Consider the following 115,343-nt stretch of genomic DNA (forward strand, 5'->3'; position numbering starts at 1 on the left):
CTTATCATCGGGAGTCATTGCAGCATACATCGCTTCTTTAGTGTCCGTCGTGATATTGGCAAACCCACAATTCAACTGACTGCCAGTCATCAACCGGTGACCACCAGCTTCAGCTAAAGAAACAGACTTCCCTGCATAAACCGCCGCATTATTATAATCTTGCATGGCCAGTGCTACACGTGCCTTCAATCCCCATGCCACCATCTCGCTATAATGATTGACATCATTTACTTTTATTCCACTCAAAAGTATACAAGCCTCATCCAAATCATTATTGATTTTAGCATAAACATCTTCTACGGAATTACGTGCCTGCTCTTCGGCCACAGCTTTTTCACGATAAGGAATTCCATCCTGTGTATTATCCTTGCCGGCTTCATAACGTTTTGCATAAAGCTGGACCAAATTAAAATGAGCCCAAGCACGGATACATAAGGCTTCTCCCTTTATCTGGTCAAACAATTCCTGGCTAGTTATTTCAACTTCCTCCAAACCCGCCAAAATTTTATTGGCATTCAGAATCCATTGATAATAAATCTGCCAGAACTTATAATTATAACCATTCGTTTCATTCATATTGCATTGCCATCCTAAATAGGCCGCCTTCATCCATGTATTTGTCTGCCAATTCATATCATCAGCCTCTGCATCACGTGACATCATAAAACCGGGTTCACCGCCCAGACACTGATATCCGCTTTCCTGAGAAACCATCTCTTTATGAATTCCGTTCAATGCTATATAAAGATTGTCCAACGAGGTGTTTATTGTCGTTTCTGAAACAGAGGTAGACGGAATGGTATCCAGATAATCACCGGCACAACCGGATAGAGACATTACTCCCACTGTCGCTAATCCTAATGTTATATTTTTAATTGATCGCATAATTCTTTTATTTTTAGAATGAAACATTAAGCCCTAACGTGATATTACGGGACGGCATATACTCATTATAAGTCACACCGGAATAGTTGGCCATCGGGTTCAATCCCTGACGGGCTTTCAACATGAACAAGTTTTCCGCAGTCAGATTCAAACGGGCACTCTTAAGCATCACTTTGCTCAACCAAGTTTTTGGGAGCTGATAGCCAATAGTGACAGATCTTAAATTAAGATAATCCGAGCTGGTAAGCCAACGAGTTGAATAAGACTGACCAATATTCGTGGTATGAGCCGCACTATTGTCTATACGGGGAACCTCAGTAATATCCCCTGCCTGTTTCCATGCTTTTAACAAATCCGGACTTTGTGCATAACCAAATTCAGTCATACTCATCATGGTAGCATAATTAGTATCCAGAATCTGACCGCCCAACTGGTAAGAGAATACAGCAGCCAAATCAAAGTTCTTATAACTAACTCTGACATTAAACCCACCATACACATCAGGAATAGAAGAACCGCTGAAGTCGTATTTAGCATAAGTATACGAATTGGTCAATTCCTTACCATCAATAGTCACTACTGTTTTTTTATACTCGTCAAACTGGCTCTGCGTAATGTTTCCATCCCCTGTTCCGATATTCCCTTGATTATATTTACTTACATCAGCCACATATAAACCATCACCGGTCTGAGGGTCTACCCCATGCCATTGACGAAGCCAGAATTCATAAATGGACTTTCCTTCCAACCACTTTTTAGAGCCACTGATATATCCATTTTCTTTCATTGTAGCCGGCAGGTTCTTGATCTTATTCTTCACAAAAGTAGCATTGGCCCCAACTGATACACTCCAGTCTTTATTTTTAAATGCATTATAATCCAACTCTATTTCCACTCCTGAATTAGTAACCTTACCGATATTCTGTATAATGGATGTTACTCCGACAGAAGCAGGCTGGGAAACATCAAACAACAAATCCTTGGAATCTTTCTTAAAATATTCAATAGTACCCGTCAAACGGTCAAACAAGCCAAATTCAAGAGCAATATCCGTAGATATCTGTGTTTCCCATTTCAATGAGGGATTGGCTATCACCGTGAAGTAGGCTCCAGCTTCTGAGCCATTCTTATATCCCAAACCATATAAGGTCTGATAAGGATAATAATCAGGATCACCATCACTATCCAATATATTATCATTACCTGTTTCACCGTAAGAAGCACGTAATTTCAAGTTATTCACCCATTTCACATCCTTCATAAATGCCTCTTCACTAATTCTCCAGCCTACTCCGAACGACCAGAAATTCCCCCATCGGTTCTCTTTTGCAAAACGCGAGGAACCATCATGGCGATAAGAAAGTGAAGCGTAGTATTTATGCGCATAATCATAATTGATACGGCCAAAGTAACCTTCCTTTTTATAGGTGTTCGTATAGGAGCTAAGTGAACTGATATTTACGAAATTACCAAATTCATACATGCCCGAAACTGTTTCCTGGGTCTTCATGCCATATAAATACTCATACTTATAAGAATAGTTTTCATGTCCCAAAAGAACGTCAAAGTTATGATTTCCGATAGACTTGCTATAAGTTATCAATTGATTGAAGGTCTGAGTCAGCGTTCGGGTAGACATTTGGTTCAAACGACCCGGTCCGGCAGTGCCATCGCCCACATAAGGATTTTCATAGACTTTACGACGATAATCAATATTATTGATAGAGTAATTGGCTGTAAGGTTCAACCCTTCAACCGGAGTCAAAGTGAGATAAGTATGTCCAGTCTGATTAACACGCACCAGTTCACGTTGATTGAACTCTGTTTCAGCTATCGCATCACGTCCATTATTCGACAAGCGAGTTCCTTCATAATCATAAATATATTCACCCGGATCAGTAGTTGCCTTACCATTAGCATCCAAATAAGCACCGGTTTCCAAATCATGTTTATGAACGGGATATATAGGAGCCATGGTACGAATAAAACGGGTAAGGTTACTATATGAACTTAGGTCATGTTAATAATTGAATTATAGGGAATTAATAAGACTCAAAACATATTGTAACACTTTTACATACCTCACATATTCTCAGACAAAATGAAGTTCCTTGGGGAGAGTTACAATTTACCTTTGTCTACAATCAGCAAGGGCCACGCCGAAATTCGACGAAGCCCATTCCTAAAATACTCCATTTACCCATCCTTACTCCCCAAAGACAAGTACAATATTTATTCTTCTATCAACTCATACTTTCCTTCCGGGAACCAGCGTTCCAATATATTATCCACTTCTGATTCAATCTCAGGAGTCACATAGCGGCACACCTTTTTATAAGCATAAACCAAAGATACCGCTTCATCAATCCAGCCGATAATTGGTAACCGCTTAGCCGAAATCAAATCGATCGGCAATACCAGATACGAAAGTGCCGCCACAATCAACATCTTATCCGAAGAAGGAGTTTCGGGGCTTCGCAATACATAATATAATAGAAGTACAGGACGAGCAGTCGTTCTACCGGTGACCTTTGCGTAATCCGTAATTTTCTCCCACAGGAGTTCATAATCAATCAAGTTTTTTTTCATTTTCATATATGATTTTGTTAAGGGTAATATATCTATTATTCCGGTAAATTTATGAACTTAACTTCGTAAGCCAAGCAACTTATGTTCGTGAGTCAAGTTACTTAACTTACTTGCCCCATGAACTTAAGTTCATTCAAATGATTATCTTGTTTATTTTCCGGTACTCATCACTCCGGAATCGTTATCACTATTATTCACCCTCCGTTGACCTGTCTTAAACTTACGGCCAAACGAGAAATTATAAGAAACACTTGCCAAAAACATTTGCGAGCTCTCCTTCACATAATTCGTTTTTTTATAAGAAGCATATTTATTCCAGTTCTCAGTCTGTTGCTTATAATTATCCGTAAACGGATTGAAAGCGCCCAACCCCACACGCAAATTCTTATGCGTGTAATACATCACCAATACCTGAATATTCTCTCCCCCCGACAAGGTTTCCCCCCAGAAATTATTCCAGTTAGTATTCATCTGCCAGTAAAGAGAGAACTGCTTGTAATTAAAGGATGCTTCAGCATTACAATACCAGTTTGTATAAGTATGAGAATATGTATTACCATGACTCATATAATGGTTTACTCCACCGGTAAACGAGAACTGTAGCATATCCTTAATAGGACCGACACGCAAAGTCAGACGCCCCGATAATTTCTGCCAATCCTTTTGATTGTCCCATGTCTGTACAATCTTGTCACCGTCCTGATACTTCTCGTCCATAATGGCATTCGGCTGATAATCATACGCTCCCCAAAGATTAGAATAAAATATACCTTTCTGCCATTCGTATGTCAACTCTGTGTGATAACGCAAATAGGCTTTCAAGTTCGGATTGCCTCGTCTGATTTGCAACGAATCCACAATCTGTTCTACAGCACTTAAATCCCCCAATGACGGCGAAGCATTACTGATATCGGATTTCCAACGAACAAATGAATTTCCCGGTAATGCATAATGCAGTACCAAACGGGGATTAAAACTATAATTCTCATACGAATCATCACCACTTTGTTTATAATAAGAACGAGTAACGCCTACCCCCAATCTGTAGTCCAATTTTTTCACCTTTCCTCTATATTCACCATAAACATATGTATCCCCTTGATTCATATCCGTTTCATAATAATGACCGTTACGGTATTCATTATTGGCAAAAGACTGAGTATGGCGCAAACCGAAACTCAAGGAATTTCCTTTAGAAAATTGCTTCTCATAAACAGCCTCCCCAATCAGAGAATATTTATCTCCCAATACATTATTATTAATATCAGTCAACAACTCATCCTGCAAACTTTCTTGATACAAACGGCGTGATTTTTCCTTATTATAAGTACCGACCACATTGAATACCAAAAGTTGCTTATTTTTCAATCCCTGTTGATAATAAAGATCCAACGAAGGACGAGACCAACTTTCTTTAGTACGGTCTATCATATCCACCTTATCATCAGAATCGGCAATATTAGTCAATACTCCTTGATAATTCCAATGCGGCTGGCTATTACTTCTCAAACGAAAAGTAGCACTGAACAATGAATTTTCGGTCTGCTGCAAATTATAATTCATACTTAAATTATTCATAAACATAGATCCGTGCCCCGGTTCACCTTCTTCTATACGATGTAATGTCGTTCCGTCCGCCAAATGGAATTCCTCTTCATTATCCCGGTACATACCATAGAAATCGCGAGGTCCCATGTAATACGAAACGCCAAACTCCGACTTCTTATGGTTCACTTTTCCAAAAACATTATATTCTCCCCACATGGCATTCATCCCCTGAGACAAATCCACTCCAAAGTTTCCCCCCGTTTCCGGACGGCGGACAATATAATCAAGCACTACCTCAGCATTACCATAACGCAAACCTGGATTGTCATGATACTCTATTCGAATAATGTCTGATGGCTGTAATGCCTTAATCTCTTCAACTTCTGCTTTCGCTCCATTAATACGAAGCTGAAGTTCTCCTCCCCCTAACACTCCTATCTCATTATTCATGGGGTTTATCTGAATACGGGGAAGCATCATCTGTTGCAACAGATTGACTCCATTTGTCGAAACCTTCATTTGCCGTTCAGAAGGAAAAATCAACTTACGATCCGAATGACTGATCTGTCCGGAAGCACTAACTGTTACACCTTCCATAGCCACAGCATCATCTTCCAACAAAATTTCCCCTAAATTTATATTCTGTTTAATTCCGTCTAATACAATGAATTGCGTACGATACCCCACACAGGATAGTGCCAATAAATAATTGCCTGCATAAACCTTATTCAGCAAGAAATCGCCTTTACCATTCGTAGTAGTCCCTCCAACAAAAACCGAATCTGCTGTTTGTAAAACTACATTAACATATTCTGCTGCCTTTTTGCTTGTCGCGTCTTTCACAGTGCCCTTTATAATTATTTGTTGGGCAAAAACTCCTTGTACCATACTGACTACCAGTATAGCTATCATTACTATTTTTCTCATTTTAAATATTATGATTTTATTCTTTTTACAAGATGGCCTGTCCTGCTTAAAAGTTATTGTTTTACTGTTTAGACGCTAGAAGCTGAAAAAAAGTTGCACTTCCCTAAACTTTTTGCTTAAAAAAAGGTTATATTTGCAGAAAACCTGTTTCAATAATGAAAAAAATTCTTCTAACATTAGCACTTGCCTTTTGTTGTGCTGCAGGGCAAGGACAAACTACAGCCAAACCGGCAGATGTCAATATTCAAGAGTTAAATACAAAGTGGGCAAAATTCACTCAGTATGCCGAACAAAAGCAAATAAATAAAGCGGTAGAAGAGGGAATACGGATAAGTACGCTCTTTACTCAAAACAGGCAATATAAAGAAGCCTTTGCCACTTGCCGACAAATGGATGCATTGATTTATTATAATGAGCAAGAAAAAAAATCACCCGAATACAAATTACGTTTCATGGTGGGTAAAGAACGCCTGCGTATGTATACGAATCTAAAAAATACAGAACAATGCAAGATACTATTGAAACAACTTCATTCCTATACAGACCAATTAAAATCAGACTCTTTACAAGAAGAGCTTCTAATGACGGAAGCCAATTATTATCAAACTTTCGGTATGACAGACAAAAGCTTGGAATGTTACAACATCTTATTCCAAAAGCGCTCTGCCGGTAAAGACGAAAAAGGAATAGACCAATGCTATAAAGACATGTTGGGATATGCCGAACAGAATAATAATGCCCCATTGGCTATTGCAATGAGAAAACTTTATACTTCATGGCAAGATTCCATAAAAGCAGTAAAAACAGCCAATGAACTAAACACACTGCAACAAAAATATGAAACCAGCCAAAAGACTTTGCAGGAAAAAGAAGACAAGATTACCACAAATCTAATTATTATCATTGCACTATGTGTGTTATCCGCCATATTGGCTGCCGGATTATTATTCTTAGCTACCCTGTTATTTAAACATATCCGCCAAGTAAAGAAATTGAAACATAGCCTGCAGATAGCGAATGAAAACAATGAGCAGAAGTCTAAATTTATCGGTAATATCAGCGCCCAAATTGAACCAAGTCTGAATACAATAGATGAAGCAACAAAGGAAACAATATCCACCCCAATATTACATGAAAACATCAAGGCACTGAAAGAATTAATGACAGCTATCCAAACGTATATTTCATTGGAAGAAACACGTGAAGAACATTATCCGCTAAAGGAACTGAACATAAATACATTGTGTGAAAGTATTATGGAAAAAGCGAAAATAAACTTCAAATCCGGAGTAGAAGCAGTGGTAAATGTTCCACGTGTAAATATTAAGACAAATGCAGAAGAATTGGAACGTATATTAAACCATTTATTGAACAATGCGGCAGAATATACGAAAAGTGGTAAGATTTCACTGGAATTCAAAAAACGAAGCGCCCATACACATCAATTCATACTAACCGATACGGGAACGGGAATTCCGGTTGAAGCACGTGAAAAACTGTTCAAGCCATTTGCAGAAATACGCGATTTAACGCAAGGAAACGGACTAGGGTTGCCTACTTGCAGCCTTATCGCTTATAAATTAAATGGTACACTGACTTTGGACACTGATTATAAAAAAGGAACTCGGTTTATACTGGAACTTCATGTATAATAGTGTACATTCTCACATATTAACACGGATTATTCATTTTGACAATCAATAAATTTGATGTAATCCATGTTAATATGTGATGATTCCTGTACCTCTCCGCTAGTGAGATTATAAATAATTAATGAGAAGAAAGAGACAACACATCCAATCCTGAAGGAATTTGGAATACCCTTAATCCAAATTCGGGAAGAACAGCCAACAAATGGTCAAAAACCTCTGCTTGCAAACGTTCGTATGGAATCCAGTCTTTATTGGCTGAGAAGAAATAAAGTTCTATGGGTAATCCTTGCGGCGTAGGTTGTAATTGACGCACCATCAAAATCAATTCTGTATTCACCCGAGGATTATGACGCAAATAATATTCCATATAGTGACGAAATACATAAAGATTCACCTCCTCCTTTCCTGTCTTTTCAAAGCCTGACATCCAGACTTGTTTTTCAAATTTTTTCATTTGTTCCGGTGTACAGAAACGGACCGTATTCATATCTATATTAATAGAACGTTTCACTCTGCGTCCACCACTTTCCCTCATGCCACGCCAATTCTGAAACGAATCACTGACCAATGCATAAGGTGGGACTGTAGTTATAGTATTATCCCAATTGCGTACCTTTACAGTGGTAAGAGTCACTTCTATTACTGTACCGTCCGCTCCGTATTTCGGCATGGTAATCCAATCTCCCGGACGGAGCATATCATTGGCAGAAAGCTGGACTCCGGCTACCAGCCCCATAATCGTATCTTTGAAAACCAACATCAAGATAGCTGCAGAAGCGCCCAATCCGGTAAGAATATTCACAGGATCTTTATCAATCAAGGTACTGACTATAATGATCACCCCTACACAAATCACAATCAGTTTTATCATCTGATATACCCCTTTCAGAGGATGATTCTTTAGTTTCTCATGTTCGCTTGAAATGGTATAGAGAGAAGTCAGAAAAGAACAAATCAACTTCATGGCTACAGCCGTGATATACACCCAACATAGCTTCAGAATGAATGTCAAAGTCACAGGTTCATGCGGAAAAGCAAAAGGAAGCAATACATACAATATAATAGGTGGAATAAGATGACACATATTATCTAATACAGCATCATTGAATAAATAATCATCCCAAGTAGCCTGAGTCCTTGCCGTCAGTTTCTTTATAGTAGGAACTACTATTTTTCTACAAAAATAATCTGCCACAAAAGCAATGATCAGAATCCCTGCTATAATGACAATACGCTGGGTTATACCCAGGCTTTCCTTATGCACACCCATCTGTTGCAATAAGTTAGTAAGATCGTTGTTTATTGTATCCATATTTCCATGTGTTTGTCGCAAAGATACACAAATTCACCACAGATAACGCAAATCCATACAGTTTTTAAATCGAGTTGTCCGTATAAATCTGACCAATCTGTGGTGAAACCAAACAATTATTTTTTCTTAGTCAGCCATTTTTCCTGAATATGCTGCATCACTTCATACCAGTTAGGAATATAAATGGTAGCAAAAATTGTATTCACAGCCATACCGAACACCACTGCCGCACCCAGTGCCACACGGCTGCCTGCACCGGCTCCTGTGGCAAACAACAACGGCATCACACCCAGCACGAAGGTAAATGAAGTCATCAGGATAGGACGCAAGCGCACATGCCCTGCCTCGTATGCCGCCTCACGGATAGGATTGCCGGCCTTACGGTAATCACGGGCGAACTCCACAATCAAGATACCATTCTTCGCAGACAAGGCTATCAGCAGAATAATACCGATCTGGGTATAGATACTCACCGGAACCCCCATCACCCAGCAGCCCAACATCGCTCCCAAAATAGCAACCGGAAGCCCCATCACGGCAGCCACTGGACTTGTCCAGCTTTCATACTGTGCCGCCAGTACCAAATAGGCTACCAACAAGGCCATGATTAAAATAATTGTAGTAGTATTACCTGCCTGAGTTTCCTGATAGGCAACAGAGGTCCATTCATATCCAAACTCACCACCTAGCTGATTTTTAATCAAACTCCCCATAGCCTCTATCGCCTGTCCGGAACTACTGCCCGCAGCCGGCGTACAAGTGATGGAAGCAGCCGAATACATATTATACCGGTTTATCTGGTCCATCCCCAGTTTTTGTTCTATCTGCGTAAAACTGCTGAAAGGCACCATCTCTCCCTTCGAATTGACCACACTCAGTTTTAACACATCATCAATCACTTTTTGGGCTTGTTCGCCAGCCTCCAATTTCACTTGGTAGATACGGCCGAATTCCACAAAATCATTTACATAAGCCTGCCCCATGTAATACCCTAATGTAGAAAAGACCTGATTCAACTGCAAACCCATCAACTGAACTTTATCCCGGTCTATATTCAAAAAATATTGAGGTACATCCGCTTGATACATACTGCTCATGGAAGCGACAGCCGGTTCATTATGATAATTAGCCAATAAAGCCTCAACCGCCTTTTGCAGTTCTTCCGGACCCAAAGACTTACGATCCTCCAGTTCGAGTTGTAAACCACCCGTATTGCCCATACCTGGAATAGCAGGAGGAATAATACCAAAGACTTGGGCTTCCTGTATCATGGCATATGCCTGTCCGTTAAAACGATTGACCACCGCTTGAGCGGTATGCTCTTTACCCGCACGCTCTTTCCAATTCTTCAGCACCACAAAATAGGTAGCCGCATTAGGCAACTGACCACCTCCCATGATACTGAATCCGTTTACGCCCAAATAAGTCTTCACTTCGGGATACTCTGACAAAATAGCATCAATCTGCTTACCCACCATCTGTGTACGCTCTAAAGAAGAAGCTGCCGGAAGCTGAATGGCAATCATAAAATATCCGTCATCTTCTTCAGGAATAAAGGTGCTGGGCCATTTTACAAACATCAGAATAGCAATGACTGAGATTACGATATAAGAACCGATAGCAATGACCGGCCGTGCCAACAACCATTTTACCGAAGCGTCATAAACCCGCTGCATCCAGTCATTCATCTTGTCAAACCAGAGGAACAAACGCGCTTTATGCGTCGGGGTGGGACGGAGCAACAGAGCGCAGACTGCCGGAGTCAAGGTCAATGAGTTGAAACCACTTATCACTGTAGAAGCCGCGATGGTCAAAGCAAACTGTTTATAAAGCTGCCCGGAAATACCGCTAATCAGCGTAGTAGGAATAAATACGGCAAGCAGTACCAGCACCACTCCGACAATAGGTCCGGTAATCTCCCCCATAGCCTGCTCGGTAGCGGCACGGGCGTCCAGCTTCCCTTCATCCAGAATACGGGTGGCATTTTCAGTCACCACTATGGCATCATCCACTACAATAGCTATAGCCAATATCAAGCCGAACAGTGTCAATGTATTGATGGAAAAGCCTAAAGCAGCCATTACCGCCAATGTTCCGATAAGGGACACAGGGATAGTAAGACAGGGGATAAGAACCGCCCGCCAGCTTTGCAGGAAAAAAAAGATAACCAGCACCACCAGAATAATCGCTTCCACAAAGGTCTTCATCACTTCATCAATGGAGTCGTGTACCACATCGGTAGTATCCAACGTCACATTGTATTTCACCCCGGCCGGAAATGTTTCAGCCAGTTCCGCCATACGGGCACGGACGTGTTTAGAAACATCCAGCGAATTACTTCCCGGCAACTGGTAAACAGCAATAGCAGCCGTAGGTTGCCCTTTCAAGCGGGAAACAACTCCATACCCGGCACTGCCCAACTCAATTTTTGCAACATCTTTCAGACGGAGCACTTTTCCCTGGTCTTCCACTCTCAATATGATGTCGCCGAACTCTTCGGGAGTAGAAAGACGTCCTTTTACATTCAGCGTATATTGAAAATCATTATCGGCCGAACTGCCGATGGGTTGTCCCACATAACCGGCAGACACTTCCATATTCTGACTTTGAATGGCAGCATAAACCTGCTGCGGGGTAATATTGCGGATACGCATGGTTTCAGGATTCAGCCATACGCGCATGGAATAATCACCGGCTCCCATGACATCCACCGCTCCTACCCCTGGTACACGTGTCAACTGGTCTACCAGATTCAAATTGGCATAATTGGTCAGATAAAGGCCATCATAAATACTGTCACCACTCAGTGTAAGCATCATCACAATATTGGATGACTGCTTCTGCACCGTCACTCCCTGTACCTTCACAGCTTCGGGTAAAGAATTCAATGCTACACTGACACGGTTTTGTACCATCACAGTTGCCATATCGATATCCGTTCCCACTTCGAAAGTCACTGTCAGCGAATAAGCGCCCGATGCAGAGGAATTGGAACTCATATACAACATTCCGTCCACACCGTTTACCTGCTGTTCAATGGGGATACCGACAGTTTGAGCTACAGTTTCAGCATTGGCACCCGGATATACCGCACTGACTTGCACGGTAGGAGGCGTAATATCGGGATATTGCGCCACGGGCAATATATTCAGGGTTACAAGTCCGGCCACCACGAATAACAAAGCCAGCACCGTGGCAAATATAGGCCGTTCTATGAAAAATTTTGAAAACATAAGGCTATTGAAGTTTATTGGTTTGTTCTATCGGTTTAATTTTCATGCCTTGACGCACTTTCAACAATGCCTTGGTGACATAACGTTCGGAAGGTGACAAGCCACTTTTTACAACACGCATATTATGATCCGCCAACTGCCCGACTTCAATATGCCGATAATTCACTATATCACTGTCATTCACTACATACAAATATTTACCCAACTGGTCTGTTCCGATAGAAGCATCATTAACCAACACTGCATTCCGCGCTTCACCGTATGGTAAGGTGACACTGACAAATAATCCGGGACGAAGCATCCCGTCAGGGTTATCCAATTCCGCACGCAAACGGAGAGTACCTGTAGTTAATGTCACATTGGGAGAAAGATAATCCAGTTTCGCTTTCCATGACTGTGCCCCGTCAGTTCCCAAACGCAAGGTTACAAAATGAGTTTCCGCAGGAATCTTGCTGGCAGCCTCCTGGGCCAGCTCGTATGTCAGATATTGGTTATCTGCAATATTAAAATAGGAATACATACGGTTATCCTTATAAACAGTAGCCAATTTAACCGGTTGCAAAGCACCACCAATATACGCCCCGACAGAATAAGCCGAAACATCAACCACTCCGTCACAAGGAGCCTTGACATAGCAATAACTCAAGTTGGTACGCGCAGTTTTCAAAGCTGCTTCAGCATTACTTACGGCAGCCTCACAAGCCGCCACATGACTTTCCGCCTGTAAATATTGTATACGGCTCACCGCATCACTTTTTATCGCTTCTTTCATACGTTGATAACTACTGACAGCATATTCAAGATTGGCTTTAGCCGTTTTTAATTCAGCTTCCGCTTGTTTCACTGAATTTTCATAAAGTGTCGGTTCTATAACGAACAATACCTGTCCCTGACGTACCCGGGAACCAGGTGCAAAATTCTTGGATTGTAAAGTTCCATTTACTCGTCCCACCAAATCTACAGTAGATTCCGCTTCCAGATAACCGGGATAATCTTTGGTCAGCGTCACATTTTCCACCAAAGGTTTCGCAACATCTACAGGCAATGCCTGCATTTCTGTCTGAGAAGGTTTATTTTTATCGCAGGCGGTCAACACACATACCGTCCATGCGAAAGCTATCATTATTTTTTTCATATCTTGGGTTAGGTTTTTATTATTTCTATAGTTCAACAGCTTTTCCGTCGCAGCCTACCAGCCTCCTCCCAATGCCTGATACATCTGGATCAGACAAAGCAATGAATATCCCTGTGCCTGCACCAATGAATTCTCGTATGACAGTAACGAACGCTGTGCATCCAATACATTTTGGAAAGGGCTCAGCCCCTGTTTGTATAAGTCCAATGAAAGTTTAAATGCCTCTTTCCCCTGATTCAACATCTCACGACATGCTACAATCTGTTTGATGGAATTCTTATAACTACTCATGGCATTATCCACCTCCTGCACCGCTGTAAGAACCGTAGTATTGAACTGATTGATTGTTTCATCCAGTTGTGCACGCTGCAAGCGTACATTATTCGCACGCTGGCCACCATTAAAAATCGTCCAGCTCATAGAGGGAGCGATACTCCATGTCATACTGCTACGTCTAGTAAAATCTTTCATATCATGTGAAGCATAGCCGAAGGAACCGTTCAGAAAAAATGAGGGAAGCCAATCGGTCTTGGAAGCTCCCAACAAGGCTGCTTGTGCATTGACTTGACGTTCGGCAACCCGTACATCGGGACGTCGTAAAAGTAATTGTCCGGGAAGACCGACCCCTACCGGCTCTATATAATCGGGTAACGGTTTTCCCGTTTCCAGTGCAGCCGTCACATCCTGAGGATAAAGCCCGAGCAATACAGCCAACGCATTCATATATTGAATAATACCGGATTCTGTAGCAGGAATAGAAGCCAATGTACTATAATAAACCGATTTAGCCTGAGCCACATCCAGTTTGGAAGCCAGTCCGGTATTATAACGCACTTCAGTTATATCCACCACCGCCTTTTGAGATAAAGCATTGCGCTGTAACACACTAAGTTCCTGTTGGGCCTCACGCAAATTAAAATAGGCTGACGCCACTTCTGCACAAAGACTTACCATCGTCGCATTGTACTCTTCACGACTTGCCGCAAAATTTTCTTTCTGCGCTTTCACCCGTTGGCGGATGGAACCGAACACATCCACCTGCCAGTTCATATTAACCGTTGCATCATAATACCCTACTCTGGATTGAGGCTGTCCCGTACCGGTATTGCCACTAGTCTGTTGGCGGTTCCACCCGGCATCCAATGACAAAGCCGGATAATAGCCTCCTCTGGCTATCCTCAGATTCGCTTTCGCCATATCTATACGATTCAAGGCTGTAAGGACAGACGGATTCTGCCTGACAGCCACATGAATCAATGAATCCAGTGTGGCATCCTGAAATACAGTCCACCAATGGTCATCCACCGGAAGCAGTTGTTGAAACATCGCATCCTCTTCTTGCCAATGTTCCGGCAAGGGTACATTCAATAATTTTTCGGCCCGCTGCTGGGCATTCAGTGCCAAAGGAATGATTAAAAGGAGCCATACTCCCCATCTACGTATTTTCCTCATAAGTTTATCACATTAAAAAACATTAGGAAAACACATGAAACAACGTTTTGTTTAACCCTTTGACTTTCAAAAACAAGACAGCCTCTCCTTCTGAGAAGAAAAGGCTGCACCATACAATATGAAAAGAGAAGTTATTTCCCAAACATATTATTTATTAATGACATAGAACCGGTCAGCATACTTCCCAAGACATCCTGGTTGAATGCAATGGAATAGTTTCCGGGAGATAACTGTATATCCATTTGTACGATACCGTTTTTGCCGATTTTCTTCAATTCTTTAGCCTTTATATTATAATAGGCAAAACGGCGGAAACTTTGATACACATCACTCATCTCCACATCTACATGCTGCAATACAGAAGCGCCGCCTGCTACCGTAGGCAGTTCTAATGCCTTTCCATTATCCAACGTCAGGACACACTTACTGTCATTAGGAATTTCCACCTCATGCCCCGACCCGATAGTAACAGCCAGCGAATAACGTATGGTACTTTTATACTGAAATCCAGCGAGTGCCACATATACGTCCATATTATTGGAAACACCCAGATTCATACCCTCGCATACCACTGTACGCACTCCGGTCTGGTTGGTTTCATCATAAATTACCTTTTGTGCCATAGCTCCTATACCCAGAAGCAAAAAGGCGAATAAAAACAATACTTTCTTCATAATTCTTCAGTTATTATTTCATCATACAACAAAAACAAACTCATAATGATGACAATATTAACAAAAACTTTTCATACAACATATATCACAACGCATCATTTATACGTTTTTATCCGAACAAGCATAGAACTATAACCTTTCGCATCTCTTATTTCAATCTACTCTACCGATTCGATTCCAACGAATTGAATTTTGCTCTTCATCTTTTGAAAACCAAATCCATTGTACTACACCCACAATGAAATCATCAGGCACCAATCCCCAATGTCGTGAATCCAATGAATGGTGTATATTGTCTCCCAGCATAAAATAATAATCATGCTTAAACTGATAATTTGTGAAACGATGATTTCCTATAAAATATGCGCTATCTTTATAATCTATTTTCTGTTTAGTCTCCCATTCCATAACACTTCCATATTGGGTAGCAGTCAAACTATTTATCGGGATTTGATCACCTTTGCAAGGTATATAAAGAGGACCGAATTTTTCAGCAGTCCATCCTAACAGGTCATAGTAATTATGATCAAAAGAAAACGTAAGGCTATCCTCGACTAAGGCAGATAATGTAGGCAGGATAATTGCCACAGTGTCACCCGGAAGCCCCACACATCGTTTGGCATAATATTGCATGACATCAAAATGTATTCGATTCTTATATTGCCCGACTGGTGAATTAAAAATGAGAATATCATTTTTTCTTATCCGTCGTATTCCCGGAATACGTTTTATTGATATATGCTTGTTTTTTACCGCATTAAAAACATTAAATATCCTGCCGCCTGCTATCCATTTATTCACTATTACATAGTCACCTTTTATCAGAGTAGGATGCATGGATGCAGTAGGAATCCTGAACGAAGAAAAGGTCGTGATTTGTAACAGCAACCATATCAGAGCAAGTACACAACCATAAAATACAAAGTTTATTAAACGGTCTATCCATTTATTCTTTTCTTTTACCCTCTGGTTCATTCATCACCCTCCACCTCCGGCTTATTATTACAATCACGCAACTGTCCCATATACATCTCTTTTATCCGAGGATGATGCATAGGATTTCCTACTAATATCACTTTATTAGTATTGTCAAGCAAGAATGTCCTAAATTTATCATTCAGTGGAAACTTATTCAGTTTATTAAAGGTATCTTTCAGATCTATACATACAGGATAAATAAAATCTTCTGACTGTAATGTCATTATTAGTTCCTTCCTATTTCTAGGGTGGAAGAAAAAATAAAAGGATACATTCCTAGATGTGACAGAGTCTACCTCCGCTATAAAATTTATCCATTCCAATAATTGCAATTTGCAACTAAGGCATCCTAATGAGTCTACATAAGTTACAATTTTATAATATGTTGAAGCATAAGGAAACTTATCTAATGTGTCTTTGCCTTATATGGTAAAGACAGCTCTATCATGAAAGAGAATTTCTTTTCGAGTCCATTCTTTCATCAAAAAAGTCAACTGCTCCTTTTCTGTCCTTTTACACGAGAAGAAACAAAATACCCCAAAAGCCAACAACACATAAAGCAGGATTTTCATAATTTTGCTTTCAGGATATCATCCATCTCAAATATTTCAACATTACATTCCGATTCGCAATTTAACAAGTACAACTGAGGGGTATATTGAGAAAGAAGCACACTCATGCTTTGGTGTTCCAATGCGTACTTGCCTACCAGTTCACCATCGATGGAAAAACCCAGCAAAGTTTTAGGTGTACAGGCTGAATAGTTTTCAAAGGCTTTATAGCATAACTCACCACTATAAGTCACAAAAACATATTTATCATTGGCTGTCAATCCATAAAATCCATCCAAGTTATTCTTCTTTCTTGCAAGATTTGCTTCATAGACATTGCAAACAGGCTCAACAAGCATTTTTTCCCACTTCAAAGTAACATCTTCCTCATCCGATATATCATACCGACAAAGATAACCAAAAAATCTAGATGCAAAATAAAAGCTGTTTTTGTATGAAACCATCTCCCCCTGCAACTGCATAAAATCATTTGCTTCAGTAGTCATTCCCCGCACCGGATGATTACCGAAACGCTTTATTTCTTTAAAATCCCTATCAAAGAGAATGAAAAACTCCTTACCCCCAGACAAAGTCGTCGCCACACTATAACCATTGGACAGTCGACAGAAACGGGTTGTAAAACAACCATCTTTTACTTTAATTTTTTCACTTCCTACATAACGGTAGTCAGCACCCTTTTCCTCCCGTGCATACAATAGGACAGTAGAAGGCAAATTAACAAAATATAAAGTATCGTCCCCCTCTGTTTTTCCAATAAATTCAGCGGCTATAAATTCTCCAGGCCCTTGTCCCCTGCTTCCAAAGCTACCCACTCTTTCGCCTGTCTGTTCCTCTAGAATCTGACAAATAGGTTCACCAGGAAGTTTACAACGTTGAACCATAAGAATTCCACAATCAAGAGAAGAGAATGCAACCAACTCATTGGACATAATTTCTTTATCATAATAAGAGCCATAGATCGGTTTGGCGGGAATAGATAAAAAGTCATTTCCTTTGTTACTGACACAGGAAATTAAAAAAAGGATGGTAACAATCGAATAATACAATTTTATTTTAATCATAATTTTAATACTCTTCAAACGGGACAAAACAAATGCCTAATACCTATTTATTTTGTCCCGTATTACATAAATGCCTAATTACTCAGGAATGGTATATCGATTTACCCAATTCGCTTCCTCACTTGTTTCAATAATAACAGGTTCGCCCGGAGGACCTACAACGAGTTCATAACAACGTGAATTACGTTGATACATACAATCCTTCGTACCTAAAGTCAAGGCCTCCACATTTGACAAAGCTAAATCGGACAATTCTTCTTTGTTTTGAGAACCATACAAAACATAACTTCCACCAACTGCCAATGAGGCAATCAATGCCATTTTAAATGTTCTTTTCATAATATATTTTTTAAAGTTTGAAATAGGGATATCTTATGATGATTCAAAGAGGTATAATGAAAAAGATACCGTCTGTCCCTATCATCAGAAACAGACCGTCCACGAAGGCCATTTAGCTTGATTGTACTTGGAGGTGAATGTTTTCATAGTATCACTTTCTACAAAGAATATAAAAAGTTTCCACTTAAACAAACATTTCCGCTTTTATTCTACAATATAATTATCATAAAAACATTTGTATCCTCCTCGATTCATGCTCACACCTCACCTTTTTGTGCATATTTTCTCCTCATATCCTTTTGTTGCTCAAATTGTTTAAGTAAATTTGTCGCCAGAATATTACTAATACCAAATATATTAAAGTATATGAGTTTAAAAATTGTAGTACTGGCAAAACAAGTTCCCGACACACGCAATGTGGGGAAAGATGCCATGAACGCTGACGGTACTATCAACCGTGCGGCACTTCCGGCCATCTTCAATCCGGAAGACCTGAACGCCTTGGAACAGGCACTCAGACTGAAAGACACACATCCCGGTTCTACGGTAACTATCCTGACCATGGGTCCCGGACGCGCTGCCGAAATCATTCGTGAAGGTTTATACAGAGGAGCAGACAATGGATATTTATTGACCGACCGTGCTTTTGCCGGTGCTGACACGTTGGCCACTTCATACGCCATCGCTACGGCTATCCGCAAAATAGGCGAATGTGACCTGATTATCGGTGGCCGTCAGGCTATCGACGGTGATACCGCACAGGTAGGTCCGCAGGTAGCAGAAAAGCTGGGATTAAGCCAGATTACTTACACCGAAGAAATTCTAAACGTGGACGAAACTGCCCGCCGCATCACCGTAAAACGCCACATTGACGGAGGGGTAGAAACTGTGGAAGGTCCTCTGCCTATTGTACTGACTGTGAACGGAAGTGCAGCTCCCTGCCGTCCGCGCAATGCCAAATTGTTACAGAAATACAAACGCGCTCTCGGCGCACAGGAAAAAGCAGCCATCACTAAAGACGGTTCTGAACTGCCTTACGCTGAACTATATGAGAAATTCCCTTACCTGAATATCACTGAATGGAGTGTGGCCGATGTAGAAGGCGACACCAAGCAGTGCGGTCTGTCAGGCTCTCCCACCAAAGTGAAGAAGATTGAAAACATCGTCTTCCAGGCAAAAGAAAGCAAGACCATGACAGGAAGCGACCAGGATGTGGAAGGATTGATTGTCGAACTGTTAGCTAACCATACAATAGGATAACGATTATGAATAATGTATTTGTATATTGCGAGATTGAAGGCACAACAGTGGCCGATGTGAGTCTCGAACTTTTAACCAAAGGTCGTAAATTAGCTAATCAGTTAGGCTGCCAGCTTGAGGCAATCGCTGCCGGAACCGGCCTTGCAGGAATTGAAAAACAAGTATTGCCCTACGGAGTAGACAAACTTCATGTATTCGATGCTCCGGGTCTGTTCCCTTACACTTCACTGCCCCACACTTCCATTTTGGTGAATCTGTTCAAAGAGGAAAAACCACAAATCTGTCTGATGGGCGCTACTGTTATCGGCCGCGATCTGGGACCGCGTGTATCTTCCGCATTGACCAGCGGACTGACTGCCGACTGTACCCAGTTGGAAATCGGTACCCACGAAGACAAGAAGAACGGCATCACCTATGAAAATCTGTTGTATCAGATTCGTCCCGCCTTCGGTGGTAACATCGTTGCAACCATTGTCAACCCCGAGCACCGCCCACAGATGGCGACCGTTCGTGAGGGAGTGATGAAGAAAGAGATTCTGGATGAAAATTATAAGGGTGAAGTGGTGAACCACGACGTTGCCAAGTTTGTTCCTGAAACAGACTATGTAGTCAAAGTCATTGACCGTCACGTAGAAAAAGCCAAACATAACCTGAAAGGCGCACCTATCGTGATTGCCGGAGGCTATGGCATGGGATCTAAAGAAGGTTTTGACAAATTGTTCGAACTGGCCAAAGAACTTCACGCCGAAGTAGGTGCCAGCCGTGCAGCTGTCGATGCAGGTTATGCAGACCATGACCGCCAGATTGGCCAGACGGGTGTAACCGTCCGTCCCAAACTGTATATTGCTTGCGGTATCTCCGGACAAATCCAACACATCGCAGGTATGCAGGATGCAGGTATCATCATCTCTGTAAACAGTGACCCGAACGCTCCGATCAACACCATTGCCGATTATGTAATTAACGGCACTGTGGAAGAAGTCGTTCCGAAATTGATTAAGTATTATAAAAAGAATTCAAAGTAGTCAGTAGTAGTCATAAGTAGTCAAAGTAGAAAAAAATGAAAAGTCAATCCTTTGAACAACTGATTGTTTGGCAAAAGGCACATTCGTATGTATTGGCCATTTACAAAATAACCAAGCAATATCCCAAAGAGGAATTATTCTGCTTGGTTAACCAGATGCGCCGTGCAGCAGCCTCTATCACTGCAAATATAGCGGAAGGATATGCTAAAATCAGCTCAAAGGACAAATTGCGTTTCTATAACATTTCACAAGGTTCGTTGGAAGAAACACGCAATTTCATTATCCTGTCGAAAGATTTAGGATACATCACATTGCAAGACAAAGAACAATTAGGCATACAAGCGGCCGAAATCAGCCGCCTGCTAAACGCCTACTGCATAGCCTTGTTGAAAAATGTATCGCCACCCACTACTTAACTACCCTTAGCTACTATTAACCACTCTAACTACTAAAAATTATGGCAAACTTTTATACCGATATACCGGAACTCAAGTATCACTTGAACAATCCGATGATGGAGCGCATCTGCCAACTGAAAGAGCGCGACTATAGAGATAAAGACGAGTTCGACTATGCACCGCAGGATTATGCCGATGCCATGGACTCTTACGATAAAATTCTGGAAATCACAGGTGAGATTACAGGTGAAACCATCGCTCCCAATGCCGAAGGAGTGGACGAAGAAGGTCCTCACTGCGGAAACGGACGTGTGGAATATGCTTCAGGAACCAAACAAAACCTGGATGCGATGGTCAAAGCCGGACTGAACGGCATGACCATGCCCCGTCGTTTCGGTGGCTTGAACTTCCCCATCACCCCCTACACCATGTGCGCGGAAATTGTTGCCGCCGCCGATGCAGGTTTCGGAAACATCTGGTCTTTGCAAGACTGTATTGAAACGCTGTATGAATTCGGTAACGAAGACCAGCACAGCCGTTTCATTCCCCGTATTTGTGCAGGTGAAACCATGTCTATGGACTTGACCGAACCCGATGCCGGTTCCGACCTTCAGTCGGTAATGCTGAAAGCTACTTTCGATGAAGCCAACAACTGCTGGCGTCTGAACGGTGTAAAACGTTTCATCACTAACGGTGACGCTAATCTTCACCTGGTATTGGCACGTAGCGAAGAAGGAACCAAAGACGGACGTGGTTTGTCTATGTTCATCTATGACAAAAACGAAGGAGGTGTAGATGTACGCCGCATCGAAAATAAATTAGGTATCCACGGCTCTCCTACCTGCGAACTGGTTTACAAGAACGCGAAAGCCGAACTTTGCGGTGACCGTAAGCTCGGTTTGATAAAATACGTTATGGCATTGATGAATGGTGCGCGTCTGGGTATCGCTGCCCAGTCAGTAGGTTTGTCACAAGCTGCTTACAACGAAGGATTGGCATACGCCAAAGAACGTAAGCAGTTCGGAAAAGCCATCATCGATTTCCCGGCAGTATATGACATGCTGTCTATCATGAAAGCCAAACTGGATGCAGGCCGTGCATTGCTTTACCAGACTTCACGCTATGTGGATATTTACAAAGCATTGGATGATATTGCCCGCGAACGCAAACTGACTCCTGAAGAACGTCAGGAACAAAAAGTCTACGCCAAGCTAGCAGACAGTTTTACTCCGCTTTCCAAGGGTATGAACTCTGAATATGCCAACCAGAATGCATACGATTGTATCCAGATTCACGGTGGTTCAGGTTTCATGATGGAATATGCTTGCCAGCGTATCTATCGCGATGCACGCATCACCAGCATTTACGAAGGAACGACCCAGTTGCAGACTGTAGCCGCTATCCGTTATGTAACCAACGGTTCTTATATCGCAACCTTGCGTAATTATGAAGCTATTCCTTGCAGTGAAGATATGCAACCGCTAATGGACCGCGTGAAAGAAATGGCCAACAAATTTGACGCATGCACCAATGCGGTAAAAGAGGCCCAGAATCAAGAGTTACTTGATTTCGTTGCACGCCGTCTTTATGAAATGGCTGCCGTATGTATCATGTCACATCTTCTTATCCAAGATGCGACAAAAGCACCTGAATTGTTCGCCAAGTCGGCCCATGTATATGTAAACTATGCAGAAGCTGAAATAGAAAAGCATTTCAATTTCATCCGTAAATTCAAAGCAGATGATTTAGCTGACTATCGTTTGTAAACTTCATTCCATTCTATAAAACGACGTTCTATTCTTCACGGAGTAGAACGTCGTTTATAGTATAAGATTTACTTTTAAACACATACTGATGCAAAATCAAAAACGCCCGTTTCACAACGAGCGTTTTCCTTATAAACAAAGCCTCAGCCGACCTTATTTACTAACAAACTTATTATTAACGTATTTATAAACTGCCTCTTCATATCCTTCCTACAACTATATCAATCCCTCTATCCAGACAAACTAATAATCCGTCTACCTTTCTACTACCCGATCTTGATTCTCAAACTTTTTCTTTTTCCAAAAGTAAAATTAAAGCTTTATCATCATTGGAACAAGAGTTATCGACCAATCTCCTTATTTCATCTATTAACACCCGTTTTTGTTCCTTATCACACTATTTCGAACTTTTCTTTCCACCTACTGTTATGAGAGAAACTTATTAAAAACCTTGACTTATGAAAGAATTAGAATTAACCAGTAACGCCGCTTTAACGGATGCGGTATACGAAACCGCCCTGAACGGCTCATTTCTTGAAGTTAAACTTGTAGCAGGTTCCGTGGGCGATGACGAACCTAGAGGAATGCAACCGGAATATGAATGTTATCACATCAGCTATCCGGACAAAAAAGACACAATTTTGTTCGAGCAACCTTTGGATGCTGCCGATGACAAAGTAACCGTATATGATTTGGGAAAGAAAATCAAATCCATAGAAGGCTGTTGCCACAAGACACTGACAAAAGGCGAAAGCCGCACAGCCACAGCACGTAAAGTAGTTGCTCATGGTCCTATGTGGATTTATGTGGCTATTGCTGTCGGGATGGATAAAGCAGGCACCGAATCACCTTTTATGATCGTCCAAGGAGCAGGCACTTACGGTTCTGAAGATACGACCGAGAACGAAATGATAGGTTATGCTAACGGACGTATTCATGAAATGACAGCTTTGCTTGTCCGCCGTGCGCGTTTGGAAAAACTGCATCTGGCAAGCATACGCGCAGGCTACAAATATTTATTCGTAGAACCGGGAAGAATAGGAAAGGCTAAAGTCAAAGAAGGATAAGCCCCCTTGTCTTCACTGATAACCATCATTTTAAAAGCCTGTTGCCTTCTTTCAACAACAGGCTTTTATCTATTATAAATTATTCTAACGCATCTACCGGCAAATCAGACTCTTTACGATACCCCGATGAAGTAAATACAGCTATCAGCTCCCCCTGTCCGTCTGTTATCTTTACTTCAACAAAAGGAATACGATGATGATTAAATACTTCAACAGCCTCAGCATACACGTAACCCAACTTAGCAGGACGGAGAAAAGTAATATTGGCATTCACAGAAAGTGTAAGTTTCTTACGGCTGTTCGCTACAGCTGCAAAAGCCAGATCGGCCAATGTAAACAAGGCGCCGCCTTGACATACTCCTCCACCATTCAAATGCCGGTCGGTCACCTCCATACACGCACGGGCATACCCCGGCTTTATCTCAAGAAGTTCCACTCCCGCACAAGTAGCAAAACGATCCGCTTTCAAAAATTCTTTTAATGTTGCCATATCACAATTTATATGAATAAGAAAGTCTTAATGAATAATCACCATGGTAGCCCCGAAACCATATTCACGGAACGAAGCATCCTGACTTTCATAGTTTTTATATTTATATTTTAACTCCTGCAGGATAGCTTTGCGTAACACACCATCCCCCTTACCATGAATAAAGACAATCTTCTGTCCCTTCTTGTTCTTGCATTCTTCCAAAGTCTTACGAAAAACGTCCAATTGATAATTCAATATCTCGCTGTTGCTCATACCGGCAGTCGTATCCAGTAACTCATGAGCATGGAGATCAACCTCCATGATATCGTTCTTCACCTTTTTCTGCTGGGGCTGCTTCGCTACCTGCGGTTCCGGCACTTTTCTTTGCAATAATGCATCTTTTATATCATCTGCCGAAACAAACACCTGTTTTACCGGAACATCATTTTTCACTATATCGTAAATAAGTGACGGCTCCTCAAAGAAAATACTCTCACGGAAAGTATGCAATTTATAAAACTTCACTGTATCTATGCGCAATTCCACAGACACGGCAGGCTTGAACAGAAAACTCTTGTTATCCTTAAAAGCGATAAGCTGCACGGCCACCCGTTCCAATTCATTCAAAACGCTTTTCTCGAACTCCTCGATATAAAACTTCGTATTCGGTTCCACCATGCCATGGCTGCGCACCCGCCAGTTACTACCTTCGGCTGTAAGATAAGTAAAGTATAAGGTGAAATTGCTGTCGTTGATAAGATATGCATCAAATGCCGTTGCAGAAATAGCTTTGAGATCCTGTGGCACAAAAGCCAGCATCACATTCAGAATATCCCCTCCCTTTCGCTCAGCCGGGCGATAAGTGACAGGACGTTCATCCTCCTCTTCATCCGGACGCACCTTGACTGACGCTCCTTTTGCCTTTGCACCGGCAACCTCCTGTTTAGGAGCCGGAGCAACAGGTTTACGCTTCATATTATAATCATCCGTGTCAATCACCACACACTCCTTTATGGGCATCGGAATATCGAAGCCATCGGCATCTTCTACCAAAACCATATCTTTTCCTTGAAATCCGGTCACAACACCGCCCCCTACCTCACTAAGGAAACGGACTTTATCTCCTATTTTCATACTCTTTTCTTTTTTAGTTAGCGCAAATATCGGTACTTTTGCGCAGAAAAAGAAATAGATTCAGATGGAAGATACCAAACATATCAAAATAAGTGAGTTCAACTACCCGCTACCCGATGAACGGATCGCCAAATTCCCCCTTGCCACGCGCGACCAGTCCAAACTGCTAGTTTACCGCCACGGCGAAGTGAGCGAAGACATCTTTACGTCTTTGCCACACTATCTGGAATCCGGAGAACTGATGATATTCAATAATACCAAAGTGATTCAAGCCCGTCTGCATTTCCGTAAAGAAACCGGAGCATTAATAGAAGTATTCTGCCTGGAACCTGTCCAGCCCAATGACTATGTGTTAAACTTCCAGCAAACACGACAATGCAGCTGGTTATGCATGATAGGTAATCTGAAAAAATGGAAAGAAGGTACGTTGAGCCGCATAGTAAATGTAAAAGGCAAACAAATAGTCCTGTCCGCCACCCGTGGAGAGTGCAAGGGAACCAGCCATTGGATTGATTTCTCATGGGATGATGACACAATTACCTTTGCCGACCTGCTGGAAGTGGCAGGTGAACTGCCCATCCCTCCCTATCTGAACCGTGAGACACAAGAAAGCGACAAGGAAACTTATCAGACGGTTTACTCCAAAATAAAAGGTTCTGTCGCCGCTCCCACCGCAGGACTTCATTTTACGGAAAGAGTACTGGCAGCGCTGGACGAACGGGGAATTGACCGGGAGGAACTGACTTTACACGTAGGTGCAGGAACTTTCAAGCCCGTGAAAAGTGAAGAGATAGAAGGACATGAGATGCATACGGAATACATTTCTGTAAGCAAGCATACCATTGAAAAATTAATTGCCCATCATGGAGAAGCCATTGCGGTAGGAACCACTTCGGTACGTACCCTGGAAAGTCTTTATTATATCGGCGTCCTTATCAGCCACAATCCCGATGCCACTCAGGACGAGTTGCATGTACAGCAATGGATGCCCTACGAAGATAAGAATGACCTGACTCCGGTGGAAGCACTGCAACAGATTCTGGATTATCTGAACCGACACGAAATGGAAGCGTTGCATAGCAGTACTCAGATTATCATCGCGCCGGGATATACATACAAAATAGTCAAGAAGATGGTTACCAATTTCCATCAGCCGCAAAGTACATTGCTGCTATTGGTTTCCGCCTTTGTGAAAGGAAACTGGCGAAGGATTTATGATTATGCACTGGGCCATGATTTCAGGTTTCTGAGTTACGGAGACAGTTCGCTGCTGATACCCTAAGACTTCATCACGGATATAAAGCCTTTTTTCCGTATCACCAATCGTTTTCTACTATATGGCTAAGGCTTTTCTTCCTGCTTGTTTTATCTCCGCAAGCCTTTGGAGTTATCTCCCAAGGCTTGGGAGTTAACTCCAAAGCTTATGGAGATAACTCCAAAGGCTATGGAGATAGAATACATCCGTATAAAAAGGCTTAATCTGGAGAAAGAAAAAACTTATGCAATAGGCTGTGATATGATAGACATTCATTTATTCCGCCGGTAGGTTCTTACTTAAAAAAATCCAAAGAAAGATATAAACGGGAAAATAAGAACCAGCTTCCACTAAATTTCTACCGCCCCCTTTATTTACTATACACAAGAACAGGAAACCTACTTTGTCATTATGGCAAGCTTTTTATATCCGTGTGCGTTTACCTTTACATCAAGTCTATAGATAAAAAACAACTTTATGTCACTAAACATATCTCCAAACCCATAGTATTCCAATCGTTTTGCTATCTTTGTGACAAAACACTTACATACTATGACTATCACTCTATCTACTGATTTACCTGCCTATCCTACATTCACGGAAGGCATCCGCCGTGCTCCCGACCGGGGCTACCGCTTGACACCCGCCCAAACGGAAACGGCATTGAGGAATGCATTGCGATACATTCCGGTGGAACTGCATGAGCAACTTGCTCCCGAATTGATGGATGAACTGCTCACCCGGGGTAAAATCTACGGTTACCGCTTCCGGCCCGAAGGTGACTTGAAAGCAAAGCCCATTGACGAATATAAAGGAAACTGTATCGAAGGAAAAGCGTTTCAAGTAATGATAGACAACAACCTTTCATTTGATATCGCCCTCTATCCTTACGAACTGGTGACTTACGGCGAAACCGGACAAGTTTGTCAAAACTGGATGCAATACCGGCTTATCAAGCAGTATCTGGAGGTTATGACGAATGAACAAACCCTGGTCGTAGAAAGCGGCCACCCGTTGGGATTATTCAAATCACATCCCGAAGCTCCCCGTGTTATTATCACCAATTCCATGATGGTAGGCATGTTCGACAACCAGAAAGACTGGGAAATAGCCGCACAGATGGGAGTAGCCAATTATGGACAGATGACCGCCGGAGGCTGGATGTACATCGGTCCGCAAGGCATTGTACACGGCACGTTCAACACCCTATTAAATGCCGGCCGCATGAAATTAGGAGTGCCGCAGGACGGCAACCTGAACGGCCATCTTTTCGTATCCTCCGGATTGGGCGGAATGAGCGGAGCCCAACCCAAAGCAGCCGAGATAGCCGGAGCAGTGGCCATTATAGCCGAGGTGGATTATTCACGCATAGAAACCCGCCACCGCCAAGGGTGGGTACAGCATATCACATCCGATTTGTCTGAAGCCTACCGGCTGGCTGCCGATGCCATAGACCGACGAATCCCCTGTTCCATAGCCTACCATGGCAATGTAGTCAATCTGTTGGAGTATGCATTGCATCACAACATCCACATCGAACTTCTCAGTGACCAGACTTCCTGCCATGCCGTTTACGAAGGCGGCTATTGTCCTGCAGGCATTTCCTTCGAAGAACGTACCCGTATGCTGAAAGAAGACAGAGAAACTTTCGATGAAATGGTGAACGAAACTTTGCGCCGCCATTTCCATGTTATCAAGGAACTGGTGGCACGGGGCACTTATTTCTTCGATTATGGCAATTCTTTCATGAAAGCGATTTATGACGCCGGAGTGAAAGAAATCTCACGCAATGGAACAGACGAGAAGGATGGATTCATCTGGCCGTCTTATGTAGAGGATATCATGGGGCCTCAACTTTTCGATTATGGTTACGGCCCCTTCCGCTGGGTATGCCTGAGCGGGAAAAAGGAAGATTTGATAAAGACCGACCATGCCGCTATGGAGTGTATCCCTAAAGATCGCCGCGGACAGGATATGGACAACTGGATATGGATTCGCGACGCCGAAAAGAATAACCTGGTGGTAGGGACCCAAGCACGCATTCTGTATCAAGACGCACTGGGACGTATGAATATAGCACTGCGTTTCAATGAAATGGTACGCCGGGGCGAGGTAGGCCCTATCATGTTGGGACGTGACCACCACGATGTAAGCGGTACCGACTCTCCTTTCCGGGAAACCTCCAATATCAAGGACGGCAGCAATGTAATGGCAGATATGGCTGTGCAATGCTTTGCCGGAAATTGTGCCCGGGGCATGAGCCTTGTCGCTTTGCACAATGGAGGCGGTGTAGGTATAGGTAAAGCTATCAATGGCGGATTCGGAATGGTATGCGACGGCAGTGAACGGGTAGACCGTATTCTCCGCTCATCCATGTTATGGGATGTAATGGGAGGAGTGGCACGCCGCTCGTGGGCACGCAACCCGCATGCCATGGAAACTTCGGCGGAATTCAACGAGAGCCATGCCGATGGTTATCACATCACCCTGCCGCATATAGCGGAAGATGACCTTATTAATAAGGTATTGAAAAATAAAGGAATCAACTAACCAAAAACCGGAACACCATGGATGCAACTGTTTCATTCATCCGCATCCATGGATGTTCCCTATAAACCAAATTCTAAAGAGTATGAGCTGGACAAAAATTATGGAATGCGTCCCCAACTTCAGCGAGGGACGTGACTTACAGAAAATAGACGAGATTGTATCTCCGTTTCGTGCCAAGGCAGGCGTAAAATTATTGGATTATAGTAACGATGAAGACCACAACCGGCTGGTAGTTACCGTTGTTGGAGAACCGGACGCCTTGAAAGAAGCCGTGATAGAAGCTATCGGTATAGCAGTAGAACTGATTGACCTGAACCATCACCAAGGACAGCACCCCCGTATGGGAGCTGTAGATGTAGTTCCATTCATTCCCATCAAAGGATGTACCATGGAAGATGCCATAGCGGTGTCCAAAGAAGTGGGGCAACGGGTGGCCTCTCAATATAATCTCCCTGTATTCTTGTATGAAAAATCAGCTAGTGCACCACATCGTGAAAATCTCGCTGCCATCCGTAAAGGAGAATTCGAGGGAATGAAGGAAAAGATTCACCAACCCGAATGGCATCCCGATTTTGGTCCTGCGGAACGTCACCCCACTGCCGGAACTGTAGCCATCGGAGCCCGTATGCCCTTAGTGGCCTACAATATAAATCTCAATACTCCCAGCCTGGAAATAGTGCATGACATTGCCAAGAAAATCCGTTTTATCGGTGGCGGACTGCGCTATTGCAAGGCCATGGGCGTAGAACTGAAGGACCGGGGTATCACTCAGGTATCCATGAATCTTACCGACTATAGCAAAACCGCTATCTACCGGGCATTCGAAATGGTACGTTTTGAAGCCAAACGCTACGGAGTAAGCATCATCGGCAGCGAAATCGTAGGACTTGTTCCTATGGAGGCCTTGATAGACACTGCCTCTTACTACCTGGGATTGGAAAACTTCTCCATGCAACAAGTGCTGGAAGCGCAGATTATGGAATAATATAGAATAGAACGCAAATGACACAAATGACGCAAATAGCAAGTCAAGAAGATGTAGATAAAATATTAAAAGCATTTTATCTAGTGTACAACACATTAGGATATGGATTCTTGGAAAGGGTTTATCAAAATGCCCTCTACTTTGAATTGATAGAGCAAGGTTTTAAATGTGAAGTGCAAAAGCAAATCAATGTATTTTATAAAAATCATAAAGTGGGTGAATATTATGCCGACATGGTGATCAACAACTCCATCATATTAGAACTGAAAGCGGCTGATGCTTTACGTCCCGAGCATGAATTTCAACTGATAAACTATCTGAAAGCCACAGACATAGAGATAGGCTATCTATTAAACTTCGGAAAGCATCCTGAATTTAAAAGAAAAATATTCAGTCACCATTGATATTTGTGTCATTTGCGTCATTTGCGTTCCATTAAAACTAACAACTATGAGCAACAACTTGATTATCATCAATGCCCACATCGTTACTCCGCAAGGCAGAACCGCTCGGAAAGGAGAAGCCATGAACGAACTTCTCAACATTCCTTGCGGAACGGTAAGAGTAACCGACGGCATTATTACCTATGTTGGCGAAAACCGTATAAGCCATGAAAAGCCCGGCTATAAAGTGCTTGATGCCAGAGGGAATGTATTGTTGCCGGGATTCGTTGATTCTCATACCCATTTGGTTTTCGGAGGATTTCGCCCCGACGAATTCATCTGGCGGCTCAACGGCGACAGTTATATGAGCATCATGGAACGTGGCGGAGGCATTATCAATACTGTACGTGCCACCCGGGAAGCCTCCTTTGAAGAACTGAAACATAAAGCCGAATGGTTTCTGGATACCATGAGCCGGATGGGGGTCACCACAGTGGAAGGAAAAAGCGGATATGGCCTGGATCGTGATACAGAACTGAAACAGCTCAGTATCATGCAAGCTATCAATGAATGTCCCGACCGGAAAGTAGATATCGCCACCACTTTTTTAGGTGCTCACGCCTTACCCGAAGAATACAAAGGGCGAAGTGACGCATATATTGATTTTCTGATTAACGAAATGTTGCCCATGATCCATCAGAAACAATTGGCCGAAAATTGCGATATTTTCTGTGAAAAAGGAGTATTCACTGTGGAACAGTCTCGAAAGCTATTGAAAGCTGCGCAAGCTCTAGGCTTCGGCACCAAGCTACACGCTGATGAAATTGTCAGCTTTGGAGGAGCAGAACTGGCAGGAGAATTGAAGGCCCTCAGCGCCGACCATCTGTTGCAAGCATCCGATGAAGGCATAAAAGCCCTGGCACAAAATAATGTAGTAGCCACTCTGTTGCCACTAACTGCCTTTACCCTAAAAGAGCCCTACGCCCGTGGCAGGAAAATGATAGACAGCGGCTGTGCCGTAGCCCTTGCCACCGATCTAAATCCAGGCAGCTGTTTCTCCGGATCCATCCCGCTGACTTTTGCTCTGGCCTGCATCTATATGAAACTGACCGTTGCCGAAGCTATCACAGCCATCACACTGAACGGTGCGGCAGCCCTCGGACGCGCCGACCGCATCGGAAGCATAGAAGCCGGAAAACAGGGAGACTTTGTTTTACTGGGAACCGACAACCCCCATATATTACCTTATTATACAGGTATGAACGCAGTGAAGCTGACCATCAAAGGGGGACGTATTCTACATTCAAATTAACCAATTAAATACTAATAGCCATGTTAACAGAACTTACCATCAAAGAATTTATCAATAAAGTACTCAGTAATGATCCTGTCCCCGGTGGCGGCAGTGTCTCGGCACTCAATGGAGCCCTTGCCACCTCACTGGCAGCTATGGTAGCCAATCTTACCATAGGCCGCAAGAAATATGTAGAAGTGAACGAAATAATGGAAGATCTTTCTGTGCGTTTCGAAGAGCTCACCCGCCAGCTGATAACCGATGTAGACCGTGATTCGGAAGCATACGACCGTGTTTTCTCTGCATTCAAACTTCCGAAAGAAACGGATGAAGAAAAGGCGATCCGCAGTGAAGCCATACAGAAGGAAACCAAATATGCCGCCCAAGTGCCTATGGAGGTGGCACGTACCGTCCATTCCATTCTGCCCATGATTGATGTGGTAGCCAGAAAAGGGAACAGCAACGCTGTAACCGATGCCTGTGTATCCATGATGTGTGCCCGGACTGCCATTCTGGGAGCCTTGCTGAATGTACGTATCAACCTCACTTCTATCAAAGACGAAAAATTCGTCAAAGAGATGAGTGAAGAAGCCGATATGATAGAACAGACGACCATTGCCGAAGAACAGAAAATACTGGACTATGTGAAAACCATTTTTTAATCCCAACCTCCGCGGTTAAAAAAAGAATCAGACCATGAAGAATGTATATCAAATAGGTTCGGGTGACCTCACTTTTGACATCATCGAACGTATTATCAATGAAAATCTGAAATTGGAACTGGCTCCTGAAGCCAAAGACCGGATTCAGAAATGCCGGGATTACCTGGACAAAAAGATCAAGGAATCCGATGTCCCTCTCTATGGCATCACGACAGGATTCGGCAGCCTGTGCAACCGTAATATTTCTTCCGATGAACTGAGTACTTTGCAAGAGAACCTGGTGAAAAGCCATGCTTGCAGTGTAGGCGCAGAAATGCCCCATGTCATTGTGAAGCTGATGTTTTTATTAAAGGCTCATGCTCTTTCTTTGGGACACAGTGGCGTACAAGTCATCACTGTACAGCGCATTATCGACTTTTTCAATAACGATGTAATGCCCATTGTCTACGACCGCGGTTCATTGGGAGCCTCAGGAGATCTTGCCCCGCTCGCCAATCTCTTCCTTCCGTTGATCGGCGTAGGCGACGTGTATTATAAAGGCAAACGCTGCGAAGCTATCAGCGTGCTTGATGAGTTTGGTTGGGAACCAGTCAAATTGAAAAGCAAAGAAGGACTGGCCTTGCTCAATGGTACCCAGTTTATGAGTGCCAACGGAGTGTATGCCATACTCAAAGCCTTCCGTCTTTCCAAGAAAGCCGACCTCATTGCCGCCATCTCCCTGGAAGCCTTTGACGGCCGCATCGATCCGTTCATGGACTGTATCCAACAAATGCGTCCGCATAAAGGCCAGATAGAAACCGGAGCCGCATTCCGAAGAATACTGGAAGGCAGTGAAATCATCGCACAGCCCAAACAACACGTACAAGACCCCTATTCGTTCCGTTGCATCCCACAAGTTCATGGTGCTACCAAAGATGCCATCAACCACGTAGCTTCAGTACTGTTGACCGAGATAAATTCAGTTACCGATAACCCCACTATCTTCCCCGATGAAGACCTTATCATTTCAGGTGGCAACTTCCACGGACAGCCCCTGGCACTGGTATATGATTATCTTGCCATTGCTATGGCCGAACTGGGAAACATATCTGAACGGCGTGTGGCACAACTCATTATGGGACTTCGCGGATTGCCCGAATTTCTGGTTGCCAATCCGGGACTTAATTCTGGTTTCATGATTCCCCAATATGCGGCTGCCAGCATGGTAAGCCAGAATAAAATGTACTGTTATGCCGCCAGCAGCGACTCCATAGTATCCAGCAACGGACAGGAAGACCATGTAAGTATGGGAGCCAATGCTGCAACCAAGCTTTACAAAGTGATGGACAATCTGGAACATATACTTGCCATCGAATTAATGAACGCTGCCCAAGGACTGGATTTCCGCCGTCCGCTCCGCAGTTCACCGTTTATTGAAAAGTTTCTCGCCACCTACCGCAACGAGGTACCTTTTATAAAAGAAGATATTGTGATGTATAAGGAAATACATAAAACTGTAGCTTTTTTAAAACGGCATCAAGTAAATTATTAAACGGCATTTCGGACTCGGATTATAAAGGTCTCACATCCCTTTTTACTATTAAAGACTATAAGATCCATATAATCCGAGCCCGAATTCATATCTTTGCAGTAACAAAAAAATAGCGAAGATGAATTACGATAATAAAGAAGAAATGTTTCCTATAGTAGATGAACAAGGAAACATAACAGGAACTGCAACCCGTGGAGAATGTCATAATGGAAGTAAATTGCTACATCCGGTAGTCCACTTACATGTATTCAACAGTAAAGGCGAACTCTATTTGCAAAAGCGTCCTGACTGGAAAGATATCCAACCAGGCAAATGGGACACAGCCGTAGGCGGACACATAGATTTAGGTGAAAATGTGGAAACAGCCTTGAAACGTGAAGTAAAAGAAGAACTGGGCATCACCGACTTTACTCCCGAATTACTGACTAGCTATGTATTCGAATCCACCCGGGAAAAAGAATTGGTATTCTCACATAAAACCACTTATGACGGTCCCATTATTCCCAGCGAGGAACTGGATGGCGGCCGTTTTTGGTCACTAGAAGAGATCAGAAGCAATATTGGGAAAGAAATATTTACACCTAATTTTGAGAATGAATTTCAGAAGCTGGGCTTCTGAAATAGTTTTTTAATGAAAAGTGGCAAATTCTTGATGCAGGTCAAGAATTTGCCACTTTTGCATACATTTTATCTTTATCAGAGTACAATCTAGAACAAAACAGTATAATTTTGTGTTGTAAAACATAAAAAGAAAGGATAACGAGATTATGAAAAAGGTAAAAAGTATTTTTAAAAAAGCCCTTGCTATGATGGGTGAAAACGAAGTAAAAGCTTGGGGTATAGGGATTAAGTAAGAAAACAACCCTATTTTTTAATCAAAGAAAGGATAACATTATGAAGAAGTTGAAGGAGATCATCAAAGCAGGTCTCAAAGATATGGGAAATGACGCCCTCCGTGCTTGGGGGTACGATACAAAGTAAAAGATACAAAGGATTAGTTTTTAACGTTTTAAAAAAAGGGTAACAGGATGAAAAGAGTAAAAAGTTTTTTCAAAGGATATATGAGGGCTATTGAAATTAATGCCGCATTAATGTATGGTTATAGACCTAAATAAAAACCGTACTTTTTGATTGAGGGAATTGAATTACCATTATAATAAAAAAGCAGTCTTGACTTTTCAAGACTGCTTTTTTATTATAAATACAGTAGAAGTGAAATCAATTTATCCGACAAGCAATACACTAATATTAAAAATATTCCCTATTTTTGCAACAATCTGCTATTAACCTATAAATTTCAATTAAACAGAACCATGATTAAAAACCTATCTACCTTCTTCGTCGGTATAGCGTTATCATGCCTCGCCGGCTGTACCCCAATCCCCAAAGAAACAACTGCAACAAAAGAGTATGCGCCTCTTGAAGTTCCAGTTCCCGAACGTCCTGCGGGACAACAGGATGTAATCGAACTAACAACTCCTAAACTTGACACTGTGCGTGTAGGTTTCATCGGTTTGGGCATGCGTGGTCCCAGTGCGGTAGAACGTTGGACGCACATACCGGGAACTAAAATTGTGGCTCTTTGCGACTTATTGCCTGAAAATGCGGAAAAAGCACAAAAAATTGTAACTAACGCCGGTATGGAAGCCCCTGCCCTCTATTCCGGCAGCGAAGATGCATGGAAACAACTGTGCGAGCGAAACGATATCGACTTGGTATACATTGCAACAGACTGGAAACACCATACTGAAATGGGTATCTATGCCATGGAACATGGAAAACATGCAGCCATCGAGGTACCTGCCGCCATGTCGCTGGATGAAATCTGGGCACTTATCAATACTTCCGAAAAGACCCGTAAACACTGTATGCAACTTGAAAACTGTGTTTACGACTTCTTCGAACTGACGACATTGAATATGGCACAAAAAGGTCTTTTCGGCGAAGTGCTCCATGTAGAAGGTTCATACATCCATAATCTGGAAGAATTCTGGCCTTATTACTGGAACAACTGGCGTTTGGATTACAACCGGGAGTTCCGTGGAGACGTTTATGCCACACACGGCCTAGGCCCTGCCTGCCAATTGCTCAACATTCATCGCGGTGACCGCATGAAGACACTGGTAGCCATGGACACCAAAGCTGTAACCGGTCCCGAACTGGTAAAACAATATCAGAAAGAAGAAGCACCCGATTTCCAAAACGGCGACCATACCATGACTTTTATCCGTACAGAAAACGGAAAAACCATCCACATACAGCATGATGTAATGAATCCACGTCCCTATAGCCGTATGTATCAGCTGACCGGTACCAAAGGTTTTGCCAACAAATATCCCATCGAGCAATATTGTTTCCGCCCGGATCAGATTGACAGCACCAGCATACCCGATCACGAAAACCTGAGTATGCACTCGGCTGTTCCCGAAAAAGTAAAAGAAGCTTTGATGAGCCAATACAAACATCCTATCCACCAAGAATTAGAAGAAACAGCAAAGAAAATAGGTGGACATGGAGGGATGGACTTCATTATGGATTATCGCCTGGTATATTGCTTGCGCAACGGACTTCCTTTGGACATGGACGTTTATGATTTAGCAGAATGGTGCTGTATGGCCGACTTGACCCGTCTTTCTATAGAAAACGGAAATGCACCTGTTGCCGTACCCGACTTTACCCGTGGCAATTGGAACAAAGTGGATGGTTATCATCATGCTTTCGCTCAATAAAAAACTGAAACAAATACAGACTTCAATAAAAAGAGAGGTATATTCTGCATCAGGCAGAAATACCTCCCTTTCTTATAATACACAAAATCACATGAACATTATTGTGTATAAAAAACTCACATTTTATACTTTTGTCAGTTCACCCGTCACCGAATCAATTATAAATCCCCTCACTATAATATCTTCAGGTATTAATGGATGCTCCATAATAGCCCGTACAGTTCCTTTCACCGATTTCTCCGTATCCTCAAAACCATCCAGCCATGCTCCAAAATCTACACCACAGAAACGAATCATATCAATGGTTTCCTGCTTGATGCCACGTGCTTTCATGTGTTCTATCATCTCATTACTATTCATGTGACAGGCTCCACAATCAGAATGAGCAACAACCATAACTTCCTTTACACCTAACTCATAAATAGCCACCATCAGACTACGGATTACACTACCAAACGGATGCGAGATAACCCCACCTGCATTCTTGATAATTTTTACATCACCGTTCCTGATACCCAAAGCAGCAGGTAACAATTCCGTCAACCGGGTATCCATACAAGAAAGAATAGCTATTTTTTTATCAGGATATTTGTTGGTAATATATTTCTCATATCCCTTGCTCTCAACAAATTTCTTGTTGAACTCTAAAATATCATCTATCATTGCCATAAGTTTTTTTAGGATTCACTACAAACTTACACAAAAATAAAATACGATGACACTTTTAAGATAAATATTTATCGGATGCCAACTTTTCTACCATCCATCAAGGCAAAGATGAACCATACAAGAAAAAGCAAAGAGAACAATGCGTTTCCATACGAAAGAACCAACCCCGTAAATGCTAAAATTGTCATTGGTCTTTTTTCCTTCTCCCCAGTTCGGCACGGATACGGCTTAACGACTGTGGGGTAATCCATAAATAAGAAGCGATATGCTTCAGAGGTACATACTGCAACAGTTCCGGATTCTCTTCCAACAAAGTAAGATAACGCTCCTTGGCCCGGGGGCTTCCTCCCGTTATCATCCAACTTTCAAGCCCTAAAAACTGCTGCTCGAACAGTCGTCTTCCAAAATTAGCCAGTTCAACAGATCCGGCATATAATACTTCGAGTTTTGCCTTCGAAATACCATAAAGTTCACTGTCACACATCGCTTCGATAGAAACCAACGAAACTGTATTTTCCACATATCCCCATGACGAGAAGATGGCCTCTCCTTCAGAAGCAAACCAGACGGAAACATCTACCCCGTCATTAAGGTAATGCCCCCGCCAGATTCCTTTACTTACAATATAGAAGTTTGAGTTCCGCCCACCTTCCTGTACAAGAAAATCCCCTTTATGAAAAGTGAACTTCTCCATATTATCCAACAACTGCAAGCTCAAAGCTATCGGCAAACTATATTTTTCACAAAACTTCTGTATGAATGCATCCATATATCCACCCGATTAATTACTACAAAAGTAAAAAATCATCTGCGAACCCATTGATGTTTACGATAATAAATTACCATTATTACTAAAAAAGTAAGTATTTCCGCCAAAGGAACCGCCAGCCATATCCCTGGCACCTTCAATAGCAACGGCAAGCCCAATAAACAAAGTACCATAAAAACAAACCCACGCAAAACTGTAACCATCATAGCCGGACGTGCCCGCTCTACACTTTGAAAATAGCCAATGGAAACAATGTTTACAGCAAAAAAAATAAAACCAGACGCAAACAAAGGCAGTCCCGCCACAGCAATATCGTATGCCGGATAGGAACGATCAATAAACATAGCCACAATCTGATGATTGAACAAAGCTGTTAACGCAAAAAACACAAGTCCGCAGGTCACGGCCGTTCCCAGTGCCAGACGGAAAGCGGAACGTACCCGCATGGTATCACCCGCTCCAAAGTTATAGCTTAAAATGGGTTGAGCCGATTGTCCTATGGCATTATATACCATAAATATAATGGGAAAGAAATAACAGGCAATACTGAAAGCAGCCACTCCATCTTCGCCTAAATAATGGATAAACACATAATTGCCTGCAAACATCATACAGGCTATGGCTGCCTCGCACAAAAAGGTGGAAACTCCTAAGTGGCACATATATTTCACATTGCGCCAAGTGAGCCGCATACTCTTCTTGCTAAGTTTCACCCGGCAAAAATGAATCACATTTCTTCTGCGACTTAAATAGACTACAATCATTCCGGCCCCCAAAATATACCCCAGACTGGTAGCCAGCGCCGCACCCATCATTCCCCATTTGAGAATAAAAATGAACACATAATCCAATAGGATATTCACCACTGCCGGAATAGCATTACACAACATGGCATAATTAGGAGAACCATCCAGACGGACAAAGAACATCCCTGAACTTAGCAAAGCACTAAATACCAGAAAAGGCAAGAACCAATACATATATTCCACCGCCAAAGGCAACAGACGTTCCGAACTTCCCAACCACACGGCTACTTGTGGAGCAAACAAACATACCACTCCCCACAGCACAGCCAAAAACAAAGAAGAAACCACAACAGCCTGCGTCACATTGATACGAGCAGTTTTCAACTTTCCCTGAGATAAATGAATAGATGCCACCACCGATGCGCCAACACCAAACATCAGTCCGATACCCGTACTTATCAAAAACAAAGGAGCAGTAATATTCACTGCCGCCAATGCGTCACTACCTATCCCTTGACCTACAAAAATACCATCTGTTATCACAAACACAGCCGAAAATACCATCCCCAGCACAGTAGGTATCAGCAATTTCCGAAACAATTTCGGAATTTCCATACTACCAAAATCAATACTATCCTTCATAAACTTCACTTTTTTGTTTAGCGGATGCAAAGATAGAACGTTATTTCGGAGTAAAAATTACCATTTGGTAATTTCCAACTATTTTTTCATAGGAAAAAATTTGTTCTTTTAAAAGATATTCTTACCTTTGCACCCGCTAAACAAAAAGCAATGCCTCTTTAGCTCAGTTGGCCAGAGCACGTGATTTGTAATCTCGGGGTCGTTGGTTCGAATCCGACAAGAGGCTCACTAAAAAAGGAAGTGTTTCTGAACGTTCAGAAACACTTCCTTTTTTATAGGACAGTTCAATTTGAAATAAACCCCACTAATCTTTTAAGAGTGATCCACAGTCTCCTCACATAACATAATTTCTCGGATGAGCCGAAATTTAGAGAGTAAATAAAACTTGAGAAGATAATCCACTATGGTCTATAAAAAACTCCCTGTCAACATTTCGCCAACAGGGAGTCCGTTAATCATTTATGGGGCAAAGATTACATCATGCCGCCCATGCCACCCATTCCGGGAGCACCCATCGGCATTTCTGGTTTATCTTCTTTCTTTTCCACAATTACACATTCTGTAGTCAGGAACATACCTGCAATAGAAGCGGCATTTTCCAAAGCTACACGAGTTACCTTAGCAGGATCTACCACACCGGCAGCGTGCAAGTTTTCGTAAACATCAGTACGGGCATTGTAACCGAAGTCACCTTTACCTTCGCGTACTTTCTGTACTACTACTGCACCTTCCTTACCTGCATTGGCAACAATCTGACGAAGCGGTTCCTCGATGGCACGCTTGATAATCTCGATACCGGTTGTTTCGTCTTCATTATCGCCCTTCAGGCCTTCCAATGCTTCAGAAGCACGGATATAAGCTACGCCACCGCCCGGAACGATACCTTCTTCGATAGCTGCACGAGTAGCACACAATGCATCATCCACACGGTCTTTCTTTTCCTTCATTTCAACTTCAGAAGCGGCACCTACATAAAGAACAGCTACACCACCTGACAACTTAGCCAAACGTTCCTGCAACTTTTCCTTATCATAATCTGAAGTAGTATTCTTTATTTCAGCTTTAATCTGATTGATACGTTCCTGAATGTTTTCTTTTGCGCCTGCACCGTTTACGATAGTAGTATTATCTTTAGAAACAGTTACCTTATCGCAAGTACCCAACATTTCAAGAGTAGCTTGTTCCAACTTCAAACCTTTTTCCTCGCTGATAACGATACCACCTGTCAATACGGCAATATCTTCCAACATAGCCTTACGACGGTCGCCGAAGCCCGGAGCTTTCACAGCACAAATCTTCAACTGAGAACGCAGACGGTTTACAACCAACGTAGTCAATGCTTCACTGTCTACATCTTCTGCGATAACCAACAAAGGACGTCCGCTCTGTACAGCCGGTTCCAGGATAGGCAAGAAATCCTTCAAGTTAGAAATCTTCTTATCATAAATCAGGATGTACGGATGTTCCATCACACATTCCATCTTTTCTGTATCAGTTACAAAGTAAGCAGACAAGTAACCACGGTCGAACTGCATACCTTCTACCACACCGATGGTAGTATCCGTTCCTTTAGCTTCTTCGATAGTAATCACACCATCTTTAGAAACTTTACGCATAGCGTCTGCAATCAACTTACCGATAGTAGGATCGTTATTGGCAGAAACAGCAGCCACTTGTTCAATCTTGTCATAGTTGTCACCTACCATTTCGGCCTGAGACTTGATAGATTCAACCACTTTGGCAACAGCTTTATCGATACCACGTTTCAAATCCATCGGATTTGCTCCGGCAGTAACATTCTTCAAACCTACCCCTACGATTGATTGAGCCAGCACAGTAGCAGTAGTAGTACCGTCACCTGCATCGTCACCTGTCTTTGAAGCAACAGATTTCACCAACTGTGCACCGGTATTCTGAAATGCATCAGCCAATTCCACTTCTTTAGCTACAGTCACGCCATCCTTAGTGATATGAGGAGCACCGAATTTCTTTTCGATAATCACATTACGACCTTTCGGACCCAGGGTTACTTTCACTGCGTTAGCCAATTCGTCTACACCCTTCTTCAATTCGTCACGGGCATCAATGTTGAATTTAATATCTTTAGCCATAATTCTATTTACAATTTAATGATTTACAATGTACTATTTAATTATCCCAAAACAGCGAGAACATCGCTCTGACGCATGATAAGGTATTTCTTACCGTCATGTTCCAGTTCAGTGCCCGAGTATTTGCCATACAATACCTGATCACCTACATGCAACACCATCTCCTCATCTTTTGTTCCGTTACCTATTGCGACAACTTCACCTTGCAATGGTTTTTCCTTTGCTGTATCAGGAATAATAATACCACCGATTGTTTTTTCTTCTGCAGGAGCAGGAAGAATCAATACTCTGTCTGCTAATGGTTTAATGTTCATAGTTCTTAATTTTTATATGTTATACTTTTAATTATATCAATTATCCGTCATCTTTAAGCAGTGACGCAAAACATCTTGCGAAAAACGTGCCAAACATGAAAAAGGAGAAATTGACAGTTTTATTCTGCCAAATTGGCACAGCTATAACATATCTTTCACTAAAATGGTTTCCTCTTCCCCTGCCATTATCAGTTGCTTTTACGAAATTTATTATTTTTACCTACAAAGATTCATATATAAACCAGTCGGCTACATTCCACAGCGACAGAACGAATCTGAATATAAAAAGAGAAAAATGTGATTTTTCTTTTTTTAATATTTCCATAGGACACAAACTATCACTATCTTTGCAAAACCTAATAATTAACCCCTTTAACTATATGGCATTTACGAACAACATTATGATTGTCCGCCACAGATTGCTGACAGAACTTGTAAAATTGTGGAAAAACGGAGAACTGACAACAGACAAAATAGACCGTCTGCCATTAGAACTCAGCCCCCGACGTTCAAAACATGCAGGGCGTTGCTGCGTACACAAAGAACGCGCTGTATGGAAATACAAATCCCTTCCTCTACTGGGGTTGGATATGGATGATGAAACCGATGAGCTCACTCCACTATCCGAATATGCCGCACGTTCTATAGAACGTGCAAACAATGGAAAGCCCAAAGACAACATTATGTGTGTTATAGACGAAGCATGCTCGGCCTGCGTACAGATCAATTATGAAATCACCGACTTATGCCGGGGATGTACCGCCCGCAGTTGCCAGTACAATTGTCCCAAAGGAGCCGTACATGTACATGCCGACACCGGCAAGGCATGGATCGACCATGATACCTGCATCAGTTGCGGCATCTGCCACAAAAGCTGCCCTTATCACGCAATCGTCTATATTCCCGTTCCCTGCGAGGAATCTTGTCCTGTCAAAGCGATCAGCAAAGATGAACACGGTATAGAGCATATTGATGAGAATAAATGTATTTATTGCGGTAAATGCATGAATGCCTGTCCTTTCGGGGCCATTTTTGAAATATCCCAGACATTCGATGTGTTGCAACGCATCCGTAAAGGAGAACAAGTGGTAGCCATTGTCGCGCCATCTATTTTGGGACAATTCAGCACAACTATCGAACAAGTATATGGTGCATTCAGACAAATCGGTTTCACCGATATAATTGAAGTAGCACAAGGAGCCATGTCCACCGTAGAACATGAAGCGCATGAACTGATAGAAAAACTGGAAGAAGGACAGAAATTCATGACTACCTCATGCTGCCCGTCCTATATCGAGCTGGTGAACAAATACATCCCCGATATGAAAAAATACGTTTCCGGCACAGGCTCGCCTATGTATTATGCCGCACGTATAGCCAAAGAGAAGTATCCTGATGCAAAAATCGTATTTGTTGGACCATGTGTAGCCAAACGTAAAGAAGCTCAACGTGACGAGGCTGTGGATTTTGTGATGACATTCGAAGAGATTTCCTCTATTTTCGATGCTTTCGAGATTAACCTGGAGATTGTACAGCCATACGCTATGGAATTCTCTTCCGTTCGCGAAGCGCATGGATTCGCACAAGCCGGCGGCGTGATGGGAGCCGTAAAGGCATTCCTGAAAATGGAAGCGGACAAAATCAATGCCATACAGGTATCTGATTTAAACAAGAAGAATATCGGAACATTACGCGCCTACGCTAAATCGGGCAAAGCTCCCGGACAATTCATCGAAGTGATGGCCTGCGAGGGTGGTTGTATCACAGGACCCAGTACGCACAGCGGCAGCAACAATGGAAAACGCCAATTGGTACAGGAACTGGCAAAACAGAAAAAAACATATTAAAGGTATGCATGAAGCGACTGATTGACAAATTACGTCACTACCATAGCCTGACAGGTGAGGAATATGCCAACCTCCTCTCCTGTCAGGATACCGGCACTTTACTGTATTTACAGCAACAGGCCAGGGAAGTCACTTTGGCACATTTCGGGAATGGGATATTTATCCGCGGACTTATCGAGGTGAGCAACCGATGTCGTAACAACTGTCATTATTGCGGAATAAGGAAAGGAAATACCGCCATTACCCGTTACGCATTAAAGCGTGAAACCATTTTGGAATGTTGCCGTGAAGGATATGCACTCGGATTCCGCACCTTCGTGATGCAAGGCGGTGAAGACCCTGCCTTAACAGATGAATGGATAGAAAAAACCGTTGCCGCCATCCACTGTGAATTCCCCGATTGTGCCATCACCCTTTCATTAGGAGAGAAATCACGGGAAGCATACGAACGTTTCTTCCGTGCCGGAGCCAACCGTTATCTGCTCCGACACGAAACACACAACGAAGAACACTATAGGAAATTACATCCTGAGGAGATGTCACTAAAGCATCGGCTCCAATGCCTGCAATGGCTAAAAGAAATTGGATATCAAACCGGAACAGGAATCATGGTAGGCACTCCGGGACAAACCCTGACACATCTGGTGGAAGATCTGTTATTCATAGAGCAATTCCAGCCCCAAATGATCGGTATCGGTCCATTTATCCCCCATCATGACACACCATTCGGAACAGAGCCGGCCGGAAGTGTAGGAATGACCCTCAAGCTGTTATCCCTTTTCCGGTTAATGCACCCGTCCGCCCTGATTCCATCGACCACCGCCCTTGCCACCTTGTCACCGGACGGACGGGAAAAAGGAATATTGGCAGGAGCTAATGTAGTGATGCCCAATCTCTCCCCCAGGGAGCAAAGAGAAAAATACACCTTGTATGATAACAAAGCCGCCTTCGGTGCCGAAGCAGCCGAAGGTTTACGAGCTTTGGCACAACAACTGGAAACAATCGGTTACCGGATATCGACAGATAGAGGTGACTATCACTAACCCCTAACAAACATGTATAAAGCAGATTCTAAAATAGCAGAAGAATTCATAGACCATCAAGAGATACTGGATACCTTGGAGTATGCTCACAACAACAAAAGCAATCGTGCCCTGATAGAGCAACTGATTGACAAAGCTGCTCAATTCAAAGGACTGTCCCATCGTGAGGCAGCATTACTGCTGGAATGCGACCAACCGGATCTAACAGAACGCATTTTCCGGCTGGCACAGGAAATCAAACATAAGTTTTACGGCAACCGTATTGTAATGTTCGCCCCTCTATATCTTTCCAATTATTGTGTGAACGGATGCGTCTACTGCCCTTATCATTTGAAGAACAAGACCATAGCACGCAAAAAGCTGACACAAGAAGAGATCCGTAAGGAGGTAATTGCCTTGCAAGACATGGGACACAAACGCCTGGCACTGGAAGCAGGAGAAGATCCTTTGCGGAATCCTATTGAGTACATACTGGAATCTATCCAAACCATTTATAGCATCAAACATAAAAATGGGGCTATCCGCCGGGTCAATGTCAACATTGCCGCCACTACCGTGGAAAACTACCGCAAGCTGAAAGACGCAGGTATCGGCACTTATATCCTGTTCCAGGAAACTTATCATAAAGAAAATTACGAATCCCTGCATCCCACCGGTCCGAAAAGCAAATATGCTTATCATACCGAAGCGATGGACCGTGCCATGGAAGCGGGAATTGACGATGTAGGACTAGGTGTTTTATTCGGGCTGAATACCTACCGCTATGACTTTACAGGATTATTGATGCATGCCGAACATCTGGAAGCTACCTTCGGAGTGGGACCACATACCATCAGTGTTCCTCGCATCTGTCCGGCAGATGATATCTCCACGCAAGATTTCCCGGATGCCATTTCAGATGATATATTTTGTAAAATTGTGGCGGTAATCCGTATCGCTGTTCCTTATACAGGTATGATTATCTCTACAAGGGAATCGGCTGCAACCCGACGCAAAGTCTTAAACCTGGGAATCTCACAAATCAGCGGAGGCTCCCGGACCAGCGTAGGCGGTTATGCCATTCCGGAAACACCGGAAGAAAACTCAGCACAATTCGACATCAGTGACACCCGTACCTTGGACGAGGTAGTGAACTGGCTGCTCGACTTGGGGCATATCCCCAGTTTCTGTACAGCATGTTATCGGGCAGGGCGTACAGGCGACCGTTTTATGTCATTAGTCAAATCGGGACAAATCGCCAACTGCTGCGCCCCCAATGCATTGATGACACTAAAAGAGTATCTGGAAGATTATGCGGCACCGGATACACGAGCCAAAGGAATCCAACTGATAAAAAAAGAGTTGGAACATATTCCCAATCCGAAAATAAAAGAAATAGCAATTCGTAATCTGAAAGAGATAGAAGAAGGGAAACGAGATTTCAGATTCTAACCGCTCATGCGTCAAGCAACCTTTTCAATACAGATAATGAACCTAATTCAAGCCCAATAAAATATGAGTCTAAACAACACTCCCGCTGCCAACCGGCTACATATCGTCCTGTTCGGAAAACGCAATAGCGGCAAGTCCTCTCTAATCAATGCCTTGACCGGACAAGACACCGCCCTTGTATCGGATATTCCCGGTACAACAACAGATGCTGTCAGCAAAGCGATGGAAATTCAACATATCGGTCCTTGTCTCTTTATCGATACTCCCGGATTTGATGATGAAGGGGAATTGGGAGAAATGCGCATAACCCGTACGTTGAAAGCCATCGAACGGACAGATATTGCCTTACTTCTTTGTGAAGACGGCAATTGCGAGGATGAAAAACAATGGATGGAGCAGTTAAATAAAAGGAATATTCCGGTTATCCTGATACTGAACAAAGCTGATATCCGAAAAGACATAGCATCCACAAGGGATCGTATAGAAAAAGAATGCGGTCAAAATCCTCTCATTATCAGCGCAAAAGAACAGACGGGCATAGAGAAAATACTTCAAGCTATTCTGGAAAAGTTACCGGCAGATTTCGGACAACAGACCATTACCGGAGATCTGGTTAAAGAAGGAGATTTAGTGCTCTTAGTCATGCCACAAGACATACAGGCTCCCAAAGGCCGACTTATTCTTCCACAAGTACAGACGATGCGCGAATTATTGGACAAAAAATGTCTGGTAATGAGCTGTACAACCGATAAAATAGCCGCCACTTTGCAGGCTCTGTCCTATCCTCCGAAACTAATCATAACCGACTCCCAAGTTTTTCATGCCGTTTATGAGCAAAAACCGGCAGAAAGCCTTCTCACCTCTTTTTCCGTTCTGATGGCAGGATATAAAGGGGATATACTCTATTATATGGAAGGAGCCTCAGCCATAGACCGCCTCACCTCACAATCACGGGTACTGATAGCAGAAGCCTGCACTCATGCCCCTGCCACCGAGGACATAGGCAGAGTAAAGCTTCCACGTATGTTGCGTAAAAAGATAGGTGAAGAGTTGCAAATAGATATCGTTGCAGGTACAGACTTTCCGGAGGATTTGACACCCTATCACTTAATCATTCATTGCGGAGCCTGCATGTTCAATCGCAAATATGTACTAAACCGGATTGATAATGCCCGTAAGCAACAGATTCCCATGACTAATTATGGAGTGGCTATTGCACACTTGAACGGGATATTGGATAAGATAGCGTATTAAAAAGACATCTGTTCTTTTTTGTTTCCATCACCACAAACCATTTATCTTCAAAGGTTTGTGGTGTAAAAGGTTCCGTAATTCCCCTTAACCGGTATGTATGTGTCTTTTTACCATTGTTTCTGAAGGCTCATAGATTTTCCTTCTTGATGTGTCCTGTATGATGGTTCATCCATTTACTTCATTTACAAATACTTATCGTGCAAACACTTTGTTGCATTATAGTTTCACCAAGGTGAAGCAATCGTATCACTTGGGTGACTACGCCTCTCCACTTAGGTGCCAATGCATTGTCACCTAAGTGAAACAACAAAAGAAGACAGACAAAGCTACAAAAAAAACGGACGAGAATATAAAAAGGAGTACTAAACACATCTGCCATAATGACCGGTAGCTATCAGGCCGACTCCACACAGGGAAAGGAGAACAAACCATTTCGGAGGGGAAAAAGGACTTCCGTCACCATATTTCACTGATTCTAAATGAGATATAGTGACGGAAGAAAAAAAATAATCTGTTAATCCGCATAGATAATTACGGATGAATATACCGGACTATTCCGACAACATCCGCTTGATGAAATCAAGCTTTCACCACCGCCAGCAACTCATCCGGTGTAACCAGTGACTGCTCGCCTGTAGTCATATTCTTCAAAGTCAGTTTCCCTTCGTTCATTTCATTTTCACCAACAATAGCGACAAAAGGAATCTGCTTGTCATTGGCATATCCCATCTGCTTCTTCATTTTAGAAGCATCCGGATAAATTTCAGCGCGCACCCCTGCTTCACGGACTTTTGTCAGGATAGGCAGACAATAAGCAGCCTCTTTATCGCCGAAGTTTACAAACAACAGCTCGGTTCCGTTCACCGCTTCTTTCGGATACAAATCCAACTGATTCAACACATCAAAAATACGGTCGGCTCCGAAAGAGATACCTACACCAGACATACCATCCATACCAAAGACACCGGTCAGATTATCATAACGGCCACCACCACTGATGCTGCCAATCTGCACATCCAAGGCCTTCACTTCAAAAATTGCTCCCGTATAATAATTCAAGCCGCGAGCCAAAGTCAAATCCAATTCCACTTCACTCTTCACACCCAGTGCAGACACGGTTTTTAATATGAATTCACTTTCTTCCACTCCCTTCAATCCCGCTTCACTGGTAGCAAGGACAGTCTTCAAAGTTTCCAATTTCTCTTCATTGCTTCCACTCAATAAAATAATCGGCTGCAATTTATCAATAGCCTCTTGAGGAATCCCTTTAGAAGCCAATTCCGCATTTACATTTTCCAATCCGATTTTATCCAGTTTGTCAATGGCTACGGTGATATCTACAATTTTATCAGCCTCCCCGATAATCTCGGCAATACCGGTCAATATCTTACGGTTATTGATTTTAATTGAAACACGTACTCCGAATTTACCAAATACACGGTCTATCATCTGTACCAGCTCCACTTCATTCAATAAAGAATTGCTGCCTACCACATCGGCGTCACATTGGTAAAACTCACGGTAACGCCCTTTTTGGGGACGATCCGCACGCCAAACCGGTTGGATTTGATAACGTTTGAAAGGAAAACTTATTTCATCACGATGCATCACCACATAGCGGGCAAAAGGTACGGTGAGATCGTAGCGCAATCCTTTTTCACAGAACTTGCTCGCCAGCTTTACCGCATTGCGGCTCAGCAATTCCTCATCGGTAATGCCGTTGAAATAATCACCTGAGTTCTGTATCTTAAACAATAACTTATCCCCTTCGTCACCGTATTTTCCCATCAAGGTAGACAAATTCTCCATAGAAGGAGTTTCAATCTGCTGATAGCCGAAAAGATGAAACACATCACGGATCGTATTGAATATATAGTTACGTTTCGCCATTTCCACCGGCGAAAAATCTCTCGTTCCTTTAGGTATACCTGGTTTTGCTGCCATAATGATTCTATTTAATTTATTTTGAGCCACAAAATTACACTAAATATTTCATTCGTAAAAAGAATACTTCTTAATATTGCTCATTGCCGGCAATATTAAGAAGTTAAACAGCCGGTGCCTTAAGTGCATATCTCAGTATGGACCGTTTCCCTACGAACTCATTGTTTAATAATTTCGTAAGCTGTAGAATGAACCCCTCTATTCTCTATTTTTCCCTCCAATACATCCAAAGCGAACTCAATGCCCCGGACAGCCATCTGTGAGCTGAAAATATCAGCTGTTGCAACCAGTTTTCCCGTAGAAAGAAATTCTTTCATTACCGCATCATTATCAAAGCCCACTACAGGCAGATAGCAATTTTTTTCTTGCATCTGCTGAAGAACCCCCAACGCCATCGCATCATTGCTGCAATATACAGCTTTCAAATCAGGATACCGCATCCACATAGCCTGAAAAACTGGGTCAGCGGATTTTCCTGGTTGGTAAGCTTTCTTTTAAGCGTATAGCCTAGCCAGTCTGAACATGAAGAATTTCAGATCAGCCACCCCTCTTAACTGGCTTCGAAAAGCTTTGATTTTAGCATTGAACGACTCCGCTGAAGCATTTGTCAATCGTTCTTCAAAATAATTTATGATGGTCGTACTATGGTTTGAAAAGGTATCAAGTACCTTGTTGAACTCCATATAGTCAAACTTTTCCACTTCATTGTACCATCTTGCGAGATTTAGCCTTGCTTCATCGGGACCTGACTTCTTGTTGAAGATGTCTGTCAGTTTCATGCTAAGGCTGTATCCTTCCAGAAGCTTGGGGAATTTATCAAAGAGAATGGCAGCCCTGGTCTTTTGCTGTTCATTCCATTTGCTCCAGTGTTTCAGTATAATATGCTTGCTTCTGCTTACTATCTGTGGCAGGGTTTCTCCGTTCTCCATTCTTTCAGGCTCCCATTTCCCTATTCTCTCCCTTTCCGCCTTACTCTTTGCTTCTTTCTTCTTTTGACGGTGCTCCCTGATAGCCTGATTTTCCGCATCAAGTACTTTCCACCGATAGCGTATTCTTAACCGGTCAACAGCTTCAGACATGAGCTGCTGTACATGAAAACGGTCATTGATCAGCTTTGCGGCAGGAAACACCTTTCTGACCGTCAGCATCATGGCTGAAGATAAATCTGTAGTGACAGTCTTGACAGACAGCCGTTTCCGGTGCGGAAGCCTGCGCAAGATTCCGCTTACCGCATCTGTGGCCACTCCACGAACCATTGCAACTAAAGCCCCCTTACGGCCTTTGGCTGCTTTATTGGTCAGAATCGTATAAACATCTCCATTGCTCAGGCAAGTTTCATCCAAAGAAAGGTTTTCTCCAATGTTTTCAGGATAAAGGAGGTAGTCATGCGCATGTTCGAGTTGGTCCCAGTTCCGGTAATCACTGATTTTCTCCTTGTATTGTTTACGAAGAGTCTGTCCTTTTACGCCATAACGTTCCGCAAGCACACAGATGCTCACAGGAGTAGATTCAATCTCCTTCTTTTAAAAAAGAAACGAACTCAGAATTGAGCCGTGTACCGTCAAATTCGGATAAATCCCAGTCATAGCTGAAGATTTCATTGGAAGACTTGTCAAGCCATTTACGTTTACGGACATGGAGATAAGTGGCGCGACCACGAATAGGGTAGTCTTGGATTGTACGGTACTCACCAAAACCATAGGATATGATATCCGGGTTGGTCTTATCTTCTTTTAGCTGAACTTTTTTTTCATCAAGATAAATATCAAAACGGTCAGCACTCTTGTCGAAATTGACAATATCAAAGTTGTCTATAAGCACATCCGGAAGGATGGCACGAAGGAGTCGTTCGGGTTTCATAAAACAAAGGTAAGCAAAGATAGCTAATTTTAAAACTTACCAACCAGAAATTTCCGCTGAGCCGAAAAACTTCGGCGGCTTTCTCCGTTTCCCAGTCGGCCGGTTCGGATGCCACCAATCTTAACCCTTTTTCTTCTATCGCCTTGATAAAACCTCTTTTACGCTGCTGCGCATTATCGGCTGCCGCCAATCCTTCAATAATAGCAACTTTATCTTCATTCCGCAACTTCTTATCCAATAATTTACCCACTTCATACGCAGCTGCAAAATTATCCGGTCCCACAAAAGCCACTTCTACTCCTGCCTGCTCCAATAGCTGAGTATCCAACCGGATATCAATATTGATTACCGGAACTCCTTTCCTGACAGCCTCTACTACAGGCTGAACTAAGGCTTTTGAATCTATAGGAACCAATACGATAGCATCGACTTGCTGATGAATCAAGGAATACATCAAGTCAACCTGTTCCTCTACCTCTGTCTGTGTAGCCGTTCCCACACAAACCAAATCCAAAAACGGAAGAGGGGCCGCATACTGAATGGCCCCTTCTTTCATCACTTTGAAAAAATCGGCTTGTAACGACTTCATTACAAGCCCTATTTTATAATTTCTCTTCATCTAATTTTTAATTTGACAAAGTAATGCTTATTAATCCGATAATAAACAAGGAGAACATAGCCGCAATCAGTTTATTGGTCCCCTTCGGAGCTTCCTTAAATTCCTTCCAGACAAAAACTCCCCAGATCATAGCCACCACAGGCGCTGCGTTGCTAAGGGCATAAGAGATAGCCGGATTGGCAGCACCTGCTCCCATAAAACTAATCACCATGCCGCCCATCCAGATAAAGCCTCCCAGCATACCTGTGAGATGGGTCTTGGCATCGCCGGCAAAGTAATCTTTCATGGTCACCGCCTTGCCTTCTACCGGATGCTTCATGGCAAAGGTATTGAATATAGGTGTGCTGGCCAGAATACCTACCGCAAAGAAGAACACACCTGTATAAGGAGTCAGCGTTCCGGTTCCTCCCGCCACATACTGCGGGTCAAGAGATTTCACTACCAATCCGTAAAAGAACATGATAGCAATGCCTGCCATAATGGCCAGCAGAATCCCCTTCTTCGGAGTGGAAGCCTTGCCGGACGATAACTTTCCGTACGCTTTTCCGCAGATCAGTATAGCTACAATGATGACTAACACACCACTCCATAGTAAAAGCTGATTTCCCTGATAGGTCTGACCGGCCAAAGAGATTAATAAATAATTGAATACAATACCTCCAATCCAGGCCAAGCCTCCACCGATAGGAAAACCTACTGACATTCCGGCTACAGCAATGGCTGCGGTAAGAAATATATTGCCAAAGTTCCACACAACACCGCCCAAGAATGCATATTGAATGCTAGACCAGTCCATGACTGCCAAATCCTGAAAAAAGGTACGGCCTTCACTTCCCATACTTCCCAAAGTCACCGCCCCCAATAAAGCTGTAAGGAACAGACCGACGGTCAAATCCCAATAAAACAGTTCAAAGCTCCATTGCTTGGCGGCAACCATCTTCTGCGTATTTGCCCAAGAGCCCCAGCAGGCACAGCAAATAACACAGCAGAGGATTGCCAAAAAGTAATTATCTACCAATATCATATTTCATCGATATTATTCGTGAATATAGATATTCCAGTTCAGATAAGTTTCAATAGCTTCCGCCAAAATATCTTTCACATTGCCACGGCACATAGCCACATGATGTTCGAATCCATTCTTACAAATATATTTCATAAGCGGCTGCAAATTATCCACCTTGGTTACTGCTATACAACCATCCATTCCGTATGGGTCATCGGTCAGGTCACCTTTGCCCAAATAAGACTTGATACAACCCTTCGTATCATCTGTCGAGATGCGGAAGAAGGTGAAATCACCCTGTTTTACTTTACCGTAAACGGCACCGAAAGTATGTACCTTACCTAATGTTCTGCCCAACACTCCTAATGTTCCTAACTTCAAATCATTCATTACAAATGATTTAGGGAAGTTACCACAATGTGTACACACACACTTGTCACGATCCTCGGCAAAGTTATTGTTCCAGTCAAGCAATGCCGACGGGCGACCGGAAGCCAATGTCAACGCATACATAGACACTGCACCGGCAATATCCACTTCACAAGCAGCAGGGATTAATTTTTCACTCAACATACTCATAGTCACACAAGCTGCACAACCATAGTTTTGCTCCAAAGAGTCCCAACACTGGATAGCTACAGCATCAATTTCATTGGCTTCCATCCATTGTTCTACAGCCACACCAAATTTAGCCTGCAAAATCAGTTTATCATTGTATTGTTCGGGAACAGCAGCATATTGTCTGATTTCTTTCAGTTTTGCTTGTAACGTTTCATCAGCATCTTCAATCTTACGGGCGGCAGACAAGATTTCAGAAAGATCTACCGGAACGACTGTAATGCCCGATGCCTGCAACAGTTTCTCGCTGGCGCGGACGGTCTGGAAACCGGCAGGACGAGTGCCGATGGCACCGATGCGAGCATGACGAAGACCATTCACCACCCGGCAGATCGCAGCGAACTTATTAATATCGGCTGCCAGCAAATCAGAATAAATAGAATAAGTATGTAGTGTAGTATCAGTAAAAGGAATGCCATACTGATACAAGTTATTGCATACGGAAATCTTACCACAGAACGCGTCACGACGGCTATCCAAATCCACCTTGTCATTCTCATCATCACATGCCTGAACCAAAACAGGCACATTCAGATCGGCTACACTGATAGCATTGATGATACCGATTTCAAAACCGAAGTTAGGTAATGAAACAATGATTCCATCAATGCGGTCACGGTTCTCACGGAACAACTTTGCACATTTCAAGCCATCTTCTCTTGTTTCAATACTGCTACTGCCTGTAGGCGTAGCATCTTCGGGGAGAATGACATAGTCATAGCCCTCTTTCGTCAGTGTTTCCAACAATTGTTTACGGACATCTTTTGCTAATTCCGAGTTAAAATAAGCGCGTGTTCCAATGATGACACCAAAACACATTTTTTTCTTGTTTTTCATTTCTAATGGTATTAAAAGTTACGATATATTCAGTTAGTTATTCTGTCCTATTACTTTCTTAACAGCCTCACGCCAGCCACTATACAAAGATTGAAGTTCTTTTTCCTCCATACAGGGAGCGATGCAATTGTCAATGGTACGCATGGCAGCGGCTTCTTGGAAACTGGCCCACTTCTTACGGGCAAAGCCATTCATGACAACAGCCCCCAATGCAGAAGCTTCCTCTATCTCCGAACGGTTAATGACGGCATGCAGCATATCAGCCTGAAACTGCATCAGGAACTGATTCTTCGTGGGGCCTCCGTCAACACGCAACGCTTTCAGCTCGATTCCTGCCTGCCGGGTCATCATGTCTATCAAATCCTTCACTTGATAAGCAATGGATTCCAATCCTGCACGCAGCACATGCGCTTTTCCAGCATTCAGTGTCATTCCCCAGATGGCAGCTTTAGCATCCGGTTTCCACCAGGGAGCTCCCAATCCGGTAAAGGCGGGAACCAGATAGACTCCATCATTATTTTTCACCGAAGTCGCCAAGGTTTCAATTTGATTGAACGAGTCCACCAATCCCAATTTCTCCACCATCCATTTGATAGTGGCTCCGGTGCAATGGATATTGCCCTCAAAAGCATAATACACTTTACCCAAAGCCGAGAATCCGACGGATGTAACCAGCCCTTCAGGAGCAGCGACAGCCTCTTCTCCAATGTTAACCATAACAGATGATCCCGTTCCATAAGTCACCTTGCCCATACCTGCCTCAAAACACATCTGACCGGTTAATGCTCCATGGGAATCACCTAAAACACCTGCTATTTGTATCGGAGATTTGAACAAACCCTCTATCGTTGTTTCTCCAAAAACAGCATCACAGGGCAACGCTTCCGGCATCATATTCCGGGGAATAGTGAAGAGTTTCAACAACTCTTCATCCCAGTCCAAAGTATGAATATTAAAAAGCATGGTACGCGACGCATTCGTATAATCAGTCAGATGCTTCCTGCCTTCGGTCAATTTCCAAATCAGCCAGGAATCAATAGTTCCCATCAACAAATCGCCTTTTTCTGCCAGTTCACGTGCATTTTCCACGTTATCCAATATCCACTTAGCACCACTGGCAGAAAAATAAGGATCGATAAGCAATCCGGTCTTTCGTTGTACCAGTTCGCTGTATCCCTTATCTTTCAGTTCTTTGCAAATAGCCGCTCCCCGCTGGCATTGCCATACCACGGCATGATAAACGGACTTGCCGGTATGTCGGTTCCAAACAACCACCGTTTCGCGCTGATTGGTGATGGCAAGAGAATAAGAAATATCCTTTCCATTCACTTCTTCTTGTTCAAGCAGACAATGTATCGCTTCTATGGTATTTTTATAGATTTCTTCGGCATCATGCTCTACCCATCCTATCTGCGGGTAGAATTGCTGATGTTCTATATTTACCCGATGCAACAATTCGCAATCTTCAGAGAACAGCATGGCTTTTGTTGCCGAAGTACTTTGATCTATGGTAATTATTCTGCTAATCATACTATTAGATTTAAAAAGGATATGTTTATTTTTTCACGAATTCAAGGGCAGTCTTGCAGATGCCCTCTTTATCCAATCCGTAATGGGCAAAGATTTCATGGGAGTTTCCATGAACCACGTTCTCATCGGGGATGCCGATAATGCGTACCGGAACCGGATTTTCAGAAAGCGTCTCAACTACAATAGCTCCCAAGCCGCCAAACCGGCTGTGTTCTTCTACGGTGATAATTCGTCCGGTTTCTTCCGCCGCTTTCCTGATGGCTTCCACATCAACAGGCTTGATGGAAGACATATCCAGCACACGTGCCTGAATGCCTTTCTCACGCAGCATCAAGCCGGCCTGATAAGCATGATAAACCGTTTCTCCGGCGGCAATGATAGTCAGATCCGTACCGTCCAGCAACGTATTGGCTTTTCCCAGAACAAATTCAAAATCATCATTCTCATACACATCGGGAACGGCAGCCCTTCCTACACGCACATATACCGGTTCAGGGTAATCTACCAATAGTTTGACCAACTTGCGTGTCTGACGGGCATCACAAGGAAGAACGATATTCATTCCCGGAAAAGTTCTTAATACGGCAATATCATGCAGGCTATGATGAGTAGCCCCCAAAGCACCATAAGCAACTCCACCGCTTACTCCGAGTATCTTCACATTATTCTGACTATAAGCCAAATCGACCTTCACCTGCTCCAAGCTACGTGCCACGTAAAAGCAAGCCGGGCCACATACAAACACTTTTTTTCCGCTATGTGCCAAACCTGCTGATATTCCTACCGCATCCTGTTCGGCTATTCCACATTCTACAAACTGTGCAGGTAATTCTTTTGCAAAATCCCCCAAAGTAACAGATCCTCTGGCGTCTGTTGTAACCGCCACAATATCTTTATCCTGACGCGCCAACTCCAGCAACGTATCTGTAAAGCTCTTTCTGCACGCTATCATATTATTTGCCATTGTTTTCTTTTTCTAGTTTTTCAATTCTTTCGGATACCTCGCGAACAGCCTCTTCATATTGTTCGGCTGTAGGCACGCCATGATGCCATTTTGCAATGCCTTCCATATAAGACACTCCTTTTCCTTTTGTAGTATGGGAGATAAGCAAATGAGGCTTTTTATTCGTATAATCAATAGAACGGAAAGTCCGGATGATATCTTCCATCTCATCTCCGTTCATTTCCAATACATCCCAACCGAAGGCAGTCCAGCGGTCGCGCATACTCTCCAATGACATGACCTCCTCGGTTGTACCGCTGATCTGCAAACGATTACGGTCAATAATGGCTACCAGATTATCCAATTTATACTGGTTTCCTGCCATAGCAGCTTCATATATAGAACCTTCCCCTTGCTCACCATCTCCCATCAATACATACGTTTTATAATCAGCTTTATCCATTTTGGCAGCCATCGCCATTCCGACACCTACAGACAAGCCATGCCCTAAAGCTCCTGTATTTACTTCAATACCCGGTACCTCTATAGTAGGATGGCCGGACAAGATAGATCCGAATTCTCCTAATGTGTCGGTTACCTCACGAGAGATGAAACCTTTTGCTTCCAGCGTAACATATAACGCTTCTACGCAATGCCCTTTGCTCATTACAAAACGATCTCTTTTCGTTTCCTTTGGTTTATCCGGCCAAACACGCATTATATCAAAATAAAGTGCTGTAAGCACGTTAAGACACGACAGATCACCTCCAATGTGTCCTGCTTTTGCTTTATACACAATCTCAACCAACCGTTTCCGATTCTTTTCCGATTGTAATTCTAACGTTTCAACTTGCATATTATTATCATTTACTTTCTTATCATTTCGCAAATAACGGAATTTAACTGGAAATATTCAATACAAAACGAAATAAAATGAAAATAAATTTGATTATATTAACAATAAACACCTATATAATCTATAAATCAGGACAATTAATTTATTCTGCTAACAAAGTTATATCTCTATATAAACAAGACTATCCGATTGTCTATTTTGTACCCAACAGAACTGTTATAAAAAAAAAGAAGCAAACAATAAGGAGAAATAAGGAAGTAAAATCAAAGTTGATAAAAAAGGTGATCAAGAATGTATTTTCCAACATTCTCAATCACCCATATTACCTTTGTTTCAGTAAGAATCAGATAACTTCGACCTCTAATTCTTTTAATCTTTCAAAATCCTCTTCGGTTATAGTACTATCTGTAATAATAGCATTTGCTAATGAAACCGAGCCTAAACTAGCAAAAGCACTGACACCTATTTTTGAACAATCAGCCACCAGATACACTTTACTGGCAGACTCTATCATAGCAGATTTCACGACCAAATCACTTAGACTAGGATAAGTCAGCTTCATATCCGAAGAAATACCGGCCGTAGCCAGAAACAATTTATTAGCGCGTATATCTTTAAATGAATCGGCCGCCATTTTTCCTGTCAAAGAAAGTGTAGGAGCCTTGAACTCACCTCCGGTAACAATCAGATTAATACCATGATTCTCACCTAAAATCAAAGCTATATTCAAAGCATTGGTAATGACTGTCAGGTCCTTATAATTCATTAAAAGCTTTGCGATCTCTGTAGTTGTAGAACCGGAATCAAGAATTATACTGTCCCCCTCCTGAATAAACTGAATAGCTTTCTGAGCGATTTCTTTCTTTTCCTCCAAATGAGTCTGATTGAACAATTGCCCGGTCTTGGCAAACGACCCTACTCCTTTCAGAAACGCACCTCCATGCTCTCTTTGGATATACCCCATTTGTTCCAAGGCTTCCAAATCCTGACGGATCGTTACATCCGTCACATTGAAAATTTTACTAAGGTCCTGAACTTTTGCATGCCCGTCTTCACGAATCAGATGCAATATCTTTACTCTTCTTTGATTGAGTGCCATATTTATTAGATTTAGAGGTTATGTTTTTTACGATATTCCTGAATATCCTTAATGGAAACAATTTTCAAACCGAATTTTGCTGCAATCTCACCTAGTTGGGGAAGACGCGCCATTGTACCATCTTCATTCAAAATTTCAACAAGAGCTCCTCCGGGTTTCAAACCTGCCATTCTTGTCATATCCAGTGTGGCTTCGGTATGTCCATTACGCTCCAAGACCCCATTTTCCGCACCATATAGAGGGAAAACGTGTCCGGGACGAGCAAACTCGGAAGGATTCAGATTTCCTGCCACCAAAGCTTTTATTGTTGACGAACGGTCGAAAGCAGAAACTCCCGTAGTACAGCCATACCCTCTTAAATCTACCGACATAGTAAACGGTGTACCTAGCAATGAAGTGTTTTCTTCTGCCATCGGAGCCAGACAAAGTTCTTCACAACGTGAACGTGGCAGAGGAGCACATAACAACCCTCTGCCATGAGTAATCATAAAATTTACAATTTCAGGAGTAATCTTTTCTCCTGAAACGATAAAATCGCCTTCGTTTTCACGATCTTCGTCATCAACAACGATCAATACTTTGCCTTGGCGAATATCTTCCAATCCTTCTTCTACTGTATTTAACATTTTAGTGTATCTAGGGAGTTAATTATACCGCAAATTTAAGCTAAAACAAAAAGAATCGAAAACTATTAGCCTTTTTTATGATAAAAAAAATCAATCATCTCCCGTCAGAAGGCTTATCCCATCATTTCACTTCTGTTATTCTAAGAACAATATAAGGAGCATCCGGAATTCTTACTCCCCGATGATGTATATCAAAAACACGATAATCCAATTCCTCCGTTGTTTCAAATATCACAGGATATTCCGTGACAGTCATGGCCCACACATCAATAATCTCCACTTTAAACCGTTTATTCTTTTGCAATTTGTTATAATCCGCATTTTTTACCGGCAGATTAAAAGTCCAGAAACCTTTCACATCTTTTCCCATATTGACCAGATAATAATCTGGTCCAGCAGTAGAAGTAACCAAGTCACGACTGATATCTGCCATCTCCAACGGATGGGGAGCAGCTTCAATAATCGTTCTTAAAAATTTCACACGTTTCCAGCTTTCACCTTTTAAAGATCCCCCTTGCGCCCAAAAGATAGGTTCGTTCCCCTGCTGATAACATTCACCGTGAGTGACATAAATTCCACCCAACAAACCATTCAAAATAAAGCAAGTCATCTGCTGCGGACTTAACCTTCCCCAACGATAAGGTAGATTCCCTTCATACCCAACCTCATCACATATAACCGGTTTGCGATAAATTTTTCTTAAAGTAGCAGAAGCGGTAGAACTCAGTACCGGTGCCTCATCCTGTATGCTGACATGGGTAAATTCAGGCATCCAATAATCAAAATAAGTAGCCGTCGCTCCATGAATAGAACATAAATGGCGATAAGGATCATTCTCAACCACAGTTTTCGTCAACAGCTTCCAATCGTCCACAGTTTTCGCTTTTACATAATCCCACTCGTTTGCCATAGACCACCATACATTTCTAAAAGAAGCCAAACGAGCAGTAATATATTTAATATAACGTACATTCACCTCATTCGACATAGCATCAAAGCCCCATCTTCCCTTATCATAAGGATGGAAAAGGATCAAATCCGCCTCAATCCCCAAACGGTTCAGTTGGTCTATCCGTTTCTCCAAATGCTGAAAAAAAGCCGGGTCAAATCTGTCAAAGTCCCATTCTTTCCTTTCATTTCCTTCCTTATCTTTTATCGTCTTCTCTATTTCAAAAGGATAAAGCGCAGGCTCGTCTTTCACTAAAGAATAGTTTTTAGGAAACACACACATCCTTACCTTATTAAAACCGGCTTCACCAAACGATTTCAAAGTAGCCTCCTGAGTCGTTTCCTTCATATGTGTCCATGCATAGGCCGTCGTACCCATCGGATAATAACGGGTACCGTCCGCATATTTAAAATTATGTTCTCCGTCCACCAATACCATGCCATGATTATCTTTTCCGGCAGGTATCACTGTGAATGTACCTTTCCGACCATTCATAGCCCCTATACTGGAAGATGTAACATACCTCCATTCCCCGGCGACAGCAGGCATAAACCGTATCCTATAAGTATTCTCACCATCATAAAATCCTTCCACCGTTTTCTTTTCCTTTCCACAAACGAAAGTAGCGGAAAGACGTATATCAAAAGGATTCCCTTTGGTCACCTGTTTAAAACTCAACTCAAACCGGTCCCAACATTCCACTTTGTCTTGTGCATTTACTTTTACCACAAAACTTAACAGCGTCCAAACAGCTATTACATAAAATTTTGTACTCATCCTATCATGTTTTAAAAATTATACTCATAAAAGTTTTCCGGAACATTTTCATACTGTGTCAATGAGCACAAAGATAGATTTTACCCTTGAAAGCCAAAGGTAAAATCTTACGTCAATAAGGTATTTTCTTGCTATTTACCTTCATAAACAGCACAAAACGGAACTTAGTTATTATTTTTATACTCAGTCAAAGTCTGATTAAATGCTTTTTTAAACGCCTTGCCAAAGTAACCGGGATCAGAGAAGCCGACGGCAAAAGCGACCTCAGAGAAAGACATACCACTTTGTATAAAACTTTTCGCTTTATTCAACCTATAATTCTTTATATATTCTATCGGAGAAATCCCCATGATACCATTCACTTTCCGATTGAATACAGAGCGGCTCATATTCATGAACTCTGCCAGATCATTCACCCGCAGCCCTGGATTACTGTAATTCTCTTCCATAAATCCTACCAGCTTCTGCATAAACAACTCATCCAAAGGAACAATTTGCGACACAGGATAAGCGACGGCTTCTAAAGGTTCTTTCTTCGGTTGAGCACCATACTTTGACAAAAAAGCCGACTGAAGCACTTTTCTTTGCCTGATCAAGTTCTCAATTCTCGATTTTAAATAATCGCTGCTGAAAGGTTTAGGTATATAATCATCAATCCCTAATTGTAAACATTGAATACGATCCTCAACAGACGATTTTGCAGAAAGGATAATAAGAGGGATATCACAGGTATTGACATTCTCCTTGATGTGCCTTATCAATTCAATACCATCCATACGCGGCATCATAATATCCGTAATAATAAAATCCGGAATTTCCTCTTCTATCTTTTCCAATGCCATCACCCCGTCGGCAACTCCAACAACACGGTAAGTGCCCGACAATATTTCACATATAAATTGACGCAACTCCGCATTATCCTCCACTACCATCACTTTTACTAAAGTTTCTTTTGTTGCCGGAGGCATGTCCGGCAAAGATATTTTATCATTTTGTTCCGGTTCCGCCAAGACCGTTTCCTGTTCTTCCGAAGTGTCGTTCAATATATATTCAACATTTTTATCCTGAGCATATATTTCTTTTCCTTTATGCAAAACCAGTTTGAATACACTTCCTTTCTTTACTTCACTTTCGACCTGAATTTCCCCATGCAGCATTTTAACCAACTCATTCACCAGCGAAAGCCCTATACCCGATGAAGGCTGCATGTCATTTTCCTTGGACACTGTAGTGAAACGTTCAAATATGGATGGCACTTTATCTTTAGAGATGCCAATACCTTCATCTTTTACGGCAATCGAAACAAACTGTCCGCTTTCCATCACAATCAAGGTAATCGACTTGTTATCCGGTGTATACTTAAAGGCATTGGAAAGCAAGTTAAAGATAATTTTCTCGAACTTATCACTATCTATCCACAAAAAAACAGAAGGCAACGTTGTCTGAAGAGAAAAATTTATATTTTTTTCTGTTGCCAACAACCGGAAATTATCCATTATATTATGAAGCATGATAATGATATCCCGGTATTCAATAGTCAAGCCCATTTTTTTATTCTGTATCTTTCTGAAATCCAATACTTGATTAATGAGCAATAACATACGATTGATATTTTTCTGAACCAATTGAAGATGATGCCGGGTCCGGGAAGTCAAAGGCTCCTGGGACAACACTTCGGATACCGGACCGGATATAAGGGTTAAAGGAGTACGTAGTTCATGTGAGATATCAATAAAAGAACGTACTTTTATTTCCGCCAATCTTTGTTCCATATTTACCTTATGCTTCAAATAGTAAATATAGAAAAAAACATATCCGATAGCTAAAGATATCACCAAGACAACAACTAGATAAAAAGCCTTAGCCCAACCGGTTTCCCAAAAGATGGGTAATACCTGTAAAGTAACCGTTTTCACAGTGTTCATCCAAATACCATCCCCATTGGTCGCCTTTATCTGAAATTGATATTTTCCTGCCGGAAGACTTACAAAACTAACCGAGTTCTTCTTACCTATATAATACCATTGATTATCATCCAACTTATAAGCATACTCGATATCCAAGGAATTAGTATAATCCAACGCAGCAAATGAGATGGTAAAATTCCTCCGCCGGGTAGGGATCTCTAAATAATCCGCATCACTCAATACATGAGACAAATTATCCTCCGAATATTTTATACCTGTCACTACAATAGGAGCTTCATAAGTCTGCTTAACGATACTATCCGGAGAAAAGACAAGCATACCGCCTTCTGTACCCATTAAGATATCCCCTTGCCTGTCTGTAACCGGAAGACATTCACTATAATTAAAAGAGCGATTGAAAAAAGTTTCTCCAAAAGACTCAAAAGTCTGATCGTGCACATCAAACAGAGTGATATCCGTTTCCGAGCCGATCCATATATTATGATTTTTATCTTCAATCAAGGCTCTAGCCAACGGAGATGTCTCTTTGCCGAACGACCGGAACCGAAGTTCATCAGATAATAAATTTGACGAAACCAACTTACAAAGGCCACCTCCATAACAATAACAATAGATAGTTTCATCCGTCGTTCGTAAAACAGACATCACATCAGCACTACACAATCCGTCAGTCGCCTGCGGACGAGGAAGGTTAAGATAAAAACGAATATTTTCGTAATCCGAAAAATCAGAAGAAAAAGTGATCAAACCTTCTATAGTACCCACCAGCATAGTATGACCGGGTCCCTCCACCATACAACGAATACTGTTGGTACGATTAATAGGAAAACCGGACAATTTATTCTCCGCATGAATAAAACGTATCGCCCCATCTTCCTTTTCCTCAACCAAATTCAATCCGCCACCGTAAGTACCAATCCAAATACGTCCGTTATGATCCTCATCAATGCATGATATTTTATTGTCACTGATGGAATAAGGATCCGACGGATTATTCATATAATGATATACCTCATAATGATAAGGACGATTCCGAGGAACAAGTCTGAACAATCCGTTTTCCTTACTGCCAAGCCATATTGTCTGCGCCTGATCCTTCAGCATGACATAGATTCCACCTTCTGCAAAAACTGTTTCCGTTTGAGCCAGTTCCCCATCAGGCGACAAATAACCCAACAAGTTTTTCTGTGAATCCATAATACGTATAATCCCTTTCTTTGTTGCAATCCATAAATGTTCGTCGCTATCAAACAGAAATGATTTTGTATCAAAATAATTGTCCAACTCCCTATAAGTATAGGGACTGGGCGGAAAGAACATTTTTATAAATGAGCGCTGGGATTTGATCCACAAATTATTTTGTTTGTCAACATAAGTTGTTTTAATAATAGGAGAATAAGGTATATGATTCCTTCCCGGTGTAAAATAGACTTTTAGCTCCCGGCTCTTTTCGTCATAATAACTGAATATACCTTTATAAGGAATAGTCCAAACCACTCCGTTAGGATCTTCATAAATAAAGAGTTCATTTTCCGGAGAAGAAGCCATGTATCCGGAAGGAGTATTCAAATATTGTTTCACTCCGGTTTCCGGATCAAGCCGGATAATTCCCGGCAATCCGGTAAATATCCATAGAAATCCTTTAGAATCCTGGTAGACTTTTCTCACAGCCGCATCATCATGCCCCGGAAGAGAGAAATCATATTTCTCCATCGCCAGTTCAGGGAAACGGCATAGGTACAAACCTTTATCAGACAAAACAGCCAGCTGATTATCTTTCAACACTTTAATTCCGTTTATATGCTGAATCTTCTCTTGAAAAGGAACGATGTTGAATTGCATGGTATTTACATCATAATAGGCTAGCCTGCCATTCTGTGATGCAAGAAAAACAAGATTATCCATTGTTTCGAACATAGAAAAGGGATATGAACTAATGGTCCGCTTGCCAAATATGCTAACTCCCTTGTCACTAAATACCCATTCCTCTCCCTGTTTATCTTCAAAGACCCTACTGACTTTCCCCAGTTCCACATCATCAATAGCTGTAATATACTGAATCCCTGAAGAAACAGTACACTCTTTATCTGAAATTCTGAAACATCCTCCATTATTTAAAGTAACCCAAGTAATCCCTTTGAATAAAGGATACAAATTTTCTATTTGCAACGGAGTATTAAAATGTTGTTCATACTGTTTCAGAACATTGATCAGCTTATTTTCACGAATATCATATAAATACAGGCTATGACGATCGTATGCAATCATCCATAAATTGCCGTCGGCCGTATTCTCCAGCCGCTGCATGTGCTGGTTCAAAAGAGAATCAAACTGAAAAGTTTCGAAATCGCGTCCATCAAACCGGCTTACCCCATTCCAAGTACTGACCCATATAAAACCATTATGACTTTGAAGAATCTGCGCCGGATTACTTTGAATCAATCCGTCTCTCACTGTATATTGGCGTGCAACACAAATAGGCTGTGCTTTGACAAAACCCCAATGAAGAAGTAAAAACAAAGTACACCATATGTATTTTAACTTTATTGTGTTTCTCATTTTACATCGATTTATCAAACAAGTACAAAGATAACCAAATGTAGATTTCCTCCTAAGATAAATTGCCAATTAGACATAAAATACAAGGTTAAAATAGAAAAAAACGGCAACTTTGGTATAAGAACCAACAGCTGCCATTTTTCCTAACTACCTTTTCACCCTATTTCCTACAAGCCTATTTATATCCCTCATTTTGTAAAAATTCATCTTTATTCGTTATGGCGTCTAATAAAGTTTGCGGAAATGGACGCAACATATGATAAGCTTTCACATTTTTACCGGCATCAGGATTTCCGGATTTTATCCGGCGGATAAATATTTCACTTCCCATTCGTTTCAAATCAAACCAGCGCAATTGTTCTCCGACCAATTCCCGAGCACGTTCATCCAATATGAAATCAATATCCTCAATGTCACTTTGAGCAACTTTCATAGCCTCCTCTTTGCCAGCCTTAGCTCTTTGGGCACGAAGAATATTCATATAAGCCAACGCATCTGCTTTGCCGGCTTTTGCTCCTGCTTCCGCCACAATTAAATACATTTCTGCCACACGGATTATAAAAGCATCCCGTGTTCCACGATCCTCGTTCACCGTAGCACGAGTAGGGTCTTCAAATTTAGAGATAGGCATACATTGTTTCTGACTTTTTACAGAACCATCTTCATGATAAATATCTGTCCGATCAAGTATCTGATAACGTCCTTTGGCCCACTGACGCTTTACCTGAGGAACAACATCTTTTGTTATCCATATAGCAGTATCCCCTTGTACCATATAAGGGTAGTTATCTCCGGTTTTTCCTCCATTAGCCTTCCATAACGAACGGAAAGTCACTTCAAAACGTTGGTCTATATTCTCGTCATAACAATCCAGCAAATAACGCGTCGGCATATAGTGATTAAAAGGACGACCATATTCTATGCTTCTGACCATACCGGGCTGGTCATCATATTTCATACAGAAAATCAAATGAGTATGGTTACCGCCTGAACGAATTATATCATTATCCATCTCCTGATTATACAACTGATTGGTAGAAGAATAATCAATATACCAAATCACTTCTTTATTGCCATTTCCATCAGAATTTTCCATATCAAATACTGAGGCAAAATCCTTTGATAACTCGAAAGGACCATTATCAATCACTTCTTTTGCCAAAGTATAGGCTTGTTCATACAATGCTTTATCATTCAATTCACTTGCTCTAGTCAATAGCAAACGAGCCTTCAAGGCTTTGGCAGCCCACATGGTAACACGCCCTCCATCAGCTTGCGCAACAGATAACCGGCTATCCATACAGAAATCCAAATCTTCAAAAATATGAGTATAAATCTCTGCCACCGAGGTTTTCCTAGGTGCCATAACAATAGACTCCGATGGCTGATCCGTATAATAAGTATCCCCAAATGTTTCCACCAGAATCCAATAATAATACGCCCGTAGGAAACGCACCTCTGCTTCTCGTTTGCTGGTAAGTGTCTTATCACTGAACGGAACATTCTTTACATGATAGATGGCTGTATTACAAAAGTTGATCGCTTTGTAAAAACGGTCATAATACTCTTTACTGATAGGATTGGTCCCATCAAAATCATTCTGATAAGAAACAATGGCGGGATAATCACAACCACCGCCCGGAGCCAATATATCCGTTCCCGTTTCACTGAATGCCATAGCAGCAGACTTTCCACCCCAAAAACGCAAGGGAGTATAACAAGAGTTAATCAAAGACTCAAAACCTTTCTCAGTATCATAATAACCACCTTCGGTAGTAACCGCACTACGATTGTGTTCTTCCAAAAAATCAGAGCAGCCCGAGCAAACCATAAGAGTAGCTGCCAATGCATATAATAATGTAATTCGTTTCATAATTTTCATTCTTTACCAGTTAAAATTCTACATTCAGACCAAATACAAGTTGTTTTGTCATAGGAAAAGAAATACTTCCTCCCTGTTCGGGATCATAATTATCAATCTTGCTGAAAGTAAAGAAATTCTTTGCTGTAGCATATACACGGAGTTTGGATAGATTGAGATGTTTCAAAAGTTCCGGTTTGAAAGTATATCCCAACGTAATATCGCGTATTTTAAAGAAAGAACCATCTTCATACTTCAACGTTGAATAGTAAGTAACCTGTGTATAACTCTTACTTTTATTAGGACACGGAAAAGCATTGGTAGGGTTCTCGGGAGTCCAGTAATCTACATTTCCACCATTTTCCAACGCATTGATACGATACGTAGTATTATAATCATACGCAATCCACTGACCCAAACGAGCATACAAGAATACAGACAAATCAAACCCCTTATAATTAAAAGTATTATTGAAACCAAAAGTTACATCCGGACGCTGACTGTAAATGATACGATCATCTGTCGTTATGACACCATTACCATCCACATCCTGTACCTTTATATCACCCGGTTCCTGTCCATTGGCAGCAGCGGCAGCCTCTTCACCCAATTGCCAGATGCCTTCTTTCTTATAATCATAAAACACTTTGAAAGGTTCTCCTACAAACCAAGCATTCGCCTCATCCTTTAATTGTCCCGAAGCAAGTTCTTTTATTTTTTCCCTATTGTGTGACAATGAGAAATCTGAGAACCAGGAGAAGTTCTTGTTTTGAATATTAACCGTACTCAGTGTCAAATCAACACCAGTACTTTCAGTCTTACCGATATTTTCCATAACCGAAGCATAACCGTTAATAGATGGAATTACACGATTCATTAAAATATCCCGGGTTTCTGCCTTGTAAATATCAATACTACCTGAAATACGATTATTAAAAAATCCGAAATCCAGACCAAGGTTATACTGCGTGGTAGTTTCCCAAGTCAGTTCCTTGTTTGACATCGTTTTAGGATAGAATCCATAAGCTCCCTCATTATTGAACGAATAAGTGGAGTTACCCAGCAAACCAACGGTTTGATAAGGATCAATAGCACATTGGCCAGATTGTCCCCAACTCAATCGGAGTTTTAAATTTGAAATAGCATCCACATTTTTCAGGAAATTCTCTTCATTGATACGCCAGGCCAGTGCTACAGACGGAAAGTATCCCCATTTCTTACCTGGTGCAAAAACAGAAGAACCATCGGCACGCAAAGAAGCAGTCAGCATATAGCGATCCATCAATTTATAATTAACACGCCCAAAGAAGGAAGCCAGATTTTGATCGACCAGTGAACTCTTTATAGTGATTTCTTTTTCATTGGAATACAAATTATGGAACCAGTTATCAGCATATACTTGTCCCTTTCCACCTGCATAGGTATATTCTTTAGAGTTGAGAATCGTACTGGTTCCAACCATTGCCTGCAAATTATGGATATCAGAGAAGTCCTTTGAATAAGTCAGCACATTCTCCCATGTCAGATTACGTGTCATGGTGTGCTCCTTATAGGATTGTGAATCCTTGCCACTTCCCTGCAACGAGTTCTTATCACAGAAAAAGCCTCTACGCACATTCACTGAGTTCAATCCCAGCGTCGTACGGAATAAAATATCCTTGGTGATATTCCAGTTCAGGTACAAGCTGCCGAAGAAACGCTCCTGAATGGTATTATCCACACGCATACCCTCCTGATCGTCAATCAACGGATTCATCTGAGTATTATAACCGGGAGACGGATACATCACTAAATTCCCCTCCTCATCATAAGGTTTCGAGATAGGAACAATTTTATTAGCCATATTCAGCGGACTATAACGATTATTCTTATCTACATAGGCATAGATAATGTTTGTCCCTACCTGCACATTGTCAAACAATTGATGGTCCAGTGCTACACGGGCATTATACCGTTTATAATTATCATCCTTAAAGAGTCCCTCTTCGCTTCTGTAACCCAAAGATATATTATGTTTGGTTTTCGTATTGCCCCCAGATACAGACACCTCATAATTTTGGTTAAATCCGTTGTGCATCAACATGTCACGATAGTTCGTATCATATCCTTTTTCCAGATAAGTCAGTTCTTCAGGAGCAAATACAGCAGCATCCTCTGCGTATTTTCCTGTTGTTCTGTCCCGATAGGCCTCTCTTTTGTATTGGGCATATTCTTCAGCATCCATGATATCAGGATAATCAGTTATCATGGTAGAAGAAACAAAAGCATTAAAGGATACTTTTGACTTTCCTTCTTTTCCCTTTTTAGTCGTAATCATAATAATACCATTCGCACCCCGTGTTCCATAAATAGCTGTAGAAGAGGCATCTTTTAACACTTCAATAGATTCTATATCAGTGGGATTTATATCTAGCGAGGTACCATAATCAATACCATCCACAAGAATCAACGGAGCATTACTAGCCGTCAATGAACGCTCTCCACGGATCGTAAAATTAGGTGTGCTTCCTGCTTGCCCCGAAGAGTTTGTAAGATCAAGTCCGGCTACTTTTCCTTGTAATGACTCCAAGGCATTGGTAGTAGGAATAGCTGTGATATCCTTACTTTTAATAGAAGCAATAGAACCGGTCATATCCCTTTTCTTTTGCACACCATAACCTATTACTACGACTTCTTCCAAAGTCTGGTTGTCTTCTTTCATTTGTACATTCAATGTCTGCTGATTTCCGACAACTATTTTCTGTGAAACATAACCGATATAAGAGAAGACCAAAGTGGCATCGGCATCCACTTCTTCCAACGTATAACGTCCGTCAATATCCGTTATAGTTCCTCCGCTATTTCCTTGAATAACTATACTTACCCCAATCAGCGGTTCATTATTAGCATCGGTTACCCTACCGGTGACTCTATGCCTGGAAGCCTGTACTTTACCGGAAGATGCCAGTACTTGTCTGGCAAGACTCACCACAATGGTGTTATTCACCTTGCTCAATTGCAGACTAGTTTGTTTCCTGATTTGCTCTAAAGCCTGATCGAAACTTACATTGTCCAAATCAATATCGATCGTATTATACTTTTGGACAACACTCTCATCATAGAAAAACTCATAACCGGAAAGGTTACTCAGTTTCTTGAACACATCAGCCAATTTCACTTTACGCATCTGCAATGTAACTATCTGATTCAATTCAACTTGTGCTGCATGCACGGGGAAAGCAGCCATGGATGCCGAACCTAGCAATAAGGTCGGTACAAGCAATACTCGGGCCCACGAAGCCCTCTTCGCATGTTGTTTCATAGATCTTGATTATTTAATTATTAAGGTATTATTTATATAGAATATACGAATTGTTTGCTTTCCTGTATTTAATGCCCGTAGCCAAGCGAATGGACTCCAAAACCGCCTCCAAACTCCTATTATCATGCGTACCCGAAAGGAAATTGTTAAAGACAAAACTTGAGTCTAATCGTATAGTACAATTATACACCCGTTCCAACCTCCTCGTCACTTCTTGTATCGGAGTACGGTTAAAGTATAACTTGTTCTGCATCCACAACATATAATTTTGAGTATTCACATGCTCACGCTCCAGATGCATATTGGTTTTATCCAATACCAATTGCTCGCCGGGGGTCAGTTTCAATTGTTCTTCGCCGAAATTCATCAGCACCTTTCCTGTGCATAGAGTCAGTTGCAGTTCCTCACTATCTTCATAATTATTCAGATTAAAAGTAGTACCCAAAACACGTATTTTATAATCCTGACTTTGAATAATGAAAGGACAGTCTTTATTTTTAGCTACATCAAAATAAGCCTCTCCCTTGAAATGAACGTAACGGCCTTCTTTTCCAAACTGCCTCGGATATTTCATATAAGAGCCTGCATTCAAGATCACTTTTGTCCCGTCAGGGAGCACCACTTTTTGTCTTTTACCATAAGGTACGTGTATTTCATATTGAGCAACCTTCATGCCTGCCGGATTAGCAAAATAAACTACGCTCAAAACGATGCAAAGCAATATAGCCGCAGCAATGCTCCCCCATTTTTTTACTAAATAGATAGAGTGATTCCGACGCCTATCCTCGTAATTGCTGATAATTTGAAGTGCCTGACGCTCATTGGAAATCCATTCCTCCCATGAGGATGAAGACTCTTCTTCACCAGTTTTCCATAAACAAGCAGAAGCTTCATCAAAGTCTTTTGACTGGTCTGTCTTTGTGTCTGCCAACAGTTCCTCAATATCCTTACAGGTATAAATACCGTCAACAAATCTTTTCCAAACCGAATAATGTATCTTTTGTTTTTCTTTCATTATGCATTTCTTTCGTTTCTCTATAAAGGATACGAATCAAAAGCAAAAGGTGGGGATAGGAATCTTATGGTTTAACGTATTTTAATATGATTAGGCTTACAAGTATTGGACAGGCACTAATGAAAGGGATCAGATAAGCACGAATTTTCTCTAACGCATTTTTTATATGATCTTGCACAGTATAAACAGACAAACCAAGTTGTTCAGCTATTTCTTTATGAGACAGTCCTCTATTCCGGCTCAATTCGAAAATCTCCCGTTGGCGCGGACTCAACTGTTCCAAAGCCTGTGCAATCAATTCCTTAATATTCTTTTCTTCCAGACTCTTCTCTACATCATCTACATAATCAATGGCCTGTTCCATCAGTTTTTCGTATAGCACAGATCGGGCAGACAGAGAACGAAATATATCGTAAATACGATTTCTTGCTATAGTATAAAGAAAAGCGGAAAAAGACTGCTCAATCCGAATATCTTCCTTCTTTTCCCAAACGGTCAAAAAAATATCTTGTGTTATATCCTCAGCTATCTCTTTATCCTTGACAAAATGGACACAATAATAAAGGACCTGGGACTTATAAAAAGAGAAAAGATGGCTGAAAGCAATCTTGTCTCCATTTATAAGTTTCCGAATTAATTCCCGCTCTATGTCAAAAGGCAGCTTCATACCTAGAATTCAGTAACGAATGGTTTCCCATCCAACCATGCAGCCATATTCAACACCAGTAAATTCCAGTTCTGAAAACCTTTATTCAATACCGGCTCACCATTATCAGGCAGATAATATTCATGTAATGCCCCGAAACGTTCATAGTCACGTCCCAAAAGCAAAATGGTCTTTTCCGCCAATTCCCGGGCCTCTTCCGTAAATCCATATTTCACCAATCCACGAAAGACCAGATAATTCACATTAATCCAAACCGGACCTTGCCAGGAAGACGGATTCCCACTGGCACGTACATTATACATTTTTTCCAAAGGAGACAAAGTACGGATTCCCGCCGGAGCGTTAAAGGAGCAAGTATCATGAAAATGAATCCGCACTATTTCCTTTGCTTGCTCCGGAGTGGCAATTTCAGCCCACATCGCCATAAATCCGCTCCACACACTAAGACGCTGAATCAAACAATCATAATCACGCGGCTGCCCTACGTGCAGAAACAATTGTCCCGGGTACAGCCCCTTTATATCCGGTTTCTCCACCGGAAGCAGATTCAAATCCACACTATAATAAAAACGGTCACGCGGGTCCCAACAATGTTCTTGTACCTTTCCTTTCAATACTGCCGCTTCTTTCTCAAAGGAAACTGCTATATCATCCAAATTCAGACAGCCGGCCAAGTATGCCATAGCCTGTAATTCGCGATACATCAACGCGTTCAAGAAGATGGATCCCGAACTGCCCTGAGGACGATAAAAAGTACTGGGATCATTATCAACTCCGATAGCCTCATCAGTTTCCCAATAGAATAACCCAGTTGCCTTGTGACGATGAAAATTCAAATATTTACAGACAAATGACTGCAACGTATAAAAATCATCGCGCAACCACTCCGCATCCCCGTTCATATTGCGGACAATAAAGGCGGCATGTTGCGCCAATGTAGGTTTGTGCATATTGCTTTTCCAAGGATTCCGTGTTTTCAACATCTCTTCGCGGCTAGGGGCATTCCGTTCTATCCAGATAGGAATCCAACCGTCCATACCTCCATAGTGCAAGGAATTGAGGATGCATCCCTGTTCATACTTCAGGGCCTCCTGCTTATCCTTTTCCGTGCCGTTCTCTAATAAGATTTGGCGCAGAGCGATGTTGCTCAACCAAGAATCCCAATCCCATAGCATATCTAAGTATTGATTACTTCCCGGAGCAAGGAACGGAAAGACTAAAGCTCCTCCGGCTTCACGATACATGCCTTTCATATCTGTAAGCATTCGGCCTCGTGCGTGTTTCTCTCCAAGTTATAATAAAGTCAAAAGCCAGACGAAGCATGTCTGGCTTTTGACTTTATTATAGCTTTCCTGTTTATCCTTTCCAATTAAATGGCAGTAAATCGGTGTAATCGTTTTTCTCTTCTCTTTCTTTCTCCTGTACCCTAATCAGCACGTCCTGCATCCATAGTTTTGGGTTCACCTTATTTTCCCTACAGCATCCCATCAGTGAAAAGAAAATTGCCGCTGCATGTGCTGCCTCATGTGATCCGGAGAAGAGCGTATTTTTTCTGTTTAAAGTCAACGGCCTTATAGAACGCTCCACCGGATTATTGTCAATGCAGAACTGTGCGTCATTGACATATCCGGACAGTTGTTCAAAGCGTGTGTACATATAGAACATGGCCTTGGCAATAGGCGATTTATCGACCGTATGTCCATATTCCTCCTTGCACCATTTTTCCAGTTCTTTGATAATAGGGTACGATTTTTCCCGGCGAAGCTTTACCACCGCCTCCCCTTCCAGATGTTCCATTCTGATTTTCTCCTCCACGGCATACAGTCCGCCTATTTTTCCAAGTGCATGCCTTGCTCTGGGAGGGTCATTTCCTTCCGCTTCCACAAAGTTGCGCCTGACGTGCGCCCAGCAGCACAGATGCAACTTTCCGGGTAGCGTGTCGAACTTGTCATATACTGCAAAGCCGTCACTCTGTACCACCCGGACCTGTCCTGCCAGCAGTGTGTCTATTCCGCTGCTGCCACGGCCCTTGTGATATTCAAAGAAGGGGGTATGGAACCGGGGCAGATAGAAGTTCCACATATACCCGCGGTGAAGAGCACCGGGCCGGTCGCTTTCAAGTACGGGATGGGGTGTCTCATCGGCCATGACGTAATAGCTGTCCTTGACCAGTTCACGAAGTTCATTATAGATTGGTTCCAGACGCTGTGCGGCAGCCATCATCCAGTTACTTACGGTGGAAGGACTCAGATGGATTCCTTCACGCTCAAAGATATCCAGCTGTCTGTGCAGAGGCAGGTGGTCGTAATATTTGGCGGTAGCAATGTGGGCCAGTACACTTTCCGAGGCATTGCTGTGGGGATGTGCCATTACGGGCATGGGAGCGGTTATGATACGACCGTCGGCGAGCCGGTATTTAGGACGGATGATGCGTTTCACATAGAATCGGGCGGGACTGACAGCATACTGTTCGCTCACTTCCTCTCCCAGCTTCGTCGCTCCCTCCAACGAAAGGCCTTCCGGCATGGGAATGATAATCTCCTCACGGGGAAGGGACGGGTCGATGGGCTTACGGGCGTGGGGAGTGATCTTTTTCGTGAAGCTTTTACGGAAACGATTGTAGCCATTCTCCGATGTGACGGATTTCCCAGCGGTTTTCTGTTCTTCCGCTACCGGGTCATTGACATCGGACGGAGACTCGAAACAGATGCTCAGCTGGCCGGCATCTTCGGGAAGATGACGTTTTTCACTGGATTTACCCCATAAACGGCGTGTCAAGTCAGCCAATTTCCATCTCAGATCGGCAATGACGGCTGTACAGGCCGAGATTTCTTCGACCTGGCGGGAATACTCCTGCAAAGAGGCTTCGTATTTTCTCTGAAGTTCCGCATGCTCCTTTTCAAGGCATTCATGTTCCTTGCGCAACTCTTCGTACTCTTCCAAAGTAAGGGTAATAACCGGTTCTTTCACTGTACATCCACTTTTTATTATGTGGCAAAGTTATCAAAATAAAACTGCACGGCTTATAGAATGGGGAATTACTTTTCAACTGTTTTCCGATACTTTTTAACAGTAAGCAGCTCATTCAGGCGATTCCAGGAAATTTGAAGAAAATCCTTCTTCCGTTCCTCCTTTTTCAAGAGGAAAGAACCGCGATTCAGACGACGGCATTCCAGACGGTATTCGTCGTCGCACCGATAAAGGATATGCAACCTGCTACGGGAGCGGTCGGGAAAAATATGACAGCTCTGCTCTGACACGCAGGAACCCGTGTGTCGGATGACCTCGCCACAAAGACCGTCAATACCTTTATGGAAATTACAACCTTGGGGATAAAGGTAATAAGACCAAAAAGGACTGCTGCGGAAAAGGCCAAGACCTAAAGGGAGAAGTAGGTCCTGAGGGGAATGGATACCAAGGCTGGAAGACGAAACTTTATAACGACGGCCGCCATCAAATATGAAAAGAACAGAATCAAAATGGTTAGACTCGGAAAAGAGAGTACGTAGTTTATCACTTTCGCTAGAAAATTCTAATACTGAACACATAATGGATTAAGATTATAATGAAGCCACAAAGGTAGGAAGGAAAAGAGGGGAAAAAAACACGCACGAGGCCGAATGCTTACTCATATCTTTATAAATATGGGCACGGCACAATTCTTTGTATTTTGCAATATTCTCGGGAGTACGTTCCGGCATTTGTGCATTTAGCATAAACGGGAAACAACAAATTGTTAAAAAGACCAGTAATTGTTTTTTCATAGGTATTATCTCATTTTGCTGACAGGGCAAAAATACAAATTAAAACGAAAAGAAAAAGAGATTAAAACAAAAATTATTTCGAAACTAATCAAAATATAACTAGAAAAGGCTGCCCGCAGGCAGCCTTCTATAATAAAAATATATTTCCCTTATAAGGTCTTAGTCACGACGTCCCATATAAATCATTATATAGTAAATCAGTGTAGCCAACGAACTAAGTGCCGCAACCACATACGTATAAGCAGCTGAACGCAGCGCATCCTCTGCCGCATGATGGTTATATGAATTTGTAATTCCGGCCTTGCTCAACCATACCAACGCACGCTGGCTGGCATTGATCTCAACAGGCAACGTAATAAAGCTGAAAAGAGTGGTCATGGCAAAAAGACAAATTCCTGCCAACAATAACTGCGGGAAAGTATTCACCATCAAAATACCTGCCAGTAACACCCAAGTCATAATAGAAGATGAGAACTGCACCACAGGCACCAAAGCCGAGCGCATCTTTAGCGGAGCGTATGCACGCGCATGTTGCACGGCGTGTCCGCATTCATGGGCGGCAACTGCCGCAGCAGCCACACTGTTGCTTCCATATACCCCTTCACTAAGGTTCACCGTTTTGTTTGCCGGATTATAATGATCGGTCAGCATACCCGGAGTGCTGGTTACACGCACGTCATAGATACCGTTATCATGCAACATTTTTTCAGCCACATCCTTTCCTGTCATACCGCTGGCCAAAGGCATCTTCGAGTATTTCTTAAACTTGCTTTGCAGACTATTCTGTACAATATAGCTGATTACCGCGATTCCAATAAATAAGATCCAATACATTGACATAGTTTTGTTCTTTATAATTCTGTTGTTAAATATACACGTTATTATGTACAAATAGTTTGCCAGCATCCCCCTTTTAAATAGAATTAAGAATTCCTGCCATCACACGCCTCCGAATTCACATCCGTCAATTTCAATTAAAAAATAATATTATGAGAAAAAAAGAGTGGATTATTGACTTTTGATTTATACATTTGAGGCAAAATTAAGAAATATGGAACATGAAATAGGAAATATATCCATAGCCCGTATCCGACAGATGAATCCCAGTCTAAAAGGGATTAACAATGATTTCGTAATGGATAGAAGCGAACATTACATCCCCGAGAATATGAACCCCATCTTTAAATACCCATTACGGCTGGATGGAATCATTATCTCTATCCGTGAAAAAGGCTCTGCCAAAGTCAATATCAATTTACGGGAATACGACATTGAGCAAAACGATCTGATTATTTGCGCTCCCGGCGATATTCTACAGTCCATGTTATCACCGGGCATTCATTTGTCACAAATGTTTTTAATATCATCTGATTTCTTAAAAGAGATGTATATCAACCTGAACAGTTTCATGCCATTTTTCATCTCATTGAAAGAGAATCCCAAATTTCATTTGATGGAAGAAGAGGTACAGGAACTGAAATCATTCTATGAACTGATAGAAGAAACCGTAAGCCGGAACGATAACTTCAGGACAGAAATCGTACGCAGACTAATGGGGGCCTATTTATATAAGATAGGTTCCATCCTTCATAGAAAACAACCGGAATTCCTTTCCGAGAATCCGAAATCACTGAAAAGGGAAGAGGTATTGTTCAACCAGTTCATCAACTTGCTGACCGAACATCACCGTAAAGAAAGACGCGTAGATTTTTATGCGGAGCAATTATTCCTGAGTCCCAAACATTTCTCCACCGTAGTAAAGAAAGTAAGCGGAAAAACTGCCGGAGAGTGGATTGACGAATATGTGATACTGGAAGCCAAAGCACTGTTGAAATACTCCGTCATGTCTATTCAGGAAGTAGCTTATTTTATGAACTTCCCGAACCCTTCCTTTTTTGGCAAATACTTCAAGCACCATACCGGGTTATCTCCCAGCGAATACAAGATGCAATAATGAAAACAGAAGATAAAAAATAGTAATCCAACGGGGGCTGTCCGAAAAAAACGGACAGCCCCCGAAAGTAAATTATATAAGTGTGACTACACTACCTCTCATCTTAAAATAATTTTGCAGGATATTCACCGGCATCCACCAATGCCTGTATCTTGTCAACCACACTCTGACGGTCTTCAGGATAAGTTACTCCAAACCATTTGCTGGTAGTATCCAATACCTCAACGGTAGCAGTACCATCATTAATCAGCTTGTCCACCATCAGCGGAATAAAGAATTCGCTCTTCAAGTTTTCCATATTTTTAGGATCGCTCAAGAATGCTTTAAAGAATTCCTTGCTGTAAGCAAAGTAATCAGGAGTAAAGCCCCAGAAGTTCATGCTCACCGGAGTTGTGTCAGGGGTAGCTGTCCATTCGCCATTGTCGTCAATATACTTCACTTCTCCGTCTATGCGCTGAATTTTGGTACGTTCTACCACGGAAGTCAACAAATGATCCGCATTGGTTCCACAGATGCCGCGGGATACCGTTCCACTCTCGCTCAATGTATTTCCTACACGGAAGCCCACCATAGCATACGTGTTTTTAGCACCTTCGGGCAGTGCAGAAAGGAACTTGCCCATTACCTGGAACGAGTCACGGCCATAGAAGTCATCGCAATTGATCACCGCAAACGGTTCCTGTATCACATCAGCTCCCATCATGACAGCATGGTTAGTTCCCCAAGGTTTTGTACGCTCCGCAGGACAAGTAAAACCCTCCGGCAGATTGTCTAAAGCCTGGAATACCAGTTCGCAAGGAATATGACCTTCATATTTAGAAATAATCTTTTCACGAAAATCTTGTTCAAAATCTTTACGGATAACAAAGACCAGTTTTCCAAAGCCGGCGTTGATAGCGTCATAAATAGAATAATCCATAATAGTTTCGCCGTTAGGACCCAGACCATCCAATTGCTTCAATCCTCCGTAACGGCTGCCCATACCAGCCGCCAATAAAAATAAAGTTGGTTTCATAGTTTATTTATTTAAAATTGAATATTTGATGGTACAAAGCTACAAAATAATACGGAGGAAAAAAGCTACATTCCATTCAAATTCGAGCATAAATCAATCATTTCCCTCCTTTTGACGCAAATCAAGCCCTATTTCTAGAAAGGATAGCCGATGGCAAAGTGCAATCCCAGTCCATCCTTAAACTTAGGAATATTATAATATCCTTTCTTGCCGGTATCATACGGATCATGAAGAGCAATACCCAGATCCAGGCGGATCACCAGGAAAGTAAGGTCATAACGCAATCCCACCCCAGTACCCAAAGCTATACTTTTAGCAAAATTACGAAGAGTAAGCAAACCGCCGGGACGTATATTCTCACCTTCCTCATTCTTTTGTTCACGCAGTAGCCACACATTTCCCGCATCCAGAAAAGCTGCCCCGTACAAATCACCCAGGATAGGGAAACGGTATTCCACATTCGCTTCCAGCTTCACATCTCCGGTTTCATCCAGATAACCATACTGTTTATCTTCGGGACGATAAGAACCGGGGCCGATAGAGCGCACTGTAAACGCACGGATACTGTTAGCTCCCCCAATATAGAACTGCTCGCTGTAAGGCGCTACAGTCTGGTTCCCATATGCATACAAAATTCCCCCCATCAAACGAGTGGCTATATGCTGTTTCTCTCCGACTTTAAACAAACAACGCACTTCGGATGTCATTTTCAGGAATTGCGCATAAGGACTGTTTAATAACTTCTTATCTGTTTCCTTGAATCCCTTCCCAAAAGCAGCATACACCAACGAAGTCAGATTACCTGCCGAAGTAAAGGAAGTTTCCCACCATAAATTATTGCGTTTCTTCAACGGGGCGTTATCATACGTAAACGTATAACTCATAGCTGGAATAAACTGATTTCCCAAACTGATTTTCAAGCTCCGGTTCTTGTCCACTATCGTATCAAAACGTGTAGTAGTATGCTGCAACGTATTAAATGCCAGTCTGAAAGGAGTCACAGTATGTTTCCATACCCGCGAAGGCTGGAAATCATATGACACCGTTCCACCGAAAGAAAGCATTTTAAAGAAGCGGGCACGGTTCAACTGACTGGCATACAACTTGAATGAGGTATGCTGCGGAAATCGCGAGCTCATCATTTTTTTACTCATCCACGGCAACACCAGGCGAGGATACTCCAATGAAAAAGAAGTCCCCAACTCGTATGAGTTCAATTTAGAACTGTTCCCGTCCGCCGTAGAATTGGTCTGCCATTCGTATGACCCTTTCAACTGGAAAGAAAGCGTGGCGGCTGTACGCATGAAATTCTTCCGCGAGAGGCTGAAAATCGCTCCGGGACCAGTCTGATCCGTACTTTTGGTAGTCACATTGAATTCCAGTTCTCCGTCATACGGCAAATCGAATGTAGCATTCATCCGCACATTCAGCGTATCACACCCCGGCAATGTATCTTGCGGGGCATAGCGGAACTCGGCAAATTTGAAAATGCCCAAACGCGCCAAGGCTTCCTGCGTGAAATTCTGACGGGCCTGAGAATAAAGCTGCCCTTTCTGGTAAAAGAAGCGCTTAGCCAATACTCCGGGGCGGATACCGGGTTTCTTACCGCTATAGTGTAAAGTCATTCCCGGAAAGACGATGGAATCAGTAGGTTCCTCTCCTTTATATCCGGTAAGATAAACAGAAGTATTCCCTATATAATAAGGTCTTTTCGCATCGGCAGGCACTCCAGCTTTCGGGACAACCTGCAAACTGACCATTCCCGGTTTGCGCAAGGTATCCGCACGGAAAGTAATGAATTCGGGACGGAAATAATAATAACCATTGTTACGGAAAAGGGTACTCAGCCGCTGGCGCTCCTCCTCCAGTTTCAACACACTGAAATTATCTCCTTTATGCAATACCCTCTGGTCATAAGCAGCCCTGATCAGACTATCGGCGCGAGGAGGATATTTCAGATACATGACAGAGTCCAGATAATAAGGGTTCGCCATATCAATCTTATAACTTAACTTGGCTTTCCGAGGATTCTTCAACGAGTCTACAGAATAAGTCACAGCACCATTGAAAAAGCCATAATCATGCAACAGATTGGTGGCCACCTTCACACGGGTTTCCGGATTCACCGTAGACAAATACACCGGAGTAGACCCCAGCTTGTTGAAGATCCAATGCCCCACCCCCTTTTTATCCTGGTATTTCACAAAATCATTGTATATCCACAAACCGAAAGGAATGGGAAAACGCAAGGAGTTGCTTCCCAAAATGGCATTATTGGGAGGATAAGACAAAGCAGCCTCCACCTCTTCCAAGGTCTGGACACCGGCAGGGGTCTTGTCTTCATTCAGAATCTCCATATTTTTCACACCGACATATAGCGTTTCGTCTTCCGGCAAATTCCTGGTAGTAGAGCAGGCAGCTGTCATCAGCAACAATACCGATAATAGAAGCAGGTTTATGTTATGTTTTCTCTCCATATCTCCAACAATCATTTTTTCTTCTTAGACTTGAAAATAAACAGTTCGCCCAGGTGACTCATCTTCTTGCGAAGCACAATACCCACACCGGTCTCTATGATCTCACCTTCCAGCACACTCTCATAGTTCTTGTCGTGGAAGAGCTTGACATACCGGGTACCGCTGTTGTCCAAGCGGTATTCTATGGATACATTATCAATAAAGGTTTCATCCTGCTGTACCGTACTTCCGGTAGACACTTTACCGCCTACCACTATACGGAAGCGGTTATTCCAGAAACGTTTGGCGAACTGGAAATTATAATCCGTGCGTTTCCCGCCGCTATCGGCATCATCCACCGTTTCCATGCCCACATTGATATCAAGTGCTTTTCCGGCAATATTCGAGATTTCGCTCTGCAGGAATGAGTTCAAGGCATTATTCACATTAAATCCTCCCGTAGAGTTTCCTTCAGCCATATACATTCCGGTCACCAGCATGGTGACAGCCAGTTTTCCCCGTTCCTCCACCGACATGGCATTCAGCTGGTCTTGCACAGACGCATCCTCGGGAGCCGAAAGGGTAAACGCCAGCCCCAGATTCTCCAGACTCTGGCTCAAAGCGATCCCTACATCAAACCCGACGATACGCGAAGTCTTTCCATCCTCGCCCACCGAAGCACGGACCCTTTCGGCCGCGGTAATGTTCAGTTGCGGATTCATGATATTTCCCGTCCACTCCACATAACTGCCATTTTGAATATTAAAAGTCTTCAGCGGAATAATCGGAATCTGGTATTTCATCTCCCCGCTCATCAAGGAATAACGCCCGGTCAGCAACATATCCCCCTGAGGAGTGTACTGGAATGACAAGTCTCCGCCTCCTTCCAGCAACATATAGTTGGAGCCGTCCGGCACCAGATCCACACGTGCCTGCACCGCCTGGTCTATATGCATGGTCATGGCCACATCCATCCCTCCCAAAGAGATTTGCTGGACAGAGGACTCCTCTACCGAAGTTGTGTCGTTGAAATTGACAAAAGTCACCATATCCCCCAAACGGTCGTTCACCGTCAAGGGAGAGTCTTTCAGGACATAGGTCACATTGGTCTTCCCCAAGATGTTCATGTTCCCCCGCATCACCAGTTCCTCCACAGGACCGCGCAGCGTTGCGTTAAAATCCACATACATCTTGCCGTAAACCATAGCCCGCTTGGTACGGGGAGCATTCAGCAACTCATAATTCTCGGCATGCATTTTAAGGTTCACTGCCGTCCGTTCCAAATCCGAGAAATCCACCTCGCCGTTAATGGTAAAAGGAGTCTTGCCTTTGGTGAATATATCGAACTCCTTGAACATCATCTTACTGTTCACCACCTGCACCGGTTCATTATCAAAACGGAACATGGCAGACATCTCCGGCATGAAGAAAGTCACGGAATCCAATGCCAGTTCCCCATTCAGCAAGGGTTTGGCCGGATCACCTTTCATGGACAATGTTCCATCAATATCCCCGTCCAGTTCCACCATGCGGTCGGGCACAAACGGATTGGCGACATTCAGCGGAAAATGTTCGAAGGCTATATCCGCGCTCAGGCTTCCCGTTCCTTCCTCCGCGGGCAGATAGATACCTCCCAAATGAGCTATCTCCTCACCATCATGGCGTATATAGGCATCCAGATGATGATCCTTTGCCTCACCGGGCAGATACACACCACCCAGTTCCCAATTTCCCAACGCACTGCCTTCATATTTGAATTCATCTATACGCAAATCACTGCTCACCATCATATACGGACCGGAATCTATATAATGCGCTTCTGCTCCGATCCATCCTTCCATATCAGGCATATAGGGAAGGATACGCCGGAATTCTTTCAGATTGATGCGTGAAAGCTCCACCGTCATATCCTGTTTGGCTATGGTATCTTCCCGATTGGTATAGAAACTGAGTCCGGTCCCCTGCTCGTCATGCAAATCCAGATTTGCATGAATCCGCCCGTTGTCAGCCAGATAAATATAGTTATTTTTATTCACGGTAAAAGGACGGTATACCAACGTGGGATGCTCTGGAAAAACCTTCATGCGTATGCCGTGGCGGCGCAGGTCGGCCATCACGCCCATATATACTCCCTGTTCTTTACGGGCATTCAGGTATTGAACCAACAACTGGGCACTGTTGTTTCCCACATTTCCCTCCAGCGTCACATCAAACGCCTCCTGTCCCGGTTTGGGTCCGTTCACCACTCCGCTCAACATATTTATGCCATTCAGGTCCTGCTGTACATCCAAATAGATGGTATCCAAAGTCAGGCTGTCTGTACGCAATCCATATAAATAAGCCTCCCCGTTCAATCCCTCTGCCGGAGATGAATCCACATCCATAAACAGACGACTGTATGACAACCCCATCATTGACAGATAATTGGCTATCGGATTATCGGGACCGGAAGATATTTTCAGACATAGTCCCGGAAGAAATTCCCGAAGCTCCTCCTGTTCAATATGTTTGCTTTCCCATTGTTCCGCCAGTTTCTTCATCAGCAAATCCGCCCTGCCGGAAATGTATTCCATGTGCCCTGCTCCTTCCAGACTCAAATCAAGATCCCCCGCACGCAGATAAGCAAAAGTGGAATCTCTGGAAGTGCTGAATCCAGCAAACAGGTCCTTGGAATGGGAAGTGCGTTTGGCAGTGACAATCGTGGCATTCGTCATCTCGGCCTCTACGACATACCTTTTTCTGAGGTCACTGCTGAAACGGACCCCCAGGTGCTGGGAGGTCTGAAAACGGGTATCCATCAGATGAAGCGCCTGCCAATCCAAATGAGCCACATCCATTTTCAAGTCGCCCGAAACATCATGAGGTTTCAAGATACCATCCAAATGCGCCTTGATATCCATGGTCCAGTTTTTCACTGCCAGTGAAGCATGCACCTTCGATTTCTCCAGTCCGGCAGCCAATGAAATTCCTGTCAGATGATAACTGCCATAATGGAAACGGTCTATGCCGCCCTCCGCATTGAAATAAGTACGGGGAGAAAAAAAGTCAAAACCTTCCCCCTCCACTTTCAGACGGGTGGACAAGGTGTACAAAGAATCGGCAGGCATAAACTGGTGCAGGTCAAAATGATTGACAGCCAAGTCTGCCTCATACCTGTCACGCGACAAGTCGTATTTGGCAAACAGACGGGCTGCCCGTTCCATCTTGAAATCATCCGCTACGGAGATGCTGTCATTATAAACCGTTATAGGAATAGTATCGGCCGCAACCACCGCCTGGGCTTCGGGCTGCATCAGCAGCAGGTCCGTGCCCATTTTAGTGCCCGCCATCGTAAATTTGCCTTCCAAGCGCGTTCCGTATGGAATTTCTATTCCTTCAGCCAACGTGGAAACAAACTTCAAATCCTTGGTTTCAGCTTCCAAAGTGATATCCCCCCCGCGCAGCAGACTGTCTGTCAGATGGGTTAGCTCCCCCCGGGCGAACAATCCCAATGCACCGGGCAGCTCGGCAGTCAGCGTAGTCAGTTTCAGCTTGTTCAAATCACCGTCGATCCCTGTACGGATGCGCAAGGGTTCGGAAGGATACTGCCGGATAAACTTTTCATCCATACTTCCCATGAATCTCACCACATCCGGCTTTCCTATATCAGCCATCAGCCGTGCGGACACCAAGCCTTCATCCTTAAAATCCAAGGCATTCCAATCCATCGCAGCGTTCAGTTCCAGATAAGAATCCCGGGTTTCCAGTTTCAATGAAGGCACACGCAGCACCTTGTCATTGGAAACCATCCGCCCTGTGGCAGAAACGATTTCCACTCCCGAACGCTCTTTCAGCACAAACTGGCTGATTATGGCTTTCATATTCCTACCTCCGTAGTATAGGGAATCCAGTTTCACACCGATATCCGTCAGTGCAATATGGGAGGGGTCCAGTCCGGAGGACAGGCTGTCGGCAGCCAGCGGCTTCCCGTTATCGTAACGCACACGTCCGTTCTCTATCCGAAACGTTTGCAGCGAATAGGCCGATTTATGCAAGTCTATCAGCCCATCGCGCAGTATGGCATTATCCAGCGAAGCCGCCAATGACAAGCTGTCCAAAGGCATATCCAGCGCAAAGGATACATTCTGTAAATCAATATCCTGCAATATTATTTTCCAATAGGCGGTGTCGCTTGCAGCCGTATCGGCCGCAGCGGTGTCATTCAGGCAAAGAGATAAATCCGTATCTTTCAACAAGACTTTGTTAACGATGGCAGTTTCGGGGTCCAGTGCCACTCCATGACTGGAAATGAACAATTCCCCCAAAGTACCGTTCAACTTCATGCCATGTATCAAGTCATTAGAATTCACTGTGGCTCCTTGCAGGGATATGCCATCCACTTCCACCTGCTTTTTCAGCAGTGGCAGCAACTGCACATTCACTTGCAGGCGGCGTACACTGAGCAACGTATCATTATGCGGGGAAGCAGCATCTACATTGGTCACCACCAGATTCAACGGAAAAGACAAAGAGATACGTCCCACGGAGATATTCATACCAGTAGCTTCCGAGGCATATACAGCAGCTTTGTCCACCAGAAAATTCTGAATAGGTGGCAAATAAATCAATATACATAAAATGATGAACAGAATGAACGGAGATGCTATCGTCCACAATGTCCAACGAACATATTTTTTCTTCATCGAGTGTCTGTACAAGTATTCCTGCAAATTTAAACAATTTTATCGGCATAATGGTTGAAAGAACGCAGCTTTTATCTTTTGTTTCCCATAATTTATTAAAAAAGAACTTACGGACTACCTGTTGCCACTAGGAAAGATCTATAATCTTACCCCCGCAAAATTTAAATCTTTCAGCTCTCCCGTCTGTTCCCATAATATGAACAATACGGACAAGCCGACAGATTTCCAAGAAGACGGAAGCTACTTCCAACGTAGACGCAGTTCCTTTTTCTCACACACGTGCGCGCATATTACAAATATGATATAAATCCGGCATCCTTCATCAAAGACTTCCCTCTGAAACGATGGATGCCATACTACTATTCAATGCGAATTTCAAGACTTATGCAAACCATGTTATTCAGAAACTTTTTTAATTTTCTTTTTTCAAGTTTTATCATCTTCCGGTTTTGCCGCCGGTCTTTTTATCTATTTTCTTTCGTCTTTTCTCTTTCCGGTGCTTCTCTTCCCCTCACTCTGCCTCATTTACTTTTCTTCTCTACAAATTATAAGAACACGCACGTTTGTGAGGAAAAAAGACCTGGTTCTGCCGCGTCTGCGTCTGAAGTATTCCTCCGCTCTCTCCCTTTTTTTATCCTTCCTTTCTTCGCTTTTCCGCTCTTACTCTCAATTTTATTTCCTATCTTTGTCCGATAAATAAAAAATAGCTCATGACTTCAAACAAAATTTTACTAATATGCCTGGCCTTCATTGCATTGACTGCATGCAACGCCGGCTCGAAAAGACAAACAAATCATCATATGGAAAATGAAAAGCGTACCTTGGTAAAACTGGAAACCACCATGGGAAATATCACAGTGGCCCTGTATAATGAAACGCCGAAACATCGTGATAACTTTATCAAACTGGTAAAAGAAGGAGTATATGACAGTACATTGTTCCACCGGGTTATCAAACAATTCATGATCCAAGCTGGCGATCCGGACAGCAAAAACGCATCGGATACTGCCATGCTGGGCAGCGGTGATGTGGGTTACACCATTCCCGCTGAGTTCAATCCGAAATTCTTCCACAAGAAAGGAGTATTGGCGGCAGCACGCCAGGGTGATGATGTGAACCCCGAAAAGGCTTCATCGGGTTGCCAGTTCTATATTGTTACCGGACGCAAGTTCACCGAACCGCAATTGCTGGGCATGGAGAACAAAATAAACGAACAGCGTGAAGAAGCTCTGTTCGACAGTCTGGCACGCCAGCACATGAAGGAAATATACAAGATGCGCAAGGCAGGAGACAATGCCGGGTTACTGGAATTACAGGACACCTTGGAAGCCCAAGCCCGTGAGCTGGCGGACAAAGAAGAGAAATTCCGCTTCACCCCCGAACAGATCAAAGCATACAGCACCATAGGCGGCGCTCCCCACCTGGACGGTTCTTATACCGTATTCGGTGAAGTAACCGAAGGTATGGAAGTAGTGGACAATATTGAAATAGCAAAAACGAACCGCGCAGACCGCCCTATAGAGAATATCCGGATTCTCAAGGCAAGTATTCAGTAATTTGCGACTCAGATGATTAACATTAACCGATACACCTTGTCCAACGGGCTGCGTGTGATACACAATGAGGACAATACGACTCAGATGGTGGCACTGAACCTATTGTACGATGTGGGCGCACGCGATGAAGATCCTGATCATACCGGATTCGCCCATCTGTTTGAGCACCTGATGTTCGGAGGCTCCATCCATGTGCCCGACTATGACACTCCGGTACAAAATGCCGGAGGCGAAAACAACGCATGGACAAATAATGACATAACCAATTATTACATCACCCTCCCTCGTCAGAATGTGGAAACCGGATTCTGGCTGGAGAGTGACCGTATGTTGTCCCTCGACTTTAACCCGCGCAGTCTGGAAGTGCAACGGCAAGTGGTAATCGAAGAGTTCAAACAGCGGAACCTGAACCAGCCATACGGAGACGCCTCACATCTGCTACGCGCCCTAGCTTATAAGGTGCATCCGTACCAGTGGCCTACCATCGGTAAAGAAATCAGCCACATAGCCAATGCCACCCTTGAAGAGGTGAAAGCCTTTTTCTTTAAATATTATGCACCGGACAACGCCATTCTGGCTGTAACGGGACATATTACTTTTGAAGAGACAGTGACATTGGCTGAAAAGTGGTTCGGCCCTATCCCGCGCCGCAACGTAGCCCCCCGCTCACTGCCGGCAGAACCCCGGCAAACGGAGGAACGCCGACTGACAGTAGAGCGGAACGTGCCTGTAGACGCGCTCTTTATGGCATTCCATATCTGTGAACGACGCCATCCCGACTACTATGCTTTTGATATGCTAAGCGACTTGCTGAGCAGCGGACGTTCCTGCCGTCTGGTGCAGCATCTGGTACAAGAGAAACAGGTATTCAACAGTATCGACGCCTATATATCGGGCAGCATTGACGAGGGATTGTTCCATATCACCGGCAAACCCGCCCCAGGCGTCACGCTGGAAGCTGCCGAAGCTGCCGTATGGCAGGAACTGAAGGCATTGACGGAAGAAAGTGTGGATGAAGACGAGCTGGAAAAAGTAAAGAACCGCTATGAAAGTGAACAGATATTCAATAACCTGAATTACCTGAATGTGGCTACCAATCTGGCTTATTTTGAACTGACCGGCAAAGCGGAAGATATTAACAATGAAGTAAACAAATATCGCTCGGTCACTGCCGGCCAGATAAAAGAAGCTGCACAAAAAACATTTGTGCGAGAAAATTGTTCCACACTCTACTATAAAAGTAATTTGCCGACCTGATAATGTGCTAATTTGCCAACTGGCTGCGCCATGCGGAACACAGCGCAGCCAGTTGGCAAATTAGCATATTGGCACATTAGCAATTTATTAACCATGCAACATTACAAAGCACTTTTCACTTTAGGTATCCCTATCGTTATCGGCCAGATAGGTGTCATCATTTTGGGTTTTGCCGATACATTGATGATAGGCCATCACAGCACGAATGAATTAGCCGCCGCCAGTTTTGTCAACAATATGTTTACTTTGGCCATTATTTTCGCTACCGGATTCTCATACGGGCTGACTCCTATCGTAGGGAGTCTGTTCGGACGAGGAGAAACCCATGTAGTGGGACGAATGCTGAAGAACAGCCTGTTTGCCAACACACTGCTGGCCGTATTGCTCACACTCATCATGTGGATACTTTATCTGAATATCCACCGACTGGGGCAACCCGAAGAACTGCTGCCTTTAATGCGTCCCTACTTCATCGTTTTACTGATATCCTTGTTGTTTGTACTGCTTTTCAACGGTTTCAAGCAATTTGCCGACGGCATAACCGATACCCGCGTTTCCATGTGGATCTTATTGACAGGAAATGTAATGAACATTATCGGCAACTATATTCTGATTTACGGTAAACTGGGAATGCCCGAAATGGGATTGCTGGGAGCGGGAATTTCCACATTGGCCTCCCGTATCATGATGGTGATCGTGTTCGCCGTCATTTTTTTCTGTACCCGACGTTATCATATTTATAAAGAAGGCTTTCTACACAATACGCTCAACCGGGCAGACTTCCTGCACCTGAACAAACTGGGATGGCCCATTGCCATGCAGATGGGAATGGAAACTGCTTCGTTCAGTCTCAGTGCCATTATGGTGGGATGGATCGGGACTACTGCTCTGGCGGCCCACCAAGTGATGCTCGCCATTTCCCAAATCTGCTTTATGATGTATTATGGCATGGGAGCAGCCGTTGCCGTGCGGGTTAGCAACTTCCGCGGACAGAATGACCGGATGAACGTCAGGCGCTCTGCATACGCCGGATTCCATATCATGCTGCTCATCGCACTGATAGGCGCCCTGCCCATCTTCCTGCTGCGTAACGAACTGGGAGGATGGTTCAGCGACAGTCCGGCGGTCAGCGTAATGGTAGCACAACTTATCATTCCGTTCATCATCTACCAGTTTGGTGATGGATTACAGATAAATTTCGCCAATGCCCTTCGTGGAATCGCAGATGTGAAACCCATGATGTATATCGCATTCATCGCCTATTTCCTTATCTCCCTGCCGGCCGGCTATTTTTTCGGTTTCATCATGGATTGGGGAATCATAGGAATATGGATGGCATTTCCTTTCGGACTGACTACAGCCGGAATACTCTATTACCTGCGCTTTAACCGTGATACGAAATAAAAATAAAACCACCATGAGCCTGCCCAACCGTTCCACCAAGCTGAAAGTTGCATTCGGCTATATTCTGCTGACTGCACTGCTCTTTATATCTATCGGATATATCTATCAAGAAATGAAGTCACTGTCCGGAACCGGTGATGATGAAGCCATCCTGAGCCAACGGCGCCATGTCACCAACCAAATTATCGGCCAGCTCTATCAGGCGGAAGTCATCGGACAATCACTCAGTACGGGACAAATAGAACAATACTACCGATACCAACGAGCCATGAAACAAGCCACCACGGCACTTGACTCCCTACGCACGTTGCTGACAGACAGCATACAACTGGCGCGACTGGATACCGTAGGAATGCTTTTCATGGATAAAGAACGGAATATGCGCAACCTGCTGAAAGCAATTCAGGACGGTGGGACAGATATACTTTACAAACAGCATATAGACGAACTGATCGCCCAGCAAGATTCCTTGCTCAGCCTTCCCCATGTACGAAAAAAAGTAATCACACACACCAATTCTTATATTATTCGTAAAAAGCCCAAAAGCTTCTTCAAACGTTTGGGAGAAGTGTTCTCGCCCGGAAAAGCAGATTCCACACAGGTCAACAATGTGATTCAGGAAGAATATACCGATACGCTGACCGAGGCATACAGTCCGGCAGATACTGTGGTCACCATGTTGAAAAACATACAGAGCCGAGTAACCGATACCCAACAAGAACGTATGGAAATGGTCAATCGCCGCACCCAGTCCCTGCGCCTCAGCGGCTTGAAACTAAGTCAGAAAGTCAATCAGCTATTAAGTACTATAGAGGAGGAAGAGCAAGCTTTGGCCCAAAACAAACATATACAAGAGGAATATATTCGCCAAAGCTCTATCCGCACAGTGGCGGGAATCGCCATTGTCGCTGTGGTTCTGGCTATTTTCTTTCTGGTCCTGATATGGAGAGACATCACTCGCAGCAACCACTACCGCCGAGAACTGGAAAAAGCCAAACGTCGCGCCGAAGACTTATTGGCGGCGCGTGAAAAACTAATGCTGACCATCACCCACGATATCAAAGCTCCCGTGGGTTCCATCTTGGGCTATACCGACCTGCTGGAGCGGATCACTACCGAAGAACGCCAGCGTTTCTATCTGAACAATATGCAGAGTTCAGCCAATCACCTGCTCAGCCTGGTCAAATCCCTGCTGGATTACCACCGGCTGGATGCACATAAAATGGACGTCAACCAGGTATCGTTCAACCCCCACCAACTGTTCGACACCATTTATATTAGCTTCAAACCGATGGCAGACTCCAAACAGCTGGAACTGAACTATCATTGCAACGAATCATTGAACCGCGTATACATAGGAGACCCGTTCCGTATCCGCCAAATAGCGGAGAATCTGCTATCCAATGCACTGAAATTCACTAAAGAAGGAGGCATCACCCTGCGGGCAGCATTGGAAAACGGCCAATTGCATTTCAGTATCAGTGACACAGGATGCGGTATCAGCCAAGAAGAGCAACAACGTATCTTTCAGGAATTCACCCGGCTCCATAATGCACAAGGACAAGAAGGATTCGGCTTGGGACTGGCCATCACCCGTAAACTGGTGCTTCTGCTCGAAGGGGATATCAAGATAGAAAGCGAACAAGACAAAGGCAGCTGCTTCCATGTATATCTGCCTTTGCCTGAGGGTCCTTCCCATCCGGATGAAAATCTTTCCGGACCGGGAGCAGAACATACTCCTGCTTCCCCTGACGCAACCGGGATCCGGCAAACAGACACTCCACGCGAAGACAGTGAGCCGATTCACCTGATTTTAATTGACGACGACCGCATACAGTTACAGCTTACCACCGCCATGCTGGAACGCCCCGGAGTGACTGTGACCTGCTGCCATCATCCCGAAGAGCTCCTCAACCAATTGAAAGAAAAGCGCTTCGACGTCTTACTCACCGACATACAAATGCCTGCCATGAACGGATTCGACTTATTGAAAGCCATCCGCACGCTGGACACATCATGGGTGCAAACCCTGCCGGTGATCGCCCTGACCGCCCGTAGCGATATGGACGAAAATTATTTCTGTTCACATGGCTTTGCCGGTTGCCTGCACAAACCTTTCACCATAAACGAATTGTTTACAGCCATCTTCCAGGTCACAGGAAAGGATGTACCCGCCACAGGAAATCCGACTCCCCATATAGCACCGGCCAAAGAAAATCATCCCCAACAAGAGACGTTGGATTTCTCCGCCCTGACCGCCTTCTCGGAAGATGATCCGGAAGCAGCCTCAGAAATACTCCGTACCTTCATCAGCGAAACAAAAAAGAACCGAGAGTGTATGGAAGAAGCATTGGCGAAAAAGAATATGGAAGACATCACGGCAATAGCTCATAAACTGTTGCCACTGTTCACCATGCTGGGAGCTACCCGTTGCATTCCTGCACTGACATGGATGGAACAAAGACGAGGGACAACCGAAATCGGTGAAGAAGCGATAGAGAAAACAAACTTTATAATAGAAGAAATAGAAAAAGTAATTGACGAAGCAAAAAAGCAGATCGAAATACCGAATGAAGCATGAAGAATTAAGCCCTGTTAAGTTAAAAGGTATTAGAAATAGAGTCCGTGTTTCGGTACACCGTGAAAAAAGCTTATTTTTGCACGAATAAAAACCACATAAAGATGCCACATTCCATTCTGATAGTAGAAGATGACTTGACTTTTGCCACCATGTTGAAAACTTGGCTGGGTAAAAAAGGATTTTCGGTTGATACAGCAAGCAGTAATGCGCGCGCACGCAAACAACTGGATGCACAACCATACGATCTTGTTTTGTCTGATCTGCGCCTGCCTGATCAAGATGGTATCTTCTTGCTTTCATGGATGAAAGAACAGAAATATAACATCCCACTCATCATCATGACAGGCTATGCTGACATCCAAAGCGCTGTACAGGCTATAAAACATGGAGCCAGTGATTACATTTCAAAGCCGATACAACCGGATGAGTTGCTGAAGAAAATTAATGAGGCATTGCAAAACAAAGCTTTACCCACACCGGTAGGAATAGAAAAGAACACAGTCGCGCCCAAAGCATCTAAGAACAAAGCCGTTCCCCACAGTGCAACCGTTCCTCCCTCTAATTTTCTGGAGGGGGAAAGCGAGGCAGCGCGCCAACTCTACAATTATGTAGGTCTGGTAGCCCCCACCCCCATGTCCGTGCTGATAAACGGTGCTAGCGGAACAGGTAAAGAGTATGTGGCGCACCGTATTCATCAGCTAAGCAAACGGGCCGACAAGCCATTCATTGCCATAGACTGCGGTTCTATCCCCAAAGAGCTGGCAGCTTCCGAATTTTTCGGTCATGTCAAAGGCTCCTTCACAGGGGCGTTAAACGACAAAACAGGAGCATTCGTAGAAGCCAACGGAGGTACTTTGTTTCTGGATGAAATAGGCAACTTAAGTTATGAAGTACAGATACAGTTGCTCCGTGCCTTGCAGGAAAGACGTATCCGTCCGGTCGGCTCCAATAAAGAAATAGAGGTAGACGTGCGACTGGTCAGCGCTACCAATGAGAACCTGCAACAGGCCATTGAAAAAGGAAACTTCCGCGAAGATCTTTACCACCGCATCAATGAATTCACCCTTCGTATGCCGGCATTAAAAGAGCGGCAAGAAGATATCCTGCTATTCGCCAATTTCTTTTTGGATCAGGCAAACAGAGAACTGGACCGCCAGCTGATAGGGTTTGATACCGCTGCCAGCCAAGCTTTACAAACGTATTCATGGCCCGGAAACCTCCGGCAATTGAAAAATATAGTAAAACGTGCCACCCTATTGGCACAGAGCAACTTCATCACCCTTGCCGAATTAGGTTATGAGCTGCAGGAACCTATAAGGTCCGCCGGTCCGCAGACATTCAGCCTGCATGATGAAGCGGCAGAAAAGAAACGTATCCTTGAGGCATTGAAGCAAACAGGAAATAATAAAAGTAAAGCCGCCATCTTATTAGGCATAGACCGGAAAACTTTATATAACAAATTGAAGCTGTACGATATTCAATAACTTTACCAACAAGAATCTACTGTACCGTAAGGCTGTTACCCCTGCTGTTCCAGTAGGGCACAACCTTACAGTATATACCCCATTCCCCCATCGGCCATGTGGAATAATTCCACAAGATATTCCCCATATTCCACACTTTTTCCCATCTTCCTTTCATCCCAATCGAAGGCAATTTGCTAAATATCAGCACTTTAAAAAACAATCCCGTTTTCTGGCACAGATATTGTTTTTCTGTTATCAGAGAAAACTAAACAACATAGTATTAACAGTAAAAACCTACAATTATGAAAAAGTTATTTGTTGCAGCAGCATTGGTAATGGGATTAGGAACATCAGCAGCATTCGCCGACAACTTTATGGTGGACTCTGTGACCGTAACTATGATAAATGACTTTACCCCTATTGAAGTGAAAGACCTTCCGGCTGCCGTGCAGGAAGCTATCACAAAGAACTATGCAGAAGCTACTATCAAAGAAGCTGCCGTAGAAGCGAACGAAGATGGAACTAAAACTTACAAGGTTGTTTTAACTGATGAAGAGGGAACTGAAAGCACTGTACTTTTCAGCGAAAGCGGAGAAGTTTTGAAGTAAATGAAAGATGCCTAAAAGTAAGAAAAGGGAATGCTGGGAAGCATTCCCTTTTTGTTTTCTATCTTTAATCCATCTCAAAGCCGTTCCACAAATTACCTTCGGGTACCGGTGCAGTCAACTGGATCATTTCCTTCGACACAGGGTGAACGAACTGTACCGTCCGAGCATGCAGGCAAATACTGCCATCCGGATTGGAACGTGGAAAGCCATATTTCAAATCACCTTTAATGGGACATCCCATCTTGGCCAACTGGCAACGAATCTGATGATGCCTTCCGGTTTTCAGATCCACCTCCAATAAATAATAATTCTGAGAATGGCCGATAAGCTTATAATGCAGTACAGCTTTCTTGGAGTTTTTTACTTCCTTATCGTATGCATAAGACTTATTCTGTTTCTCGTTACGTACCAGATAGTGTACCAGCTCACCCTCCGTTTCCTTGGGGCACTCTTTCACTATCGCCCAATAGGTCTTTTTCACCTCACCATTACGGAACATCTCATTCAGTCTGGGCAATGCCTTGCTCGTTTTGGCAAACACCACCAATCCGCTGACGGGACGATCCAAGCGGTGGGTCACCCCAATGAAAACATTGCCCGGCTTATTATATTTCTCTTTCAGGTATTGTTTCACCATCTCCGACAAAGGAGTATCACCGGTCTTGTCTCCCTGAACGATTTCAGAAGAAGTCTTATTGACTACAATAATATGATTATCCTCGTAAACAACTATCATATTACATGTTCATACCGCCGTCAACCTGGATAACCTGTCCTGATACATACGAAGACATATCAGAAGCCAAGAAAGTAGCCACATCCGCCACATCTTCAGGAGTACCTCCACGACGCAAAGGAATCTTCTTAGCCCACTCAGCTTTTACTTCGTCAGACAATTTGGCTGTCATATCCGTAATGATGAATCCCGGAGCGATGGCATTGGCACGGATACCGCGAGATCCCAATTCCTGAGCGATGGATTTAGCCAAACCGATCATACCGGCTTTTGAAGCAGAATAATTACATTGACCGGCATTTCCGTGAACACCCACTACAGAAGCCATGTTAATAATGCTCCCACTCTTCTGACGCATCATGATCGGAGTACATGCGTGGATAAAGTTAAAGGCAGACTTCAAGTTCACAGCGATTACCGCATCCCACTGTGCCTCACTCATACGCATCATCAAGCCATCTTTCGTGATCCCTGCATTGTTTACCAGAATATCAACAGAACCAAAATCATCCTTAATCTGATTAACCACTTTCTCAGTATCCTCAAAATTCGCAGCATTAGAAGCATAACCTTTCACCTTTACACCCAACGCAGCAATTTCTTTTTCTGTATTCTGACCGTTTTCATCAATTACCAAGTCTGTAAAAGCGATATTTGCTCCTTCGGCAGCAAACTTCAATGCAATCGCCTTACCAATACCACGAGCGGCACCTGTCACAATCGCAGTCTTTCCTGTTAATAATCCCATAATTTTTGATTTTATAATTATAAAGTTAATTTTATTCCTTATTCTGTTCTTTGCGTCCCAATGCGCCATACACAATTTTTGCCACGTATGCCCATCCTGTTTCATCGTCCAGCTCCTCACCTATCTGACCACGTATATAAGGCGCTTCAATTCCCTTCACGCAATAGTGCACAATATCCGCCACGATATTCACATTGTCTATATCAAAGATTCCCTTTTCCTTTCCTTCCGTCAACACCTGCCTGAACAGCTTTGTTTCCGTTCGGTCAAAATTCTTCCGCACTGCCTCCACTCTCCATATATCACGGAAAAAGCCGGCACGCAAAGTTCCGTTCCTGAACACCACCATCTTGATAGAGTCCAGATGTGTTTCTATCAGCCGCAGTATTTTCGTATCAGGAGCGATATCCTGTTCAGCCACTTTCTCCATAGCGCCCGACAGCATCTCTAACTCCGACTCCACCACTGCCATATAAATGTCTTCTTTGCTCTTGAAATACGTATAGAGCGTGCGTCTTCCTTTCTTGGAAGCCACCGCTATATCATTCATTGTCGTATCATCCACCCCGTTCTTCGCAAAAAGCTGACGGGCGACGTCTACCAATTTAGCCCTAGTCTTTGATACTGCCATATAAGTTCAATTGCACATTACATATATATGTGAGCAAAATTACATTTTTTCTTTGTACCACACAAACAAATAAAGTATAATCTTAAAGTAAATGTTAATTAACATATTACATACACTCTATATATCAACACATTAGATAAAAAGATTATTTTATTTGAGAAAAAGATGCAGAAATAATTTGGAGATTAGAAAAAAAGCCGTACCTTTGCACCCGTAATCAAAACACAACATCGCGGAGTGGAGCAGTTGGTAGCTCGTTGGGCTCATAACCCAAAGGTCGTCTGTTCGAGTCAGGCCTCCGCAACTAAAAAGAGGATAAATGATTGAATCACAATCTTTTATCCTCTTTACTTTTAAAACAGTCGGACAAAAGTCGGACAAAAAATAATTGAATTCATTAACGGTATACGTTTTCGAACTCGAAAAACGTATAAAAAAATGTTTTCAGAAAGAAAAAGAAAAGGAACTTCGGGTCAGCGGAAAGCGTACCTTCTGATACAAAATAAGCATATCCCCCTACACTCTCCATATTTTTACAGGTGATTCATACGTTTCACATTCGAAAAATTGTAGTACTAATAAAAAAAATGTATTTTTGTACTAATCATGAATCAAACAACGCATAAGATGACCGACCCCATCCAGATAAAGCACTATAAAGAAGACATTACCTCTTTTAACCAACTCTACAAGGAGTTTCAAAGACGTTTTGTACGCTTCGCCAATACTTATGTCAGAGATTTAACCACAGCAGAAGATATTACTATTGAGGCGATGATGTATTATTGGGAAAACAGGCAATCCTTAAGCGAAGATTCCAATATTCCAGCCTATATCTTAACAATTATAAAAAACAAATGCCTGAATTATCTGCGTCATCAGCAAATTCATGAAGAATACTCGGATAAAATAAAAGATTACTATGAATGGGAACTGAATACCCGGATCGCCACTTTACAAGCATGCGAACCTTATGAGCTTTTTATTTCCGAAATTCAAGAACTCGTCCAACAAACCCTCACCGACATGCCCGAAAAAACCCGTACTATCTTCATGTTGAGCCGATACGAAAACAAATCCTATAAGGAAATTGCAGTTCTCATGAATATCACCCCCAAAGGAGTAGATTTCCATATAAACAAGGCATTAAAGATGCTTCAGACTAACTTAAAAGATTATTTTCCACTCTTTCTCTATTTTTTTATGAAATGCCACTAGGAATTTTCCATTCTGAAGTGCTGTTTATATAGAAGCATAAAAGAATGCAATAAAATGGAAAAAGAGAAACTACATCGTTTTTTTGCCGGAACTACTTCTATACAAGAAGGCATGGACATAAGAGCATGGATGGAAGCATCCGAAGAGAACAAGCGCATTTTTTACAAAGAGCGTAAATTGTTCGATGCCCTCATGGTGCATGATGACCAAACTACAAATAACTGCATTTCCACCAAACGAATTCCCAAAATTATTCGTCAATGGCTGAAAATAGCTTCCGTCATCATACTGACGCTTACCATTAACTATTTATATCAGGAATATAAATCGGAAAATGAAGTCATTGCCATGAATACAGTATCTGTTCCGGCAGGACAACGTACCAATATTACTTTACCAGATGGAACTAATGTATGGCTGAATGCCCGTACCACTTTACAATATCCGGTCACTTTCAGCCAAAAGCAACGAACAGTTTTTTTAAAAGGAGAAGCTTATTTTGATGTAACCAAGAAGAAAAAAACTCCTTTTATTGTACGGACAGACAAATATGACATTGAAGTTTTGGGTACACAGTTTGATGTAGATGCTTATCCTGACCAAACGGCGTTTGAAACAACTTTAATGAAAGGTAGTGTAAAAGTTACCTCACAGCACTTTCCTGAACAGACAATAACCTTGAAGCCTCATCATAAAGCATATGTAAAAGACGGGCAGTTGGCAGTTACCAAAGTAAACGATTTCACTCCTTACCGCTGGAAAGAAGGTTTGATCTGTTTTAAAGATGAACCTTTCCAGACCATCATGGAAGATTTTGAAAAATATTATGGTATCCGGATCATCATCAATAACAAAAAGGTATTGAAATATTCCTATAATGGCAAGTTCCGTCAAGCAGACGGTATTGATTATGCATTAAGAGTGCTGCAAAGGGATATCCATTTTAAATATGAAAGAGCCAACGATGAAGAAATTATTTACATCAATTGACCAGACAATACTAACCTAAAAACAACAAGCCTATGAAGAAAAGCTCAAGTTAACCTTAAAAAGAAAAATGCCGATAAGTGTTGCCGCACTTACCGGCATAGACTCAAAACAATTTTTCAAGTAAAAAAATCTATTTAAATCAACGCAAAGGTATGAAAAATAACACTTTGTCGGGGAGATATTGCTTCAAAAATCCCCGATTTAAACAAATCTTTAGAATTATGAGAATTTCCACTTTCCTATTGATGGTCTGTGTGTTCTGTTCGTATGCTGGGAATGCCCATTCTCAAAATGCAAAAGTCAGCATACGTATGAATAATGTTAAACTGGATAAGATCCTGAATGAAATTGAAAACCAAACTGATTATCTTTTTATCTACAATAACCAAGTAGATATTAACAAAATTACTTCCGTAAAGGTCAAAAATGAAGCCGTAGCACAAGTACTGGACAGAATTCTGTCAGGGACCGGTATCAACTATGAACTGGAAGGTACACACATTATTTTAACTACAGAAGCTATTAAAGACTTGCATGCTCAACAACAAGCTAAAACAGTAACGGGAACGGTAACAGATGTCAGCGGAGAACCCATTATCGGAGCCAACATCCGTATAAAGGGAACCACAACAGGTACAATCACAGATATAGATGGCAACTTCAGTATTAAAGCCGAACCACAATCTGTTATCGAAGTTTCCTACATTGGTTACCTCACACAAGAAACGGTTATCAACAACCAAAAAAGTATCCGTTTTCTATTAAAAGAAGATACAAAAACTCTTGATGAAGTGGTAGTCATTGGATACGGTGTACAGAAAAAAGCAGACTTGACAGGATCTGTTGCAAACATTAACACAGAAAAACTAAATACACAAAGTAACGCCAACATCGGCCAGGCGCTGCAAGGCAAAATTGCAGGGGTAGACATCGTATCTCAAGGTGGTGCCCCAGGTTCGGGAACCCGTATCATGGTCCGCGGTATTGGTACGCTAAACAACGCCTCCCCTCTTTACATTGTCGATGGCATGTATATGAACAGTATTGATCATATCAACCCCAATGATATTGCCAGCATTGACGTATTGAAAGATGCCTCATCCGCAGCTATCTACGGTTCCCGTGCAGCCAACGGTGTTATCATTGTCACTACCAAAGAAGGAAGTAACACAGAAGGAAAACCTATCATTGATTTATCTGTCAACTTAGGTATATCAACTGCCAGCAAATTTCTTGATATGCTAGATGCCAAAGGATGGGCAGAAGTTACCACTATAGCCCGTCAAGCTATCGGCAAACCGGCATTAGACATGGCTACCGATCTGGCTAACAAACCAGACAATGACTGGCAAGACATCATGTTTCGCCCCGCACTGATGCAAAACTACAATTTGTCTGTAAAAGGTGGTGGAAAATATTCCACTTATTACACCGGCTTAGGTTATTTCAACCAAGACGGTATTGTAAAAGGTACCAATTACCAACGGTATAATATCCAATCCAAGAATGATTATAAAAGAGGGATATTCTCTGCTGGAACAAATCTCATTATTTCATTCAGTCATGACAAGCCCCTTCACCAGGAACTTCGAGGCGGCATGATTGGCACCATTCTGCAAAGTGTTCCTACTTTGGAAAAATATGATGATACTCGTGAAGGTGGATATGGTGGCACATATGGTGATGTGGTAAACATTCCTCACCCATTGGCCATTATTGATGACAACATCATGGACCGTTATAACGAAAATGTAAAAATATTCGCTAACTTGTATGCACAAATTGAACTTTTTAAAGGACTAAAATACAAACTGAATTTAACTCCAGACTTTTCTTTCGAAAGATATAAGAATTATCTCAATAAATATGATTTTGGATTAGCGACCAACAGCATCACCCAATTAACAGAAAGACAAAGAAGGAGACGTAATATACTTGTTGAAAATTTATTAACTTTCGACCGTACGTTCGGAGAGCATAAAATTTCAGCATTGGCAGGTTATACCTATCAAGACAGCAGATTCCGCCACATACAAGCCTATGGTGAAGGATTACCCCAGGGATTAGAAGAAATAGATGCAGCCACAACCAATCGCAGCAACGAAGGCAATTCATGGAGAAGTGTCCTTACCTCTATTCTCGGACGCGTATTCTATTCCTACCAAAATAAATACTTATTCACCGCCACTATCCGCCGGGACGGTTCCTCCAAATTCGGTAAGAACAATCGATATGGTTACTTCCCCTCTTTTTCATTAGGATGGAATGTGGCCGAAGAAAAGTTCATGGAAAACGTGCATTGGCTTGATCAGCTAAAGCTTCGTGGCGGATATGGCGTTTTAGGAAATCAAGAAATCGATAACTATCAATATTCCTCCACCATCACTACCGGCATCAATTATCCCGATGGCAACGGTGGTCTGCTTCAAGGAGCATTTCCTAAAAATTTTGCCAATCCGGATATAAAATGGGAAGAAACCGCTATGACTAATGTCGGCATTGATTTTATGGCTTTTAATAACCGACTAAGCTTAACAGCAGACTATTATGTGAAAAATACAAAAGATATCTTGCTGACCGTTCCTATTCCTATCTCTTCCGGTGGTGCCAATGACCCTATACGCAATGCGGGCAAGATACGTAACAATGGCTTTGAATTCAATTTAGGATGGATGGACCAACCCAATCCGGATATTTCGTATGGCATCAACTTAATTGGGTCTTTCAATAAAAACAAAGTAATAGCCATGGGAAGTGAAAGCGGATCTATCAAAGGCGGTTCTACCAACCAAAACATCACTACCAGTGAAACCAAAGCCGGATATCCTATTGGAGGTTATTGGCTTATCTCTACAGCCGGATATTTCAATAGTCAGGAAGAAGTAGACGCATATGCCAAAGACGGTAAAAAAATACAACCAGCCGCCGAACCGGGTGATATAAAATTTGTAGATGCCAACAACGATGGCGTTATCAATGACGACGACCGTGTATTTCAAGGCAGTCCTTTTCCCGATTTTACTTTCGCGCTGAATGGTAATATGAGATACAAAAATTTCGACTTATCAATCGGACTGCAAGGAGTGTTAGGAAATAAAATTTATAATGCAACCCGTCAGACATTAGAAGATGTAACCAAAGGTTCCAATTTTCTGGCAAGTTGCCTGGATTATTGGACTCCTGAAAACAAAAATGCCTCCCATCCACGTCTGACATGGGATGATCCTAACCGTAATACCCGTGCAGAATCCGACCGTTATCTTGAAAATGGTTCTTATTTGCGTCTCCGCAGTGTTCAATTAGGTTATACATTTCCTCAGACATGGTTTAAAGGTGCCATACAGCATGCCCGTGTGTATATTAACGCTGAAAACTTATTTACTATCACCAGTTACAGCGGATATTCACCGGATGTCAATGCAGACAATGCCAATTATCGGGGATTTGATAATTTTATTTACCCGACTAACCGTACTTTCATGTTAGGACTAAATGTAACATTCTAAAAATAAACATCTTATGAAAACATATATTAAAACGACATTGACCATATTGATTTCAGGCATGCTATTCAGTTCCTGCGAAGATCAATTAAACCAGGCCAATCTCAACCAAGCAACAGAAGATACTTTTTGGAAAGATGAAACCGATTTCAATCTGGCCTTGACCTCTTGCTATACTCCACTGAAGAATGCCCTAAACGGCGGTTATTATGGAACTCGCGGTGTAATGCTGAGAATAGCCCGAGCCGATGAAGTCGACTTCCGCAACGATATTTCGGATGTATATACAGTAAACCGTTTTACTAATAGTAATACAAACTCACTGACACAAGGCATGTTCTATCAATTTTACAATGCCTTGTACCGTACCAACTCCATTATGCAAAAACTGGAAGAAAAGAAAGAACAATTTTCTACCGATTTTCAAAATTCGGTAAAAGGAGAATGTCTTTTCATACGTGGCTTCTATTTATTCCAGTTAGCCAAAGAGTTTAAAGACGCCCCTCTCCGCCTGACAGCCTCCCAATCTCCCTCGACTTTCCCTTTAGCAAAATCATCACAAGCTGATATATGGGCACAAGCCAAAGAAGATTTAAAAACCGCTGCTTCCCTATTGCCCATAACGAATAAAATAGGAAAGCCTACACAAGGAGCCGCTTATGCCGCTTTGGGTAAAATATATGTCTATGAAGAAAATTGGCAAGAAGCGATAAACGTCCTCGAGCCTCTGACGCAGAATCCTTACACCTACAAACTAGTAGAGGACTTTAATTGGAATTTTGATGACACTCATGAAAACAATGCCGAAAGTATTTTCGAGTTATTGATAGAAGATGTGGGTGGAACAGATCTTTGGGGAGATGGAGAAAATATCAATTCCACCCAATCCAATACCCGCCCTAAAGAATATGCCGCTGCTGAAGTCGGAGGATGGTATGAAGCAAATCCTACCCAGCAAATTATGGATATCTTCTGGAAGGAAAAAGACAAAGACGGCAATTTTGATTATCGTGCCCGCTGTTCTGTGGCATGGGACTATGAGGGATGCACTTACTACCAAAGACCTTTCAGGGAAGTTTTTGCACAAGACAAGTGGAAAACATACTGGATTTTGAAATACCAGAACTGGAAGACTCAAAAAGATGAACCGGCACCTCCCAAGTCATTCATCAATGAAAGAGCCATCCGCTATGCCGATGTATTATTGATGCTGGCAGAAGCCTATATGAACAAAGGGGCTTTAGACACATCTATCGGATATATTAATCAAATCCGCCGACGCGCCAACCTGAATGACTATAGCGGCCCAATAACCAAAGAAGGGGTTTTTGAAGATCTGGTACACCAACGCGCCATTGAATTCTTTGTGGAAGGCGAACGTTTCTACGATTTACGCAGATGGGGATTGTTAGAGCAGACATTAAAAACTTGTGATGATACCCGCTATAAAAACTATCAGACTGGCAAATCCGATAATATCAATAAGTTCAACTACTTCCCGATACCAGCCAAAGAACTTGACACCAATCCACTTTGTACGCCTAGTGAAGGATGGTAAATCAACAGGTATTAGCTTATATATAACATCAGTAAATTAGTTCTGGGGCTGATTGTTCTTCAAGCAACATTCAGCCTCTCTTTCTCTTCACACTAACCATGAAACGTATCCTTTTATTTGTTTGCATACAATTTTTCTTATTGGCATCTTTTGCCGGAGAAACCATAAATTTCTGTAAAGGCTGGAAATTCCATCTAGGAGATGCAGGCAAAGGAGCCTCTTCTTCCTCATATAACGATTCTCAATGGCGCATATTGAATATTCCTCATGACTGGAGCATAGAAGGCACTTATAAACAATTTGAAAACGGAACCGACTGGCAAAGCGGCTTCCTGCCTGCCGGAATAAGCTGGTATCGAAAAACTTTTACCATTCCTTCCAAATGGAAAAATAAAAAAGTACAAATCCTATTTGAGGGCGTATATCTGAACAGCGAAGTATGGATAAACGGTCATTGGCTGGGCAAACGTCCTAATGGGTATATCAGCTTTGTATATGATTTAACTCCATATTTGCAAGAAGGCAAGAACCAAATCGCTGTAAAAGTAGATCACAGCAAAGCATTAACCGGACGTTGGTATACAGGATCAGGAATATATCGTCCTGTATACCTGCTGGTCAGTAACCCCACCCACATTCCTTATTCCGGAATCCATTTCAGATCCAAGCTACAAAATAAGCAATCTGCCACCTACACCCTATCTATAGAAATTGAAACACAGGAGAAAAAGCCAATCAAAGTAAAAACATATCTACAAGCTCCCAACGGTAGCATAGCCGATACTTCTGAAAAAATATTTGTCTCATCTGCAGATTCTCTTTGCTTCCTGTCAGGGAGCATCAGGAAACCATTATTATGGTCGCCTGATTCTCCTAACGTCTATACACTTATATGCCAACTGACAAGAGATAACAAGATACTAGATGAATGTAGATTACCTGTAGGCTTCCGTCAATTAGAATTCAACCCGGTCAGCGGATTCCTGCTCAATGGCAAATCACTAAAGATAAAAGGAGTATGCGATCATCATACAGTCGGTGCTGTAGGAGCCGCCGTACCCGACGACCTACTTCATTATCGTCTCAAATTATTGAAAGATATGGGATGTAATGCGATACGCACCAGTCATAATCCCTTCTCTCCTGCTTTCTATAATTTATGCGATACGATGGGAATCATGGTACTAAACGAAGGATTGGACGGATGGAATCAACCTAAAGCCGCCGATGACTATGGAAATTACTTTGATGAATGGTGGCAAAAAGATATGACTGATTTCATAAAACGAGACCGTAACCATCCCTCTATCATTATGTGGAGTATCGGCAACGAAGTAACGGGAGCTACCCCCGAAATCCAACACAACCTGGTCAGCCTATTTCACCAACTGGACCCTGACCGCCCTGTCACTCAAGGAGGAACTGATCCTACTAGAGGTATGAAGACCGATTATCAAAAAAAATTCAACTATCTAGACATTATCGGCTTCAATGGAAATGGAGAAGAAATAGGAGAACTAGAACACTTCCACAAAAACTACCCAACACTTTGTGCCATTGCTACAGAGGTACCGCACACTTATCAAACCCGTGGCGTATACCGAAGCCAGACACAATGGAGAAGACGGGATTTCCCCGCTCCTTGGGAAAAAGGAAACATAAACTGGGAACAATTTAAACATCGGGTCTTTCCTATACCTGACCTGACGGAAAAAGAATGCTTCCCCGAAGAATCCGATTATCCCTATTATCAATCGTCCTACGACAATGCTTCTGTACGTATCAGCGCCCGTAAATCATGGCAACGCACCTGTTCTTTCCCTTGGTTAATGGGAGAATTCCGATGGGGCAGTTTTGACTATTTAGGTGAAGCCGAATGGCCTCAACGATGTGGCAATTTCGGTATTATCGACATAGCTGCCATTCCGAAAGACGCCTATTTCCTCTACCAAAGTTTATGGACCGACAAACCAATGGTACACCTTCTTCCGCATTGGACGCATCCGGGAAAAGAAGGAAAAACAATTCCCGTAGTCATTTATACCAACTGTGATGCAGTAGAGTTATTTATAAATAATGTATCTTTGGGCAGTAAACCTTATACAGGGGAGCAACTGATATGGTTAGTTCCTTATTCGCCCGGAAAAATAGAAGCCCGAGGCATAAAAAAAGGAAAAATCGTGGCAACAGACTGTTATCAAAGTGCAGAAGCACCTCATTCTGTCGCCCTTGCCAGTAACAAGTATTCTGTAAAAGCCGGTTCGGATGAAGTCATACGCATAGAGATCGACATAACAGATAAAAACGGAATTCCTTGTCCTTATGCCTCCAATGAACTCAGTTTCCACGTAAGTGGACCACTCCGGCTATTAGGGGTAGACAACGGAAACCCTACAGATATGTTTCCATACCAACAGCCCCACTGCCGTTGCTTTCGGGGAAAATGTGTAGTATTATTACAATCTGACGAAGAAAAAGGAAAAGGAACCCTGACTGTACAAGGAACAAAATTAGTAGAAAAAAAATTAATCATCGAAGTGATATGAAAAAAATTCTTTTATTACTCTGTTTATGCTTATTCATAGAAGAGATTGCTTCTCGAGAATTAGACAAGACATTCCAGTTGCTTCCACAACCACAATCCATAGAACTGACTTCTGGAAAAGGAATCAATTATTGGGAGTTATCCTATATTCTGTCATCAGACACAACTTCCATCCCCATATTGGGAGATATGCTCAACAAACTTCCCCGTTGCCCACGAAAAGGGAAACCCATCCGGCTCCAACTCACCAGCCAGCATGTTCCTGCTTCTCCAGAAGGATACATGATGGAAATTAATGAAAAAGGAGTCTGTATATCAGCCAGAACCATGACAGGTATCTTCTACGGTTGCCAAACTTTAGAACAATTAATGGAAGACAGCCGGGATTTCAACATACTTATTCCAGCCATGCTAATCATCGATTATCCGGCCATTTCCTATCGGGCCGTGCACTTTGATGTAAAACATCATTTAGACCGCATGGAGTATTATTATCAGGAAATAGACAAACTGGCCCGATACAAAATAAACGCAGTTATTTGGGAGCTGGAAGATAAACTGCGTTATACCCGACGCCCCGAAATAGGTGCCCCCAATGCCATCAGCAAGCAGGAAATGCAAGCCTTATGCCGCTATGCCAAAGAACGGAATATTGAAATAACCCCCTTGGTCCAAGGTTTGGGACATGCCGGTTTTATTTTAAAACATCATTGGGAACTACGTGAAAACCCCGACAGCGACTGGGAGTTTTGCCCATCTGACCCTCGTACCTATGATTTGCAATTCGACCTTTACCGGGATGCTATCGAAGCCATGCCTTACAGCAAATACTTACATATAGGAGGAGATGAAATTACCGCCATAGGCATAGACCAACGCTGTAAAGCCACCGGAAAAACTCCATTTGAACTACAAATGATCTGGTTGAAAAAAGTATGCGATTTCGCAACAGCTCACAACCGCATTCCTATTTTCTGGGATGATATGCCATTAAAATACGGCGGTGTATGGGATTTGGTCAACAGTAATGAAACCCAGGATGAAATAGCAGCAAAATGGAACGATAAAAAATTGAATGAAAGCATCAAATTATTCCCCAAAGAATGTGTGTATATGCGATGGAACTACAAAGATGCCACCCAGCCGGGGCATCAACGCATTTTACAATGGTATCATGACAAAGGACTGAAAGTAATGGGAGCTACCGCTGCTTCGTGTGGCAGTTCTCCATTTATACCGCGTGAAAATTCACTGGCCGGCTATATCAAAGGATTCAGCAAATTAGTTGCTCAAAATCAACTGGAAGGAATTTTGGCCACAGCATGGGATGATGGTTCCCCACACTCTGAAACGGTGTGGCGTGGATACATCGCACAGGGAGAATATGGCTGGAACCCAACAGCACGGACAGTCGAAGCCTTCAAAGCCGCACATGCCCAACGAGAATTTGGCTTTCATCCAAATGACAACCATATGGCTTTTCTGGATGAACTGGAACAAGAAGCATTTTTCTTTGATGATGCCCTGGTCAATTCGGGAAGGCGCAATCCGGCATGGGGAACTACTGATTTTACTTTAATCAGCCTACCGGATCCAGACGCACCGGGAGCATGGAGCCGTACCTACCAACAAAAAATAGCCCAAGCAAAGGTGGAACAAAAACGATATGAAAAAATATGCCAAGGCATAAAAGAGGCTAAACAACATGCTTTACGCAACCGCTATACATTAGAGGTATACGAACAGACAAACCACTTGTTCAACTTCCCTGTCCGTCTGATTCTAGCCTTGCACAACTATGATATCACTATACATGAACAAGACAAACAGACAGCATTGCAACAAATAAATGAAGTGTGCAATGACTTTCAGACCATGAGAAAACAATTGGAAGAGACCTATTCACAGACCCGTTTTATGGAACAACCTGACGGTTACATTGCTGACCAAAACCACCACAACCATCTTGCCGCCAAAACCAACAACAGCGACTGGTGGTATTATTATGAAATTCCAATGATAAGGAAGACAAGAACATGGATGAACTCTCAGACCGCCCGACAGAAAAACATTCCATAAAAAACAACGAATGAAACTTTAATATAAAAAATAATATGAACCTTATAATACAACACTACTTTATGAAACAACATTTTTTATCTTATCTCATCGCCCTGCTGCTATTTCCTCTCTATGAGATGCAAGCAGCCTACCAGCCTGAGTTTTCTACTGCCGGTTTCTATGAACTGGCAAACTCCGGACGTGAAGTATATTCCATGAATCCGGCATGGCGATTCCACAAAGGAACCGCTACAGGTGCGGAAACCACCGACTTTAATGACCAGGACTGGAAAGTGGTTTCCCTGCCCGACGGCATTGAATATGTACCGACTGAGGCCAGTGGATGTATCAACTATCAAGGTGAGGTATGGTACCGCAAACATTTCACTCCGGCAAATGAATTGAAAGGCAAAAAACTTTTCCTGCATTTCGAAGCTATCATGGGAAAAAGCAAAGTTTTTGTAAACGGCAATTTATTGACCGAACACTTTGGCGGCTACCTGCCTGTAGTCATTGATGTCACCGATGCACTGAATTGGGGGACAGACAATGTGATAGCTGTATGGGCAGACAACAGCAATGACCCCAGTTATCCTCCCGGCAAAGCACAGGATGTACTGGATTATACTTATTTTGGCGGCATCTATCGTGACTGCTGGCTAATAGCCCATCGTCCGGTTTTCATCACCGATCCCAATTTCGAAAACGAAATGGCAGGCGGCGGGCTTTTCGTAGCATACGACAAAGTTTCCGACACTTCCGCAGAAATAATCCTGAAAGCCCATATACGTAATGACAGTAAAAAGAACTTCAAAGGAGTAGTAGAATATGAACTTCAGCAACCCGACGGCACACAAGCCGCATTTCTGAACGATGTCATTCAAGTACGTCCGGGCAAGGCAATCACTTCAAAAGATAAAATAACGTTGAAGTTTCCTCTGCTTTGGAGCCCTGAAACGCCTACGTTATATAACCTGATTGTCCGTATCCGCGACAATGAAGGAAATGTAGTGGACGGCTACCGCCGCCGTATCGGTATCCGCAGCATAGAATTCAAAGGAAAGGACGGATTCTGGCTGAACGGCAAACCTTATCCAAGCCCGCTGATTGGCGCCAACCGCCATCAGGATTTTGCCGTAGTAGGCAATGCCGTTGCCAACAGCATTCATTGGCGCGACGCTAAAAAGCTACGCGACACAGGTATGAAAGTCATCCGGAATGCTCACTGCCCTCAAGACCCCGCCTTTATGGATGCATGTGACGAACTGGGGCTGTTCGTCATTGTAAACACACCGGGATGGCAATTCTGGAATGACGCTCCTGAATTTGCACAACGGGTTTATAGCGATATCCGCAACCTGGTACGGCGTGACCGCAATCACCCTTGTGTATGGTTATGGGAACCTATCCTGAATGAAACCTGGTATCCGGCAGACTTCGCCAAAAATACCCTCGATATTGTCAATCAAGAATACCCTTATCCGTATTGCTATTCCGGTTGCGACAGCGAAGCACGGGGACATGAGGTATATCCGGTACTCTTCACTCATCCGGCCAATGCGGACAAGGATTGGGCCATCAAAAGCCTCGACCCTAAAATAACCTATTTCACCCGCGAGTGGGGAGATAATGTAGACGACTGGAATTCGCACAACTCCCCCAGCCGTGTGGCACGCAACTGGGGGGAACAGGCTATGCTCATCCAGGCACAGCATTATGCCGCCCCCCGTTATCCTTTCACCTGTTACGATGTACTCTGCCGTACTCCGCGCCAACACGTCGGCGGCTGTTTGTGGCACTCGTTCGACCACCAGCGCGGCTATCATCCCGATCCCTTCTATGGTGGTGTGATGGACGTATTCCGCCAACCCAAATATGCTTATTATATGTTCAAAGCCCAGCGCTCGCCCGAAAAACAAGACCGTCTTTTCGAAACAGGACCGATGGTGTACATCGCCCATGAAATGACTCCCTTCTCACCCAAAGACGTTACTGTGTACTCCAATTGTGACGAGGTGCGGCTTACTTATAATAAAGGTGGCAAGACATGGACTTACACCAAGCCAGCAACAAAAGAAGGAATGCCCTCACCCGTTATTACATTCAAAGATATATACGACTTCATGATAGACAAAAACATGTCTATGAGAAAGAAGAAACAGGACGAGGTGTTCCTACTGGCCGAAGGCATCATAGATGGAAAAGTAGTTGCCACGCACGAAGTACGACCGGCCCGGCGTCCCGAGAAAGTGCTACTTTGGGTTGACAATGAAAACACCGACTTAAAAGCTGATGGCTCCGACTTTGTAACCGTAGTAGCCGCCATAGCCGATAAAAACGGGAACATCAAACGTCTGAACAACTATTATGTGAAATTCCATGTAGAAGGCGAAGGACGTATTTTGGGCGGAGCGAATATACTGGCCAATCCGGCTCCGGTAAAATGGGGAACAGCCCCCGTGCTGATACAATCCACCTTGAAGCCGGGTAAAATCAAAATCACTGCCAGCGTATTGTTCGAAGGCTCGCAAATGCCTGCCAGCGCAGTGTTGGAATTAGAAAGCAAGCCGGCGGCTCATCCTCTCATCTACACCGAAAGTGAAGCTGCGCTGATTTCCATGAACAGCGACTCACCTTTCGGGCAATCAGCCGCCAAATCGGCTTCCGAACTGGAACAGGAACGTTTGCTGAAAGAACGGAATGCACAAAAGCTGAAAGAAGTGGAAAAACAGCAAGCTGATTTCGGTGAAAAGAAGTAAACCTTTCCATCCGGTGTGGGGAAGAGGCAGAAAGAGAAAAGCAATTCAAAGCCTCTTCTACTCCATCCCCACAAGGGATGGAACAAAATGAAAAAACTAAAATACAAATCACCCATGACATATAAGTTAACCGTTACAACCCTAGCACTAACTGCCATAACCTCCACTGTAGCAGCCACTCACGCCAAACCAGACACGGAACATCCCCATATCGTATTGATTTTATGCGATGATATGGGATTCTCTGATTTATCCTGCTACGGAGGAGAAATACATACTCCTAATATAGATTATCTGGCCGAACAAGGCATACGTTTCAGCCAATTTAAAAACACAGGACGAAGCTGCCCCAGTCGTGCCGCCTTACTCACCGGACATTATCAGCACGAAGCGGAAATGGGATGGATGACCGCGGTAGACGAACATCGTCCGGGGTATCGGGGACAGATTTCGGATCACCTGCCCACCCTTGCCGAAGTACTGCGCGACCAAGGCTATGCCACTTACATGAGTGGCAAATGGCATGTTACCTTAGATGCGGCCTTTGAAACCCCCAATGGAAGTTATCCAGTTCAACGGGGATTCGACAAATACTACGGCTGCCTGCATGGAGGGGGAAGCTATTACAAACCAGATCCCGTTTATCATAACCTGCAACGGATTACCGAGTTTCCGGATGATTATTACTATACCACTGCTATCACAGACTCTGCCGTTAGTTTTATCAAACAACATCCCACGCAGACTCCCATGTTCATGTACATAGCACATTACGCACCTCACTTGCCCCTACAAGCCCCCCAAGACAAGATAGATGCTTGCCGTGAGCGCTATAAAGCCGGCTACGATGTTCTACGCCAACAACGTTTCGAACGTCAAAAAGCCTTAGGGCTGATAACGCCGGAAATGGTTCTTCCAGTCTTCCAAAAAGAATTTCCGGACGGTAAACGACCCGCCTGGACCGAACTTACTCCACAGCAGCAAGAAAAATGGATAACCGATATGGCTACCTATGCCGCCATGATCGAAATCATGGACAGCGGCATAGGAAAGGTAATACAGACCTTAAAAGACAAAGGAATGTATGAACATACCCTGTTTCTGTTTATGAGCGACAACGGCTCTACCAGTGAAGGGGGATTCATCAAACAGCTGATGGCTGATTTAAGCAATACCCCCTATCGCAGTTACAAACAATGGGTATTCCAAGGAGGAACCAGTTCCCCTCTCATCCTTACAGACGGAAGAAGCAAAAGCCAGACAGAAAAAGGCAGTATCTGTCGGGAACCCAGTCATATCATTGATATTTTTCCCACCTGCCTGGATATTGCTTCCGCACATTACCCCGACACGTTTCACAATCAAAAAGTGAAATTGGCCGGAACCAGTCTCCTGCCGGCTATACGAAAACAGAAAATACAGCCGCGCGATCTTTTCTTTGAACATCAGACCTCATGCGCCATCCTGTCTGACGGTTGGAAACTAGTACGTGCCAACGGCAGACAGCCTTGGGAATTGATTCACCTCACCACCGATCCTTTTGAGACACAAGATCTTTCCGAACAATTTCCTTTAAAAGCAAAAGAATTAGAAAACAAATGGACACGATGGGCAGAGCAACAACACGTTTATCCTTTTGAATACCGTCCATGGACAGAACGAATCAATTATTACCAGTCACTATATCCCGATCAAAAAGGCAAAGAAAACTAAAAAGTTTCCATAAAAATCCCTGTTTAAATTTTCATTCATACAATTCCCTTCATTCAAAACAACAAAAAACTATGATTTTCAATGAGAATTTAAACAGGGAGACAATGAACACCCCTGCCATCTCCTCAAATTTCCCCTTATTCCCCTAATTTATCGAAAAAAAATCAGCTTTCGCCGAATAGATTAGAAAAATCGGCCGAGAACATTTACCTTTGCTGTCTAAAATTAAATAATAAATACCATTCAAGTTTTAATCATAAAACAGCAAAACGAAAACGATGATGAAAAAGACAACAACTATTCTCTGTTTGGGCATCGCTCTATGCATGTTGGGGTGTAGCGATGACGACGATCAAGTTACGACAACCTCCACCGTTCCTTTTTCTCTCACAGCATCTCTGTCTCCCCGTTCTTCAGATGCAGAGGATACAGGCATCCTGCAAGGCAACTGGGACGCCAACAGCCAACTGGCCGTAATAAAAACCGGTTCCAGCGGCGTTCCCAAAAGCATTCTCACAAGAAAAACCGACTCTTCTGACACCTTTACGGGCAATCTTTCGACACTGGTAAAGAATGAGAATGAAATTGCCGTATTTTACCCGGCGGCAGCCATCACCGCGAACAGCAGTGACACCCTGACCCAAACCCTCAACCTGAGCGGACAGGACGGAACACTGGCAGGTATAACAAATTATGATTACTTATGGGCACAATGTAAAGCCGGCATGAACGAAACCACAGGCTCTTCCGCCTGCGAAATGACCAGTTTGGTCACTATCGGTAAATTCCAGTTCACCGTCAACGGTGGCAGTCCTTTGAACAACATCACAAGAATTACCATAACCGCCACTGCCGGAACCCTCTACTCCAGTGCCGTTATGAAACTAAAAAACGGAGAGTTCAGCAGTACCCAAACAGGAAATATCACTATTAAAAACAAAGCCGGTATTTCCGGAACCACCTACATCTCCTTCTTCCCTTCCGAAGCACAGTTGCATTTCACTCTTGTTACCACCACCGGTGAAGTGTATGAGGCAGCTACTTCGACAACCATCAAATTGGAGAAAGGCAAAGTATACGAAGCTCCGGCACTCACTTGCACTCTTTTACCTTCTGCCAAGGTAGGCGATTATTACTATAGCGACGCTACTTTCTCCAGCGAGAAGAATGAGAATAAAACCTGCATCGGTATTGTCTATGCCCTGGATGATGCGGACGGCAATCTCTCGCCCACCCTGTCCACTTCTCCATTCGGACGCATCGTGGCATTAGGCGACAACCAGTCCAGTACCAAATGGATCAGCAAAGCAGAAGATATAGAAGGCATCGAAAACTATACCACCGCCGACGGCACATTGACAAGCGGTGTCCTCCCTTATTATAACGGAACCGCCGATTCTTTCTTCTCCGATAAGGACGAGGAACGTATCAAGGGGGCAACCATTCATG

At 42.9% G+C, this 115,343-nt stretch carries 79 protein-coding genes, 2 tRNA genes and 5 pseudogenes (2 of these 86 running past the window's edge); 37 read left to right on the forward strand and 49 right to left on the reverse strand.

Translation table 11 applies throughout. From position 1 onward, the window contains the following. The 4 genes and pseudogenes from BVU_RS01585 to BVU_RS01600 all read right to left on the reverse strand — a co-directional run. Positions 1 to 885: pseudogene (locus BVU_RS01585) on the reverse strand (RagB/SusD family nutrient uptake outer membrane protein) (it extends 607 nt beyond the left edge of the window). 13 nt (positions 886 to 898) lie between these two features. Further along, positions 899 to 2,896: pseudogene (locus tag BVU_RS01590) on the reverse strand (SusC/RagA family TonB-linked outer membrane protein); the annotation flags it as partial. A 221-nt stretch (positions 2,897 to 3,117) separates the two neighbouring features. Continuing rightward, the gene (locus tag BVU_RS01595) at positions 3,118 to 3,480 is read right to left on the reverse strand and encodes a YkvA family protein (protein ID WP_011964706.1); all 363 of its coding nucleotides are present in this window, start codon (positions 3,478 to 3,480) and stop codon (positions 3,118 to 3,120) included. A 144-nt stretch (positions 3,481 to 3,624) separates the two neighbouring features. Then, a complete protein-coding gene (locus BVU_RS01600) occupies positions 3,625 to 5,949 on the reverse strand; it encodes a TonB-dependent receptor (RefSeq protein WP_011964707.1) in 2,325 nt (774 codons plus the stop codon). A 155-nt stretch (positions 5,950 to 6,104) separates the two neighbouring features. On the opposite strand from BVU_RS01600, the gene BVU_RS01605 reads away from it, so the two are divergent. Continuing rightward, a complete protein-coding gene (locus tag BVU_RS01605) occupies positions 6,105 to 7,601 on the forward strand; it encodes a sensor histidine kinase (RefSeq protein ID WP_005845177.1) in 1,497 nt (498 codons plus the stop codon). Between the two features lie 118 nt (positions 7,602 to 7,719). On the opposite strand, the gene BVU_RS01610 is transcribed toward BVU_RS01605, so the two are convergent. From BVU_RS01610 to BVU_RS01650, 9 genes are all read right to left on the reverse strand, one after another. Then, positions 7,720 to 8,913, reverse strand: a complete 1,194-nt coding sequence (locus BVU_RS01610) for a mechanosensitive ion channel family protein (protein WP_005845174.1) — start codon at positions 8,911 to 8,913, stop codon at positions 7,720 to 7,722. Positions 8,914 to 9,029: 116 nt separating this feature from the next. Further along, on the reverse strand, positions 9,030 to 12,146 hold the full coding sequence (locus BVU_RS01615) for an efflux RND transporter permease subunit (protein ID WP_005845172.1): 3,117 nt from the start codon (positions 12,144 to 12,146) through the stop codon (positions 9,030 to 9,032). A gap of 4 nt (positions 12,147 to 12,150) precedes the next feature. Next, on the reverse strand, positions 12,151 to 13,281 hold the full coding sequence (locus BVU_RS01620) for an efflux RND transporter periplasmic adaptor subunit (protein WP_005852982.1): 1,131 nt from the start codon (positions 13,279 to 13,281) through the stop codon (positions 12,151 to 12,153). Positions 13,282 to 13,335: 54 nt separating this feature from the next. Beyond that, positions 13,336 to 14,733, reverse strand: coding sequence for a TolC family protein (locus BVU_RS01625; RefSeq protein ID WP_011964708.1), 1,398 nt, complete (start codon positions 14,731 to 14,733; stop codon positions 13,336 to 13,338). A gap of 131 nt (positions 14,734 to 14,864) precedes the next feature. Continuing rightward, complete coding sequence (locus BVU_RS01630; RefSeq protein ID WP_005845164.1) at positions 14,865 to 15,407, reverse strand: hypothetical protein; 543 nt, start codon at positions 15,405 to 15,407, stop codon at positions 14,865 to 14,867. Positions 15,408 to 15,560: 153 nt separating this feature from the next. After that, the gene (gene lepB, locus BVU_RS01635; RefSeq protein WP_005845162.1) at positions 15,561 to 16,382 is read right to left on the reverse strand and encodes a signal peptidase I; all 822 of its coding nucleotides are present in this window, start codon (positions 16,380 to 16,382) and stop codon (positions 15,561 to 15,563) included. Next, positions 16,379 to 16,609 (reverse strand): hypothetical protein, encoded by a 231-nt coding sequence (locus BVU_RS22635; protein ID WP_011964710.1) that lies wholly within the window; start codon positions 16,607 to 16,609, stop codon positions 16,379 to 16,381. Before BVU_RS22635 ends, lepB begins: the two co-directional genes overlap by 4 nt. Positions 16,610 to 16,953: 344 nt before the next feature. Next, positions 16,954 to 18,018 carry a hypothetical protein gene (locus BVU_RS01645; RefSeq protein WP_005840631.1) on the reverse strand — a complete coding sequence of 355 codons (1,065 nt, stop codon included), beginning with the start codon at positions 18,016 to 18,018 and terminating at the stop codon, positions 16,954 to 16,956. Positions 18,019 to 18,096: 78 nt separating this feature from the next. Next, a complete protein-coding gene (locus tag BVU_RS01650; protein ID WP_008670741.1) occupies positions 18,097 to 18,357 on the reverse strand; it encodes an NVEALA domain-containing protein in 261 nt (86 codons plus the stop codon). 366 nt (positions 18,358 to 18,723) lie between these two features. Here BVU_RS01650 and BVU_RS01655 point away from each other — a divergent pair, with 366 nt between their 5' ends. From BVU_RS01655 to BVU_RS01675, 5 genes are all read left to right on the forward strand, one after another. After that, positions 18,724 to 19,617 (forward strand): electron transfer flavoprotein subunit beta/FixA family protein, encoded by an 894-nt coding sequence (locus BVU_RS01655; protein WP_005840635.1) that lies wholly within the window; start codon positions 18,724 to 18,726, stop codon positions 19,615 to 19,617. 5 nt (positions 19,618 to 19,622) lie between these two features. After that, on the forward strand, positions 19,623 to 20,642 hold the full coding sequence (locus BVU_RS01660; RefSeq protein WP_005840637.1) for an electron transfer flavoprotein subunit alpha/FixB family protein: 1,020 nt from the start codon (positions 19,623 to 19,625) through the stop codon (positions 20,640 to 20,642). Between the two features lie 35 nt (positions 20,643 to 20,677). After that, a complete protein-coding gene (locus BVU_RS01665; RefSeq protein ID WP_005840639.1) occupies positions 20,678 to 21,058 on the forward strand; it encodes a four helix bundle protein in 381 nt (126 codons plus the stop codon). 41 nt (positions 21,059 to 21,099) lie between these two features. After that, entirely contained in the window at positions 21,100 to 22,806 is a 1,707-nt protein-coding gene (locus BVU_RS01670; RefSeq protein ID WP_005840641.1) for an acyl-CoA dehydrogenase family protein, read from the forward strand. 458 nt (positions 22,807 to 23,264) lie between these two features. Next, the gene (locus tag BVU_RS01675) at positions 23,265 to 23,873 is read left to right on the forward strand and encodes a histidine decarboxylase, pyruvoyl type (RefSeq protein ID WP_005840643.1); all 609 of its coding nucleotides are present in this window, start codon (positions 23,265 to 23,267) and stop codon (positions 23,871 to 23,873) included. 79 nt (positions 23,874 to 23,952) lie between these two features. Here BVU_RS01675 and BVU_RS01680 read toward each other — a convergent pair whose 3' ends face one another. After that, positions 23,953 to 24,363, reverse strand: a complete 411-nt coding sequence (locus BVU_RS01680) for a PaaI family thioesterase (protein ID WP_005840645.1) — start codon at positions 24,361 to 24,363, stop codon at positions 23,953 to 23,955. A 27-nt stretch (positions 24,364 to 24,390) separates the two neighbouring features. Next, a complete protein-coding gene (locus BVU_RS01685) occupies positions 24,391 to 25,479 on the reverse strand; it encodes a DUF2027 domain-containing protein (protein WP_011964711.1) in 1,089 nt (362 codons plus the stop codon). A gap of 64 nt (positions 25,480 to 25,543) precedes the next feature. Here BVU_RS01685 and BVU_RS01690 point away from each other — a divergent pair, with 64 nt between their 5' ends. The 9 genes from BVU_RS01690 (at position 25,544) to BVU_RS01735 (ending at position 36,868) form a co-directional block, all read left to right on the forward strand. Then, complete coding sequence (locus BVU_RS01690) at positions 25,544 to 26,761, forward strand: S-adenosylmethionine:tRNA ribosyltransferase-isomerase (protein ID WP_005852968.1); 1,218 nt, start codon at positions 25,544 to 25,546, stop codon at positions 26,759 to 26,761. 525 nt (positions 26,762 to 27,286) lie between these two features. Further along, positions 27,287 to 29,284 carry a urocanate hydratase gene (locus BVU_RS01700; protein WP_005840651.1) on the forward strand — a complete coding sequence of 666 codons (1,998 nt, stop codon included), beginning with the start codon at positions 27,287 to 27,289 and terminating at the stop codon, positions 29,282 to 29,284. An 82-nt stretch (positions 29,285 to 29,366) separates the two neighbouring features. Then, entirely contained in the window at positions 29,367 to 30,269 is a 903-nt protein-coding gene (gene ftcD / locus BVU_RS01705; RefSeq protein WP_011964712.1) for a glutamate formimidoyltransferase, read from the forward strand. Positions 30,270 to 30,286: 17 nt separating this feature from the next. Next, a complete protein-coding gene (locus BVU_RS01710) occupies positions 30,287 to 30,673 on the forward strand; it encodes a GxxExxY protein (RefSeq protein ID WP_005852962.1) in 387 nt (128 codons plus the stop codon). Between the two features lie 46 nt (positions 30,674 to 30,719). Continuing rightward, positions 30,720 to 31,964, forward strand: coding sequence for an imidazolonepropionase (gene hutI / locus BVU_RS01715; protein WP_011964713.1), 1,245 nt, complete (start codon positions 30,720 to 30,722; stop codon positions 31,962 to 31,964). Positions 31,965 to 31,984: 20 nt separating this feature from the next. Continuing rightward, the gene (locus BVU_RS01720; RefSeq protein WP_005840658.1) at positions 31,985 to 32,608 is read left to right on the forward strand and encodes a cyclodeaminase/cyclohydrolase family protein; all 624 of its coding nucleotides are present in this window, start codon (positions 31,985 to 31,987) and stop codon (positions 32,606 to 32,608) included. Positions 32,609 to 32,642: 34 nt separating this feature from the next. After that, positions 32,643 to 34,139 carry a histidine ammonia-lyase gene (gene hutH, locus BVU_RS01725; RefSeq protein ID WP_005852958.1) on the forward strand — a complete coding sequence of 499 codons (1,497 nt, stop codon included), beginning with the start codon at positions 32,643 to 32,645 and terminating at the stop codon, positions 34,137 to 34,139. Between the two features lie 118 nt (positions 34,140 to 34,257). Beyond that, complete coding sequence (locus BVU_RS01730) at positions 34,258 to 34,758, forward strand: NUDIX hydrolase (RefSeq protein ID WP_011964714.1); 501 nt, start codon at positions 34,258 to 34,260, stop codon at positions 34,756 to 34,758. 694 nt (positions 34,759 to 35,452) lie between these two features. Further along, positions 35,453 to 36,868, forward strand: coding sequence for a Gfo/Idh/MocA family protein (locus tag BVU_RS01735; RefSeq protein ID WP_011964715.1), 1,416 nt, complete (start codon positions 35,453 to 35,455; stop codon positions 36,866 to 36,868). A gap of 123 nt (positions 36,869 to 36,991) precedes the next feature. On the opposite strand, the gene BVU_RS01740 is transcribed toward BVU_RS01735, so the two are convergent. From BVU_RS01740 to BVU_RS01750, 3 genes are all read right to left on the reverse strand, one after another. Beyond that, positions 36,992 to 37,531 carry a beta-class carbonic anhydrase gene (locus tag BVU_RS01740; RefSeq protein ID WP_005842314.1) on the reverse strand — a complete coding sequence of 180 codons (540 nt, stop codon included), beginning with the start codon at positions 37,529 to 37,531 and terminating at the stop codon, positions 36,992 to 36,994. 190 nt (positions 37,532 to 37,721) lie between these two features. Further along, entirely contained in the window at positions 37,722 to 38,306 is a 585-nt protein-coding gene (locus BVU_RS01745) for a Crp/Fnr family transcriptional regulator (protein WP_005842319.1), read from the reverse strand. A gap of 35 nt (positions 38,307 to 38,341) precedes the next feature. Next, positions 38,342 to 39,694: an MATE family efflux transporter gene (locus BVU_RS01750; protein ID WP_008782062.1), complete on the reverse strand. Its 1,353-nt coding sequence runs from the start codon at positions 39,692 to 39,694 to the stop codon at positions 38,342 to 38,344. Between the two features lie 152 nt (positions 39,695 to 39,846). On the opposite strand from BVU_RS01750, the gene BVU_RS01755 reads away from it, so the two are divergent. Further along, positions 39,847 to 39,920 (forward strand) — tRNA-Thr (locus BVU_RS01755). A 247-nt stretch (positions 39,921 to 40,167) separates the two neighbouring features. Here the strand turns inward: BVU_RS01755 and groL are convergent. Then, a complete protein-coding gene (gene groL / locus BVU_RS01760; RefSeq protein WP_005842327.1) occupies positions 40,168 to 41,805 on the reverse strand; it encodes a chaperonin GroEL in 1,638 nt (545 codons plus the stop codon). 41 nt (positions 41,806 to 41,846) lie between these two features. Next, complete coding sequence (locus BVU_RS01765; RefSeq protein ID WP_005842331.1) at positions 41,847 to 42,119, reverse strand: co-chaperone GroES; 273 nt, start codon at positions 42,117 to 42,119, stop codon at positions 41,847 to 41,849. A 380-nt stretch (positions 42,120 to 42,499) separates the two neighbouring features. On the opposite strand from BVU_RS01765, the gene BVU_RS01770 reads away from it, so the two are divergent. The 4 genes from BVU_RS01770 (at position 42,500) to hydF (ending at position 47,694) form a co-directional block, all read left to right on the forward strand. After that, positions 42,500 to 43,966 carry a 4Fe-4S dicluster domain-containing protein gene (locus BVU_RS01770; protein WP_022508245.1) on the forward strand — a complete coding sequence of 489 codons (1,467 nt, stop codon included), beginning with the start codon at positions 42,500 to 42,502 and terminating at the stop codon, positions 43,964 to 43,966. A gap of 8 nt (positions 43,967 to 43,974) precedes the next feature. Continuing rightward, a complete protein-coding gene (gene hydE, locus BVU_RS01775; RefSeq protein WP_005842336.1) occupies positions 43,975 to 45,009 on the forward strand; it encodes a [FeFe] hydrogenase H-cluster radical SAM maturase HydE in 1,035 nt (344 codons plus the stop codon). 12 nt (positions 45,010 to 45,021) lie between these two features. Next, positions 45,022 to 46,440, forward strand: coding sequence for a [FeFe] hydrogenase H-cluster radical SAM maturase HydG (gene hydG / locus BVU_RS01780; RefSeq protein WP_005842339.1), 1,419 nt, complete (start codon positions 45,022 to 45,024; stop codon positions 46,438 to 46,440). A gap of 63 nt (positions 46,441 to 46,503) precedes the next feature. Beyond that, complete coding sequence (hydF, locus tag BVU_RS01785) at positions 46,504 to 47,694, forward strand: [FeFe] hydrogenase H-cluster maturation GTPase HydF (protein WP_011964717.1); 1,191 nt, start codon at positions 46,504 to 46,506, stop codon at positions 47,692 to 47,694. Positions 47,695 to 48,273: 579 nt separating this feature from the next. Here the strand turns inward: hydF and hisS are convergent. The 23 genes and pseudogenes from hisS to BVU_RS01895 form a co-directional block, all read right to left on the reverse strand. After that, positions 48,274 to 49,638: a histidine--tRNA ligase gene (gene hisS, locus BVU_RS01790; protein WP_005842343.1), complete on the reverse strand. Its 1,365-nt coding sequence runs from the start codon at positions 49,636 to 49,638 to the stop codon at positions 48,274 to 48,276. Positions 49,639 to 49,796: 158 nt separating this feature from the next. Continuing rightward, positions 49,797 to 50,111, reverse strand: a pseudogene (locus BVU_RS01795) (substrate-binding domain-containing protein); the annotation flags it as partial. Positions 50,112 to 50,132: 21 nt separating this feature from the next. Next, positions 50,133 to 51,137 carry an ISAon1 family transposase gene (locus BVU_RS01800; protein ID WP_011964719.1) on the reverse strand — a complete coding sequence of 335 codons (1,005 nt, stop codon included), beginning with the start codon at positions 51,135 to 51,137 and terminating at the stop codon, positions 50,133 to 50,135. A gap of 10 nt (positions 51,138 to 51,147) precedes the next feature. Next, positions 51,148 to 51,498, reverse strand: coding sequence for an ISAon1 family transposase N-terminal region protein (locus tag BVU_RS01805; protein ID WP_005645980.1), 351 nt, complete (start codon positions 51,496 to 51,498; stop codon positions 51,148 to 51,150). A gap of 61 nt (positions 51,499 to 51,559) precedes the next feature. After that, positions 51,560 to 52,117 (reverse strand): annotated as a pseudogene (locus BVU_RS01810) (substrate-binding domain-containing protein); the annotation flags it as partial. A 7-nt stretch (positions 52,118 to 52,124) separates the two neighbouring features. Next, the gene (locus tag BVU_RS01815) at positions 52,125 to 53,141 is read right to left on the reverse strand and encodes a GRP family sugar transporter (protein ID WP_005842348.1); all 1,017 of its coding nucleotides are present in this window, start codon (positions 53,139 to 53,141) and stop codon (positions 52,125 to 52,127) included. Between the two features lie 12 nt (positions 53,142 to 53,153). Continuing rightward, on the reverse strand, positions 53,154 to 54,578 hold the full coding sequence (locus BVU_RS01820) for an L-fucose/L-arabinose isomerase family protein (RefSeq protein ID WP_005842349.1): 1,425 nt from the start codon (positions 54,576 to 54,578) through the stop codon (positions 53,154 to 53,156). A 33-nt stretch (positions 54,579 to 54,611) separates the two neighbouring features. Further along, the gene (locus BVU_RS01825) at positions 54,612 to 56,108 is read right to left on the reverse strand and encodes an FGGY-family carbohydrate kinase (protein WP_005842351.1); all 1,497 of its coding nucleotides are present in this window, start codon (positions 56,106 to 56,108) and stop codon (positions 54,612 to 54,614) included. A gap of 25 nt (positions 56,109 to 56,133) precedes the next feature. After that, positions 56,134 to 57,072, reverse strand: a complete 939-nt coding sequence (locus BVU_RS01830) for a transketolase family protein (protein WP_005842354.1) — start codon at positions 57,070 to 57,072, stop codon at positions 56,134 to 56,136. Continuing rightward, a complete protein-coding gene (locus tag BVU_RS01835) occupies positions 57,062 to 57,907 on the reverse strand; it encodes a transketolase (RefSeq protein WP_011964721.1) in 846 nt (281 codons plus the stop codon). Before BVU_RS01835 ends, BVU_RS01830 begins: the two co-directional genes overlap by 11 nt. A gap of 343 nt (positions 57,908 to 58,250) precedes the next feature. Further along, the gene (locus BVU_RS01840; protein WP_005842359.1) at positions 58,251 to 59,006 is read right to left on the reverse strand and encodes a DeoR/GlpR family DNA-binding transcription regulator; all 756 of its coding nucleotides are present in this window, start codon (positions 59,004 to 59,006) and stop codon (positions 58,251 to 58,253) included. A gap of 11 nt (positions 59,007 to 59,017) precedes the next feature. Continuing rightward, a complete protein-coding gene (gene ribB, locus BVU_RS01845; protein ID WP_005842361.1) occupies positions 59,018 to 59,632 on the reverse strand; it encodes a 3,4-dihydroxy-2-butanone-4-phosphate synthase in 615 nt (204 codons plus the stop codon). Between the two features lie 121 nt (positions 59,633 to 59,753). Continuing rightward, the gene (locus BVU_RS01850; protein WP_011964722.1) at positions 59,754 to 61,358 is read right to left on the reverse strand and encodes a DUF5060 domain-containing protein; all 1,605 of its coding nucleotides are present in this window, start codon (positions 61,356 to 61,358) and stop codon (positions 59,754 to 59,756) included. 164 nt (positions 61,359 to 61,522) lie between these two features. Then, positions 61,523 to 65,845 (reverse strand): hybrid sensor histidine kinase/response regulator transcription factor, encoded by a 4,323-nt coding sequence (locus BVU_RS01855; protein ID WP_011964723.1) that lies wholly within the window; start codon positions 65,843 to 65,845, stop codon positions 61,523 to 61,525. Between the two features lie 175 nt (positions 65,846 to 66,020). Further along, positions 66,021 to 67,718 (reverse strand): RagB/SusD family nutrient uptake outer membrane protein, encoded by a 1,698-nt coding sequence (locus tag BVU_RS01860; protein WP_011964724.1) that lies wholly within the window; start codon positions 67,716 to 67,718, stop codon positions 66,021 to 66,023. 19 nt (positions 67,719 to 67,737) lie between these two features. Then, complete coding sequence (locus BVU_RS01865) at positions 67,738 to 71,007, reverse strand: TonB-dependent receptor (RefSeq protein ID WP_011964725.1); 3,270 nt, start codon at positions 71,005 to 71,007, stop codon at positions 67,738 to 67,740. 28 nt (positions 71,008 to 71,035) lie between these two features. Next, the gene (locus tag BVU_RS01870) at positions 71,036 to 72,022 is read right to left on the reverse strand and encodes a FecR family protein (protein ID WP_011964726.1); all 987 of its coding nucleotides are present in this window, start codon (positions 72,020 to 72,022) and stop codon (positions 71,036 to 71,038) included. 64 nt (positions 72,023 to 72,086) lie between these two features. Then, entirely contained in the window at positions 72,087 to 72,689 is a 603-nt protein-coding gene (locus tag BVU_RS01875) for an RNA polymerase sigma factor (protein WP_008667655.1), read from the reverse strand. Positions 72,690 to 72,691: 2 nt separating this feature from the next. After that, positions 72,692 to 73,948, reverse strand: a pseudogene (locus BVU_RS01880) (MGH1-like glycoside hydrolase domain-containing protein); the annotation flags it as partial. A 97-nt stretch (positions 73,949 to 74,045) separates the two neighbouring features. Continuing rightward, the gene (locus tag BVU_RS01885; protein ID WP_011964728.1) at positions 74,046 to 75,659 is read right to left on the reverse strand and encodes an IS66-like element ISBvu4 family transposase; all 1,614 of its coding nucleotides are present in this window, start codon (positions 75,657 to 75,659) and stop codon (positions 74,046 to 74,048) included. A gap of 68 nt (positions 75,660 to 75,727) precedes the next feature. Next, positions 75,728 to 76,237, reverse strand: a complete 510-nt coding sequence (gene tnpB / locus BVU_RS01890) for an IS66 family insertion sequence element accessory protein TnpB (protein WP_008671451.1) — start codon at positions 76,235 to 76,237, stop codon at positions 75,728 to 75,730. Between the two features lie 12 nt (positions 76,238 to 76,249). After that, positions 76,250 to 76,453, reverse strand: a complete 204-nt coding sequence (locus BVU_RS22115; RefSeq protein ID WP_105093527.1) for a hypothetical protein — start codon at positions 76,451 to 76,453, stop codon at positions 76,250 to 76,252. 159 nt (positions 76,454 to 76,612) lie between these two features. Continuing rightward, a complete protein-coding gene (locus BVU_RS01895) occupies positions 76,613 to 77,293 on the reverse strand; it encodes a zinc metallopeptidase (RefSeq protein WP_005842367.1) in 681 nt (226 codons plus the stop codon). Positions 77,294 to 77,504: 211 nt separating this feature from the next. On the opposite strand from BVU_RS01895, the gene BVU_RS01900 reads away from it, so the two are divergent. Next, the gene (locus tag BVU_RS01900; RefSeq protein ID WP_005842369.1) at positions 77,505 to 78,407 is read left to right on the forward strand and encodes an AraC family transcriptional regulator; all 903 of its coding nucleotides are present in this window, start codon (positions 77,505 to 77,507) and stop codon (positions 78,405 to 78,407) included. Between the two features lie 103 nt (positions 78,408 to 78,510). On the opposite strand, the gene BVU_RS01905 is transcribed toward BVU_RS01900, so the two are convergent. From BVU_RS01905 to BVU_RS01915, 3 genes are all read right to left on the reverse strand, one after another. After that, positions 78,511 to 79,422: a nucleotidyltransferase gene (locus BVU_RS01905; RefSeq protein WP_005842371.1), complete on the reverse strand. Its 912-nt coding sequence runs from the start codon at positions 79,420 to 79,422 to the stop codon at positions 78,511 to 78,513. Between the two features lie 134 nt (positions 79,423 to 79,556). Further along, positions 79,557 to 81,914 (reverse strand): BamA/TamA family outer membrane protein, encoded by a 2,358-nt coding sequence (locus BVU_RS01910; RefSeq protein ID WP_008667658.1) that lies wholly within the window; start codon positions 81,912 to 81,914, stop codon positions 79,557 to 79,559. After that, positions 81,911 to 86,560, reverse strand: a complete 4,650-nt coding sequence (locus tag BVU_RS01915; RefSeq protein WP_011964730.1) for a translocation/assembly module TamB domain-containing protein — start codon at positions 86,558 to 86,560, stop codon at positions 81,911 to 81,913. The genes BVU_RS01910 and BVU_RS01915 overlap by 4 nt, the downstream gene beginning before the upstream one ends. A 710-nt stretch (positions 86,561 to 87,270) precedes the next feature. Between BVU_RS01915 and BVU_RS01920 the strand changes: the two genes are divergently transcribed. The 6 genes from BVU_RS01920 to BVU_RS01945 all read left to right on the forward strand — a co-directional run bounded on the left by BVU_RS01920 (position 87,271) and on the right by BVU_RS01945 (position 95,432). Continuing rightward, positions 87,271 to 88,116 (forward strand): peptidylprolyl isomerase, encoded by an 846-nt coding sequence (locus BVU_RS01920; RefSeq protein WP_005840090.1) that lies wholly within the window; start codon positions 87,271 to 87,273, stop codon positions 88,114 to 88,116. Positions 88,117 to 88,128: 12 nt separating this feature from the next. Continuing rightward, positions 88,129 to 89,373, forward strand: coding sequence for a M16 family metallopeptidase (locus BVU_RS01925; protein ID WP_008667661.1), 1,245 nt, complete (start codon positions 88,129 to 88,131; stop codon positions 89,371 to 89,373). Positions 89,374 to 89,466: 93 nt separating this feature from the next. After that, a complete protein-coding gene (locus BVU_RS01930; RefSeq protein ID WP_008667662.1) occupies positions 89,467 to 90,777 on the forward strand; it encodes an MATE family efflux transporter in 1,311 nt (436 codons plus the stop codon). A 13-nt stretch (positions 90,778 to 90,790) separates the two neighbouring features. Beyond that, entirely contained in the window at positions 90,791 to 93,358 is a 2,568-nt protein-coding gene (locus BVU_RS01935) for a hybrid sensor histidine kinase/response regulator (RefSeq protein WP_008667667.1), read from the forward strand. 101 nt (positions 93,359 to 93,459) lie between these two features. After that, a complete protein-coding gene (locus tag BVU_RS01940) occupies positions 93,460 to 94,842 on the forward strand; it encodes a sigma-54-dependent transcriptional regulator (protein ID WP_005852895.1) in 1,383 nt (460 codons plus the stop codon). A gap of 284 nt (positions 94,843 to 95,126) precedes the next feature. Continuing rightward, complete coding sequence (locus BVU_RS01945) at positions 95,127 to 95,432, forward strand: hypothetical protein (RefSeq protein WP_008667669.1); 306 nt, start codon at positions 95,127 to 95,129, stop codon at positions 95,430 to 95,432. Between the two features lie 64 nt (positions 95,433 to 95,496). On the opposite strand, the gene BVU_RS01950 is transcribed toward BVU_RS01945, so the two are convergent. Genes BVU_RS01950 through BVU_RS01960 form a run of 3 tightly spaced genes read right to left on the reverse strand, consistent with a single transcriptional unit; the run spans position 95,497 to position 97,547 of the window. Beyond that, complete coding sequence (locus BVU_RS01950; protein WP_005840104.1) at positions 95,497 to 96,168, reverse strand: RluA family pseudouridine synthase; 672 nt, start codon at positions 96,166 to 96,168, stop codon at positions 95,497 to 95,499. Position 96,169: 1 nt separating this feature from the next. Beyond that, a complete protein-coding gene (fabG, locus tag BVU_RS01955; RefSeq protein WP_005840106.1) occupies positions 96,170 to 96,916 on the reverse strand; it encodes a 3-oxoacyl-[acyl-carrier-protein] reductase in 747 nt (248 codons plus the stop codon). Between the two features lie 31 nt (positions 96,917 to 96,947). Next, positions 96,948 to 97,547, reverse strand: a complete 600-nt coding sequence (locus tag BVU_RS01960; protein WP_005840108.1) for a TetR/AcrR family transcriptional regulator — start codon at positions 97,545 to 97,547, stop codon at positions 96,948 to 96,950. A gap of 231 nt (positions 97,548 to 97,778) precedes the next feature. Here BVU_RS01960 and BVU_RS01965 point away from each other — a divergent pair. From BVU_RS01965 to BVU_RS02010, 10 genes are all read left to right on the forward strand, one after another. After that, positions 97,779 to 97,851, forward strand: a tRNA-Met gene (locus BVU_RS01965). A 323-nt stretch (positions 97,852 to 98,174) separates the two neighbouring features. Further along, positions 98,175 to 98,765 (forward strand): RNA polymerase sigma-70 factor, encoded by a 591-nt coding sequence (locus BVU_RS01970; RefSeq protein ID WP_005840110.1) that lies wholly within the window; start codon positions 98,175 to 98,177, stop codon positions 98,763 to 98,765. A gap of 54 nt (positions 98,766 to 98,819) precedes the next feature. Next, positions 98,820 to 99,755 (forward strand): FecR family protein, encoded by a 936-nt coding sequence (locus BVU_RS01975; RefSeq protein WP_005852890.1) that lies wholly within the window; start codon positions 98,820 to 98,822, stop codon positions 99,753 to 99,755. A gap of 152 nt (positions 99,756 to 99,907) precedes the next feature. Further along, complete coding sequence (locus BVU_RS01980) at positions 99,908 to 103,261, forward strand: TonB-dependent receptor (RefSeq protein ID WP_011964733.1); 3,354 nt, start codon at positions 99,908 to 99,910, stop codon at positions 103,259 to 103,261. Positions 103,262 to 103,274: 13 nt separating this feature from the next. Further along, a complete protein-coding gene (locus BVU_RS01985) occupies positions 103,275 to 104,816 on the forward strand; it encodes a RagB/SusD family nutrient uptake outer membrane protein (protein WP_011964734.1) in 1,542 nt (513 codons plus the stop codon). A 98-nt stretch (positions 104,817 to 104,914) separates the two neighbouring features. Next, positions 104,915 to 107,362: a sugar-binding domain-containing protein gene (locus tag BVU_RS01990; protein WP_011964735.1), complete on the forward strand. Its 2,448-nt coding sequence runs from the start codon at positions 104,915 to 104,917 to the stop codon at positions 107,360 to 107,362. Further along, positions 107,359 to 109,440, forward strand: coding sequence for a family 20 glycosylhydrolase (locus tag BVU_RS01995; RefSeq protein WP_011964736.1), 2,082 nt, complete (start codon positions 107,359 to 107,361; stop codon positions 109,438 to 109,440). Before BVU_RS01990 ends, BVU_RS01995 begins: the two co-directional genes overlap by 4 nt. Positions 109,441 to 109,502: 62 nt before the next feature. Next, the gene (locus BVU_RS02000; RefSeq protein WP_041174389.1) at positions 109,503 to 112,181 is read left to right on the forward strand and encodes a glycoside hydrolase family 2 protein; all 2,679 of its coding nucleotides are present in this window, start codon (positions 109,503 to 109,505) and stop codon (positions 112,179 to 112,181) included. A gap of 114 nt (positions 112,182 to 112,295) precedes the next feature. Further along, a complete protein-coding gene (locus tag BVU_RS02005) occupies positions 112,296 to 113,894 on the forward strand; it encodes an arylsulfatase (RefSeq protein WP_032937921.1) in 1,599 nt (532 codons plus the stop codon). Between the two features lie 281 nt (positions 113,895 to 114,175). Beyond that, on the forward strand, positions 114,176 to 115,343 hold the 5' portion of the coding sequence (locus tag BVU_RS02010; RefSeq protein WP_005852876.1) for a DUF1566 domain-containing protein. The gene runs 383 nt beyond the window's last position; the window shows 1,168 of its 1,551 coding nt (coding positions 1-1,168); it begins with the start codon at positions 114,176 to 114,178; the stop codon falls past the right edge of the window.

The sequence above is a fragment of the Phocaeicola vulgatus ATCC 8482 genome (assembly GCF_000012825.1).
GTDB lineage: Bacteria > Bacteroidota > Bacteroidia > Bacteroidales > Bacteroidaceae > Phocaeicola > Phocaeicola vulgatus.

Excerpts from the sequence above, each read along its gene's own strand:
- BVU_RS01595 (WP_011964706.1), bottom strand. The coding sequence starts at position 3,480 with ATGAAAATGAAAAAAAACTTGATTGATTATGAACTCCTGTGGGAGAAA.
- BVU_RS01600 (WP_011964707.1), bottom strand. The coding sequence starts at position 5,949 with ATGAGAAAAATAGTAATGATAGCTATACTGGTAGTCAGTATGGTACAA.
- BVU_RS01605 (WP_005845177.1), top strand. The coding sequence starts at position 6,105 with ATGAAAAAAATTCTTCTAACATTAGCACTTGCCTTTTGTTGTGCTGCA.
- BVU_RS01610 (WP_005845174.1), bottom strand. The coding sequence starts at position 8,913 with ATGGATACAATAAACAACGATCTTACTAACTTATTGCAACAGATGGGT.
- BVU_RS01615 (WP_005845172.1), bottom strand. The coding sequence starts at position 12,146 with ATGTTTTCAAAATTTTTCATAGAACGGCCTATATTTGCCACGGTGCTG.
- BVU_RS01620 (WP_005852982.1), bottom strand. The coding sequence starts at position 13,281 with ATGAAAAAAATAATGATAGCTTTCGCATGGACGGTATGTGTGTTGACC.
- BVU_RS01625 (WP_011964708.1), bottom strand. The coding sequence starts at position 14,733 with ATGAGGAAAATACGTAGATGGGGAGTATGGCTCCTTTTAATCATTCCT.
- BVU_RS01630 (WP_005845164.1), bottom strand. The coding sequence starts at position 15,407 with ATGAAGAAAGTATTGTTTTTATTCGCCTTTTTGCTTCTGGGTATAGGA.
- lepB (WP_005845162.1), bottom strand. The coding sequence starts at position 16,382 with ATGAACCAGAGGGTAAAAGAAAAGAATAAATGGATAGACCGTTTAATA.
- BVU_RS22635 (WP_011964710.1), bottom strand. The coding sequence starts at position 16,609 with ATGACATTACAGTCAGAAGATTTTATTTATCCTGTATGTATAGATCTG.
- BVU_RS01645 (WP_005840631.1), bottom strand. The coding sequence starts at position 18,018 with ATGATTAAAATAAAATTGTATTATTCGATTGTTACCATCCTTTTTTTA.
- BVU_RS01650 (WP_008670741.1), bottom strand. The coding sequence starts at position 18,357 with ATGAAAAGAACATTTAAAATGGCATTGATTGCCTCATTGGCAGTTGGT.
- BVU_RS01655 (WP_005840635.1), top strand. The coding sequence starts at position 18,724 with ATGAGTTTAAAAATTGTAGTACTGGCAAAACAAGTTCCCGACACACGC.
- BVU_RS01660 (WP_005840637.1), top strand. The coding sequence starts at position 19,623 with ATGAATAATGTATTTGTATATTGCGAGATTGAAGGCACAACAGTGGCC.
- BVU_RS01665 (WP_005840639.1), top strand. The coding sequence starts at position 20,678 with ATGAAAAGTCAATCCTTTGAACAACTGATTGTTTGGCAAAAGGCACAT.
- BVU_RS01670 (WP_005840641.1), top strand. The coding sequence starts at position 21,100 with ATGGCAAACTTTTATACCGATATACCGGAACTCAAGTATCACTTGAAC.
- BVU_RS01675 (WP_005840643.1), top strand. The coding sequence starts at position 23,265 with ATGAAAGAATTAGAATTAACCAGTAACGCCGCTTTAACGGATGCGGTA.
- BVU_RS01680 (WP_005840645.1), bottom strand. The coding sequence starts at position 24,363 with ATGGCAACATTAAAAGAATTTTTGAAAGCGGATCGTTTTGCTACTTGT.
- BVU_RS01685 (WP_011964711.1), bottom strand. The coding sequence starts at position 25,479 with ATGAAAATAGGAGATAAAGTCCGTTTCCTTAGTGAGGTAGGGGGCGGT.
- BVU_RS01690 (WP_005852968.1), top strand. The coding sequence starts at position 25,544 with ATGGAAGATACCAAACATATCAAAATAAGTGAGTTCAACTACCCGCTA.
- BVU_RS01700 (WP_005840651.1), top strand. The coding sequence starts at position 27,287 with ATGACTATCACTCTATCTACTGATTTACCTGCCTATCCTACATTCACG.
- ftcD (WP_011964712.1), top strand. The coding sequence starts at position 29,367 with ATGAGCTGGACAAAAATTATGGAATGCGTCCCCAACTTCAGCGAGGGA.
- BVU_RS01710 (WP_005852962.1), top strand. The coding sequence starts at position 30,287 with ATGACACAAATGACGCAAATAGCAAGTCAAGAAGATGTAGATAAAATA.
- hutI (WP_011964713.1), top strand. The coding sequence starts at position 30,720 with ATGAGCAACAACTTGATTATCATCAATGCCCACATCGTTACTCCGCAA.
- BVU_RS01720 (WP_005840658.1), top strand. The coding sequence starts at position 31,985 with ATGTTAACAGAACTTACCATCAAAGAATTTATCAATAAAGTACTCAGT.
- hutH (WP_005852958.1), top strand. The coding sequence starts at position 32,643 with ATGAAGAATGTATATCAAATAGGTTCGGGTGACCTCACTTTTGACATC.
- BVU_RS01730 (WP_011964714.1), top strand. The coding sequence starts at position 34,258 with ATGAATTACGATAATAAAGAAGAAATGTTTCCTATAGTAGATGAACAA.
- BVU_RS01735 (WP_011964715.1), top strand. The coding sequence starts at position 35,453 with ATGATTAAAAACCTATCTACCTTCTTCGTCGGTATAGCGTTATCATGC.
- BVU_RS01740 (WP_005842314.1), bottom strand. The coding sequence starts at position 37,531 with ATGATAGATGATATTTTAGAGTTCAACAAGAAATTTGTTGAGAGCAAG.
- BVU_RS01745 (WP_005842319.1), bottom strand. The coding sequence starts at position 38,306 with ATGGATGCATTCATACAGAAGTTTTGTGAAAAATATAGTTTGCCGATA.
- BVU_RS01750 (WP_008782062.1), bottom strand. The coding sequence starts at position 39,694 with ATGAAGGATAGTATTGATTTTGGTAGTATGGAAATTCCGAAATTGTTT.
- groL (WP_005842327.1), bottom strand. The coding sequence starts at position 41,805 with ATGGCTAAAGATATTAAATTCAACATTGATGCCCGTGACGAATTGAAG.
- BVU_RS01765 (WP_005842331.1), bottom strand. The coding sequence starts at position 42,119 with ATGAACATTAAACCATTAGCAGACAGAGTATTGATTCTTCCTGCTCCT.
- BVU_RS01770 (WP_022508245.1), top strand. The coding sequence starts at position 42,500 with ATGGCATTTACGAACAACATTATGATTGTCCGCCACAGATTGCTGACA.
- hydE (WP_005842336.1), top strand. The coding sequence starts at position 43,975 with ATGAAGCGACTGATTGACAAATTACGTCACTACCATAGCCTGACAGGT.
- hydG (WP_005842339.1), top strand. The coding sequence starts at position 45,022 with ATGTATAAAGCAGATTCTAAAATAGCAGAAGAATTCATAGACCATCAA.
- hydF (WP_011964717.1), top strand. The coding sequence starts at position 46,504 with ATGAGTCTAAACAACACTCCCGCTGCCAACCGGCTACATATCGTCCTG.
- hisS (WP_005842343.1), bottom strand. The coding sequence starts at position 49,638 with ATGGCAGCAAAACCAGGTATACCTAAAGGAACGAGAGATTTTTCGCCG.
- BVU_RS01805 (WP_005645980.1), bottom strand. The coding sequence starts at position 51,498 with ATGAAACCCGAACGACTCCTTCGTGCCATCCTTCCGGATGTGCTTATA.
- BVU_RS01815 (WP_005842348.1), bottom strand. The coding sequence starts at position 53,141 with ATGATATTGGTAGATAATTACTTTTTGGCAATCCTCTGCTGTGTTATT.
- BVU_RS01820 (WP_005842349.1), bottom strand. The coding sequence starts at position 54,578 with ATGAAAAACAAGAAAAAAATGTGTTTTGGTGTCATCATTGGAACACGC.
- BVU_RS01825 (WP_005842351.1), bottom strand. The coding sequence starts at position 56,108 with ATGATTAGCAGAATAATTACCATAGATCAAAGTACTTCGGCAACAAAA.
- BVU_RS01830 (WP_005842354.1), bottom strand. The coding sequence starts at position 57,072 with ATGGCAAATAATATGATAGCGTGCAGAAAGAGCTTTACAGATACGTTG.
- BVU_RS01835 (WP_011964721.1), bottom strand. The coding sequence starts at position 57,907 with ATGCAAGTTGAAACGTTAGAATTACAATCGGAAAAGAATCGGAAACGG.
- BVU_RS01840 (WP_005842359.1), bottom strand. The coding sequence starts at position 59,006 with ATGGCACTCAATCAAAGAAGAGTAAAGATATTGCATCTGATTCGTGAA.
- ribB (WP_005842361.1), bottom strand. The coding sequence starts at position 59,632 with ATGTTAAATACAGTAGAAGAAGGATTGGAAGATATTCGCCAAGGCAAA.
- BVU_RS01850 (WP_011964722.1), bottom strand. The coding sequence starts at position 61,358 with ATGAGTACAAAATTTTATGTAATAGCTGTTTGGACGCTGTTAAGTTTT.
- BVU_RS01855 (WP_011964723.1), bottom strand. The coding sequence starts at position 65,845 with ATGAGAAACACAATAAAGTTAAAATACATATGGTGTACTTTGTTTTTA.
- BVU_RS01860 (WP_011964724.1), bottom strand. The coding sequence starts at position 67,718 with ATGAAACGAATTACATTATTATATGCATTGGCAGCTACTCTTATGGTT.
- BVU_RS01865 (WP_011964725.1), bottom strand. The coding sequence starts at position 71,007 with ATGAAACAACATGCGAAGAGGGCTTCGTGGGCCCGAGTATTGCTTGTA.
- BVU_RS01870 (WP_011964726.1), bottom strand. The coding sequence starts at position 72,022 with ATGAAAGAAAAACAAAAGATACATTATTCGGTTTGGAAAAGATTTGTT.
- BVU_RS01875 (WP_008667655.1), bottom strand. The coding sequence starts at position 72,689 with ATGAAGCTGCCTTTTGACATAGAGCGGGAATTAATTCGGAAACTTATA.
- tnpB (WP_008671451.1), bottom strand. The coding sequence starts at position 76,237 with ATGTGTTCAGTATTAGAATTTTCTAGCGAAAGTGATAAACTACGTACT.
- BVU_RS22115 (WP_105093527.1), bottom strand. The coding sequence starts at position 76,453 with ATGAAAAAACAATTACTGGTCTTTTTAACAATTTGTTGTTTCCCGTTT.
- BVU_RS01895 (WP_005842367.1), bottom strand. The coding sequence starts at position 77,293 with ATGTCAATGTATTGGATCTTATTTATTGGAATCGCGGTAATCAGCTAT.
- BVU_RS01900 (WP_005842369.1), top strand. The coding sequence starts at position 77,505 with ATGGAACATGAAATAGGAAATATATCCATAGCCCGTATCCGACAGATG.
- BVU_RS01905 (WP_005842371.1), bottom strand. The coding sequence starts at position 79,422 with ATGAAACCAACTTTATTTTTATTGGCGGCTGGTATGGGCAGCCGTTAC.
- BVU_RS01910 (WP_008667658.1), bottom strand. The coding sequence starts at position 81,914 with ATGATTGTTGGAGATATGGAGAGAAAACATAACATAAACCTGCTTCTA.
- BVU_RS01915 (WP_011964730.1), bottom strand. The coding sequence starts at position 86,560 with ATGAAGAAAAAATATGTTCGTTGGACATTGTGGACGATAGCATCTCCG.
- BVU_RS01920 (WP_005840090.1), top strand. The coding sequence starts at position 87,271 with ATGACTTCAAACAAAATTTTACTAATATGCCTGGCCTTCATTGCATTG.
- BVU_RS01925 (WP_008667661.1), top strand. The coding sequence starts at position 88,129 with ATGATTAACATTAACCGATACACCTTGTCCAACGGGCTGCGTGTGATA.
- BVU_RS01930 (WP_008667662.1), top strand. The coding sequence starts at position 89,467 with ATGCAACATTACAAAGCACTTTTCACTTTAGGTATCCCTATCGTTATC.
- BVU_RS01935 (WP_008667667.1), top strand. The coding sequence starts at position 90,791 with ATGAGCCTGCCCAACCGTTCCACCAAGCTGAAAGTTGCATTCGGCTAT.
- BVU_RS01940 (WP_005852895.1), top strand. The coding sequence starts at position 93,460 with ATGCCACATTCCATTCTGATAGTAGAAGATGACTTGACTTTTGCCACC.
- BVU_RS01945 (WP_008667669.1), top strand. The coding sequence starts at position 95,127 with ATGAAAAAGTTATTTGTTGCAGCAGCATTGGTAATGGGATTAGGAACA.
- BVU_RS01950 (WP_005840104.1), bottom strand. The coding sequence starts at position 96,168 with ATGATAGTTGTTTACGAGGATAATCATATTATTGTAGTCAATAAGACT.
- fabG (WP_005840106.1), bottom strand. The coding sequence starts at position 96,916 with ATGGGATTATTAACAGGAAAGACTGCGATTGTGACAGGTGCCGCTCGT.
- BVU_RS01960 (WP_005840108.1), bottom strand. The coding sequence starts at position 97,547 with ATGGCAGTATCAAAGACTAGGGCTAAATTGGTAGACGTCGCCCGTCAG.
- BVU_RS01970 (WP_005840110.1), top strand. The coding sequence starts at position 98,175 with ATGACCGACCCCATCCAGATAAAGCACTATAAAGAAGACATTACCTCT.
- BVU_RS01975 (WP_005852890.1), top strand. The coding sequence starts at position 98,820 with ATGGAAAAAGAGAAACTACATCGTTTTTTTGCCGGAACTACTTCTATA.
- BVU_RS01980 (WP_011964733.1), top strand. The coding sequence starts at position 99,908 with ATGAAAAATAACACTTTGTCGGGGAGATATTGCTTCAAAAATCCCCGA.
- BVU_RS01985 (WP_011964734.1), top strand. The coding sequence starts at position 103,275 with ATGAAAACATATATTAAAACGACATTGACCATATTGATTTCAGGCATG.
- BVU_RS01990 (WP_011964735.1), top strand. The coding sequence starts at position 104,915 with ATGAAACGTATCCTTTTATTTGTTTGCATACAATTTTTCTTATTGGCA.
- BVU_RS01995 (WP_011964736.1), top strand. The coding sequence starts at position 107,359 with ATGAAAAAAATTCTTTTATTACTCTGTTTATGCTTATTCATAGAAGAG.
- BVU_RS02000 (WP_041174389.1), top strand. The coding sequence starts at position 109,503 with ATGAAACAACATTTTTTATCTTATCTCATCGCCCTGCTGCTATTTCCT.
- BVU_RS02005 (WP_032937921.1), top strand. The coding sequence starts at position 112,296 with ATGACATATAAGTTAACCGTTACAACCCTAGCACTAACTGCCATAACC.